The 115,343-nt window shown below is 35.9% G+C and carries 107 protein-coding genes and 1 tRNA gene (2 of these 108 running past the window's edge); 70 read left to right on the top strand and 38 right to left on the bottom strand.

Annotated elements, in window-relative coordinates; genetic code table 11:
* The 5 genes from mrdA to QP953_RS03130 form a co-directional block, all read right to left on the bottom strand.
* A protein-coding gene (mrdA, locus tag QP953_RS03150; RefSeq protein WP_052597971.1) for a penicillin-binding protein 2 crosses the window boundary here: on the bottom strand, positions 1-1,812 show its 5' portion. It extends 57 nt beyond the left edge of the window; only the first 1,812 of its 1,869 coding nucleotides appear in the window; the start codon lies at positions 1,810-1,812; the stop codon falls past the left edge of the window.
* Positions 1,813-1,975: 163 nt separating this feature from the next.
* A complete protein-coding gene (locus QP953_RS03145; protein WP_052597970.1) occupies positions 1,976-2,470 on the bottom strand; it encodes a hypothetical protein in 495 nt (164 codons plus the stop codon).
* Complete coding sequence (gene mreC / locus QP953_RS03140; RefSeq protein ID WP_309553941.1) at positions 2,463-3,263, bottom strand: rod shape-determining protein MreC; 801 nt, start codon at positions 3,261-3,263, stop codon at positions 2,463-2,465. The genes QP953_RS03145 and mreC overlap by 8 nt, the downstream gene beginning before the upstream one ends.
* 228 nt (positions 3,264-3,491) lie before the next feature.
* Positions 3,492-4,526, bottom strand: a complete 1,035-nt coding sequence (locus QP953_RS03135; RefSeq protein WP_052597968.1) for a rod shape-determining protein — start codon at positions 4,524-4,526, stop codon at positions 3,492-3,494.
* Between the two features lie 357 nt (positions 4,527-4,883).
* A complete protein-coding gene (locus QP953_RS03130) occupies positions 4,884-5,762 on the bottom strand; it encodes an alpha/beta hydrolase (RefSeq protein ID WP_309553939.1) in 879 nt (292 codons plus the stop codon).
* Positions 5,763-6,429: 667 nt separating this feature from the next.
* On the opposite strand from QP953_RS03130, the gene QP953_RS03125 reads away from it, so the two are divergent.
* Positions 6,430-7,404 carry a polyprenyl synthetase family protein gene (locus QP953_RS03125; RefSeq protein WP_052597966.1) on the top strand — a complete coding sequence of 325 codons (975 nt, stop codon included), beginning with the start codon at positions 6,430-6,432 and terminating at the stop codon, positions 7,402-7,404.
* 273 nt (positions 7,405-7,677) lie between these two features.
* A complete protein-coding gene (locus QP953_RS03120) occupies positions 7,678-8,199 on the top strand; it encodes a hypothetical protein (protein ID WP_309553937.1) in 522 nt (173 codons plus the stop codon).
* Between the two features lie 13 nt (positions 8,200-8,212).
* Here the strand turns inward: QP953_RS03120 and QP953_RS03115 are convergent, their stop codons facing one another.
* On the bottom strand, positions 8,213-8,824 hold the full coding sequence (locus QP953_RS03115) for an START domain-containing protein (protein WP_052597964.1): 612 nt from the start codon (positions 8,822-8,824) through the stop codon (positions 8,213-8,215).
* Positions 8,825-9,067: 243 nt separating this feature from the next.
* On the opposite strand from QP953_RS03115, the gene QP953_RS03110 reads away from it, so the two are divergent.
* From QP953_RS03110 to QP953_RS03080, 7 genes are all read left to right on the top strand, one after another.
* On the top strand, positions 9,068-9,844 hold the full coding sequence (locus tag QP953_RS03110; protein ID WP_063833133.1) for a S24 family peptidase: 777 nt from the start codon (positions 9,068-9,070) through the stop codon (positions 9,842-9,844).
* Between the two features lie 61 nt (positions 9,845-9,905).
* Positions 9,906-10,214: a S24 family peptidase gene (locus QP953_RS03105; RefSeq protein ID WP_052597962.1), complete on the top strand. Its 309-nt coding sequence runs from the start codon at positions 9,906-9,908 to the stop codon at positions 10,212-10,214.
* A 351-nt stretch (positions 10,215-10,565) separates the two neighbouring features.
* Positions 10,566-11,054, top strand: a complete 489-nt coding sequence (locus QP953_RS03100; RefSeq protein WP_309553936.1) for an energy transducer TonB — start codon at positions 10,566-10,568, stop codon at positions 11,052-11,054.
* A gap of 12 nt (positions 11,055-11,066) precedes the next feature.
* Positions 11,067-11,537 carry an energy transducer TonB gene (locus tag QP953_RS03095; RefSeq protein ID WP_052597960.1) on the top strand — a complete coding sequence of 157 codons (471 nt, stop codon included), beginning with the start codon at positions 11,067-11,069 and terminating at the stop codon, positions 11,535-11,537.
* Positions 11,538-11,721: 184 nt separating this feature from the next.
* Positions 11,722-12,657: a hypothetical protein gene (locus QP953_RS03090; RefSeq protein ID WP_309553935.1), complete on the top strand. Its 936-nt coding sequence runs from the start codon at positions 11,722-11,724 to the stop codon at positions 12,655-12,657.
* 11 nt (positions 12,658-12,668) lie between these two features.
* Entirely contained in the window at positions 12,669-14,366 is a 1,698-nt protein-coding gene (locus tag QP953_RS03085; protein WP_309553934.1) for a T9SS type A sorting domain-containing protein, read from the top strand.
* Positions 14,367-14,547: 181 nt separating this feature from the next.
* Positions 14,548-15,105, top strand: a complete 558-nt coding sequence (locus QP953_RS03080) for a GNAT family protein (RefSeq protein WP_309553933.1) — start codon at positions 14,548-14,550, stop codon at positions 15,103-15,105.
* Between the two features lie 41 nt (positions 15,106-15,146).
* Here the strand turns inward: QP953_RS03080 and QP953_RS03075 are convergent, their stop codons facing one another.
* The 4 genes from QP953_RS03075 to QP953_RS03060 all read right to left on the bottom strand — a co-directional run bounded on the left by QP953_RS03075 (position 15,147) and on the right by QP953_RS03060 (position 22,133).
* Positions 15,147-18,596, bottom strand: a complete 3,450-nt coding sequence (locus tag QP953_RS03075) for an efflux RND transporter permease subunit (protein ID WP_309553931.1) — start codon at positions 18,594-18,596, stop codon at positions 15,147-15,149.
* Positions 18,597-18,655: 59 nt separating this feature from the next.
* Entirely contained in the window at positions 18,656-19,813 is a 1,158-nt protein-coding gene (locus QP953_RS03070; RefSeq protein ID WP_309553928.1) for an efflux RND transporter periplasmic adaptor subunit, read from the bottom strand.
* A 162-nt stretch (positions 19,814-19,975) separates the two neighbouring features.
* On the bottom strand, positions 19,976-21,331 hold the full coding sequence (locus tag QP953_RS03065) for a TolC family protein (protein WP_052597954.1): 1,356 nt from the start codon (positions 21,329-21,331) through the stop codon (positions 19,976-19,978).
* Positions 21,332-21,506: 175 nt separating this feature from the next.
* Positions 21,507-22,133 (bottom strand): TetR/AcrR family transcriptional regulator, encoded by a 627-nt coding sequence (locus QP953_RS03060; RefSeq protein ID WP_052597953.1) that lies wholly within the window; start codon positions 22,131-22,133, stop codon positions 21,507-21,509.
* Between the two features lie 630 nt (positions 22,134-22,763).
* Between QP953_RS03060 and QP953_RS03055 the strand changes: the two genes are divergently transcribed.
* The 6 genes from QP953_RS03055 to QP953_RS03030 all read left to right on the top strand — a co-directional run bounded on the left by QP953_RS03055 (position 22,764) and on the right by QP953_RS03030 (position 28,959).
* The gene (locus QP953_RS03055) at positions 22,764-23,489 is read left to right on the top strand and encodes a hypothetical protein (RefSeq protein ID WP_309553926.1); all 726 of its coding nucleotides are present in this window, start codon (positions 22,764-22,766) and stop codon (positions 23,487-23,489) included.
* Positions 23,490-23,551: 62 nt separating this feature from the next.
* Positions 23,552-24,079, top strand: coding sequence for a hypothetical protein (locus tag QP953_RS03050; RefSeq protein ID WP_309553924.1), 528 nt, complete (start codon positions 23,552-23,554; stop codon positions 24,077-24,079).
* A 520-nt stretch (positions 24,080-24,599) separates the two neighbouring features.
* Positions 24,600-25,034 (top strand): dUTP diphosphatase, encoded by a 435-nt coding sequence (gene dut, locus QP953_RS03045; protein ID WP_052597950.1) that lies wholly within the window; start codon positions 24,600-24,602, stop codon positions 25,032-25,034.
* Between the two features lie 119 nt (positions 25,035-25,153).
* Entirely contained in the window at positions 25,154-26,158 is a 1,005-nt protein-coding gene (locus tag QP953_RS03040; protein ID WP_052598022.1) for a sugar nucleotidyltransferase, read from the top strand.
* 319 nt (positions 26,159-26,477) lie between these two features.
* On the top strand, positions 26,478-28,208 hold the full coding sequence (locus tag QP953_RS03035; RefSeq protein WP_309553923.1) for a tetratricopeptide repeat protein: 1,731 nt from the start codon (positions 26,478-26,480) through the stop codon (positions 28,206-28,208).
* 43 nt (positions 28,209-28,251) lie between these two features.
* Positions 28,252-28,959, top strand: coding sequence for a DUF4292 domain-containing protein (locus QP953_RS03030; RefSeq protein ID WP_309553922.1), 708 nt, complete (start codon positions 28,252-28,254; stop codon positions 28,957-28,959).
* A 22-nt stretch (positions 28,960-28,981) separates the two neighbouring features.
* Here QP953_RS03030 and QP953_RS03025 read toward each other — a convergent pair whose 3' ends face one another.
* Positions 28,982-29,803, bottom strand: a complete 822-nt coding sequence (locus QP953_RS03025; RefSeq protein WP_309553921.1) for a hypothetical protein — start codon at positions 29,801-29,803, stop codon at positions 28,982-28,984.
* 299 nt (positions 29,804-30,102) lie between these two features.
* Positions 30,103-30,828 carry a hypothetical protein gene (locus tag QP953_RS03020; protein WP_052597946.1) on the bottom strand — a complete coding sequence of 242 codons (726 nt, stop codon included), beginning with the start codon at positions 30,826-30,828 and terminating at the stop codon, positions 30,103-30,105.
* A gap of 377 nt (positions 30,829-31,205) precedes the next feature.
* Between QP953_RS03020 and QP953_RS03015 the strand changes: the two genes are divergently transcribed.
* The 17 genes from QP953_RS03015 to QP953_RS02935 all read left to right on the top strand — a co-directional run bounded on the left by QP953_RS03015 (position 31,206) and on the right by QP953_RS02935 (position 45,228).
* Positions 31,206-32,201, top strand: coding sequence for a MoxR family ATPase (locus tag QP953_RS03015; protein WP_052597945.1), 996 nt, complete (start codon positions 31,206-31,208; stop codon positions 32,199-32,201).
* Between the two features lie 9 nt (positions 32,202-32,210).
* Positions 32,211-32,759, top strand: a complete 549-nt coding sequence (locus QP953_RS03010; protein ID WP_052597944.1) for a GNAT family N-acetyltransferase — start codon at positions 32,211-32,213, stop codon at positions 32,757-32,759.
* Entirely contained in the window at positions 32,760-33,434 is a 675-nt protein-coding gene (locus QP953_RS03005; protein ID WP_309553920.1) for a hypothetical protein, read from the top strand.
* A gap of 190 nt (positions 33,435-33,624) precedes the next feature.
* Entirely contained in the window at positions 33,625-34,299 is a 675-nt protein-coding gene (locus QP953_RS03000) for a hypothetical protein (RefSeq protein WP_309553919.1), read from the top strand.
* A gap of 55 nt (positions 34,300-34,354) precedes the next feature.
* Positions 34,355-35,224 (top strand): DUF58 domain-containing protein, encoded by an 870-nt coding sequence (locus tag QP953_RS02995; RefSeq protein WP_309553918.1) that lies wholly within the window; start codon positions 34,355-34,357, stop codon positions 35,222-35,224.
* 2 nt (positions 35,225-35,226) lie between these two features.
* Positions 35,227-36,198 (top strand): hypothetical protein, encoded by a 972-nt coding sequence (locus tag QP953_RS02990; protein WP_309553917.1) that lies wholly within the window; start codon positions 35,227-35,229, stop codon positions 36,196-36,198.
* Between the two features lie 4 nt (positions 36,199-36,202).
* Positions 36,203-37,207, top strand: a complete 1,005-nt coding sequence (locus QP953_RS02985) for a VWA domain-containing protein (RefSeq protein WP_309553916.1) — start codon at positions 36,203-36,205, stop codon at positions 37,205-37,207.
* 10 nt (positions 37,208-37,217) lie between these two features.
* Positions 37,218-38,231, top strand: coding sequence for a VWA domain-containing protein (locus QP953_RS02980; RefSeq protein ID WP_052597938.1), 1,014 nt, complete (start codon positions 37,218-37,220; stop codon positions 38,229-38,231).
* A 65-nt stretch (positions 38,232-38,296) separates the two neighbouring features.
* Entirely contained in the window at positions 38,297-38,971 is a 675-nt protein-coding gene (locus QP953_RS02975; protein WP_309553915.1) for a tetratricopeptide repeat protein, read from the top strand.
* 202 nt (positions 38,972-39,173) lie between these two features.
* A complete protein-coding gene (locus tag QP953_RS02970; RefSeq protein ID WP_309553913.1) occupies positions 39,174-39,728 on the top strand; it encodes a TetR/AcrR family transcriptional regulator in 555 nt (184 codons plus the stop codon).
* A 59-nt stretch (positions 39,729-39,787) separates the two neighbouring features.
* Positions 39,788-40,648 (top strand): SDR family oxidoreductase, encoded by an 861-nt coding sequence (locus QP953_RS02965; RefSeq protein ID WP_309553911.1) that lies wholly within the window; start codon positions 39,788-39,790, stop codon positions 40,646-40,648.
* 219 nt (positions 40,649-40,867) lie between these two features.
* Positions 40,868-41,743, top strand: coding sequence for a DMT family transporter (locus QP953_RS02960; protein ID WP_052597935.1), 876 nt, complete (start codon positions 40,868-40,870; stop codon positions 41,741-41,743).
* Positions 41,744-41,769: 26 nt separating this feature from the next.
* Positions 41,770-42,768 carry an ADP-ribosylglycohydrolase family protein gene (locus QP953_RS02955; protein WP_052597934.1) on the top strand — a complete coding sequence of 333 codons (999 nt, stop codon included), beginning with the start codon at positions 41,770-41,772 and terminating at the stop codon, positions 42,766-42,768.
* Between the two features lie 217 nt (positions 42,769-42,985).
* Complete coding sequence (locus tag QP953_RS02950; protein ID WP_309553910.1) at positions 42,986-43,216, top strand: thioredoxin family protein; 231 nt, start codon at positions 42,986-42,988, stop codon at positions 43,214-43,216.
* A 64-nt stretch (positions 43,217-43,280) separates the two neighbouring features.
* A complete protein-coding gene (locus tag QP953_RS02945; protein ID WP_309553909.1) occupies positions 43,281-44,282 on the top strand; it encodes a T9SS type A sorting domain-containing protein in 1,002 nt (333 codons plus the stop codon).
* Positions 44,283-44,288: 6 nt separating this feature from the next.
* Positions 44,289-44,552 carry a DUF2024 family protein gene (locus QP953_RS02940; protein ID WP_052597932.1) on the top strand — a complete coding sequence of 88 codons (264 nt, stop codon included), beginning with the start codon at positions 44,289-44,291 and terminating at the stop codon, positions 44,550-44,552.
* A gap of 70 nt (positions 44,553-44,622) precedes the next feature.
* A complete protein-coding gene (locus tag QP953_RS02935) occupies positions 44,623-45,228 on the top strand; it encodes a MarR family winged helix-turn-helix transcriptional regulator (RefSeq protein WP_052597931.1) in 606 nt (201 codons plus the stop codon).
* Here QP953_RS02935 and QP953_RS02930 read toward each other — a convergent pair.
* From QP953_RS02930 to QP953_RS02875, 12 genes are all read right to left on the bottom strand, one after another.
* Positions 45,225-45,602 (bottom strand): hypothetical protein, encoded by a 378-nt coding sequence (locus tag QP953_RS02930; RefSeq protein ID WP_052597930.1) that lies wholly within the window; start codon positions 45,600-45,602, stop codon positions 45,225-45,227. The two genes, QP953_RS02935 and QP953_RS02930, sit on opposite strands and share 4 nt — an antisense overlap.
* The gene (locus QP953_RS02925; protein ID WP_052597929.1) at positions 45,599-46,036 is read right to left on the bottom strand and encodes an OsmC family protein; all 438 of its coding nucleotides are present in this window, start codon (positions 46,034-46,036) and stop codon (positions 45,599-45,601) included. Before QP953_RS02925 ends, QP953_RS02930 begins: the two co-directional genes overlap by 4 nt.
* Before the next feature lie 67 nt (positions 46,037-46,103).
* Positions 46,104-46,793, bottom strand: a complete 690-nt coding sequence (locus tag QP953_RS02920) for a pseudouridine synthase (protein ID WP_052597928.1) — start codon at positions 46,791-46,793, stop codon at positions 46,104-46,106.
* Positions 46,793-47,560, bottom strand: coding sequence for a DJ-1/PfpI family protein (locus QP953_RS02915; protein ID WP_309553907.1), 768 nt, complete (start codon positions 47,558-47,560; stop codon positions 46,793-46,795). Before QP953_RS02915 ends, QP953_RS02920 begins: the two co-directional genes overlap by 1 nt.
* A 51-nt stretch (positions 47,561-47,611) precedes the next feature.
* Complete coding sequence (locus tag QP953_RS02910) at positions 47,612-50,866, bottom strand: VPS10 domain-containing protein (RefSeq protein ID WP_309553905.1); 3,255 nt, start codon at positions 50,864-50,866, stop codon at positions 47,612-47,614.
* A 581-nt stretch (positions 50,867-51,447) separates the two neighbouring features.
* Positions 51,448-52,809 (bottom strand): transposase, encoded by a 1,362-nt coding sequence (locus QP953_RS02905; protein WP_052597925.1) that lies wholly within the window; start codon positions 52,807-52,809, stop codon positions 51,448-51,450.
* 153 nt (positions 52,810-52,962) lie between these two features.
* A complete protein-coding gene (locus tag QP953_RS02900) occupies positions 52,963-56,220 on the bottom strand; it encodes a GEVED domain-containing protein (RefSeq protein ID WP_081909577.1) in 3,258 nt (1,085 codons plus the stop codon).
* 704 nt (positions 56,221-56,924) lie between these two features.
* The gene (locus tag QP953_RS02895) at positions 56,925-58,814 is read right to left on the bottom strand and encodes a CocE/NonD family hydrolase (RefSeq protein WP_309553903.1); all 1,890 of its coding nucleotides are present in this window, start codon (positions 58,812-58,814) and stop codon (positions 56,925-56,927) included.
* A 717-nt stretch (positions 58,815-59,531) separates the two neighbouring features.
* The gene (locus tag QP953_RS02890) at positions 59,532-60,977 is read right to left on the bottom strand and encodes a T9SS type A sorting domain-containing protein (protein ID WP_309553902.1); all 1,446 of its coding nucleotides are present in this window, start codon (positions 60,975-60,977) and stop codon (positions 59,532-59,534) included.
* Between the two features lie 309 nt (positions 60,978-61,286).
* Positions 61,287-62,312: a lipopolysaccharide assembly protein LapB gene (locus tag QP953_RS02885; RefSeq protein WP_052597921.1), complete on the bottom strand. Its 1,026-nt coding sequence runs from the start codon at positions 62,310-62,312 to the stop codon at positions 61,287-61,289.
* A gap of 244 nt (positions 62,313-62,556) precedes the next feature.
* The gene (locus QP953_RS02880) at positions 62,557-64,194 is read right to left on the bottom strand and encodes an NAD+ synthase (RefSeq protein ID WP_309553901.1); all 1,638 of its coding nucleotides are present in this window, start codon (positions 64,192-64,194) and stop codon (positions 62,557-62,559) included.
* A 397-nt stretch (positions 64,195-64,591) separates the two neighbouring features.
* Positions 64,592-65,110 (bottom strand): gamma carbonic anhydrase family protein, encoded by a 519-nt coding sequence (locus QP953_RS02875; RefSeq protein WP_052597919.1) that lies wholly within the window; start codon positions 65,108-65,110, stop codon positions 64,592-64,594.
* Between the two features lie 328 nt (positions 65,111-65,438).
* On the opposite strand from QP953_RS02875, the gene QP953_RS02870 reads away from it, so the two are divergent.
* Positions 65,439-66,920 carry a hypothetical protein gene (locus QP953_RS02870; RefSeq protein ID WP_052597918.1) on the top strand — a complete coding sequence of 494 codons (1,482 nt, stop codon included), beginning with the start codon at positions 65,439-65,441 and terminating at the stop codon, positions 66,918-66,920.
* Positions 66,921-66,984: 64 nt separating this feature from the next.
* Here the strand turns inward: QP953_RS02870 and QP953_RS02865 are convergent, their stop codons facing one another.
* The 3 genes from QP953_RS02865 to QP953_RS02855 form a co-directional block, all read right to left on the bottom strand.
* On the bottom strand, positions 66,985-67,851 hold the full coding sequence (locus QP953_RS02865; protein WP_309553900.1) for a M15 family metallopeptidase: 867 nt from the start codon (positions 67,849-67,851) through the stop codon (positions 66,985-66,987).
* 68 nt (positions 67,852-67,919) lie between these two features.
* Positions 67,920-69,671 carry a fibronectin type III domain-containing protein gene (locus QP953_RS02860; protein WP_309553899.1) on the bottom strand — a complete coding sequence of 584 codons (1,752 nt, stop codon included), beginning with the start codon at positions 69,669-69,671 and terminating at the stop codon, positions 67,920-67,922.
* 676 nt (positions 69,672-70,347) lie between these two features.
* Positions 70,348-70,761: a BrxA/BrxB family bacilliredoxin gene (locus tag QP953_RS02855; RefSeq protein ID WP_052597915.1), complete on the bottom strand. Its 414-nt coding sequence runs from the start codon at positions 70,759-70,761 to the stop codon at positions 70,348-70,350.
* Between the two features lie 291 nt (positions 70,762-71,052).
* Between QP953_RS02855 and QP953_RS02850 the strand changes: the two genes are divergently transcribed.
* The 6 genes from QP953_RS02850 (at position 71,053) to QP953_RS02825 (ending at position 81,771) form a co-directional block, all read left to right on the top strand.
* Positions 71,053-71,403, top strand: coding sequence for a hypothetical protein (locus QP953_RS02850; protein WP_052597914.1), 351 nt, complete (start codon positions 71,053-71,055; stop codon positions 71,401-71,403).
* A gap of 173 nt (positions 71,404-71,576) precedes the next feature.
* Positions 71,577-72,497 carry a DUF5777 family beta-barrel protein gene (locus QP953_RS02845; RefSeq protein WP_052597913.1) on the top strand — a complete coding sequence of 307 codons (921 nt, stop codon included), beginning with the start codon at positions 71,577-71,579 and terminating at the stop codon, positions 72,495-72,497.
* 133 nt (positions 72,498-72,630) lie between these two features.
* Entirely contained in the window at positions 72,631-73,710 is a 1,080-nt protein-coding gene (locus tag QP953_RS02840; protein WP_309553898.1) for a c-type cytochrome, read from the top strand.
* Between the two features lie 460 nt (positions 73,711-74,170).
* On the top strand, positions 74,171-75,253 hold the full coding sequence (locus tag QP953_RS02835; protein ID WP_052597911.1) for a hypothetical protein: 1,083 nt from the start codon (positions 74,171-74,173) through the stop codon (positions 75,251-75,253).
* 222 nt (positions 75,254-75,475) lie between these two features.
* Positions 75,476-75,982 (top strand): DUF1761 domain-containing protein, encoded by a 507-nt coding sequence (locus QP953_RS02830; RefSeq protein WP_052597910.1) that lies wholly within the window; start codon positions 75,476-75,478, stop codon positions 75,980-75,982.
* A 302-nt stretch (positions 75,983-76,284) separates the two neighbouring features.
* Complete coding sequence (locus QP953_RS02825) at positions 76,285-81,771, top strand: PKD domain-containing protein (protein ID WP_309553897.1); 5,487 nt, start codon at positions 76,285-76,287, stop codon at positions 81,769-81,771.
* A 246-nt stretch (positions 81,772-82,017) separates the two neighbouring features.
* Here QP953_RS02825 and QP953_RS02820 read toward each other — a convergent pair whose 3' ends face one another.
* Complete coding sequence (locus tag QP953_RS02820; RefSeq protein WP_309553896.1) at positions 82,018-85,284, bottom strand: UvrD-helicase domain-containing protein; 3,267 nt, start codon at positions 85,282-85,284, stop codon at positions 82,018-82,020.
* 460 nt (positions 85,285-85,744) lie between these two features.
* Positions 85,745-86,134: a helix-turn-helix domain-containing protein gene (locus QP953_RS02815; RefSeq protein WP_309553895.1), complete on the bottom strand. Its 390-nt coding sequence runs from the start codon at positions 86,132-86,134 to the stop codon at positions 85,745-85,747.
* 496 nt (positions 86,135-86,630) lie between these two features.
* Between QP953_RS02815 and QP953_RS02810 the strand changes: the two genes are divergently transcribed.
* From QP953_RS02810 to QP953_RS02750, 13 genes are all read left to right on the top strand, one after another.
* Positions 86,631-86,897 (top strand): hypothetical protein, encoded by a 267-nt coding sequence (locus QP953_RS02810; RefSeq protein WP_052596230.1) that lies wholly within the window; start codon positions 86,631-86,633, stop codon positions 86,895-86,897.
* 27 nt (positions 86,898-86,924) lie between these two features.
* The gene (locus QP953_RS02805; protein WP_309553894.1) at positions 86,925-89,165 is read left to right on the top strand and encodes a VapE domain-containing protein; all 2,241 of its coding nucleotides are present in this window, start codon (positions 86,925-86,927) and stop codon (positions 89,163-89,165) included.
* A gap of 44 nt (positions 89,166-89,209) precedes the next feature.
* Positions 89,210-89,728 carry a hypothetical protein gene (locus QP953_RS02800; RefSeq protein ID WP_052596234.1) on the top strand — a complete coding sequence of 173 codons (519 nt, stop codon included), beginning with the start codon at positions 89,210-89,212 and terminating at the stop codon, positions 89,726-89,728.
* A 206-nt stretch (positions 89,729-89,934) separates the two neighbouring features.
* On the top strand, positions 89,935-91,110 hold the full coding sequence (locus QP953_RS02795) for a hypothetical protein (protein ID WP_309553893.1): 1,176 nt from the start codon (positions 89,935-89,937) through the stop codon (positions 91,108-91,110).
* Between the two features lie 106 nt (positions 91,111-91,216).
* Positions 91,217-92,230: a hypothetical protein gene (locus QP953_RS02790; RefSeq protein ID WP_309553892.1), complete on the top strand. Its 1,014-nt coding sequence runs from the start codon at positions 91,217-91,219 to the stop codon at positions 92,228-92,230.
* 212 nt (positions 92,231-92,442) lie between these two features.
* Positions 92,443-92,811, top strand: a complete 369-nt coding sequence (locus tag QP953_RS02785) for a hypothetical protein (RefSeq protein ID WP_309553891.1) — start codon at positions 92,443-92,445, stop codon at positions 92,809-92,811.
* Positions 92,812-92,843: 32 nt separating this feature from the next.
* A complete protein-coding gene (locus tag QP953_RS02780) occupies positions 92,844-93,218 on the top strand; it encodes a hypothetical protein (protein ID WP_309553890.1) in 375 nt (124 codons plus the stop codon).
* Positions 93,219-93,280: 62 nt separating this feature from the next.
* On the top strand, positions 93,281-94,189 hold the full coding sequence (locus tag QP953_RS02775) for a hypothetical protein (protein ID WP_309553889.1): 909 nt from the start codon (positions 93,281-93,283) through the stop codon (positions 94,187-94,189).
* Positions 94,182-94,973: a hypothetical protein gene (locus tag QP953_RS02770; protein ID WP_309553888.1), complete on the top strand. Its 792-nt coding sequence runs from the start codon at positions 94,182-94,184 to the stop codon at positions 94,971-94,973. Before QP953_RS02775 ends, QP953_RS02770 begins: the two co-directional genes overlap by 8 nt.
* A complete protein-coding gene (locus tag QP953_RS02765; protein WP_309553887.1) occupies positions 94,897-95,367 on the top strand; it encodes a hypothetical protein in 471 nt (156 codons plus the stop codon). The genes QP953_RS02770 and QP953_RS02765 overlap by 77 nt, the downstream gene beginning before the upstream one ends.
* A gap of 24 nt (positions 95,368-95,391) precedes the next feature.
* Positions 95,392-95,811, top strand: a complete 420-nt coding sequence (locus tag QP953_RS02760) for a hypothetical protein (RefSeq protein WP_309553886.1) — start codon at positions 95,392-95,394, stop codon at positions 95,809-95,811.
* 12 nt (positions 95,812-95,823) lie between these two features.
* Positions 95,824-96,417: an N-acetylmuramoyl-L-alanine amidase gene (locus QP953_RS02755; protein ID WP_309553885.1), complete on the top strand. Its 594-nt coding sequence runs from the start codon at positions 95,824-95,826 to the stop codon at positions 96,415-96,417.
* 2 nt (positions 96,418-96,419) lie between these two features.
* Positions 96,420-97,040 carry a hypothetical protein gene (locus QP953_RS02750; protein WP_309553884.1) on the top strand — a complete coding sequence of 207 codons (621 nt, stop codon included), beginning with the start codon at positions 96,420-96,422 and terminating at the stop codon, positions 97,038-97,040.
* Positions 97,041-97,170: 130 nt separating this feature from the next.
* On the opposite strand, the gene QP953_RS02745 is transcribed toward QP953_RS02750, so the two are convergent.
* Positions 97,171-97,311 carry a hypothetical protein gene (locus QP953_RS02745; RefSeq protein ID WP_309553883.1) on the bottom strand — a complete coding sequence of 47 codons (141 nt, stop codon included), beginning with the start codon at positions 97,309-97,311 and terminating at the stop codon, positions 97,171-97,173.
* 560 nt (positions 97,312-97,871) lie between these two features.
* On the opposite strand from QP953_RS02745, the gene QP953_RS02740 reads away from it, so the two are divergent.
* The 17 genes from QP953_RS02740 to QP953_RS02660 all read left to right on the top strand — a co-directional run bounded on the left by QP953_RS02740 (position 97,872) and on the right by QP953_RS02660 (position 105,897).
* Positions 97,872-98,222 (top strand): hypothetical protein, encoded by a 351-nt coding sequence (locus tag QP953_RS02740; RefSeq protein WP_309553882.1) that lies wholly within the window; start codon positions 97,872-97,874, stop codon positions 98,220-98,222.
* On the top strand, positions 98,219-98,896 hold the full coding sequence (locus QP953_RS02735; RefSeq protein ID WP_309553881.1) for a hypothetical protein: 678 nt from the start codon (positions 98,219-98,221) through the stop codon (positions 98,894-98,896). The genes QP953_RS02740 and QP953_RS02735 overlap by 4 nt, the downstream gene beginning before the upstream one ends.
* 89 nt (positions 98,897-98,985) lie before the next feature.
* Complete coding sequence (locus QP953_RS02730) at positions 98,986-99,252, top strand: hypothetical protein (protein WP_309553880.1); 267 nt, start codon at positions 98,986-98,988, stop codon at positions 99,250-99,252.
* Positions 99,253-99,255: 3 nt separating this feature from the next.
* Positions 99,256-99,549, top strand: coding sequence for a hypothetical protein (locus QP953_RS02725; RefSeq protein ID WP_309553879.1), 294 nt, complete (start codon positions 99,256-99,258; stop codon positions 99,547-99,549).
* Positions 99,549-99,884 carry a hypothetical protein gene (locus tag QP953_RS02720; protein ID WP_309553878.1) on the top strand — a complete coding sequence of 112 codons (336 nt, stop codon included), beginning with the start codon at positions 99,549-99,551 and terminating at the stop codon, positions 99,882-99,884. Before QP953_RS02725 ends, QP953_RS02720 begins: the two co-directional genes overlap by 1 nt.
* Entirely contained in the window at positions 99,865-100,758 is an 894-nt protein-coding gene (locus QP953_RS02715; protein WP_309553877.1) for a hypothetical protein, read from the top strand. Before QP953_RS02720 ends, QP953_RS02715 begins: the two co-directional genes overlap by 20 nt.
* An 11-nt stretch (positions 100,759-100,769) precedes the next feature.
* Positions 100,770-101,216: a hypothetical protein gene (locus tag QP953_RS02710; protein ID WP_309553876.1), complete on the top strand. Its 447-nt coding sequence runs from the start codon at positions 100,770-100,772 to the stop codon at positions 101,214-101,216.
* Positions 101,216-101,791: a hypothetical protein gene (locus QP953_RS02705; RefSeq protein ID WP_309553875.1), complete on the top strand. Its 576-nt coding sequence runs from the start codon at positions 101,216-101,218 to the stop codon at positions 101,789-101,791. The genes QP953_RS02710 and QP953_RS02705 overlap by 1 nt, the downstream gene beginning before the upstream one ends.
* A 12-nt stretch (positions 101,792-101,803) precedes the next feature.
* Positions 101,804-102,052 (top strand): hypothetical protein, encoded by a 249-nt coding sequence (locus QP953_RS02700; RefSeq protein WP_309553874.1) that lies wholly within the window; start codon positions 101,804-101,806, stop codon positions 102,050-102,052.
* Positions 102,053-102,059: 7 nt separating this feature from the next.
* Entirely contained in the window at positions 102,060-102,455 is a 396-nt protein-coding gene (locus tag QP953_RS02695; protein WP_309553873.1) for a hypothetical protein, read from the top strand.
* Position 102,456: 1 nt separating this feature from the next.
* On the top strand, positions 102,457-102,648 hold the full coding sequence (locus tag QP953_RS02690) for a hypothetical protein (RefSeq protein ID WP_309553872.1): 192 nt from the start codon (positions 102,457-102,459) through the stop codon (positions 102,646-102,648).
* Position 102,649: 1 nt separating this feature from the next.
* The gene (locus QP953_RS02685) at positions 102,650-102,856 is read left to right on the top strand and encodes a hypothetical protein (RefSeq protein WP_309553871.1); all 207 of its coding nucleotides are present in this window, start codon (positions 102,650-102,652) and stop codon (positions 102,854-102,856) included.
* A gap of 3 nt (positions 102,857-102,859) precedes the next feature.
* The gene (locus tag QP953_RS02680; protein WP_309553870.1) at positions 102,860-103,417 is read left to right on the top strand and encodes a peptidoglycan recognition family protein; all 558 of its coding nucleotides are present in this window, start codon (positions 102,860-102,862) and stop codon (positions 103,415-103,417) included.
* 10 nt (positions 103,418-103,427) lie between these two features.
* Complete coding sequence (locus tag QP953_RS02675) at positions 103,428-104,039, top strand: hypothetical protein (RefSeq protein ID WP_309553869.1); 612 nt, start codon at positions 103,428-103,430, stop codon at positions 104,037-104,039.
* A 41-nt stretch (positions 104,040-104,080) separates the two neighbouring features.
* Positions 104,081-104,746 (top strand): site-specific DNA-methyltransferase, encoded by a 666-nt coding sequence (locus QP953_RS02670; protein WP_309553868.1) that lies wholly within the window; start codon positions 104,081-104,083, stop codon positions 104,744-104,746.
* Positions 104,747-104,864: 118 nt separating this feature from the next.
* Complete coding sequence (locus tag QP953_RS02665; RefSeq protein WP_309553867.1) at positions 104,865-104,987, top strand: hypothetical protein; 123 nt, start codon at positions 104,865-104,867, stop codon at positions 104,985-104,987.
* 1 nt (position 104,988) lies between these two features.
* Entirely contained in the window at positions 104,989-105,897 is a 909-nt protein-coding gene (locus QP953_RS02660; RefSeq protein WP_052596295.1) for an LPD1 domain-containing protein, read from the top strand.
* A 199-nt stretch (positions 105,898-106,096) separates the two neighbouring features.
* Here QP953_RS02660 and QP953_RS02655 read toward each other — a convergent pair whose 3' ends face one another.
* The 6 genes from QP953_RS02655 to QP953_RS02630 form a co-directional block, all read right to left on the bottom strand.
* Positions 106,097-106,513, bottom strand: coding sequence for a hypothetical protein (locus QP953_RS02655; RefSeq protein ID WP_309553866.1), 417 nt, complete (start codon positions 106,511-106,513; stop codon positions 106,097-106,099).
* A 180-nt stretch (positions 106,514-106,693) separates the two neighbouring features.
* Positions 106,694-106,891, bottom strand: a complete 198-nt coding sequence (locus QP953_RS02650) for a hypothetical protein (RefSeq protein WP_309553865.1) — start codon at positions 106,889-106,891, stop codon at positions 106,694-106,696.
* 153 nt (positions 106,892-107,044) lie between these two features.
* Positions 107,045-107,710, bottom strand: coding sequence for a hypothetical protein (locus QP953_RS02645; RefSeq protein WP_309553864.1), 666 nt, complete (start codon positions 107,708-107,710; stop codon positions 107,045-107,047).
* Between the two features lie 8 nt (positions 107,711-107,718).
* The gene (locus QP953_RS02640; protein ID WP_309553863.1) at positions 107,719-110,724 is read right to left on the bottom strand and encodes an N-6 DNA methylase; all 3,006 of its coding nucleotides are present in this window, start codon (positions 110,722-110,724) and stop codon (positions 107,719-107,721) included.
* Positions 110,725-110,876: 152 nt separating this feature from the next.
* Complete coding sequence (locus tag QP953_RS02635; protein ID WP_309553862.1) at positions 110,877-111,782, bottom strand: site-specific integrase; 906 nt, start codon at positions 111,780-111,782, stop codon at positions 110,877-110,879.
* Between the two features lie 375 nt (positions 111,783-112,157).
* A tRNA-Val gene (locus QP953_RS02630) sits at positions 112,158-112,232 on the bottom strand.
* Between the two features lie 218 nt (positions 112,233-112,450).
* Here QP953_RS02630 and QP953_RS02625 point away from each other — a divergent pair.
* Positions 112,451-113,725: a PKD domain-containing protein gene (locus QP953_RS02625; RefSeq protein ID WP_309553861.1), complete on the top strand. Its 1,275-nt coding sequence runs from the start codon at positions 112,451-112,453 to the stop codon at positions 113,723-113,725.
* A gap of 180 nt (positions 113,726-113,905) precedes the next feature.
* On the opposite strand, the gene QP953_RS02620 is transcribed toward QP953_RS02625, so the two are convergent.
* Positions 113,906-115,141, bottom strand: a complete 1,236-nt coding sequence (locus QP953_RS02620) for a murein hydrolase activator EnvC (RefSeq protein ID WP_052597906.1) — start codon at positions 115,139-115,141, stop codon at positions 113,906-113,908.
* A gap of 36 nt (positions 115,142-115,177) precedes the next feature.
* Positions 115,178-115,343 carry the final stretch of an Nramp family divalent metal transporter gene (locus QP953_RS02615; protein ID WP_052597905.1) on the bottom strand. Its footprint extends 1,172 nt past the window's final position, so only the last 166 of its 1,338 coding nucleotides appear in the window; its start codon lies off the right edge, out of view; the stop codon is at positions 115,178-115,180.

The raw sequence follows: 115,343 nt of genomic DNA, 5'->3' as shown, positions 1-115,343 counted from the left end.
CCTTTTTTCCAACGATTTTCGTTGAGGGCTTTCGATGCTTCCTTTTATGTATTTCTCAATCATCAAACTAGAGATTGGTGCCGCATAGGTAGATCCAAATCCTCCATTTTCTACATAAACAGCAATGGCAATTTTAGGATTTTCTCTAGGAGCAAAAGCAATAAACGTAGAGTGGTCTTTTCCCTTGTTATTCTCCACTGTTCCCGTTTTGCCACACATCGTAATATCGGGGATTCGAGAACGAGCTCCAGTTCCAGCAGTTACCACTCTTGCCATCCCGTCAACAACAGGCTCAAAATGCATGGGATGTACCTTCGTGTAATGTCTTTCTTTAAAATGATCCAATATTCCAGAAGTATCTCCTTCAAATTCTTTGGCAAAATGAGGGGTATAATAATAGCCTCTATTAGCAATAATCGCAGCCATATTTGCCATTTGCAAAGGAGTTATCAATAATTCTCCCTGTCCAATACCAACCGATACAGCTGTTGAGAACTTCCAAGTTCCTTTCCCGTGTTTTTTGTTATAATAAGCAGCCGTTGGAACGTGTCCAGATGCTTCGTGCGGCAAGTCAACCCCTAACGGTGCTCCTAATCCCCAACTGTGCAAATGTTCTGCCAGGCGATCCATGCCTTTTTCTGGATAGTAAAATCCATAAACATTGACCAACTCTCTAAAAGTTTGGCAATAATACTTGTTACAAGAATACTGAATGGCATTTCCCACATCATTAATAGCACCATGCCCATGGCATCCAATTCGCAATGATCCATAAATAAAGCCTCCACTACAAGACATTCCTCTATTGGGAGTAAGAATTCGTTCTTGCAAACCAATTGCCGATAACGTAGTTTTAAAAATAGATCCTGGTGGGTATTGTGCCATTAAAGCACGGTTGAACAAAGGAAACAAGGAGTCGCCTTGCAGTGCCTTAAAAGCCTCTTTTCGGTTTCTATTGACAGCTAAAATAGCAGGGTCATAAGATGGAGAGCTAACCATTGCTAATATCTCTCCTGTAGAGGGCTCAATTGCAACAATTACCCCTGTTTTATTTTGCATCAATTGCTCTCCATATGCTTGTAACTCCAAATCTATCGAAGTGATTAAATCATAACCTGATACGGCAGCTTCATCCAATGCACCTTCTTTATACTTCCCTTTTCGTTTCCCCCATTTATCTTTTAAAACATGCTCTACTCCTCGAATACCTCTCAACTGTTCCTCATAAAACAACTCTAAACCACTCGTTCCTACATATTCCCCTCGTTGATACAGACCATTGGATTCTTTGATTTTCTTGGGGCTAACCTCACTGATATACCCCAACATATGCGCCCCCACATGTGCAGGATACCCCCTAACGCTCTTTAGTTGGCTTTCAAAACCAGGGAATTCGTACAAGCGTTCTTCAATAGAGGCAAATTTGTCTCCTGGAATCTGAGTCAAAAAATCAAAAGGTTTGCGCTGTGAAAAACGGCGATCGCTAAAATCCTTGTTTAGATTGGCATAAAACGTACTATCTGTAATTCCCAATAGTTTACAAAAGGCAGCTGTATCGATGTTCGCTTTGCGAACTTGGTTGTAGGTTGCTTTCAAATCATACATCGCCAAATTATAAACCAATAACTCCCCATTTCTATCTTTGAGAGCGCCTCTAGATGGGTATAAGGTTACTGCCTCTCGGTAACTATGCTGTTGCTGATAAGACTTGTCCCAAATTTGTATTTGAAAACATTTAAACACAAGCATAGCAGCACAAATTACAAATGCAACTTGCAATACCTTCTGTCTATCTTGATACAAATCTTGCATATAACTTATATTCGTTTAATTTAATGTAGTGCGTCTACTTACTTTTGCTCAAGTAATACACCTTTATCCATTGAATTAGTAGTTAGCTTTGTACTCTCTACCGCCATGAGCTCACATAGCTCGGTTCGCTGCTACTGCTTGGTTTCAACGACCTATTGTTGAGTTATTCTTTGGGATTGAATAAGAATTGATATAAAATAATGATTAGCATTGATAAAGCGTAAATTAAAATCCAGATTAACAACCGCAACCAAGAAAAAAGACTCAACTGCTCTAATGTTACGACCCAGATCGTATGCCATAACATCAAAATACTACTATACTGTATAAACCATCTTGTTCCTAGGTTGTATTTTGTAGGAGCTTTTCCTTTTTCATAACCTCCTCTTGGTTCTAAAATTGCTAAGACCAATGGTCGAGCAGCAGCAACAGCTACTGCTGCCGAAGCAAATAAACCTGGTGTGTTGTAAAAAGCATCAATACACAAACCATAGATAAACGCCAACAACAAGACCAAGCCATCTATCATTCCCACAGGTAATAATAAGATAAAGACAGGATAAATATAGATATCGACACTATCTACTCCTTTCAGAATAAACTGTATGATAATCAACAAAACAAATCGAATAAAATTGGCTCTAATTAAACTAGTCATTGATTACCTCCTCTTCTAATTTTAATCGTTCTTCTTTTAATAAATCGGATACTACATATACATATTGTGTACTATTTAAGTCATTAAACAAGGCTACTTTAATGCTGTAAAAGTTCACTCCAGGAGGGTGGTAAAAACTATCAATTGTTCCTATCAATATTCCTTCTGGAAAAATAGTCGAATAGCCACTTGTAACAATTGTATCACCTTTATGAATCGTAGCATGCTTGGGGACAGATTCTAAGTTCATATAACGAGAATCTAAACCATCCCAAACCATAACACCAAAATTATTATTTCCCAAAATTTTGGCACTAATTCGTGTATCTAGATTTAAGATAGACATCGCCACTGCATAATTTCGGCTCACTTTCTGTACGACCCCAACAATGCCCATCCCATTGCCATTCAAAACCCCCGAATTAGCTTTTAAGCCTTGTGCAGCCCCTTTGTTGATCGTAATAAAATTTCTAGGTCGATGGATTGTATTGTTGACAACTTTGGCGTCATGGTATCGATAATATTGCTGCAAAGTAGTATCTTTTATGGTGTTGGTCTGAATCAAGGAACTAAACTTTGAATTTGGCAGCCGCATTTTTAATTCAGCATTTTCTCTTGCCAAACTATCATTAACCGCAGAGAGATTCCAATATCGTGCTACTCGACTAGTCGATTCATAAACACCACCAATCAAACCATTGGCTGAGCTTAAAAAAGCTTGTGTATTTGCATTACTATTTCTTGTAAAATAAATCGACAATGCAATCACCTCTAATAGAAAAAAGGCAAACACACCATTATATTTTATAAAAAATAAGAATATCCGCTGCATAATGTACTAAATCAGATAGGTAGGAAACGAAAACCATCCACCCTTACAATAGGATCGTTTTATCAAAGCTTAAGATGGAGGTAGAGTTTTTTTAAAAAAATTGCCGAATTTACAACACTAAAAAAAGGGTGGCAAATTCGGCAATTGTGGCTATTGGTAACCAAAGCTTTTTTTGATCATCAGCTTTAATTACATATTCTTGTGTGTAATCAAGAAAGAGTATTTAACTCTATTTTTAAGTGCAATACCTGTACCACGAACAACAGCACGAAGAGGATCTTCAGCAACATGTACAGGTAATTTAGTTTTTTGAGCAATACGCTTGTCCAATCCCCTCAACAAAGCTCCACCACCAGTTAAGTACAACCCTGTTTGATAAATATCCGCAGCAAGCTCTGGAGGCGTATTTTCCAATGCTTTTAGAATAGCATCTTCAATTTTTGAGATAGATTTATCCAAACAATGGCTGATTTCATTATAAGAAACCATGATTTGTTTTGGAATACCAGTCATCAAGTCTCGACCATTAACCGCATAATCTTCTGGTGGTACTTCTAACTCATGCAAAGCAGCACCAACATTAATTTTGATTTGCTCAGACGTGCGTTCACCAATCAGTAAGTTGTGTTGACGACGCATATAATTCATAATATCAACCGTAAACTCGTCTCCTGCTGTGCGGATAGATTGATCACAAACGATTCCTGCTAGTGCAATAACAGCAATTTCTGTCGTTCCACCTCCAATATCTATAATCATGTTTCCAATCGGCTCTGTTACATCCAATCCAATTCCCAAAGCAGCAGCCATTGGTTCGTGAATAAGATACGTTTCTCTAGATCCCACATGCTCTGCCGAATCAAATACAGCACGTTTTTCTACTTCTGTAATACCAGAAGGTATACAAATAACCATGCACATATTTCGAAACAGCCTGCGTCGATTGGGAATCATATCAATCATACCTTGAATCATACGTTCTGCTGCCTCAAAATCAGCAATAACTCCATCTTTCAGAGGGCGAACAGTACGAATCATTTGGTGGGTCTTCTCATGCATCATCATTGCCTTTCGACCAACAGCAATTACTTCGTTGGTATTTCTGTTAACGGCAACAATAGACGGCTCATCAACAATTACTTCATCATCAGCAGTAATTAGTGTATTAGCGGTCCCTAAATCTATGGCTATTTCTTGCGTAAAAAAACTGAAGAAATTTTTCATTCTTATCTATAAAAGGATTGAGTGTTTGCGAAACTAGTTTAAATTGATCGTGTATTCATCTAGGGGTCTAAACTTAAGTCAGTTTCTATTAAATTAGTATTTCTTTTTCAAGTTGTTACGATAGTCGTCTTATTTAGCACAAATTTACCAATTATAAGTAGTTCAACAAAAAATTAACCTACATTTTTGGTATAGTTTAGGATAATAATACTTTGTTAATTTATAGAGTCATTAATCCTCTATTTGACACAAAATAAAACGATCAAACTATTACTTGTTATAAATAAGTTACTAAAAGTAACTTATGGTGGTTCATCTTTTTACATAATAAGACTTTTTGTTGATAAATTAGTCTTACTAGTACTTTTTCTCATTTTTATTACCTTTTTTTTTCAAAAAGGATAAACTTTCTACAATCAGTTCTTGGGTATGCTTAGGCAAATGGTTTTTATCAAAAGGATGCTGTCCTCCAAAAACATGATTGGCACCATCAATAAGACATAATTCTGCATTGGCAGCATGTTCTAACAAGTAGTTAGCAGCGTCTACAGGTACGGCAGGATCAGCACTTCCATGTACAATCAAATACGGTTTGTTCAAATCTTGCAAAGTATTTTTGATAGACAATCGTTTGGCATTTTTTTGATAATCTTCAAATAACTGATAATAAAGTGGCATATTTTGTTTGGTTCTACCATTCAATACATAATAAACACCATCTTTTTCCCATTGTTTTATTTTTTCTTCTTCCTGCTGCCAAGCATAATTCAACTCATGTACCCCTGCCCACGTAATGACTCGTTGCACATAATCATTTTCTTTGGTAGCAATTAGCGCAATTGGTCCTCCTCTACTATGTCCAATTAGATTAATATCCTTGGTGTTCCAATTAATTTTTGAACGCAATTCTTGTGCTTGAACAATCCAATCCAACACAGTTTGCAAGTCATCTAATTCCTTACTATAATTATTTTGCCCAAAAGCCTCCAAGTCTACAAAATCAAGAGGATTGTCTGGTGTTGTTCCATTGTGTGAAAAGTTGAACTTTACAAAACAATATCCTGCTTCTACAAACTTTTTAGCAATTGCTTCCCAATGCCCCCAATCTTTGAAACCTTTGAATCCATGAGCAAAAACAAGAATGGGTAAAGGAGCAATTGAAGTTTTCCAGTAGATATCTACAGGAATTGACTTTCCGTATTTACCTTTTAATAAATGGTTGTTGATTTGATCCATTTGATTCTATTCTTAATGCTTTACAAATTTCTTACTTAAAGGTAATTTTTTTCTTATTTTTCACGACCTTTTTTGGGTTTGTATTATTAAACGGTTCATAACTTTAGTAACTGGTCGCTCTAGAGTTTAACGGAATTAAACGCAGCACTTAATTTAGATTTCAAGCACTGACATCCCGCACAACAAAGCACTGATATTCAACAACAATTGTTTATTTCCTCTTACTTTTTAGAATAATTTGCTAAAACCATATTAAGGAAGCAAAAAATCAATCGTATAAAACCACCTCAAACTTCCTCCTTTCATACTCCTTAATAGACTCTGTAACAAACTATTAAAAGCCTACTACACTAAGTAAATTCATAACATTTTATATTTTCAATAAAAATTGAAAATAAAGTTTTTTTTTACTATTTTTGTATAACGAATGTTGCTATTTTTTTATAAAAATTTGATTCTTTGTTTATTTAAAAGCAAAAAACAAAATTCTATAAAACTGATAACCAACAAAATACCATTACTTTTGCTAACATTATGAATATTTAAAGCAAGTAATGGATAAAACAAAAGGATAGAAAAGGTGTTCTAAGAAATACTACTACTATGAACATGTTCATTTTCGTTTCCAATCATAAACAGAGGCTTAGCTCTATTTGACTTTTAGTGCATGATAAAATCATTGTCCAATATACAAGCACCTATTGATACCGAAATTAAGGAATTTCATCGGCGTTTTAAAAACGCAATGAAAAGTGATGTTCCTTTACTAGATACGGTGACCAACTTCATTGTCCGTCGCAAGGGCAAACAAATGCGTCCAATGTTTATTTTCTTAAGTGCCAAGGTATGTGGTGACGTCAACGACTTGACTTATCATGCTGCTAGTTTGGTTGAATTATTACATACGGCCACGCTTATTCATGATGATGTAGTTGACGACTCGATGCAACGCAGAGGTTTTTTCTCATTAAATGCATTGTGGGGCAATAAAATATCTGTTTTGGTAGGAGATTATCTACTTTCTAAAGGTCTCTTACTTTCTATTGAGAATAATGCGATCAATTTATTAAAAATAACTTCCAATGCCGTTCAAGAAATGAGCGAAGGAGAGCTATTGCAAATTGAAAAAGCACGTCGATTAGACATTAAGGAGGAAGTATATTTCCAAATCATACGTAAAAAAACGGCTTCACTCATAGCTTCTGCTTGTGCTAGCGGGGCTGCCTCTACCACTTCCGATGAAGCTGTTATCCAAAAAATGCATGATTTTGGTGAAAAAATTGGCATTGCTTTCCAAATTCGAGATGATTTATTTGATTTTGGTGATGGAGACGCAGGCAAGCCTCAAGGCAATGATATTCAAGAAAAGAAAATGACTTTACCCTTGATTCATGCACTTAACATGACAACAAAGGAACAGCGAAATTATATTATTAATATTATAAAAAATGAGAACACGAATCCTAAAAAAATTCGGGAAGTAACCGACTTTGTTTTAGCGAGTCCAGGTATTGAGTATGCTCGACAAATGATGTATCAATACCGTACAGAAGCTTTCGAAATCTTGAGAACCTTACCTTTTTCTGATGCTAGAACTTCTTTGGAAGATTTGGTCAATTATGTAACAGAACGAAAAAAGTAACCTTTTCACTCTAATAAGCATACAAAAGGCATATTATATGCTAAACATTTGTCATACAGGTGCTTCTAACAACGACAAATGCTTGTTGGCATTCCCTAAACACACCACTACTCAAAATAATCCTTAAACTACTATTGTTTATTATAAATTATTTTGTATCATAGTTTTGAGACTGCGCATATGCTAAACTATTACAACAATATATAGTTTTATATAGAGTGGTCAATTTACAATTGTTTTTTATTTCTTATTACCTGCATCTATCTCAACTCTGTGCAACATACACTTCAATTTCAAAGTACTGTTTCTGTTTTTCTTACTTATCTTATTTTAAAAGCCGCTCCTGCTGTTGCCGTTGTCTATTACTTTTTCACTTGGCAACTAACTATCTTAAGCGCTGTTTTACTATTAGCTATTATTTTAGCACACTCTGCGTATACCAATCACAACTTTCAGATTAGCAAACACGACATTCAGATATCTCCTAGTATTTCTATTACCCAACAAGTACAGACGTTTGACTACAAATCGATAGAATACATAGAAATAAAATATTCTCAAGAAAAAGACAACAAACAATGGTTGGCGATTCAACTCAAAAACAACTCTAAAATACATCGTTTCCGTTGTGATTGGTTGCATATGCAAGACCCACCTGACGAAGATGAAGACGATCACGGACATCCTGAACATGAGTTATTTGAGCTCTTGGAGGATGAAGATTTCTATGAAGGCTCTTTACAACAGTTAAGTACAGAATTAAGAAATAGAGGTGTTGAGGTTAGAGAAGTTTGATACACTTCATTTTTTAACTTTTTTCTACATATTTCTTTAGGTTATACATAGAATTGTAGGGATTATCCACTACCGCAGAATTAGCCAACCAATCAGGAATACTACCACCAGGTTCAGCTACACATTGCTGAATCACTTCCGTCCACCCATTGCCTTTATCTCGAATCAACCAATGCCCTTTTAAACGCTCGACCCGCACAATACCATCGTATACAGGAGCTTTTGCATGTGATTTGATAATAGTCATATCAACTCTCGCCGTATTAGCACTAGGATAAGAAAACGAAAACCGTGTAATATTATCCCGATCGGCTACGGGCCAAGGGGCATCTACCTTATTATAAATAGCCACTTCTTCGCTGTGAGGGCGTTCGATTTCTCTAATTTCAATAGAATTGTATGCCCACTCATATCTACTTGGGACATCTTTAAGCGCTGCGACTACTTTAGACAAGCTTGTTTGGACATTCATCACCACTTTATACTCTTTAATTCCCCACCCTTCTATCTTTCGAGTGTATACTTTAACACCATTTTTATCTTTGGCCAATGTCCATTCTTGTCCTTGAACGGAGTAAACATTACTTAACAGTAATAAAATTAGTACAAAATGTTGCAATTTCATGTTTCTATTTTGGTTTAAGTGGAATAAAAGCGACAAACAAACTGTTTTTCATCTATTTAAAAATAATACTTTAAAGTCAATTATGTTCTATTTTTTTGAATTTTAACCCTTTTTTTTCAAAAAAAATGAATAAAAATTATTTTGTTTGAAACTTTTTGTTTTACTTTGACGTATAAACAATACAAGAACAAACAACAAAACCAAAATGTTTGTTTTTCTTTATTGAACAATAAAAAAGGAACTATGACAGAAAAAGAATTGCTAAATCAACGTTTTAAAATTGTCTTCCAGCATTTGGTAGAGAAAGGAGAAGTTGTCAAAAGCTCTAGAGAAAAAGGTATGTCTAGTTTTGCAGAAAAAATTATGGGCAATAAGAGTTATGGACATATCATCAGAGCTTATCTAAAAGATAGTGATTCCAGAACAATTACTTACCCACAAGCCAAACGCTTGGTTAAATACTATGGTGTCAACTGGTCTTATATGTTTGAAGGAAAAGGCGAAATCTTTGTTTCAAACAAAGAGGAAGGTAACTTCTCTTCTCAAGAACTCTCTGCTGGCTCGCCAAAATCAGACGATGTTTTTACAAAAACAAACGTTCCCAAACACAAAACTAATATTGTATTTTCTTCCATTTCTGCTTTTGCTAGTAGTACCGTAGATGTTGGGGTACATGAAGATTCCGAACGATTCTATATTCCAGGAATGCAAGGAGAACATATTGCCTTTTATATCAAAGGAGAATCCATGACTCCTACAATTGCTGATGGGGATATGGTTATCTGTCGTTCTTTAGATTCAAACGAGCGAATTATTGAAAATGAAATTTATGCTATTGTTACTTCTAGTGGTAATGTAATGGTCAAACGAGTTCAAAAAATTCTAAACAAACACCGCCAATTACAAGGAATTAAGTGTATTTCTGATAATTATTTAGAACACGATCCATTTACCCTTTCTATTAATGAAGTTCAAAAACTGCTTAAGGTAGAACGTAAGCTAACCGAAATAGGGCTTTAAAGCTACTGTTAACATTCCCTCTCATTTATTTTATTCTTCTTATATCATAAAACCTTCTGTTATGAATAATTTAGCTTTCTATATTCAAGGAAATTCGATGGCACCAACAATCTCTAATGGTGATATGGTTATCTGTAGAGAACTAGAACCTTTCGAGAACATAGAAGAAAATGAGCTTTATGCTATCATCACCACAACAGGTGCCGTTATGGTCAAACGAGTTCAAAAAGTAAAATGGAATGGAAACAGCCAAATCAGACAACTAAATTTAGCCTCAGACAATGCCTTAGAAGGAGCTGCCCTCCAAATTTCAGGGTATAATATTCGAACACTCCTAAAAGTAGAACAGCGCTTACCTGTTACAGCTTAATCTAATATAATAATCCATCTAATTGCCAATAGAACATCTCGTTGCCAATTAGTTTGTACAATACAATAAGAGCTTTTAGCTAATGGGCTCTTATCGACGCACTTATTCAATTTTTATACTTTAAAAACATCCAAACTTAAACTACTTTTATTGCTCCCTAAAACTTTAAAATAACCCATTCTTATAACACATTAAAACCTACTGCCTATAAGTTAAACTGATTTTTAATTTGCTAAGTTCGAGAACATAAAACTGCCTTCCATGCCGCAATGGGAAGGCAGTTTTTTTTTGTATTAAGGCACCATTCCCATCAATGATGTCATCTAAAGAAGTACAATCATACTCATTCTTATGAAAGCACTCTACTTATTCTTTACGCTCTTATATGCTTCTTCTCTTTTTTCTCAAGAATTGTCAAAGACCACGACAATACAAGCCCCTTCTATAATTCTAGAAGATAGCATCCCTACCATTTTTAGAATTACTGAGCAAATGCCTATGTTTCGAGATACTAGCTGTCATGCTACTTCTTATCAGAAACAAAAAACATGTTCAGACCAAAAATTACTACAGTTTATTTATAATCATATTAATTATCCTTCTACACTTTTAGAAATGGGCTTAGAAGCTACAGTTGTTATTTCTTTTGTTGTGCAAGCCAATGGATATCTAGATGATTTTAAAATCATAAGAGGAAATAGTAATCCAGTATTCGCACTAGAATTTATCCGAGTGTTACAATTAACTACAGATCAAAATGGTCCATGGATTCCTGCTCGACACCAAGGTAGAAATGTGCCTGTTCAGATTTATTTTCCTTGCCGATTAAATTTTAACTAAAAACAGATCCTAATGAAAATACTACCTTTTATCTTGTTGATCCACTTAATCAGTACTCCACCAATTCAAGCTCAATATGATAGTTTTCCTGAACCTAATCTAAACGAAGCAGTAGGACTGCCTCCCTACGTAAATGATCTTCTGCCTTATCTTGGCAGTTGTGAAAATAATACGGATACGTATCAAGATAAAAAAGATGCCTCAGATAAAAAGTTGCTTGATTACATATATAAAACGCTTCGTTATCCTGATTCTGCTATGACCAATCAAATAGAGGGATTGGTTGTGGTTTCTTTTTTGGTAAAAAAAGATGGGTGGATAGAGCCCCAAAGCATTCAAATTCTTAGAGATATTGGCTATGGTTGTGGAGAAGAGGCGCTTAGAATTATTCAATCACTTAATCGTGAATTAGGTAGATGGGCTTTTCATGCTACTCCTTTGGATGTTCGTTTTAGTATTCCTATTCGATTTAGAATGTACTAACGCGCTATAAGAATACTCCCATTTAAGGTATTTATCACTTATTTTGCCAATTAAAACTATTTAGAAGTTAAATAGCACCATTCAGAAAGTAAAACCATACATCCAGAAGACAGCGAAGCATTTAGCGTATTGTTTGTATACATTTGTAGTTAATATTATTACTCAAATTTTTAACTTGTTTATTATGAAAATGTATTCGTTAATTGCATCATTCTTATTGCTCTCTGTTTCTGGTTGGGCACAAATATATACTCCTAACAATACCATACAAGGTTCGTCCAATAACAACTATTTGGGAATTGGCACCAATACTCCCGACCGCCCTCTAACTATAAAAGGTATAAACTCTGGCAATGAACTCATCAGTTTTAAAAATAGCTCCAATCAGTACAAATGGCATATTAATCTTCGAGGCGGATTTAATCTAACAGAGACAGGTGTTTCTGATTATAGACTATTCATAAAAGATGGTGGAAATGTAGGAATTGGTACCAACACGCCTATTGCCAAATTGGATGTCAATGGCTCTTTGGTTATCCGAGGTACGGACCTTGTCTTGGGAAGAGATAATTCACGTCCTATTGGAACTAGACAAGCACAACGTGCCTTGGTTCATGACTTAGATGACAAATTAATCATCAATTATGATGGTGACTTCGAGGGAGGTGCTTTCTTTCATGGTCCTAAAGTTATCTTTCAAACAAACAAAGTTGGCATTGGTACTTCTAATATTCCCAACGAGCATACAGCCAACAATCAGCTCTATCGTCTATATGTACGAGGAGGGATCAAAACAGAAGAAGTTAAGGTAGAAATGTGTACGGGTAGTTGGTGTGATTATGTTTTTAAAGAAGATTATCAGTTAATGCCTCTAGCAGAGGTAGCCCAACACATCCAAGAAACAGGACACTTACACAAAATTGCCTCTGCTAGCACCATTGAAAAAGAAGGTTTGGAACTAAAAAGTATGACAATCAATCAGCAAGAAAAAATTGAAGAAATTTTCTTGCACTTGATTACTATGGAACAGCAAATCAAACATTTAAATGTAAAAATAGAACAACTAGAAGAAGAAAATAAAAAGTTAAAAAAAGTATTTCAAAATAATCAGATAAAATAAAAATAGTAATTATGAAATACGAAACAATTTGGAGTACAATTCTATTCTGCTGTTGTTACTTTGTTATCATGGGACAATCCTTACAAAAGAAGGTTGCATCCGATAGGAATATTGCAGATAACTTAGGATATTCTGTCTCAATAGATGGTAATTTCGCCGTTGCAAGTGCATATATCAAGGATCAACCACAAGGTAATTTCGGATATGATATAGGTCATGTATACATTTATCAAAAAAATAGTGGCAACCAATGGAACGAGATACACAATATATCTCCTACAAATTATACAAATGGAGATCAGTTTGGGCATTCCGTTGATATATATGGCGACTATATAATTGTCGGAGCACCAACAACTCAAGAAGTTACAATCTACAATAAGAGTAATAATTGGTCTAATCAAACTTTTTTTCCTTCCTCATCAGCTCCTAATTATTCGTCTTATGGTTACTCTGTTGCTATAGGCAGTAATTACGCAGTGGTAGGCGCCCCCTCCCAAAATAGTGGAGTTGTTTATGTCTATGAAAAATCAGGAAGTTCTTGGACTTTTCATACGAGTTTTGCCCCTAGTAATAGCTCTACTTTAGCGTTTGGGTATGATGTTGATGTTAGTGGCAATCGAATAGTCGTGGGGTGTAATGGAGGAGAGTATGTGTATGTGTATGAAAAATCGGGCAGTTCTTGGATTTCAACCACTCAGTCAAACCCTAACCCAAATCCTAACACATATACTCACTTTGGGAATACAGTATCTATACATAACAATACCATAGTTGTAGGTTCCTATGATGATGATGATTTGAATAATAGTTTAACAAATTCGGGGGCTGCTTTTGTGTATGAATACAAAAGCAATCAATGGAACCTATCCTCAACTATTAGACCTCAAAACAATGCTTCTAATAATCTTTTTGGTTATGATGTTAATATTAATGCTAGCCAAATAATAATTGGATCTATAGGAAATGAAACGGTCTATACTTACCAAAGAAATGGTACAAACTGGGGCAATGAACGATCATTTCCCAATCCTAGTAATACAACAGGGGATAAATTTGGAATTTCTGTAGCTACGAACGGCACTAATTTTATTGTTGGAGCAGCACATGAAAGTTTAGATGAAAATGATGCAAACTTCAAAGATAAGGCTGGGGCAATTTATTTCTCTACTAATACAACATGTGGAACTATTGTTTTAACAACCCCAATAACAACCCCTACTGGCTACGAAGAGGATGTTATCATAGCTAGTAATAGTGTACAAAATTCCGCACTTTATAAAGCAGCTAGTAATGTTATACTATTACCAGGTTTTTCTGTCAATCAAGGTATCTATTTCAACTCTTATATTGGTCCTTGTAATACTGGTTTACCCAAACCTAAAGAGCCAAATGACCATTCAACCATTCAAAATATATCAATATTTGAATACTTGTCTATGAAAGATGTAGATAATCCAATAATTACAACTATATTCCCAAATCCTGTAAATACGTATATTAATATCAAAGTTTCTAATTCTAATCTAGGCAAGTATACTTTGAATGTAACTGATGTTTTAGGGAAGGTTCATTTAACAACTACAAATGAATTTAATGAACTACACAAAGTAGATGTAGCTCAAATTCCTAACGGTTATTATTTTTTAGTATTAAAAAATACATCTGGAAGTGTATTAAAAGTCGAACCTATCCAGATTATTAGATAACTGAAATGTTTTATCTAAAAAACAAAGCATTCCCTCTATTCATTGAGTCATCATAAAATAGAAAGAGGGAATGCAACTTTCAAATGAAAGCCCTCAAACAAGCTCCTAATTTCCATTTAAGCGGTTCTTTTATTATATTAGAAATCTTCAACAAAATTAATAATAAAATAAGCGCTCCTCTATGCACCAAATTAAAACGGAACGGCTACTGCTTAGAGCCTATCAACCAACCGATGCTTCAAGAGTTTATAATTTTATTCTCAACAATCAAGAACAGTTTCAACAATACTTTTCTTTGCTATTGGAATTAGATAACCTAGAGAAATGTACCGAATTCATACAAAACCAAATCCATGCGATTGAAGATAAGACAAAATTGGTCTATGGAATATTTGATTCCGTTCAAGATATATACTTGGGACAGATTTTTCTTCGAGATATTGAGTGGATAGTTCCTAAAGGACAAATTGGTTATTTTATCGACAAGAATTGGCAAGGGAAAGGAATTGCAACAGAAGCTTTAAAGGTGTTTTCTCAGCATTGTTTTGATGTTTGGGGATTGGAAAAACTGTATTTGCGAACGGGCTTAGAGAATATCGCTAGTCAAAAAGTTGCTTTAAAAGCAGGTTTTGAGTTAGAAGGTACGTTAAAATCTGATTTTCGCACCGCAGACAACCAATTGATTGATGTCTATTATTATGGAAAAACAAAAACCACAGCCCCAATAATGGAACTGTGATTTTTTATCTATCAACATATATATGATTGTTGAAACTTATTTTAGTGCTTAAAGCCAAATAAGCTTTTTACAAATTTAGTTACTCTATAAAACAACCAGTACATTACAGGTACAACTACTAATGTTAAAAAGGTTGCGAAGATCAAACCATATACAATCGTCCACGACATTGCCCCCCACATAACCGCATTGTCACCACCAATAAAAATATGTGGATCTAGTTCTGTTACAAAAGTGGCAAAATTAAAGTTAAATCCAATTGCTAAAGGAATCAAACCTAGTACTGTTGTAATTGCTGTTAGCAATACTGGACGCAATCTTGTTTTTCCTCCTGTAATAATAGACTGTTTGACCATTTCGTCTGAAAGGTACTCTTGATTTAAGTTTGTTTTCTCCCTAGACTGTAAAAAATTGATATAGTCGATCAATACAATGGCATTGTTAACCACAATCCCCGCCAAAGAAATAATACCAATTCCCGTCATAATAACTACCAAATCCATTTCTGTCCACCAGTATCCTAAAAATACTCCAATCGTACTAAATAAGATCGATAGGATGATAATGAATGGTGAAATAAAGGAGTTAAATTGAGATACCAAGATTAAGAAAATTGCAAATACGGCAATCAGCAATGCTTGACTCAAAAAAGCCATATTTTCTGCCATTTCCTCTTGCTCCCCCGTAAACACATAACTATATGCTTCGTCAAGGTTTTCTTCTGCATAAGATGCCATTCCTCGCTTCAACTCTTCTACCACTTCATTGGCATTGTATCCTTCTAATACATTGGAGTAAATTGTAATGGTTCGTTTTTCATTCTTACGTTTGACAGCACTATAAGTAGAACTTGGGCGTTTGCGTGCTACGGCAGAAATTGGAATTTGAACAATTTGTCCGCCCGCATCCATGTTTCTAAATGTTACCATTTGATTCATCAATGCTTCGTTATTATCTCTATACTCATCATTGAAACGCAACATAATTGGGTACTCATCTTCTCCATCCTTAAACTTACTAACCTCTCTACCATACAAAGCTGTATTCAAGGCTTTCGCAATATCCAAAGTAGACAAACCATAACGTCTTGATGCTTCTCGGTCAATTTCGATAACATCTTGTTGTACTTTAGAAGAAATATTCATATTCAGTTCCTCTACTCCTGGCACATTGAGCGATTTCAAGTGTCTCAGAATATCATCAGAAACAATGGTAAGTTCTCGCATGGTTTTATCATCACCAGAAATTTCCAAATTAATTGGTTTTCCAGTTGGTGGACCATCTTGGTTTCGGTCAACGACTAAAGACACCCCTGCGTATCCTGTCAACGCATTTCGAATCGAATCCATAGCATCATAAGTAGACAAACCTTTTCGTTTATCAGACGAGACAAAAGCGACTGTAATACGAGCCTTATTAGGTGTTGCTCCTGGTTCTGGTGGTGCCGCAGGATCTGATGTATTTTCACCTATTTGAGACAAAACGGCATCAACAATTCCTGCATCTTTAAATGTTTTTATAGAGCGGTCTACCTTTGCTTCTAATTCCTTCATCAATACATTGGTACTTTGTATATCACTTCCTATAGGTAGTTCAACAAATGCATTGATGTACAAAGGATCTGTTTCTGGGAAAAATACTGTCTTAGGAGGGTTGCTGCTAAACAACGATATAGAGCCAAATAACAAGAAAATCACTCCCACAAAAGTAACAATAGGCATAACTCCTTTCAATACAAATCGAATAAAGCTATCGTATCCATTTTCTAACCAAGGCAATACTTTGTTTTGGAACAAGATGGCTCCTGGTCTAAACAAAAAGTAATTGACCAAGCTAATAATCATAGCCATTCCCAAGGCATTTCGTAACCACATGACATTGGAAAAATGCGCAAATACAGCTCCTGCTAACATCAAGCCTGCTGCCAATAAATTGTTGAACAACTTCCGTTTTTCATTATCACGTACCAATTGCTCTTCTTCTACTTTCATCAGTACAGAAGCAAATACAGGTGTCAAGATTAGAGCCACGAACAAAGAAGAAGTCAAAACAATAATCAATGTCAATGGCAAATAGCCCATAAACTCTCCCATCATTCCTGGCCAAAACATCAACGGAACAAAGGCAGCCAAAGTTGTTGCAGTGGAAGCGATAATTGGCATGGCGACTTCTCCCGCTGCTTTTTTCGAGGCATCTACCCCCGAATAGCCTTCTTGCATGTACCGGTATATATTTTCCACTACTACAATAGAATTATCTACCAACATTCCTAAAGCCAAAATCAAAGAAAACAACACAATAACGTTCAATGTAATCCCCATGATGTTTAGGATTAAAATTCCCATCAACATCGACAATGGAATTGCCAAACCAACAAACATGGCATTTCTAATCCCCAAAAAGAACAACAATACGAGTACTACTAAAATTACCCCCGAGATAATACTATTTTGTAAGTTAGCAACTTGATCTCTAGTGTTGATCGATTGATCATTAAAAATAGTCACCTTTAGGTCTTCTGGAAATTTATTTGCTTTAGCTTTATCGACAATTTTTTTGATTTCATCTGAAGCTGACAACAAGTTTTCTCCTGCACGTTTGATAACATCTAAAGAAACAACGGGTAATTGATCTGAACGAGCAATACTAGTTGGGTCGGCAACTCCCTCTATGACGGTTGCAACATCCTTGATAAATACAGGGTTTTGAAATTCACTTTTGATAATAATGTTTTCAATCTCCTGTATGTTCTTAAATTCTCCCACAACCCGTACAGAACGGTTAAAGCCATTAAAATTGCGTTCACCAGCAGACATGGTTATGTTTTCCATCGCAATGGCATTGGCAATATCATCAAAACTGATTTTTTTGGCTTGCATTTGCTTCCAATCGACATCGATTTGTATTTCTTTTTCAGAAGTTCCCTTTAATTTTACTTCTGAAATTTCCGAAAGTTTTTCAATTTCGTTTTGTAAATACTCTCCAAACGAGCGCAACTCATCATTAGAATAATTTCCAGACAAATTCACCGTCATAATAGGAAACTCTGAAAAGTTGATTTCAAAAACATTTGGTCCAGCCGTCAAATCCTTGGGAAAATCACGATCTCCTTTGGCTTTGTCGACGGCATCTTTTACATCTTGTAAGGCTTTGTCTACTTCAACATTGGTATTAAATTCGACAATAATGTTCGAGAAATCATTAATAGAGTTTCCATCAATTTTTTTAACGCCATTAATAGAAGCTAACTCTTTTTCGATAGGGATTGTCACCAATGTTTCCATATCCTCGGCAGAGTTACCAGAGTAAGTTGTTGCTACATAAATAGTAGGAATAACAATTTCTGGGAACTGTTCTTTGGGCATTGTGTTATAGGACTGTACTCCAAATACCAACAACATTACTGTCAACAAAAACATACTAGTTGCATTGTCTACAGCAAAGGAAGTCGCCCTAAAATTTCTATATAATTTATTTTTATTATTACTCATTCTGCTTTTAATTTTAATGCCCTAAAGCATTGAAAATAGTTTATAATAAAGAGAAACGCCTATTCTGGTAAAACTTCTACCAAATCGCCATCCGAAACTTGACGAGCTCCTTTTATCAACAGTGTTTCATCACCATTTAATCCTGAAGTGATAATAGTTTCATTACGATACCCTCTTCCCATAGTCACTAATTTTTTTACCGCTTTATTTCCTTCTAGAACCATTACATAGTCTGCCCCACTTACATCTTGCAAAATTAACTGATCGGGCACAACAATAGCATCCTTTTTAGAAAAGTCATTGACCAACATTGTTGCCAATAAATTAGGTTTCAACAAACCATTCTGACTATTGATAGATGCTTCTACTTCAAAGGTTCTATTGGCAGGGTTGATGGTACGTCCAATCGAAGTCACTCGACCTTTTTGCTCTTCATTTAATGCAGGGAATTTCAAAAGTACGCCTTCTCCTTTTTTCACATTTCCTAGATATATTTCAGGAATGGCAGCCACTACTTTCAGGTTCTTGGTATTCAAGATTTGAACAATTGGAGTTCCAGGACCAGCCATTTCTCCTTCTTTTGCCATTACCATATCCACATAACCACTAATTGGCGCATAAACATTCGATTTGGTCAACTCGTATTCTAAACTTTCTTTGTTCTTCAACAAAGATTCCACTTGACTTTTAGCTTGCAAGTATTGTACTTCAGAACCAATTTTTTGGTTCCAAAGGTTTTCTTGGCGCTTAAACATATCCTGTGCGAGGCTCAAGGATTCATCCAACTGAGCAATGCTTTTCTTGATACTTTCTAAATTAATTTTAGCAATCAAGTCTCCTTTTTTGACATAATCACCTTCCTTTACGGTCAAATCCATAATTCTTCCACCCGTCTCGCTACTAGCCATACCAGGATCTTGTGCTGGCACTACATTTCCTTGCACTTCTACATAGTGGTTAAAATCTTTGACTTGTACTTTGGCAGTTGTAACAGGCGTTACAGATTTCTTTTTTGATCTAGGATCTAACTTATTCACCACCGCTTCTGCTTCCGCAACCTCTTTCTTTAGCTCTTGAAGCTTCTTGCGTTTTTCTTGCAAAACTTTACGAGCAGCATCCAAAGTTTGGGGACTTTCTTCTGATGTTGTTTCTCCACCACCACAAGAAGTAGCTAAGATAAAACCAGCAAGAGCAAAAAGATAAAATATATTTTTCATTTCTTAATTTTTGTTATGTTCTAACGTGATTCTTTAATTTTATAGCAAACCGATCGTCAAAAGCTGTTTTTCTCAAAATACAGCTCTCAACGACCTTTATCTCATTCTCAAAATGTGTAAAAAATAGTTGTCATGGCAATTATAAATACCTAATAACAGATATTATTTCCCCAAAGCTTTGTCCAAATCTGCTTTGGCAACGACCAATTCATACAAGGCATTCAAACGATTAGCTTGTGTGCGATATAGTTCTTGTTCTGCTTGAGTCATTTCCAAACTAGACCCAACCCCTTCTCTATATTTGATTCTAGTTGTTTTGAGTATTCGCTCAGCCAAGGCTAAATTTTTCTCTTGGCTAGCCAATCGCTCTCTAGCATTGTTGTAAATTGCTCTAGCATTCGTCACTTGAAGGGTAATACTACGTTCCAAATCGTTCAATTGTAGTTTGAACTTTGCCACATCAATTCTTGCTTTTTTAATTTTAGCAGCTTTGTCCAAACCATCAAAAATAGGAACGTTTAACTTTAAACCTACAATAGTAGTTGGAAAGAACCCTGGTTGACTGCCATCGAACAAGTCATCGCGTTGTAATACCTGTTGATGCACTGCAAAAGCTGACAAACTTGGCAAATATCCCATGTGAAAACGCTTTACATTCAGCTCATTCAAGTGAATTGTTTGCTTTAATATATCTGTTTCTATACGACGATCAAAAGCAATTTCTCCATCCAAATCTTCGGCATCAGGCAAAGCCAATACATCATCCAATTTATTGGTCAATTCAATTTTGCCCTCCAACGGATAATTCATTTGAAACTTAAGAACATTATAAGCCAACTCGGTTTGACGTGCTAACAACTCTAACTCTACTTGAAGATTGGACAAGGACAACTCCAGACGGTCAACATCCAATTGTTCTACCATTCCATTGTCTAAAAATGCCTGTGTTTCTTCTTTCATTTTTTCTACATTCTCAATGTTGCGAAGCAAAACCCCTTTGTTTTCTTCTGCTATCAAGACCTGTAGATAAGCTTTTACGATTGTATGTTTAATATCATATTTGGTTAGAGCTGCTTGGCGTCTTGTCATTTCCATTAAACCTCTAGAAGCTTTGAGCCCAACAAAATAAGATCCATCTACAACCAATGTATTTAGATTGAGTGCAAATGTTAAGTTATTACGTGTTCCAAACTGTGTTTCAGAATAGCCAGGCTCTGGTTCTGGAAGTGGAAATCCAGGAATCTCAAAAGAAAAAGCATCATTTGGAATCAACTGTGTAGGAAGATGTATATAATAATTATAATCTAAGCCTGCATTCAATTTGGGGATTCCTATAGCTGTGTATTCTTGAACCTCTGCTTTTGCTTTTGCAATCTCTAATTCAGCGGTTCGTATACTATTGCTATGGGTCTGAGCATAAGCAACTGCTTCTGACAAAGAAAACTGCTCTACGTCTTGAGCTTGTAAGCTTGTCATCGCTACTACCAAAACAATTAATAAACTGTTTAGTCTTTTCATGATATCGTGTTAAAATTACAATTTTATAGTTCTAAGTAAATGAGTCTGAAATTATTGGGAAACCATCTTATTTGAGTATCGCTCCTTACAATAAGGGTAAAGTTTTTGCCATGCGGAGGAACCTGCACAATACATGGTTTTTATAATTTTCTTTAGCAATTACTTATTCTTACATTTAATATATTTCACCTGTAGGATCTAAATTATCCAATATTGGTTTTAATAATTTGCGTCCTTTTTCTGAGACAATTCCATGGATGTGGTAACGCATAAATTCTCGATGCAGTTGATCCGTTGGAAATACCTTAGCAGGAAACAGTTTGTCATTTGCTAGTATTGGCATCAAACTAATGTGCAATCTCGAAATCAGAGAAACGTTTAAATTTTCTCTATACAAACCTTCTTCTACCCCTCTTTTTAAGTTATTAACAACGATTTCTAACATATACTTTCGATTAAAATCGTCTAACATTTCCCAGACTGGTCGATGGTATTTTTGCAAATCGTAAATAATAGAAGGATTCATTCCATCTATCTGCTGTTGCATATAGAGAATAAACATCAACAACTCATCTAAAGCATTCCCAGCCTTGTTCTCTATCGAAAAACACGCTTCTTTATCTTTGACAATATGTCGTTTCATGACTTTTGCCACCAAATCGTGCTTATTTTCAATATGTACATACAATGTTTTTTTAGACATGCCCAACTCTTTGGCAATATCCATCATTGTTACACTCCGAATTCCATACTTCTTAAATAAACTTTCTGAAGCATCCAATATTTTTGTTAATTCATCCAAGTCGCTTGCTATTTTTCGTTCTTTGAACCATCACACAAAGTCTCTTTTTTGCTTAATCTCATCCAAGAGCTTCATGTAAATTTGATACAACTTTATTTTTCAATTTAATGAACACATTTTTTCATCTTTTTAAGAAAACCTTAGAAACTCTATTCGTTTCTGTAGTTTCCATTTGGACAAAAAAATTCGTTCTTAGCCGCAAAGATAGAATAAAAACGCAGGAAACCAAAGTCATTTTCAAAGTTTCCTTAGTTTTTTAACATTTATTAACAAAAAAAGTGGAACGTCTTTTGAGACTCCTGAAAGCTGATTCAAATACATTCCCAAAAACAACCGTACGAACTATTTTAAAAACAATAAGGGCTTCTAAAAATTAATCCGACTATTAACTAAACTTTACCATCTTTGTACTTAACTTACAAACGAATGAGATAGTTTCTTGAAATTTATTTCTTAACCTATTTGAGCGAATTTTTCGCTTAAAGACAATAATTCTTCGACCAATTCCATCCCCTAGTACGTTTACCAATACAAACAATACCAATAATCCCTTGATTATAACCAAGTACCAAACGATGGAATCAAATCTTAGCAATCAATCCAATTTTATCATTTTTTACGTGTCTTAATATGAAGTTACAACTCTTAGTATTTACCATAACAGCCATATGCATGATTTCTTCTTGTTCTTCTTGTGGAGAAGGCAATGGTGGCAATAGCCATAGTGATAGCAATTCTCTTTACGGTGACAGTCTAGGCACCAATGAATACACTACTGGAAATCAAGAAAATGCTGATGGCACCTACAATACTGCTAATCTCCAGGAGGATATGGATGCTATGATACAAGAACAAGTAGACTTAGCCAATCGCTCCAAATCTAACCGTGTCGAAACGATTATTGCTAGTTTTGAACTAGGTATGACCAAGCGTGAAGTCACCAAGCATATGCTTAGAATGAAACAAAAAAAGCATTTAGTTCGCGTCAAAAAATCTTCAAATCGCTATGAATATGTTTACCAATTAAAATTAGAAAGTGGTCGTTCCAATACTTATATGGATTTTGAATATAGTCGCAATGGTGGCGTTTATCAAACCATTTGCAAGCCTAGCAAATTTCGAAAACTAAGCAAGAGTGACTTTTTAGCTGAAGTCCATGCACTTTTGACAAATTGGTATGGTCCACATAATTTTCAACTACCTACTCAAAAGGGTTGCGCTCGTTACGTATGGATTACAGGCAATCGACATATTGATCTTTATTGTACCAACAAAAGCGTCGAATTTGTGTACACCGACCTAAATGTTAAAAAACCAGCCAAAATTGAACCTGCAACACCAAATGTTGTCATGTAAGCAAGCCTGTGCTAAAACCTAATTTTACCAATTCATCCACCATATTCCTAGATTATTCTTCAATGAAAAGTTATCCAGCATTTAGTAACAATCGTGTTTTTTACGAAAGTACATTTAACCTTCTTTATATTACGATGCGGCACACTCCTTCTCCTCAGAAAACAAGTTTAATCAAGCGAGACTCGAAGGAAGAAAAGCCTTTTTCTAATTTATTCATTTGGGATATCAATACGCAAACTAAAAATGCTTTATTTTCAAATGAGATTGCCCGCACTGAATCTATTCAAAAAATCTTGTTTGAAAAGGAATATCATGAAGAAAACCAACGTTTATTGTTCAATGAAGAGACAAATTTGCTGAATAATAAAGCAATTCCTTATAGAAATCTAAAGAACAAATTACTTGTAGAGACGTATCACATTGAGTCCAAAACACGCCATCTTTGGCTTTCCAATAAACAAGGAAACAACCTTTCTATGGTTGCAACACTCCATACTGAAAATCAATGGCATCTGGATATTGGGAATGGTATTCTTAGAATTATAAAATATCTAAAAACAGATATTGAAGTTCAAGAAATTGCTTGGTAAAACTAGGTCATATTTTTTTTTTACTACTACAAATTAAACTACTTCTTTTTTTAGACCCAAAACATCTATTCCCCACACCCCTTTATTCTAAAAAAACTTACTATATTTGGGGGCTATATTTTGATAAGTAGGTCATAATTTGATATTTGGTGCGTTTCTAATAGAATAACCATAGGTGTAAATTATAGTTGTTCACTAAGTAATTTCTTGCAATACTAGACACGCTTGTATTGGTCGTCAATATGCCTTGTCATCCTATACTTTCCCCAACCAAACAACGTAAACTTACATATTATAAATTTAGCTAAGAAAAACTAAAAAACCACCTTATACTAACGTTTGAGAATCTTGTTACTATTAACAATTAGTTTGATCCTTTTTTTGTGAACTATTGATAATCGGTAGCAAACGGCTTAAAAAATCATTAACTCGAAAAAAAAACAATAAGCAAACGATTTAAATCTATTTTTTGAATTAGAATTAATTGTGTTGTAGAGAAAAGCCTAGAAGGCAGAGAAACATGAATGTTAAGATTATAAATAAATCTAAAAATGCTCTTCCGCATTATGCTACAAATGGTAGTGCGGGTATGGACTTGAGAGCCAATATTGATACAACAATTGTATTACAACCATTAGAAAGAAAAGTGATTCCAACAGGACTTTTTATGGAACTCCCTGTAGGATATGAAGCTCAAATTCGCCCCCGAAGTGGTTTAGCCCTCAAGAAAGGTTTGTCAATTCCTAATGCCCCAGGAACTATTGATTCGGATTATAGAGGCGAAATAGGCGTTATTCTTATTAATTTGTCCTCTACTCCTATAGAAATTGAACCTTCTGAACGCATTGCACAAATGGTTATTGCCAAGTACGAATCGATCCAATGGGAAGAAGTGAACAGCCTTGCCGAAAGTGATCGAGGAACTGGTGGCTATGGTAGTACAGGAAAATCCTAGTTTCGACCACCATTAATTTGTGTTTTGAAATACGGATTACAACTCCTATAGTAATTCTGTATCCAAAAATTTAAATTACCAAACAGATGCCTTTTGGGGCTAAAACAAGAAAGAAATTTATGAAGATAATAATACCAATGGCTGGTCGTGGAACACGTCTTCGCCCTCATACTTTAACAGTACCTAAACCTTTAGTAGAAATTGCTGGTAAATCTATTGTAAGAAGATTGGTAGAAGATTTAGCCGAAGCTTATGGCGACACAATCGAAGAAGTTGCCTTTATTATTGGAGATTTTGGAGAAGACGTGGAAAATGAATTGGTGGCACTCGCTGAAAGCCTTGGAGCTAAAGGTTCGGTCTATCATCAAACTGAAAAATTAGGCACGGCTCATGCTATTCTTTGCGCTCAAGAAAGTTTAAGTGGTAATGTTATTGTTGCCTTTGCAGATACATTATTCAAATCTGATTTTGCTTTGGATACAGAACAAGAAAGTGTTCTTTGGGTACAACAAATTGAGGATCCATCTGCTTATGGTGTTGTTACACTCGATGAAGAAGGCTATATTAGTGAGTTTGTCGAAAAGCCAACTACTTTTGTTTCTGATTTGGCAATCATTGGTATCTATTATTTTAAAGATGCTAATATGCTCAAAAATGAGTTGCAATATTTGATTGATAATAATATTATGGATAAAGGGGAATATCAAATCACCAATGCCCTAGAAAATATGCGCCAAAAAGGTGTCAAATTCCGTACACATCAAATCCAAGAGTGGCTTGACTGTGGCAACAAAAATGCTGTTTTGTACGCCAATGAACGTGTTTTGGAAACCAAGAACAACGCTGCAACAGTCGCTTCAAATATTACAGTAGAAAATTCTACCATTGTTCCTCCTTGTTTTATTGACCAAGATGTAGTGATCAAAAATTCTGTGATTGGACCGCATGTTTCTATTAGTAGAAATGCTGTGATTGAGAATTCTATTATCAGCAAAAGCATCATCCAAGATCACTCTACTGTTAATAATGTGGTTACCGAAAACTCTATGTTGGGCTCTCACACAGAATATATTGCTAAAAAATCCGAGCTTAGCTTAAGCGATTTCTCTAAATTCCATCAATAGAAAGGAGTTGCATTTAAATTTCCCCCTTTTTAAATATAGCTCAACCTGCATGGATTCATTCTAGCTGTTTTGTTTAAAACAATAACAATTGATTAACAAAATTATCTATCATTTGGATAAAATTTTGTATATTATTAGTGCGCTCTTCTGAGTTTACACTTAATAAATTCAATAGTTCGTACAAATAGTTATGGGATTGGTTATTATGCCCCTACATCCAAACAAACTAAATACAGTTTACTCATAATCAATACTATAAACAAATTTTCTTTCAAAGGAGAATCAAAAAATTGTATGGTCTACTAAAAATAATACTATCATGCATAATTTTACCCCTAAACAATGGTCACTTCTTATACTTTTACTAAGTATAACCGTGGGGGTGTTCGCACAACCCCCTCAAAAGTCACGCCCTAAAGAAAGTGATGTATTGCTGGAAAAACTCTTTATTGAAGCGAATAGAGAGAAAATTTTGGGGAATATTGATGAAGCAATTATGCGTTATTTGGAAGTCTTACAAAAAGACAATGACAATGCAGCTGCTCATTATGAGTTAGCTCGCTTGTACAAACAACAAGAAGTTTACGACAAAGCAATCAATAGAGCAGAAAAAGCAGTTGCACTAGAAGAATACAACCTCCTTTATAATAATCTTTATGCTAGTCTATTGGAAAAAGAAGGTAACTTCAAGAAGGCAGCTGAACTATATGCAAATTTGACGGATAAATATTCTGAGAAGGAACAGCTGTATTTTGATTGGGCCTATTTTTTAAGCAAAAGTGGCAAATCTGACCAAGCTATTAAGGTATACAACAATCTGGAAAAACGAGTTGGTATAAAAGAAACCATCTCTATGCGTAAGTACAAGTTGTATATGAAATCTGGTAAACAAAAAAAAGCGAGTCAAGAAATTGAGCTTTTAATTCAAGCCTATCCCAAAGAAGCTGAATACATCATTCGATTGGCTAACTTTTATGCTTCAACAAAAGACTTAGAAAAAGCAAAAAGTTTGTACAAAAAAGCACTAAATATTGACCCTAATAATCCGACAGCCAATATGGCAATGGTTGAATTCTTTTTGCAAAATGGAGATACCAGTCGTTACTTAAATGCCTTGGTCAATACATTTGAAAATCCACATCAAAATCTGACCACGAAATTAGAAACCTTAAAATCCTTGTCCAAACAATTGGAAACAGGTACTATGTCTTCTTCTTATTTGGATCAGGTAGTTTTGGTCGGTAAGAAATTATTAGAAACAGATCCAGGTTCTCCTGATGCTAATTTAATCCTAGGAGATTTATTGTATCAACAGCAAAAATACAATCAAGCTGTTTCTAATTACAAAATAGCCATTCGGTTTATCAGAAACGATCTTAACCTTTGGAAAAATTTACTAGAGTGTTTATTAATTACAAACCAACAAAAAGAGTTGCAAAAACGTAGTGCTCAATTTATAGAACTCTATCCTAGTCAAGCGGCTAGTTATTACTATTCTGGCATCGCTTATTACCAAACTGGAGCGTATCAAAAAGCAATTAAGGAATTAGGACAAGTCCCCGAAATTGCGGTAACAGACATGCACCTTCAAGGGAAAGCATTGTGCTATGTAGCCAAAAGTTATGAAGGTTTGGAAAATTTGGAAAAAGCAGATCAAGCTTATAATGAAGCCATTCTCATGTTTCCCAATGATCCTGAAATTATTCATAATTATGCTTATAGCTTGGCAAAAAGAGGAACAATGCTTAACAAAGCCCAAGAGTTGGTAGAGGGTATTTTGGAAAAAGCTCCTAAAAATGCAAAATATACAACGACAAGCGGCTTTATTGCTTACAAGCAAAACCAGTATTCCATTGCTGAACAAACCCTTAGTAAAGCACTAAGTTTTGGGGGCAATGAACAACCTGAAACACTAGAGCGTTATGGTGATGTTCTATTTAAATTAGGCAAAGAAAATGAAGCGGTTAATTATTGGCAAAAAGCCTTAGACAAAGGGTCTACTTCTTCTCTCTTACAACGCAAAATATCAACCAAGCAACTCTATGAGTAAAACTGGCTATTTTTTATGTTTTCTATTGTTTAGCACTCTATTGATGAGTTGCCGTAATACACAGTTTACCTCCAAAACTGCCAAAAATCACTCGGCTAAGTTCTTATTGCGTCAGCTAGAGAAAAATCATATTGACTATACATGGTTTGGCACGAATGCCAAAATAAAAGTCGATAGCGATCAAGAAAAAGCAACTTTTGCCGCAAGCATCCGAATGCAAAAAGATAGTCTAATTTGGATAAAAATTAGGAAAATGAATATTGAAGGTGCCAGAGTCAAAATCACTCCTGAAGTAATTGAGATTTTGGATCGCCAAAATGGGCAATACATTCGACGCCCATTCTCGTTTTTAAAAGATGAGTACGGCTTAGAGGTTAGCTTTTCGCAATTACAAGACCTGCTTATTGGCAACCCTATTCTTTGGGAGCCCCAGTCCTTAATTTCTGTTATTCGAGACCAACAAAACGTTTTACAAACACCTTCTTCTCAAAAAAAGGTGCTAAAAATTTTTATGACCCCAGGTTCTTTTCTAATCCAATCCGTTCGAGGCTCTTTGGATAAAAATACTCTTAGTATCGACTACAGCGATTATGAAATACTGGAACAGGAACAAATTCCTAGTAAAAAGAATGTTGAAATTGATAGCGATGAAACAGGCATCATCAAATTAGATATGAGTTTTTCTAAAATGACAATCAATGAAGTTCAGAAAGTTGGTTTTCGAGTTCCTGATAATTACGAACGAAAATAATCCTCATTGCTACTTATTAAACTTAAATCCATGCTCCATCTTTTAATAAAAGCATTACATCAGGATATTCAAGGGTTATGTTCAAACGTTCTTTGAGCTTTTGATTGTCAATAATTTTAAAATCTCCTTTTTCTGCCTCTACTGTTGGAGGGGATAAACCGATAGACTTTGCAGCCAATGGATAAAAGTCTTTCTTTAAAGGGTGCTCGTCTGAACAAGCATTAAACACATCTCCCCATACATCTTGCTCAATCAATTCAGTTATTATCTTAATACAATCTATTCGATGAATTAAGTTGATTGGAGTACTTGCATTTTTAATATGCCCTTTTTTGGCAAAAAAACGACCAGGATGCCGCTCACCTCCTATCAATCCTGCCATTCGAACAACGGTCGTTTCAAAATATTGGCTCTCCTTCAAGAACTGTTCACTACGATATAAATAATGTGTTTTATTTTCACTTTTTTCATCTTCTGACACCCTTCTATTAATATTTGGATAAACGGAAGTAGAACTAATCAGCAAAACTTTTTGAATGTCAGATTGCTCTATCAAAGGGCGTAAACTTGCAAATTGCTCTTGATCTAATTCATCTCGATTTGGAGTAATATTAACAATCAAAATATCTGCCTCTAAAAACTTTTCGACCATCCCCTCTACTTTTCCACTTCGAACCTTAATCTGAAAAATGTTTTTGCCTAACTTTTTCAAACGTTGATAATTTTCATCCGAGGCAGTAGAACAATTGACAACGTAGCCTAATTGCTCCAATTCATCTGACAAGGGTTTTCCTAGCCATCCGCTCCCTAAAATACTTATCTTTTTGTATTGATTTGGTATCATTTTACTTGTCTATACTATGATTCAAAGATTAATGCTGAAGGTATTTCAGTAATGATATTAATTTTTTGGATTAATCCCACAAACAACTATTAGAACTTCCTCATACAAGCAGCTATTTTTTATTAAGCATACAGGCTAAAAAGTCTATAAAGGAATGCTAAAAAATAGCCATAAAGTTATTCATTAACATCGAAACCTATGGGATTCCTAAACAAGGGCAATAAATCTAAAAACCAAAAAGTCATCCCCCAAATTTTAGGATGACTTTTTTATACCTTTTACACTATTCGAAATCGTGTTTACCCTTCTGATTTAGCAGCAGACTCAGCAGCTTTATTGGCTGCATTTCTAGCGGCGCGTTCTGCCATTTTTTTCTCATACTCCAAGGCGCGACTATAAAAACTATAAAACTTACGATTCAGCTGTTCTACTGCTCTAGCTGCTCTAGGGCTATTAACCTGATTAATCCAAGATTCACGCAAAGCTACATAGTAAGGAAAAGGTTCTTCTAGTTTTTCTTCTAATCTTCGTACTCGAAGTACATCAAAAGGAAAATCAGCGCCACTCTTCTTATAATTTACAATAAATACATGTGGTGCCTGAATTTTTATTGATGGATCTATCTTTCCATCCTCCCCCAAAAACAGGCCTTCTCGAACTCCTTGGTTTAAAGCTTTGCTACAAGTATCGTACATAAGATAAACAGGACAAAACGAAAAGGAGTCTCTAAACATGTTCCCAATTGCCTTGTTAAAATCATCTCGCACTTTCAAAGTACCTTCTAGTATAGCCTCCTGTCGTCTACGTTGTGCTTTTGTCAAGTTAGGATTCCGAAGATTCCGCTCCAAGATTTCAATTTTTCGTTGATTGGTTTTTAAACGAACAACCAGAGCTCCTTCCTTCAGGTCTTGAATAGATTTAAAGGCAAATTCTTTTTTTTCTTTTGTTAGTACAATATCGTCTCGTTGAGCATTAACACTACTCCCCAACATTAGTACGATTAATAACAAGATGCAATTTCTCATAACTCTAGTTTTCTGATAAAAATAATGTGCTCTTTGACCATTCAAAGAACAAAATGATAAATTAAAAGTAGTCTTAATTTGGTAGAATAGAAAGTTGGATGGACAGATTTGCTTTTTTAACGGAAAGTGGGGTCTGTAATAATCAGCAAAAATTAAACCAACTTAAAGCTAGCACTTACAATCTTTTTAGGAAAAATACGTCTTTATTTTTTCATAAAATCCGTACATTCGCAGTTAATGAATGTTAAATGCTAAGACCTTTCGTAACAATAGCTTACATTCACATCAAAATTATAATCCATTTGACTTAAGTCTTGTCATAGACTTGATTTTGTCAAACCAAACAACTGTTTAAAACGTAAATAGAACTAAAGAACATGCAAACTTCAGCAGATATACAATTACTTCAAGAACAAATCGCTCTAGAAAGTCAAGTCATAGAACGCTTACTTGTTGAAACCAATAAAGTCATCATTGGTCAACAATATATGTTGGAACGTCTAATGATTGGATTGTTAGCTCAAGGACATATTCTTTTAGAAGGTTTGCCTGGATTAGCAAAAACCTTAGCTATTAATACTTTGTCGAAAGCTATTAGTGCCGATTTTCAACGCATACAATTTACACCTGACTTATTGCCTGCCGATATCATCGGTACGATGATTTACAATCAAGCTGAAAATGATTTTACAGTACGCAAAGGACCTATTTTTGCCAACTTTATTTTGGCAGACGAGATCAACCGAGCTCCTGCCAAAGTCCAATCAGCTCTATTGGAAGCCATGCAGGAACGCCAAGTAACCATCGGAGAAATTTCCTACAAACTACAAGAACCTTTTTTGGTCTTGGCAACTCAAAATCCAATTGAACAAGAAGGAACCTATCCTTTGCCAGAGGCACAAACAGACCGTTTTATGCTAAAAGCATCAATTACTTATCCTAATAAGGAGGACGAACGTGCAATCATGCGAATGAATATGGCAGGTAGTTTTGAGAAAATTAATCCTGTGGCAACTATTCAAGATATCTTATTGGCAAGGGAAACCGTCCGCAAAGTCCATATGGCTGAAAGTATTGAGCAATATATTCTAGATATCGTTTTTGCTACTCGCGAACCTAGCGAACATGGTTTGAGTGAAATTGCTCCTCTAATTTCTTTTGGGGGCTCTCCTCGTGCTAGTATTAACATGGCTTTAGCAGCCAAAGCACATGCTTATATGCGCAAAAGAGCTTTTGTCATTCCAGAGGATATTCGTGCGATTGCTCAAGATGTATTGCGTCATAGAATTGGCTTAACTTATGAAGCACAGGCTGAAAGTATAACCACAGAACAAATTATAGAAAAAATATTAAATACGGTTCAAATTCCTTAATCTGTAATTATGCGTGAGCTTTTTATCCTAAAAAATGGTACCTCTCTTTTGGTTCGAGAAGCGACATTACAAGATGCGCTCCCGCTAAATGATTTGGTAGCTCGAATTTTTGGTAGCTCAGATCAAGTATTGACTTCGCTAGAAGAGTTTGAAGCATCGGGGACTTTGCAAGCGCAATTAAAACGCATTCAGCACTTTTCGGAAGCAATTGGTAAGTGTATTTTTGTTGCCGAAATAGATCGTCAATTAGTAGGAACCATTGATTTTTGGAATGGATACAGAAAACGCATCGAGCATACAGGAGAGTTTGGAATGGGGGTTTTAGCTGAATACCGAGACCAAGGTATTGGAGCCTGTTTGATTCAAGTTCTTTTAAAATGGGCAAGTGCCAATCCTGTTATCGAAAAGGTAAAATTAGGAGTCTTTGCAACCAATTTGAGAGCCATTCATTTATATGAAAAAATGGGCTTTGAAGAAGAAGGAAGACGAGTCGCAGAAATCAAAATGGCTGATGGTCAATATCACGATGTCATTGAAATGTATAAAAATGTAAAATAAATGTCCGATTCAAACCAAGAGATATCAATTGAAGAAATTGAACAATTAGATAAGTTTAGTAGCCCTATACAATTAATCAAAAAAGCACTTTCTTCTTTTTTTGTTGTGCTTATGATTGGTGCAGGTTTTCTAATCAACTGGATTTCTGCACTTATATTCTTATTTGGCTACTTCAGCAGCACCTCTTGGCTTTGGTATATTTTAGGTCTGATTTTAATGATTGCTATTTTTCCTATCATTTATGTCTATTTTGCTTACTCTTATGGTCGTAGTGTTCTTTTTTGGGAAGCTTATAAAGAAGGGATTCGTCCAGTTGCTGCCAAGGTTTTTGGCAAAACCTTGGATAAGTTCCTAGTAGATAACCCTGAGGAGGCTGGCAGTATCAATGAAAATAACATTATTCAAGAAGTAGAAGAACGCAAAAAACATTTTTTGGAAAAACTACCCGACTTTATTCGTGCTTATTTTCAGATTTTCTTCACGAGTGGAGATATTATAAAAATTGTCAAAGCACAACGCCAAACAGGAGCAGATAAAGCTGTTATTAAACAAAAAGCGATGACTAGCTTTTTTGAATCGTTAGATTTGCAAGTGTCTGAATTGATGGAACCTTCGTTAATTCCATTTTTTATCGTAGGGGCAGCCAATTTAGTTTGTTTTTACTTTTTATTTTAATCAATAGTAATTAGTTAGCTACACTGCTACTAAGTAGTATCCTCAGCTAAGTTCATGGCTCTGGCTTTTGTGCTACTAACACAAACAAACTCGGCAAGCTTAGTTTTTCACCTAAGACAAAACTATAACTCATTAATTATAAATTCGATAAAGTTTCTAAATAGCTATTGAATCAAAAAACTAAAATATTATGACCGACGAAATAGAACAGGTTAATATTGCAGTGGAGAAACTAGAAGCCGCAGAAAAAAATCCATTCCTTATTCTAAAAGCTGCACTATCCCATTTACCAGTCCTTTTACTAATTGGTTCTGGAGTGCTTCTAAATTGGGTTTTAGCCGTAGTATTTTTGGTTGGAAACATTTCAGTGGCACCTTTTACTACTATTTTAATTAGCCTACTATTTTTAGCTGTATTATTTCCCTTAGGTTATTGTTATGCAGCTTATTCTTATGGTCAACAAGTAGTTGTTTTTCAGGTTTATCAAGAACTGATTCGCCCTGTTTTGGGGAATTTAATTGGAAGGGTTCTTAACAAAATTCTTAAAGACGATACGGTACCTACAACCAACAACAATATACAAGAAGAAGTGCAGAAAGAAGCAGGTTCTTTTTTAGATAAAATCCCAGCGTTTATTAAAAATCGTTTGGCTATTTTTACAGTTATTAGCGATGTGATTCAGCTAGCAACAGAACGTTATAAAAATGACGATGGTAATAGTTCCAAAGAAACAGCAAAAAGCAATATCATTAATTATGTCTTTGAATTGTTAGATGCTCGTATGCAGAGTATTGCCAATCCTTCTTTGCAAACTTTTTTGATTATTGGTGGTATTAATATAGTAGCTCTATTCTTTATATTTTAAATATGTATTGTGAATTAAAATAGTCCGTTTTAGGCAGACTAATGGTAAATAGATTATGACGATAACAGAATTATTAAAAAAAGTTCGCAAAATAGAACTCAAAACAAGGGGCTTGTCAAACCAAGTATTTTCGGGTACTTACAAAACAAGATTCAAGGGACGAGGTATGTCTTTTAGCGAAGTTCGTCAATATCAATACGGGGATGATGTTCGCAATATTGACTGGAATGTTACTGCTCGAACCAACGAACCCTATGTTAAAGTGTTTGAAGAAGAACGAGAACTGACTTTTATGCTCTTAATTGATATTAGTGGGTCTTCATTTTTTGGAACTACACAACAGAGTAAAATGGAAATTGCCACAGAAATTGCAGCTACTCTAGCATTCTCGGCAAGTGCCAACAACGACAAGGTGGGGGCTATTTTCTTTTCTGATAAAGTAGAGAAGTTTATTCCTCCCAAAAAGGGAAAACCGCATATCATGCGTATTCTCAGAGATATGATTTATGCCAAGCCTAGTCAAGCCAAGACGAACCTTAACGAACCTTTAAAATATTTAACCAATATTATCACCAAACGCTGCACGGCTTTTGTCCTATCTGATTTTATGTGTCAAGAATATGATAATGCCATCAAATTGGCTGCTAATCGGCACGATACCATTGGCATTCATCTGTACGATCCTTTGGAGGTTCGTATGCCCAATGTAGGTTTATTACCAACAGTAGATGCTGAGACAGGACAAACCAACTGGATTGATACTTCCTCCAAAAAGGTTAGGGAACAATACAATCAGTGGTATGATAACAACTTAACTTATTTCAAAAAAACTTTTTTGCGCAACAATGCTGATGTTATGAGTGTTGCTACCAATGCGCCTTATTTGAGTATTTTAATCAAATTCTTTAAAGAACGACGCAATTAAAGATGTTAAAACATTATTTCTTTTTACTGTTATTCTTATTTAGCTGTTCTTTGGGACTTGTTGCCCAAGATAAGGGACAGGCAAATATATTTATGGATAGTACATCTTTTTTGATTGGAGATCAAATTTCGATGGAATTGATTGTTAATATTCCTGCGGGTTATAATCCTACATTTCCACTAGTCGATGAAATCCTAGAAAAAGAAAAGTTAGAAATTATTAGCCAACAAGAGCAAGAACTTATCAAAGGAAATCCGAACTATACCTACAAACAAAAATTCACCCTAACAGCATGGGAACCAGGCTCGTACCAAATTCCCGCTCTTAAGTTTGCTTACAAAAAAAATGGTGCCTTAGTAGAGTTCGAATCTTCTAGCTTAATGCTGAAGGTTATTGCACCACAAGTAACGGGCGATAGCACTTACGTCGCAGATATAAAAACAATACTGGCAGAATCTCCCAATTTTTTGGATCAGCTATATGCCTTTTTTAAGCACCCTGTTGTTATTGCCTTGTGCATTTTACTGCTAGCATTTTTAGCTTTTTATGCCTTTGTTCAATACAAAAATAGGGCAAGAGCCATTGTTCCAAAAACGCCAGAAGAAATTGCTTTACAACAATTAGAATCCTTGCAACAAAGCGACTTGATAGCCCAAAAACGGTACCAAGAATTTCATACTCGCATTTCTTTTATATTGAGAAATTATTGCAATAATCGCTTTGACATTAAGGCATTAGAGCGCCCTGTGAGTGAGTTTTTGCCTAAAATAAAGCAACACCGCTTACTCAAGGCTTCTCTTTACGAGGAATTTGAAACCGTTTTAAGACACGCAAATTTAATTAAATTTGCCAAAGCCTCACCCTTAGATATTGCCAACCAAAAAGCCTTGAGCTTTGGTTTTGAACTAATTGAATCTGTACAAATAAAATTAGCAGAAGAAGCAGAACAACCTGTAGAAACACAAACGAATTAATTATATGTCATTTGGAGGAATAGAATTTGCCAATCCCTATTTGTTAGGTCTATTGATCTTAGTCCCATTGATGGCTTGGTGGTATTATAAAAAGCAAGATGAGTATGTTGCCGATGTACGGCTGTCATCAACCCAAGGTATTGCTGCTGCACAAAACTGGAAAGTAAAGGCTCGCCCAGTTCTTCAAGGACTGCAATTATTGGCTATTACAGCCTTGATCATTGCCTTAGCTCGTCCGCAAGTCGTGTTAAAAAAAGAGAATGTCAATGCAGAAGGTATTGATATTATGTTGGCTTTGGATGTTTCCGTTTCGATGCTAGCAAAGGACTTTGAACCTGACCGTTTAGAGGCTTCTAAAAAAGTAGCCGCAGATTTTGTGGAACAGCGCAAGCACGATCGTATTGGTTTGGTTGTTTTTGCAGGAGAGAGTTTTACTCAATGTCCCTTAACAACAGATCATAATATTTTACAATCGTTCTTATCGACATTAGAGTGTGGTTTGATTGAAAATGGGACGGCTATCGGAATGGGATTGGCTAACGCTAGCAAACGATTAAAGGATAGTGACGCTAAATCAAAGATAATTATTCTCTTGACAGATGGAGAAAATAATGCGGGATATGCTTCTCCTATGCAGGCTGCTGATGCTGCCAAAAAATTAGGCATAAAAGTATATACCATTGGAGTCGGCACCAAGGGACAAGCTCAAGTTCCTGTTGGACAACATCCTAATGGGCGTTTTATTTATGGTTGGCAGCAAGTACAAATTGATGAAAAGCTCTTGCAACGAATTGCCAAAGAAACAGGAGGAGAATACTTTAGAGCACAAGATATGGAACAATTGAAAGCTATTTATAGTAAAATTGATTTGTTAGAGCGCACTAAAATAGAAACGACAACAATAAGAAATTATCAAGAAAAATATCATTTATTTGTATTGCTAGCCATTTGCTGCCTGTTAATTCAAGTTCTACTAGCTAATACTTTGTTTAAAACTATCGTTCGCTAAAACAGTACCTATGTTACATTTTGAGCAACCCAATTATTTTTATTTACTACTCTGTATTCCTGTACTCATTGCATTGTTTGTAGGCATTACGCTACACAACAATCAACTTAGAGAACACTTCGGGGCACTGATAGGATTGGAACGACTTGCTCCTAATATTTCTCGTATCAAGGGACCTCTAAAATTTGGTATCCTTATGCTTGCTATGGCATTTTTGGTGGTAGCAATGGCCAATCCAAGAATGGGTAATAAAACCCAATCCGTCAAAAGAGAAGGGGTCGATATATTTATTGCAATGGATATTTCTAGAAGTATGTGGGCAGAAGATGTCAAACCAAATCGGATGGAACGTGCTCGTCAATTTGCCCAAAAATTGGTCAAAGCAGTACGAGGAGATCGAGTTGGATTGATTCTATTTGCAGGACACCCTTACTTGCAAATGCCTCTAACAACGGATTACGCCGCCGCACAACTTTTTGTACAAACCGCTAGTCCTAAGTTAGATATCACACAAGGTACGGCTATTGAGTCTGCTATTGATATGGTGGTAGAATTGGGACGTAAAGAAGAACAAAAAAAACAACGTGCCTTGATTGTCATTACAGATGGTGAAAACCATGAGTTAAATGCCGTAGAAACTGCCAAAGAAGCCAAAACGAATGGGGTCACTACTTTTGTTGTTGGTGTTGGCACTGAATCTGGTGCACCAATTCCGATTAAAGATGCAGGCTATGCACAGTTTCAATTGGACAAAGACGGGCAAATTGTTCAAAGTAAAATGAACACAGATTTGATCAAAAAAATTGCCCTAAGTGGTGGTGGAAATTTTTACAAAGCCAATTCTAACCCAGATTTAATTATTGCCAAATTAGTCAACAAAATGGCAAAACTAGAAAAAACAGAATTTGAGCAACAAGAATTTGATGTTTATGAATCTTATTTTCAGATTTTCGTAGCGATTGCTTTAGGGCTTTTGATACTTGAATTTTTTATTACATACCGTAAAAGTAAATGGTTTCAATAATGGTTGTTAAAACTATTTTCAAACAAACTATCTTGCTTATTATTTTAATCTAAAACGACATCACAATGAATCCCCCCGATAACACATTTACCCTTGGAGATATTTTTTACACGCAACAGGAAGATAAATTCAATTTATTTAAATTGATAAAATTTGATGCTGAATTTAATACCTACCATGTCAAAATTTATGCTCCAGTCGCTAGTTTACCAGCAGTAGAAGAACTAGATAATTTGAGCGTCATTGCCTACCACGCTCCTATTGACAAAAACGGTTTTGAAAATCCGACGTTACTCTATTCTACGTCTATAGAAGATGAAGACTTGATTGGTTATTTAGAATATATTAAGCAAACTGGTAATGTCGATGAGGTTGTTCAATACGCTAGTAAGTATTATAAAGAAGCCTATCAATTGAGTAATCAAAAAAAACATGAAGAAGCGATTGGCAAATATTCTAAAGCCATCGAATTAATTCCGCATTTTTTTGAAGCAATTGACAATAGAGCCTTTTGCAAAATGGATTTAGGTCGTTGGAAGGAAGCCATTGAAGACTTTAAGCATTCTTTGGTTGTCAATCCCAATAGTTTTTTGGCTATTTTTTCTATTGGAGAATGCTATTTCAAATCCTCAGATTATGCACAAGCAAAAGATTATTTTGAACAAGCTATCCTCATCAATCCTGAGCATGAGTTACCTAGAAAATTTTTGGCTCAAACCTTAGAACAGCTAGAAGCGTAATCCTCCTAGAGCCTATGCCTAAAAATTGGGCATACGCTCTATTTTTAGTTCAAATTTTGGCTGGAAAATTCATGACAAATTAAAAGTTCTTTTTCTAGTTATGATGCACTAGTACTTCAAGTTGCCTTCAACAGACCAATCCATTATTTGAAAACCGCTCTTTATGCTTGGAATATTCATTCCAATAATATACCTTTGCAACATGACAAAAAAGGACAACATATTAAATGCGGGTGTACAGCTCTTAGCTAACAATGGGATACATGCTACTCCTATGTCTGCTATCGCCAAGTCAGCAAAGACAGGTATGGGCACTATTTATAACTACTTTGACAACAAAGAAATTTTGATCAATGCAATTTATGTAGATATAAAAGAAAAAGAAGCCGCTATCCTTGCTCCTGTAGATGTCAATGCCCCCATCAAAACCCAGTTTGAAGCCTATTACATAGCTGTTGTGCAATTCTATATTAAAAACCCTGCCTATTACAAATTCATGGAACAGCTACAAGGTTCTCCTATTATCACTTCAGAAAGTAAAAATATTGGTTACCAAACCATAGAACCAGTTGTAAAAACCTTGCAAACAGGACAACAAGAGCGAATTATTAAATCCATAGAACTAGAAGAGCTTTTACAATTTTTAGGTGGTTCCATTTTTTCTTTTGTTAAGTGGTACCATACGACTACTTCTTCTCAAAAAAATACTTCTCTCAAGAACCAACTTCAGATGGTTTGGGATGCTATAAAAGAATAATTTTTTTATCCTATTTTTGGAATGAACATTCATTCCAGATTTAAATAAATACTATAACAATGAAAAAAAATGTCTTAATTACAGGAACATCTACTGGTGTTGGGCTAGAAAGTGCTGTTTTATTTGCAAAGAACGGTTACAAAGTTTATGCAAGTATGCGCAATACTCAAAAAAGCACCACATTGCAAGAAAAAATTAAAGCAGAAAACTTAGACATCCACATTTTGACGTTAGATGTAACCGATATCCAAACGATTCAAAAAGCCATTGATACCATTATTGCAGAAGATGGCAAAATTGATTTGTTAGTTAACAATGCTGGTGCTGGTTTTGGAAAGACAACAGAACAAACTAGTGAAGAAGAAATGCAATGGGTAACGGATGTCAACTACTTGGGTGTCGTTCGTTGTACCAAAGCTGTCTTGCCCATTATGCGCCAACAACGCTTTGGACATATTATCAACATTACATCGGTTGGAGGCTTGGTAGGACAACCTTTTAATGAATTTTACTGTGCAGCAAAGTTTGCCGTAGAAGGCTATACCGAAAGTCTAGCTAGTTATGTTAGTGATGCTTTTAATATTAAATTTTCTATGGTAGAACCTGGTGGAATTAGTACTGAATTTATGAGTTCTGCCATTCATAAAACGAGTGTAGATGGTCAGCTATCTAGTGGAGAGTACCTGCCTATTTTTGAACGTTATATGAAAGGAAATTTGGAAAGAGCCTCTAAAAGTTCGCTTCAAGTGTATCAAACAGGGCTTGAGGTAGCACAAGTTATTTTAGAAGTAGCCAATAGTGCCACACCACCACTCAGAATAAGAACTTCAGAATGGGCAGAAAAATTCTGCCAATTGAAGACAATGGGTGATCCAGATGGAACTAAATTAGTTAATGAAGTAAAATCTGCATTTCTGTAACAAGCACTATTAATCTCTAGAACCCATTTTTTAGCTTTAAATAGGGAACATTGACTCCTTTCTAAAAATTTTCTACTATATCTATGGCTCAATATAAGTCATCTAATTAGTAGAATTTTAATACCTTGTTGACAATAGACAATAGTTCGTTGAAACCACGCAGTAGCAGCAAAGCTAACCAACGAGCTACTAAATAGAGTAGACTACTAAAATATTGTTATGAACAAAGGCAACCTCCTTAGAAACTTATTAGAGCTTAACTTAGCCATGCTTTTTATCAGTACATCAGGGGTATTAGGAAGGTATATCAATATGCCTAGTCCGATTGTCATAGAGCTTAGAGCACTCCTCGCCTGCATTGTGCTGTTTATTTTCTGCCAATGGAAAAAAGCTTCCCTGACCATTCAGCCCAAGGATAGAAAAACAGTTTTTATCAGTGGCATTCTGTTAGGTTTGCATTGGACGACCTATTTCTATGCCTTGCAGTTGTCAAACGTAGCAATAGGAATGCTTTCGCTATTTACTTTTCCAGCAATTACGGCCATTTTAGAGCCCATATTCTTAAAAACAAAAATTCTTGCCTTCCACCTTGTACTCTGTTTATTAGTATTGATTGGCATTTATTTTTTGGTGCCTGATTTCAGTTTGGAGAACAGTCAATTTAAAGCCGTTGGATTTGGAGTCTTATCAGCTGTCTGTTATGCCTTTCGCAATCTTATGATGAAATCTAAGGTTGATACCTACAATGGTTCTGTATTAATGGTTTACCAATTATTAACGATTGCTATATTGTGGGCTCCGTTTGTGGGAATATTAGACAATTCTAATTTGGTGAAGTATTTACCAGCCACTATTTTATTGGCTTTATTAACAACTTCTATTGGGCATACGTTATTTTTGTATAGTTTAAAAAATTTCTCTACGACTACCGCTAGTATCATTAGCTGCACTCAACCTATTTATGGTATATTAATAGGGCTCCTTATTTTGGGAGAAGTTCCCGAATTGAGAACCATTATCGGTGGAGTGATTATTATTTCAACTGTTTTGGCTGAAAGTTTTCGATTAAGTCAAATAGAACAACCAACCACTTAATTGCTTATTGATGAACCATACATATCATGAATCTTCAACATTTACTTATAGGAACGGCTATTGGAGATGCTTTTGGTGCTGGAGTAGAATTTCAAGATAGAGACTGGATTAGAGCTACCGTAGATTTTTCTTCTTTTGTCAATGCAAGGGCATCTATACCTGTCCCCCCAGAGCAAATAACAGCATTTACGAAAAACTATACTGCTTGGGATTATACCGATGACACGGAAATGACAATTGGCGTATTTAAGGCACTGGTTTCATCAGAAAATTTTTCAGAACAATTATTACTTCAAAAATGGGAAGAAGAATATAAAAAAGGGATCACCGAAAAAGGTTTTGGGAGAAATGGTCATGGTTCTATGAGTTGGTACTACTCAGGAGAAAAAACAATAGAAGAAATTCGCGCCTTTCAAAAAAATCGCCCCAATCCTGGCAATGCCCCTGCGATGAGAGCAGTTCCTCTAGGTTTAGTTTCCTCTACTTTGATCAATGCTTATGCCGCCATTAACGCCAAGGCAACTCATCCTAATATTCAAGCAATTTTAGCTAGCCAAGCTATTGCTAGAGCAGCAGAATACCTATTAAGAAAAAAAGGAAATGCTTTCAATATCATTCCTTATTGCTTGCAAACGATTGCTTTTAATCAAGGCTATTCTCGCTATTTGAGACAGGTAAATCAGCTGCCTGATTATGACTTGCTCACTTCCGAACACTTTGAAATATTATGTGGTTCGCAACCCATTCAAGCGCCCTATTTTTTAGCAGGTATCAAGGGCGTTCCTTCGGATTCAATGTATACAACTGGTTGTGTTTTGTATTTGCTTAAATATGCACAAAGCCCTTTTGATGCTCTTCAAAAATCAGTTTGCCTAGGTGGAGATGTAGACTCTGTTGCTTCTATTACAACAGGAATTTTAGCAGGCTGTCTAGGATTAGATAGTTTGCCTTCTTTCATGTTAGAATCGGTGGAAGGGCTCCCTTATTTAAAACAATTGGGACAACAATTTGCAACATTCTTTTAAATTCAACCAACAGTTAAACGGTTGGTCTAAGCTATCTATAACTACCTATTTTTAAACGTTTAAGCCTTCTTTCAGCTGCCTTAAACCACCCAATCTCAATCTTATTTAAAAAAATAATTGGCTTGGTTAATAATAAAAATTTCAAAATAATTTTTTTAATTAGGAATCCTAACTATATTTGTGCCAAGCAATATTGCTTCACTTAAACTAAACAATTATGAACAAGTCTATTTTTTATCACGCAGGATGCCCTGTATGTGTTTCAGCAGAGCAAGAAATTTTAAACTTAATTGCCCCTTCCAATGTAGAAGTTATCCACTTAGGCGAAAGCCCTTCTCAAATAACGGAAGCCGAGAAATATGGCGTACAATCTGTCCCTGCACTTGTTACCCCTAATGGCAATGTTCTGCACATTAATTTTGGAGCTTCACTAAAATATCTAAAATAATTTCTTCATCCATATAGTTAGGACTGCTAATTACATCTTAGCTATGCTTTTATTTTTAGAAACAATGAAACAACTACAAACTATTTTTGGATTATTATTACTATTCTTAACAACACTTTCAGCACAAGATTTTGAAATTAGCAATGTGTCTGTCACAAAAAATGCGGCATTACAACAACTCGTTTTTTCAATAGAAGTGCATGGAATTGCTGGCGATTCTGTTCCCACAGCCATAGGAGCTTTGGATGGTGCGCCAGTACTTGGTTACGTTTTCCCTACCACGTTGAATGCTTATGATATAGGATTTGATACAACTACCGGAATTGTTGCTCTAGCATTAACCTCTCATCCTGATTTTGACGATACGCCACTTTGGGATGAAAACAATGATGCCAATTATTCGAATGACGGAATAGTTTGGCACCCTCATTGGGTATTATTAGTCAATGACACAAGCGTTGCAGGTGGTTTGGCGGTCAAAGCAACTTCTCTATCGAGTACTCTGCCTCCAACCAATCCAGGAATGCCGATGTATATGGATAGTCCAGGCTTCCCTGTTGTTCAATCAGGGCGTACGATTACTTGTACAGTTCCTTTGTACAGAGTAAACTACCAAGATCAATTTAATTACGATGGAGTCTCCGCATATATGCAAGTTAATACATCAGACAGCACTCGCCCGATGCTTGGTGTATACGAAATTTTGGATATTGCATCGGGCAATTTAGGACTACCTTACTCGGTTGGGACACATAGCTGTGATACCCTTACTATGAATATTTCTCAACAAACGGGCTTGGGTTTAATCAATCCTTCTACGATCAAGGTTTACCCTAACCCAGCATCAACGGTTGTAAATTTAGAATTAGACCATACAATTAATTTAGGTGCATACTCCGTTCAAATATTTACCATATCAGGCATGCTAGCCTATCAAACAACCATCCAACAAACGAATACTACAATACCAGTATCGTCTATAGGAGCTAGTGGTACCTATACACTCCAAATTATAGACAACGCAACTGGAGATCTAAAAGATTCAAAATTAATCATTTTAAACTAACAATTTATGAAAGTTGCCGTATGGGATACCTATGTCAAGCGTTTAGATGGAAAAGTAATGCATTTTGATATTTTGGTTCCGAACGATTTGACAGACCAAGAACAAATCCTAACATTTGGGAAAGATTATTTAAAACAAAAAACGTTTGAGACAGTAGATTTAAGCAGTAAAAGGTGTAACTTTTGTCATATAGAAGAAGCTACTCAAGAAATTGTACAAGGCATACAAACCAAAGGATATACAATTATTGAGTTAGAAAATTGTACCTAATTTTGACTTATATAATTAGGATTACTAACTTAGCCTGTAAGATATTTTCTTACAGGCAATCTTTAATTTTATGAAAAATAGTGCATTTGATTTATCGACTCAAAACAATGACTTTACAAGTAAAATTGTAGCTGGGCTAGAACGTGTTTCTGAAGTATTCAGGCTATTGCTATGGCAACATTCTAAGGTCATTGGTCTTAGCCCCATTCAAATTCAAATTTTAATGTTTGTAGAGTATCATGCCGAAGATTTGTGTAATGTCAGTTACCTTGCCAAAGAATTTAATGTTTCCAAACCTACCATTAGCGATGCCGTAAAAGTATTAAAGAAAAAAGAGCTCATTGACAAACATCCTTCTGCGATAGATAAGAGAGCCTATTCTATAGTTATTACTCCAGCAGGTCAAGCAATTATTGCTGAAGCAAAGCATTTTACGACGCCTATTTATAAACTAATAGGAGCCTTACCAGAACAAGAGCAAGAGCACTTATTCAATACCCTTAGTACCTTGATTCTCCGTTTGAATAAAACAGGTATTTTGGAAGTGCAACGAATGTGTTACAATTGCCAATTCTATACAAAAAATGAAGGAGATCATTTTTGCAATTTATTAAATGAAAAATTACTAAACACTGACATTCGCTTGGATTGTCCCGATTTTACAGTCAAACCTTAATCCATTCGATACAAACTCATTGATAGTGGCTTAGAACCATCCATTAACATTTTTAAATGCAAAGTATCTTGTTCTAATGTCATTTCTGCTTCTGTATTTCCTGGAGTTAACTCACTTTTAAAGATAACCACATTATCTTTTAATTCGTATGTACCAGCGCCTTGATGTCCAGGATTTCCAAAGCCAACATATTGACCATCTGCTTTAAATTCAATTCCATTCTCATTAGAAGGGTCTGAACTTTTGCTAATGTCCTTGTTATCTAGTACTGTTTTATATATTTTCCATTTGCCAATCAATGACTTCGCCTCTTGGCTGTTGTTGTTACAAGCTCCTAAAAAAAATAGGACTAGTATCCAGATCAATTGTTTCATTTTGCTAATGTTGTTTTAATGATAGTATCACTTGTTAATGTTTTATGCACAGGGCATTTGTCTGCTATTTTCATCAAGCGTTCGATTTGTTTTTCATCCAAATCGCCTGTTATATGAATGCGTCGATCTATGATATCTACTTTTGCAGAAGATTTCTCACAATCTATGCAATCTTGGTGATAATCCTTAGAATGACTCAACTCAACCACTACTTCCTTTAATTCCCATTCTTTTCTAGAAGCATACATTTTTAGCGTCATAGCCGTACAAGCGCCAAGGCTAGACAACAACAACTCATAAGGAGTAGGTCCCTCGTTATTTCCGCCAACTGATTGTGGTTCATCTGCTTTAAGATGATGCTGGTTAATGTCGATATCTGATGTAAGACCATTTTGCCCGATTGTTACTTTTACAGCGTATTGATTAGAAGCCATAGTTATTTTTATTAGATAAATTTAAATTAGCAATAGTACAACTAACTAGTATTGGGTGTACAATCAATTATTCCAACAACAACACCTCTTGCATCCGTAAAAACTCTTTGGGAAACGTGGCTTGGATTGTCAATTTTTGTCTAGTTACAGGGTGCTGAAGTTCTATTTTTTTGGCATGAAGCAACATAGTTATCATGTCCCATTTTTCTTTAAACAAACGATTCTGCTTGTTGCAACCATGCGGTCTATCTCCAACAATTGGATGTCTCAAATGGTTGCAATGTTTTCTAATTTGATGCATTCGTCCTGTCTTTGGATAAGCGGCAATGAGTGAATAACGAGAAGTTGAATGTTTGCCAAAAGGAATATTTAGTTCTGTCCTTTTTAAGCATTTAAACTCTGTCACTGCCTCCTGTATTTTTCCCCTATCGTTTTTCAAAGCATAATCGACCACCATTTCTTCAGGGAAATAGCCTCGAACAATAGCATAATACTCTTTTTTAGTTTGCTGGTGTTCTATTTCTTGTTGCAATAGCCGAGTACTTTCCTTATCCAAACCAAAAATTAATACGCCTGAAGTTTTTCGATCCAAACGATGTACTGGGTAGACAAATTGCCCAATTTGATCTCGTAATAATTGCAAGGCAAACTCTTCTGCGTCATTAGCTATTGCACTGCGATGCACCAACAAACCATTTGGCTTATTGATAACAACCATACAATTATCTTGGTATAATATTTCTAATTTTTTGGTCATTACTCTTCGGCTACATTCAAATATTTCAAACCATTCAAATTCCAATCAATAACCAATCCTTTTGCCAGTTGATCGGCTACTTTTTTTCCATACAACAATTCACAAAGATAGAGAGAAGCTTCAAAAGATTTTGCTCCACCAGCTGAGGTAATAAATTTACCATCATGCACAAATAAAACATCTTCGTGGATGGTTAAATTAGGAAACATTTGGCGATAAGCAGCTATATCTGCTGGAAATGTTGTGGATGCTCGCCCCTTCAATATACCACTCTTGGCTAGAACAAATGCTCCATCACAATGAGACATAACATACATAGCCTTCTTGGACGTTTCACGCACAAAAGCCAACATTTTTTGATCGTTTAAATCACTATCCAAATGATGTTCAGCACTAGGCACTACCAAAATATCTATTGTTGGCAAACTATCCTCTAAATAATTAAAATCTGGAACAATGTGGATTCCCTCAAATGTTCTAACATAATCCGCCTTATTGGCAACGGTAAATACATTCATTGCTTGGATACTATCTCTAAAAATAGTGTGTTGAAAGATGTCAAAAGGTGCTGTCAACTCTGTATTGTAAACCCCATCCATAATTAAAAAAGCAACATTGTATCGCCCTTGCTTTAGATTGGGGTGTATCAATCGTTGTTGCTTTAATGTACTTTCCCCTTCTACAGGCATTTCTGTACTTTCTTTTGGAGCGCTTTGACAACTCCCTAGTATAATCGTTGTTGTCAAAATGAATAGGCTAATTCTCATACTATGCTTTTAATCCTTTTCTTTAACTCAAATTTGATCCTTCGGTAAGCATTATTTTTTAATAATCTTATAGGTTCCCACCGTGTTATCCGCATATATTTTGATGACATAAACTCCTGCTGCTGTTCCCAACTTCAAATCCATTACTTGAGTTTGCTCAAATAGTTCTTGTGTTACTATTTTTCCTGCCACATCCATTATTTCTATTTTAACAGCATCATAAGTCCCCCCTAGATCTACCCTAAATATTCCTGTTGTTGGATTTGGATAAATTTGAACAGGTGTCGCAATCGTCGTTTTTACATCCAGACCAATCGGTTCTACAATAATCGTATAATCTTCAACCTCTCCATCTCCACCTGTCATACAAGCTGTTGGAGCAGCATTATACAAACAACCTACCCGCATTCTAGTTTTCCCAATAGCGGCATTAGCAGGAACTGCAATGGTTAAAGGCGATAAGATGGTCGCACCATTACCTGTATTTTGAGCAAATCCCAAATCATACTCTTCTCCAGCATCATCAAAATCAAAATCCTGATTCCAATCAATCCAAACTTTAGAATAAATGGCATAATTACCATCTGTATTCAAATTATTTCTCAGGTTATAACTATTGGACACCATAACACGTGCTGAGTCTGTTAAGGTATAATCTGTATAAGGTTGTGTTTTTCCAGAAGTACGCGCAATGCCTGCAAACTCTACCAATGTAATGCCTGTTCCGTAGGCCATATTTCCTTCGGAATAGCAATATTCCAAAGGTCGAACCGTATACATAAACTTATACGTTTCCGTTGTATCTCCATTTGATCCTACCGCATACACTTTAAAATAAAGCTTTGTTCCAGTAGGATAAATGGGCAATGGAGTAACCGTTTTCCAAGTACTATCGACAATATTTGTCATCAATATGGTACTGTCGAAAGTAGGGTTGTTCGCCGACCATTTGACGTATACACTTGTCAGATTATTATTATAAGAAATTACGGAAGTAACATCTTGCAAAGATCCCATTTTTGGGGCTTCTAAAGTCGGAGGATCCGTAATGGTTGTGGTTAAAATCGCTGGAAAATCGTGACGCCCCACCAAGTGATATTCCCACAAACCTCTGCCCCATGTCGCGGCTCTCAAAGTATTGGCTCCATACTGGATTTCTAAATCTCGAACAGTTGTATTAGGCAAATTAGGATTATACAATACCCACGTATTTGAATTCATCGGTTTGTAATAGACACCGATCTCTGCCCCAACATAAATATTAGAAGCATCCGTATGATCAATAACAACAGTACGCAATGGCATATTACCTAAGTTGTAGGTAATGTTGGTCCACGTTTGTCCCATATCATGCGACAGGTATATTTTCTGATTATCCGCTTGATAACGATTATAGGTAACAACAATGGTATTGTCATCTTTAGGGTCAAAAGCCACATCAGTAATAGAATGCCCTGGCAAGCCTGCTGCAATGCTAGAAAAAGTCTGCCCTCCATCTTGTGATAGCTCTATAGCATCATTTCGAACCAAGATAATATTGTTTGAATTGTTCTCTGCAACAACACCTATTTTGATATTTCCATTAAAACTAGGTGTACCGACACTATACCATCCATCGCCAAATTCATCGGAAACATACAAACTATCCATACAATGATAGACTTTCATTTGTAAATTAGGGTCAAACATCAAAGGAGCTTGCCAGTCTCCATTTCCTCCTTCTGGTGAACCTATACCATTTCTAGATTGTCCTCCGTCTTGTGTCCGTTGGCGAGTTCCAAACTGCCAACTACCAATCATCCATTGATCATTTAAAGGTTGAACTATTGCTTCCATGCCATCACCTCCATTCCACTCAATCCAACCTGTATCAGCCAAGATACTCGTACCATTATCTTGAGAACCTGCCATCTGAACTTTCCAATTGGACTGACTAATCCCTACGGCATAAAATTCCCGAATACCTGTCCCATCATTCATTCGATACCAAGATGCCCCATTATCAGGGCTTTTACAAAAATAGCCATCTGTACCTGCATAAAAAATACCATTGATACATTCTGCTGTCCTCAAATCTGCATGTACATAGGTTGTGTCGGGCGCACTATTGGCCCAATCTGTTACTTGGGTAAAATTATAACCTCCATCTGAACTAGCATAAGTATCCAAATAGCCATAGTACAAGTGCAAAGAATCCACATCTGAAACCGCAAAGCCATCACAGCTAGAAGGGGGATTGGTTAAAAAAGTAAAATTTTGTCCTGCATCATCCGAACGCCAAACACCATTATCAGAAGCAAAATAAACACAATTGGGACAGACTGGTGTCACAGCAATAATTCCTTGGGCATCATTATTTCCTGCAATTGTAGCAGAAGGTGTAAACGTTAATCCCAAATCTGTTGATCGTAGGATTACAGATTGATTGGTTCCCCAGTAATACGTATCGTATAAGTAAATAATATTAGCACTATTGGGATGAAATTCAATATCCGTAATGTCGGTATTGGGTAACAATTGCGTCCATGTTTGTAGATTATCTGTTGAACGATACAAGCCTTTAGAAGTTCCCACAAACACTAAATCGGGAACAGTTGGATGATAAGCAATTTTATAAATTTGGTCATTATCCCCTAAGCCTCCCCAACTCAAATTTGTGGGATTAAAAGCCGTCAATGCCCACGTTGCTCCACCATCTCCTGATTGAAAAATTCCATGCGAAGAACCATTGGAAGCATTTCTAATATTAATTAAAATAGAATCGGCATTTGTAGGTGAAGCATCCATTGTATTTACCCCAGAAGCTACTAAAAAATCAGTTGTATTTTGCCAAGTAGCACCGCCATCTCCTGTTCTCCAAAATCCTCCACTTCTAGATCCCATGTACATTTGTTGTGTCTGATTAGGATTAACATAAAAGCACTCTACACGACCAATTCCTGGTGAATAATGCGTCGTAATGTTATTGGCATCATAGGGACCTAAATCATTCCATCCCATTGGATATAAATTTTCGGGCTGAGGATTGTTACTTAAAAAATCTTGATAAGCATGTTTCAGAAAGAAAGGATCTATATTTTTTCGATCGCCTGAAGGATAATAACGATCTTCGTTCCATGCTCTCCAGCGCTGATAGGCTTTCCATCCAGACCCTTTTCCCTTACTATGCGTTTCATAATACTTGTCTGCCGCTTTACAAACATCATAAAAATTGACATCCATATTGTTCATCAATTGTTTGTAATTTTGAGCCTGTAGGCTACATGCGTAACCAATTATAATTCCTAATAATAACTTATAATTCATAAGATTGCTGTTTATGTGGTGTATACAATCTTTAAGATATTAGTTTTTGGAGGTTTTCACAATATTTAAAACATTCATTTTGTACTGTTCATAAGGAATTTAAACATTTTTAGTTCGGAATAAAATCGATAATAAACATTCCTTAAAAAAGAAGAAATATGGGGTTTGAATCTTTACTTCATGAGTACTATACAGTTGATTATAAAAATTACACCACTTAACACCATAAAAAATTAATAATCAACAGATAAAACCTAACAAAGCAAACCAATACAAAGCTAGCATTTAGTTTTCTGTAAAAACCAAACAGCCAAACGATGAAGTAGCGCAACTAAACTTACGCCCTCTTGAGCGTAGTAAATAATACTCCACAAAGGATTCTTGATTCAACCCCCATAGCTAGGCATTCCCTGCACTAAAGGTCGAAGAAGCTCTTTCCAAATAATATTTGGAGGGAGCTTTTTAGATTTTGTAATCTCTTTCGCCTTTTATGACATACTTCCAATATTTTTAGCTAAAAAAGAGCAATTCATTCAAGTCAAGGCATAGTAATCCCACAGTGCAATGGGTATGCGACTTGATTAAGCTGCTTTTGGAGTGCTATTTTGAGGCGGCGCAGCTTTATTCTCCCTTATACGAGCGATTTTCATAGCTGCGGCAGTCCAAACGCCAAAAGCAATCCACAGTATTTCCGTTTTTGCTGTTTTGGCTCGAACTCTACCCAAACTGTAATGCATCTTTTGATTCCCAAAAGCGCCTTCCAAAACCGTAGACCTTTCTTTATCTAATGCTTTTCGAGCGACAGATTGGACAGCGTTTTTTTCTTGCTTCTTGGGGCGTCCCAATGGAACAAAGTTAGTAATAATGCCATTGGCTTTGCACCAGCGCCGATTTTCTCTTGTGGCATATATTTTATCTGCACCTAACATTTTTACCTTCTTGCGAATATATTGTTGGTGGAGACGAACGGTGGACTTCAATCTTGTTGATTCATTAAACGCATTGAATGATAAATGCTCAATCAGACAAAGCCCGCCTATTTCAAACATATGGGCTTTTACTCCAAACTCTACTCGTTTGGTTTCTTTTCCTCGAACGATAGGGCGAAGGTAGGGTTTGGCTAAAGAGATAATTCTATCTGCTCCAGCTGTTTCCCCCTTTTCATAAATCTCCTGTTGTTGCTCTAGTACCTTATAAATCACACCTAATCGCATTTGGAATTTTTCCTTCTGGGCGATTTCAGGGCTACATTGAACTATAATTTCAGTCAGTTGCCACAAGCCTTTCTCTAATAGATACAACAATTGTTTCTTGATCTTTTGGGTCTTTTTATAGCCTTTTTTCCGCCTTCTGGAATAGGCGCTATATCCTTGTTTTTTATCCTTATATTTTGAACGAGGCTTTCTGATACGATGATCTTTACATATGCTAAACATTGTCTCAAACACCCATTCACAGCATTCCCATAGCAATTTAGCATCGGTTGGAAAACGAACATGGCTCTCATAACAAGTCGCATCCATTAGACAAGATTGCTGGTCTGATAAATCTTCTTTCCAATGTTTTAGCAATATTTCTTGTAAGCCTTGAACATCCATGTATGAAGATAACCAACGACGCCATCGACCAACATAATCCTGGTCTTTTATCCGAGTATGTAAACCGAAATTGACTCCGCAAAATAACTGTAAGCTCCAATCTGTATTCACCCGAGCTATCAATTTGGCATCGCTTAAGTTTAGATATGATTTTAATATTTGAAGAGCTATCCCTCCTTGATCATTCATTATTCTATCTTTTCCTTTTTTCGGCAAAGCTGGAAAATACTGTGCTAAATCCTCAAGGGGAATACATTGATAAAGACGCCCTATGTCTGTCGATTTAAATATCTGCCACTTTAGGCTATTTTCAATTTCTGAGGCAAATAATGTTAACTGCGACATTTTATTTCGATATTGTAAGTGCAAAAATTTTGGTATTACCCCAATATACAGCTTTTTTCGAGCTTTTTGGGGTAATTCTTTTTATAAAAAAGCAGCTAAGAGATTGACTCTTAGCTACTTTTTTAATTTACGAACGCCCTAGATAAAAGTTCACTATTTTTTAACTATTTTATAAGTGCCTACCATCTCATCAGCATGTATTTTTAGCACATACACACCAGCTACTTCCCCCAAATTTAAATTCATTGTCTGCTTATTTTTGAAGGTTTTCGTATCAACTAGTTTGCCTGCGACATCCATAATTTGAATTTCAATGGACTCATAATATGCCCCCATATCTACACTAAAAGTTCCTTTAGTTGGGTTTGGAAAAATCTGGACAGGAGTTGTAATCGTTGATGAGACTCCTAAACCAACTGACTTTACAATAATAGTATAATCTTCTACTTCACCTCCTTCTTCAGACATACAAGCCGTTGGATTAAAATCTAAACAAGCCACTCTCATTCTAGTTTTTCCAATAGCAGCATTAGCAGGAACGGTAATCGGTAAAGGTGATACATCTGTTGGACCATTAAAAGTATCAACAGCTACCCCCATGTAGTATTCTTCTCCCACATCTTCAAAATCAAAATCTTGATTCCAATCAATCCAGACCTTAGCTTCAAAGATATTATCCCCATCTGTATTCAAATGGTTGGTCAATGTGTAAGTGTTAGATAACACAACTGTAGCAGAATCTGTCATTGTATAGTTTGTATAGGATTGTGTTTTTCCTGAAGATCGCGATATTCCCGCAAAATCTACGAAGGTAATTGCTGCTGCATCATACAACATACTACCACTTGCTGCACAATATTCCAAAGGTCGAACCGTATACATAAACTTATACGTTTCCGTTGTATCTCCATTTGATCCCACCGCATACACTTTAAAATAAAGCTTTGTTCCAGTAGGATAAATAGGCAATGGAGTAGCCGTTTTCCAAGTACTATCAACAATATTTGTCATCAATATGGTACTGTCGAAAGTAGGGTTGTTCGCCGACCATTTGACGTATACACTTGTCAGATTATTATTATAAGAAATTACGGAAGTAACATCTTGCAAAGATCCCATTTTGGGAGCTTCTAAAGTCGGAGGATCCGTAATTGTTGTTTTTAAAATGGCAGGAAAACTGTTCCGCCCCACCAAACTGTATTCCCACAAACCTCTCCCCCACGTTGCAGCTCGTATTGTATTCGTACCATACTGAATTTCTAAGTCTTCAATTGTCGTATTTGGCAAACTTGGGTTGTACAATACCCATGTATTTGAATTCATAGGCTTATAATATACTCCTATTTCTGCTCCAACATAAATATTAGAAGCATTGGTATGGTCAATAACAACAGAATGAAGAGGCATATTTCCTAAATTATAAGTAATATCAGACCATGTCTGCCCCATGTCATGTGATAAGTAGATTTTTTCGTTGTTTGATTGATAATGGTTATACGTCACTACAATTGTACTATCATTCTTAGGGTCAAATGCTACGTCTGTAATAAAATACAAAGGTAGTCCAGCGCCAATATTGGTAAATGTTTGCCCTCCATCTTGTGATAACTCTATTTCAGAGTACTGAACCACAACAATATTATCAGAGTTATTCTCGGCTATCGCAGCGACCTGAATGTTTCCCAAAAAACTAGGATTTCCAACAGAACGCCAACTTTCTCCGAATTCGTCTGAAACATACAAACTATCCATGAAGTGGTATACCTTCATTTGTGAATTAGGGTCAATAATTAAAGGTGCCTCCCATGCACCAGTACCTGCTTCTGGCGCACTAAGATTATCACCACTTGCTCCTCCATCATTCGTTCTCCGACGTCCTCCAAATTGCCAGCTACCAATCATCCACTGATCATTTAAGGGCTGCACAATAGCTTCCATACCATCAGCTCCATACCATTCGATCCAACCAGAATCAGAGAGTATACTGGTACCATTATCTTGTGAACCAGCAATTTGTACTTTTGAATTGGACTGACTAAGTCCGACCGAGTAAAACTCACGAATTCCAGTACCGTCGTTCATTCGATACCAAGACTGTCCATTATTCGGACTTTTGCAAAAATAGCCATCCGTTCCTACATAAAATACACCATTAATACATTCTGCTGTTCTCAAATCTGCATGTATATAGGTTGTATCTGGATTATTCCCTGTCGTCCATTCAGTTACTTTTGTAAAGTTATATCCTCCATCTGAACTCGCATACGTATCAACATCGCCATAACACAAATGTAAAGAGTCTACATCAGATACCGCAAAACCATCGCAATCTGAAGGTGGGTTAGTCAAAAAAGTAAAGTTTTGCCCTGCATCATCCGAACGCCACACACCATTATTAGAGGCAAAATAAACACAATTGGGACAGACTGGTGTAACCGCAAGAATTCCTTTAGCATCATTGTTTCCACCAATAGGAGCCGAGGGAGAAAATGTTAAACCAAAATCTGTTGAACGCAGTATTACAGACAGGTTACTTCCAAAATCATTTCCATCGTATAGATAAATAATATTTGCACTATTGGGGTGAAATTCAATATCTGTAATTCGTGTACCAGGTACCAAATTCGTCCATGTTTGCAAATTATCAGTTGAACGATACAAACCCGCATTTGTTCCTACAAACACCAAATTAGGAATAGTTGGATGATAGACAATTTTATATATTTGCCAATTATCTCCTACCCCACCCCAATTTAAGTTCGTTGAATTAAAAGCTGTCAATGTCCATGTTGCTCCTGCATCACTAGAACGATAAATCCCATGTGAAGCTCCATTGGAGGCATTTCGAATGTTGATGATCACAGAATCCGAATTAGTTGGAGAAGCATCCATTGTATTCACACCAGAAGCTAGCAAAAAATCAGTTGTATTCTGCCAAGTAGAACCACCATCCCCTGTTCTCCAAAAACCACCACTTCTAGATCCCAAATACATCTGCTGTGTATTATTAGGATTAACATAAAAACACTCTACTCGTCCAATTCCTGGGGAGTAATGGGTGGTAATATTATTGGCATCATAAGGGCCTAAATCATTCCACCCTGTTGGATATAAATTTTCAGGTTGAGGGTTGTCCCTCAAAAAAGCTTCATAAGCATGTTTTAGAAAATAGGGGTCTATATTCTTCCGATCTCCTGAAGGATAATAACGAGATTCATTCCATGCTCTCCATCGTTGATAACCTTTCCATCCAGAACCTTTTCCTTTACTGTGGGTTTCAAAATAACGATCAGCGGCTTTACAAACATCATAAAAATTGACGTCCATATCATTCATCATCCGTTTGTAGTTCTGAGCTTGAATACAAGAACTGCTAATCAAAATGCCCAGTAATAAGTGATAATAATACATAAGATTAATTAATTATGAGATTAATCAGTAATCGAACAAGCAAATATATAGGTGGAAAATTTAATCACATTTAATGTTCGTCAAACTATAGAATAGGAATATTAGCAAACAATTCACTTGGAACACTAAAGCAATTTTTTGATGAAGAGTGGTGCAAAAAAATGGAATTAACCTATAAATTATAGTGAACGGTTACTTAATACTAAATATATATATGTGTGTGTGCAGTTCACCATTCTCTAACTAAATAATTATCAAAAAGTCTGTTTATAACATTTATCCCAATACAGAAACTTGTATTCAACTACTTAGTGTATGGCGCTTATCAATTGTTAGAGTCGTAAAGTGATTTTAACTATTTTATGAAGAATATGATTTTATGTTGAACTGCTAACTTTAAAGTTCTTAATAATAATCAATAATGTCTTCTTCTAAGGAAAAGAATTAAATAGAAGATTAAACCAAAACAATCATTTTAAACAGTCAAAAAAAAACACATTACCCATTGTTTATTAACTAATTAAATTAAATTAAAATTTAATTTTAAAAGATCCATTTCAAATCTACTTTCTAATTGACCTTCCTGAATTATTTCTTAAATCTTTTCAATAAACTTCCGTACTAGTTATTTCATAAAAAAACCTACATAACATCTAATAGCTAAGTAGGCTTTTTTTAATAATTGTGTTAAACAAATATTAATCTCATTTGGGCGTAAAATTATTCTTTCCACCAATAACAATCTCGCTAGTTCCCAATAAAGTAATCTGGCTTTTAACAAAATCCTCTTCTTTTGCTTTATAAATATTTTCTACATAGTTTTGAGGATTTCTATCAATGTAAGGAAACCAAGTGCTGTGGATTTGAATCATTACTTTATGCCCTTTCTTGAACGTATGCAAAATGTCCTGTAATGGAAATTCTACATAATCCAATTGATTGGGTTTAAAAGGCTCTGGCTTAGAAAAACTATTTCTAAAGCGACCTCTAAACACCTCACTGCGAACCAATTGCTGATAGCCTCCCATGGCGACATTAGGTGGGGTTGCTTCTGTAGCAGGCTCATCATCAGGATACACATCTATAATTTTAACAACAAAATCTGCGTCTGTTGTAGAAATAGCCACATTCAGTTTCGCCATAATCTCTCCCGCCAAGGTAAAATCATCTACCAATACTTCTGTTTCAAAGGTCAATACATCCGCTCGTTTAGAAGCATGACGTTGGTCGTCTGTCATAAATTGACGAGGCGTAAAGCGTACAGGCGTTACTTCCGAACGATATGGAACAGGATTATCAGGATCTGAAATATAACTAAAAGTTGCCTTTAAATCAACCTCTTTGTCAATGATTAATTTTTGATTGGGCGCAAAACGCAATCGAGTTGGTTGTTCAACCATTGGAGGCCAAACAGCAAACGTTTTCCATTCTTTTTTTCCTGTATCAAATAAATACGCTTCTGGCAATGTTAGATCTCCCTTGTCTTTCAAATAATATTCAAAGAAAGGAAATTCGATATTTTTTTGATAAAAAGTAGATATTTCTTTGCCAAAATAAATGTGATTAACAGATTGAGTTCCTTTTTCTCGTGACCAATCGCCATGGGACCATGGTCCCATAACCAATGTGTTTTTATTTTGAGCATTATTTTTTTCTATGGTTTTATAGATATTTAATGGTCCATATAAATCTTCGGCATCAAACCATCCACCTACTGTCATAACGGCATGGTTCACTTTTTTTAGATGTGGCAAGATGCTCCGTTTTTGCCAAAAGTCGTCATAATTAGGGTGTTCTACCATTTGCTCCCAAAAGAAATTTCCTTCATAAACTTCACTTACCTTGCTCAAAGGTCCCAATGCTTTATGATATTTGTAAGCATCGTTCTCATCCAATTCCAACGCACTTAACTTTTCCCATCCTGTATCATACCAACTTTTAGTCGTTTGCTCTTCTTTTTGAATTCCAAAAACAGGATAAGCCTTTAGGTAACTTTGTAAACAAGCTCCCATATGATGAAAATCATCAAAAAAGAAATCACTAATTGGAGCCTGAGGAGAGGAAGCTACGAGTGCTGGATGAGCTTCAGGAATCGCCGCTGCCGTATAAAACCCAGGGTAAGAAATTCCCCACTGTCCCACTCTACCATTGTGATTTTTTATGTTTTTTAACAACCAATCAATCGTATCATAAGTATCCGAACTTTCATCAATTGCCTCTTTATTGTTAACATCATTTCCTGTTATGTGAGGACGCATGTTATCAAAGGTACCTTCCGACATATATCGCCCTCTCACATCTTGATAAACGAAGATATACCCTTCTTGCATTAAATAGGGAGATGGTCCTAGACTCCGACGATAGACACCTTTTTCATAAGGACGAATGCTATAGCAAGTTCTTTGCATTAAAAAGGGATACTTTTTAGATTTATCCTTTGGGCTATAAACAATCGTATACAATTTAACGCCATCTCGCATTGGGATTTGATAAACTGCTTTTTTGTAATTTTCCTTCACATAATCCTTGCTCAGAGGCACTTGTCCTATTAGTAAGGTACCAAACAACAGTTGAATCAATAGTAATATTCTCATTCTTATCGATTAATTTAGTCGCTCGCTTTATTTTTTATTAGGTAGTTGTAAACCAAATTAAATAAAAAACGTCTGGCGAACTCTTGTTAATATAATTCATAAAATAGGTAGGTGCTTAAGAATAGTTCACGATACGACGTTGGATTCTTCTTGAATCACTTTTTACCATGATGGCACACCTACAGCATATCAACATACAAAGATATATCCAATTTCATGCTATATTTTCGATAGAGTAGAGATTAAATTAGGTATAAACAACAAAAAACCATCTCGAATATATTCAAGACGGTTTCTTAACTAAAAACTGTTGGTAAGGTGTATTACATAAGAATTAAACGAGATTTGGGTATATGCGTCCTAAAAATTCCTAACAACTCATCCAACTCTATTGAGGTTTTATTCTTTAATACCCCGTTGATTATTATTCGCTTTGTTACTCCCTACGGTCGTGAGCTCGCTATGCTCGGTTCGCTCATGAGAGCACAAGGCTAGTTCCCTTTGGTCATGAACTTGGGCTTTTGTGCTACTAGCACAAGCCTACTCGGCAAGCTTAGTTTTTTAGTGCAAAGACTAATAGAAATACATCTTACTAATAATCAACTGCGAAGCCCTCACACGGTACCACGAAGTAGCAGCGAAGCTAACTAAAAGCAAAGCGCTCACGAAGTAAACTAATACAATTCTTCGACGGAGTAATGATTCTTAAAAAGCTATTTATTTTAATTGTAACAATCCAGTATTAACCATCTTGCCATCTCCTTTTAGTTGAAAGCTATATACACCAGCAGGAAGATCGCCACGGTTAAACTCCAACACATTTGTTCCTGCCTTCACTTGAGTTTGCACCACTTGTCCTGTCATATCAAACACATTCAATTCTAATTTTTTGTAAATCATATCAGGCACTTCAAATGTTGTGGTTTTGTCAACAGGATTAGGATAAATACGTACATTAGTAAAGGGATTTTCTAGATTGTCAACATGAGTAGCATTGGCATCTCTTAACTCATAAGAGAAACTTTGTTGCAAGTAATTGTTTTCCTCAATTACAATAGAGAACAGTGTTGGCTTTGGATTTGGAATGCTAATGCTTAACTCCAACTCATTTAAGTTGCCATTGGGATTGCTAGACGTCACTTGTGCATTAGGAAAAATCGTTTCCAAGGTAGAATAAGCAGCATTGTAAGTAATAACATCATTGGCATCTTGATCGTTAAATAACATACTAAAACCAAATGCTTGCCCTGGCGTGTTATACTCTAAAGTGTACGCATCTACAACCGTACCATTGGTTGGGTTGCCAACGGTTGGTGGCGCTAACATTTGACTGTTGTTCCCCAAATTGATTGGCAAAATCTGTAGCGAACGTCTGTGTTCTGCAATTTTTTGTCCATTTCTCCATTCTTCTACAATGACATCAAAGACAACAATTTGACTTCCCGAAGCCAATACACAGTTAAATTGTCCAGTAGTTGAAGAGAAAGAAACGGTTGACCCAGCTAAAATATCCAAAGGTTGTGCCGCACTTAGCCCAGAAGCAAAAGCAACAGAAGAGTTCGCACCATCTGCTGGAGCTGCCAAACTAAACAACAATTGATCCCCATCTACATCAAACCCTCCTAAAGCAACTGAAAAATTAGCCCCCATGCTTCCATAAAAAATAGGGTCAATAAAATACGTTGGAGAATTATTAACAATGGTATTATCAAACGTAGATTCAATGTACATTGACGCTGATCCTGGATTTACTAGATTGGTAATTGCCGAATTTCGACAACAAGAGTTCCAATTAAAATACCAATCTGTACATTGAGCAGGAAAAGTAATCGTATCACTATAAACATACTCTTCATAGCCTTGCACCATTCCCCCCATACAAGTAGTTTGAGAGCCTGGTATAGTTGTCACTACTGTTGGACCTGATGTTTGAAGTAAAGTAATATTATTGTTTATGCCACAATTTATACTCTCCATATTGACAGTCACAATACTTGGCACATTAATTCCGTTACAATCTCTATAAATGTACAAGCTTACAATATAGTCGTTGCCATTAACGTGTTCAAAACGAAATTCTGCACCAGAAAGATGTGAGGCATTCACATTAGAAGATGCTAGTAAAAAGAAAGCAACTAGCAAGGTAAAGAAAGGGGTTTTCATAACTGAAGATTTTAATTAAAAAAGTATTTATTCTGTTAGTAGTTCGTTGATTTTTTACTTTTTTACCAAAAAGATAAAAAAACACATTCATATTAGCTTGATAATTAAATTTTTAACACAAAAACAACAAATAAACAACTTGTTGATTATCAAACTAATAAAGTTTTTCAACGAACTATTATTCTGTATAACAACAAATATAATGCGTCGTCAAAATTCAGACAAAAACACCCTAGGTCAATCATAGAACAAACCCCAATACCAATACCATAATAATCAGCAACTTAAAACAAAAAACATAGACAAAAATTAGCAATATGCTGCTTTTAATTCTGCTAATTCTGCTTTTATTCTAAGTCCGTATTCCACCTTCTCTGCTGCTTCTAATGCCTCACAGCTAGCTGTTCTATCTCCCATATTAGCATAACAAATTGCCATATTTCGATAAGCATAAGCATTATTATTATCCAATGCTAAGGATTTTTGAATGGCTTCTAACGCAGCTGCATAATTGCCTTCTTGAATCAACACATAGCCTTTATTATTATACGCATACGCATAAGAAGAATCTTGGGCAATCACTTGATCAAAATAGTTCAAGGCATTGGGATAGTCATTTAATTCCAAATAAATAAAGCCCATATTATTGAGCATGTCAATATTATTGGGAAATACACTTAATGCTTTTTGACCATAATAAACAGATTGCTCTGCATTTCCGATAGAGCTATATAAATTAGAAATCATAGGATATGCTTCAGCGTAATTGGAATCTATTTCTAAAATTTGATGGTAATAACCAATAGCCCGATCAATTAATCCCTCACTTTCGGAAATCGTTGCCAAATTGTCCAAAGCTTCTATATTTCTGTTGTCCAATTCCAACACTCGATTAGCATGTGCCATTGCCAATTGTTTTTCTCCAATTTCTTGGTAACACCTACTTAAAGCCATTTGAGTAGCAATGTTGTCATCTTCCAATACAACAGCCTTCTTCAAGTAGGGAATAGCATCGTTTGCCTGATCCATTTTATCATATAATAACCCAAGCTCTATATTAGCAATCAATTCATCAGGGTTGATTGCCAACACCTGCTGCAATTCTTTCATTGCTAGTGTATTTTGGTTTTGCAACTTGTAAATAACAAACAGATTATACCGAGTCTGTATATTATTAGAATCTAAAGTCAACACCTCCTTGTTTAGCTCAATGGCTTTGGCATATTCTTCTGCTTCATAAGCCGCAACAGCCTCAGCACTTTTTTCTTCAACAGGATCTTGACAGCTACTAAAAAGGAATAGCAATGGGAGTAAAAATTGGAACGTGATTTTCATGTTGTATAATTTCTAAATTGATAATAACACAAAGGAACTGTTTATCTATAGTTAGCTGCGCCGCTGCTAATTTCTAAAACAATCCACGAAATATTCTAATAATACAAAGGTAGGAGATAAATCAGAGATTTGCCTCTTTGACTCTGTAAAATAAATGTTCGCAACTAATTTTGTTGAGAGGTAATAAAAAGTCGCCAACTCTACCTAAGTAAAATTGGCGACCTGATAATTACATTCGCTATTTTTAGCTCAAATATTTACCAACAATTGGAATTCGGCGCCCCATTCCAAATGCTTTGGCAGAAACTCTCAGTATAGGTGCTACTTGTGCCCGCTTAAATTCATTTTGATTGACCATTCTCAAAATTCGGCGGACTAATTTTTCATCGTATCCCATTGCTATCAATTCTCTCGGACCTTGCCGCTTCTCAATATATTGATACAAGACCCCATCTAAGGTATCATAATCTGGTAAGCTGTCAGAATCAAATTGATCAGGGCGCAATTCAGCAGAAGGCGGTTTGGTAATAATATTTTCAGGAATTACCTCTCCGTCTTTATTCATATATCTAGACAATGCAAAGACCTCTGTTTTGTACAAATCAGCAATGACAGAAAGACCTCCTGCCATATCGCCATACAATGTTCCGTACCCAACAGCAGCTTCACTCTTGTTAGAAGTATTGAGTAGTATATTGCCAAATTTATTGGACATAGCCATCAGCAGCATCCCTCGAATTCGTGCTTGGATATTTTCTTCTGTTACATTGAATGTTGTTCCCGCAAAGTGGGGTTTTAACAATTTTTCATAAGATGCATACGCCTCCTCTATTGAAATTAAGTCGTACTGAACGTTAAGATTTTGTGCCAATTCTCTTGCATCATTGATCGAGTGATCGGAAGAAAACTGAGAAGGCATTAATAACACACGAACATTTTCAGCACCTAACGCTCGTTGTGCTAAGACCGCAACAACCGCAGAATCAATTCCCCCCGAAAGTCCTAAAATTGCTTTTTTTAGCCCTAATTTGCCAAAATAATCTCGTATTCCTGTCACCAAAGCATCGTGAATCAAGGTCATTTTCTCTTTTGGTTGTACTTGATGCACGCCTCCTTTTTGAACCGTTTCTAAATCGTATGTACGAATACATTCTTCAAAATAAGGCAACTCATCGTGCACATTACCATCTGGCGACATAACCAGTGAACCCCCATCAAAAATAATCTCCGTTTGTGCCCCTACATGATTGACATAAAACATGGGTTTTCCATAACGCTCTACATTTGCTTTTAGGACATGAATTCGATTGCTAGCATGTGTAAAACTAAAGGGTGAAGCTGATAAATTCAACACAAAATCAGGACTTTGTGGCATCAACTCATCTAAAGGACAAATCTTATACAACGGGTTTTCATTACCAACATTCCAAATATCTTCACAGACAGTCAAAGCAATCTTGCACCCCTTGTAATCCACAACCTTAAATTCACTAGCAGGTTCAAAGTAACGATACTCATCAAAGATGTCATAAGTAGGTAACAACGCTTTGTGCGCTACTTGCTGAATTTTTCCTTCTGCCAAAAAATAAGCGGAGTTGTACAAATCTTTTCCTTCAATGACTGGATTTCGGCAAGGCGCTCCAACAACAATTGCTATCCCTGCCGCTGCTTTTGCCAAGGTATTGACGACTTCTTCGCTGCGTCGAATAAAGTCGTCAAATTCCAAAAAGTCTCGTGGTGGGTATCCTGTGACAGCTAATTCTCCAAAGACAACAATGTCAGCACCTTGTTCTTTGGCAGTAGCGGTAGCTTTCAACATTTTTTGTAGGTTGCCTTCAAAATTTCCAATGTGGTAATTTAATTGCGCTATGGCTATTTTCATAGTCGTTGTTTTTGTGTTGCAATCAGGCAAAAATAACCAACCTGTTGCAGGTTATATATTGAGTTTTTTTAGTCGCTTTTTCTAGGTTTATAATAATAACCAATCGCAACTTTGTTTGTTTTATAAACTAAGTTTATTTTATAAAGCTGTTTCTATACTTTTTAGTTCCCTTCACAAGGGAATAAATTAAAAGGTAGGTATTTTTTTGTATTTTTGAAAAGCTTGGCTACTGAATGCATAAAATAACCTCCTATACAGCAATAAAGATTTGTAAGATTATTATCAAAGATTAACAACAATTTAAAGATTTTAAATTGGATTTGACTTCCCCTAAAGGACACGAGAAGGTTTGTTTTATTGGTAGTAATAGGACGGGGAAGGATTTGTTTGCTTTACTTTAAGCCTCCTCATACCAACTCGCATACTTCACATAATTATCAGCAATACGAGCCACGGTATCCTGAAACTGTTCGGGACTCAACTCTTTTACTTTTTTGGCAGGAATTCCCGCATAAATACAATTGCTTTCCAAGTGCGAGTTTTCTAAGACTACTGCTCCTGCAGCAATCAAACAATTAGATTCTACCACAGCATGATCCATGATCATTGCCCCCATGCCAATCAAAACATTATCGTGGATCGTACAACCGTGTACAATTGCTCGATGCCCAATAGATACGTTGTTTCCGATTGTCGTAGCTGCTCTTTCGTAAGTACAATGTATGATAGCAGCATCTTGTACATTCACTTTATTGCCCAAGCGAATACTATTGACATCACCACGGATAACAGCCTGAAACCAGACACTACAATCTTTGCCCATTGTTACATCTCCTAAGACCGTTGCATTTTCTGCTAAAAAACAATTTTCTCCAAATTCAGGTGTTTTTCCTCGTACGGATTTAACTAAAGCCATCTTAACTTGTTATTTTTATGTAAAAAATAATGCGAGGTACAATGTTAAAAAAACAACATCCAACTTATCACTCAAAAGTTGCATCTTTAACTAGAGACCCCTTAAATTAAATTTTTAGATCCAATAAGATACTAATTTAAGGCTTATTTTGGTAGTCCCAAATGGTTTCGTATTCTATTTCCAAACCATTAACTAGGTACTAATTTTTACTATTTTTAAACTATTGATATACGATTAAATTACTTTGAGGCATGTTAATTGTTTTAAAGTAACCACTTTTAGGTCTTACTTTATGCATTTTTCGTAACACCAAAACACATTTAAGATAGTGCGATATTTACTTTTTATACTCTTGCTTAGTTGTTTTTCTCCCAATTTGTTGGCACAGGATTTTATTATCAAAAGCCCTTTGAAAGACAAGGAACGAACCAATCGAACACATACTTTATTCAATTACGACTCAACTGGCTTTTACCCCTTGCGGTTCAACAAATACCTTAGTTATGCTGAGATTGAACACTATGACCCTTCAATGAATTTTAAAAAATCCTATGTCGTAACTAAAAAAGCGAGGAAATATATTGGTGTTGTCAATCTTCATAGTAAGTTGTATTTACTTTATTTTCGATATATTGAAAACAAACGAGAAAACACACACGATCGAGTTAGTTTGTATGCCAAGCAACTGCAACCTGATTCATTTTCATTGGTTCCCGACTCTATTGAGCTGATTCAGCCTTTTAAAATGACCTCTAACTATTATAGAGGAAATTTTGCCGTTTCTCCTGATCGCAGCAAAGTTTTGGTTTATGACTATGAAGAAGAAGGAGACATTGATGACGTTAGTGGTTTGACCAATGAAATTACCGTTCGGGTATTTGACAGTTCTTTTAAATTGCTTTGGAAACGAAGTGTCAATCTATCGCCTAATGGGGGTGCCAAGCGTACCGTTGCCATCAAAAAACTACGAGTCAACAACAAGGGCGAAGTGGCTATTTTGACAGATATATTTCGAGATCAACGAAGCTACAACCTAAAAAAAATCACCGCAGATCCTACCTTGTTTTTTGTAGGTAAAGAAACCAATAACTTCTCTTTATTCAAACCAAACTTAGGAGAGTACTTTTTTAATCAAATCAACTTCACCTTCGACACAGAAGGAAATATTCTGTGGTTTGGCTTTTATTCCAAATCACGATATTATCAACAACGTGGAGTCTTTTTTATCAAAATCAATAAGGATAGAACGAAGGTTTTGGTAAAAAAACGGCATGAATTCACCAAAGAGCAAATTGCTCAGTTACTCAATAGAAAGAAAGTGAACGACAAAGCAGAGGGGCGCTCGTATCGATTGATTCACTGGCGCTTGACCAAAGAGGGAGGCATTGTATTATCTGCGGAACAACAGCCTAGCAGCAGTTATAATTTTAGAAGTAACGATATTTTAGCGCTCCGCTTTGATCAAGAGGGAGAAATTCAGTGGTTTCAACATATTTATAAGCATGGTGAACAGCCATTAAGACAAAAAGTATTTTTATCACATTATATGTTTGCCAAGGGAGAAAATACCTATTTGCTCTTTAACCAAGGTTTGTATGCTGACGGTTATGCTGTTGCTGTTAAAATTAATTCAACAGGCAAAAGTACGGCTAAGAAATTTTACACCTATGAAAAACAACAAGAGCTTTTCTGTCCATTGCTGTCCTTTCGTTTAAAAGGTTCTCAAACATTTATATGCCTACAAGATCGTTTTTTTAGTAATTATAGATTTGCCTTATTGGATTTTGAAAAACTATTTGATAAGCAATAAAACAAAGGAGATTGAGCAAGTTCGTCTTGCTCAATCTCCTCTTCATACTATTTTCAAAATGCTGTTACAAACAAGCAGGATTGATACCTAAGACATATTTTTTCACGACCTCTATCATTGGAGCAGACTCTGCGCCCAAAAAGCCATCAATATCTTGATCCGTTATTTTTTGAGCATAAGCATCTGTCAAATCCTTAGAAATTGGCAAATAAGACCAATGCCATTTCTCTTCTTGATAACCATAAGGTCTATTTTCCCCCATTTCCGAATATACTTGACAAAAGCCATATTCTGATGCATGGGCAACAAGCCACTCGTACTCTTTCAAACCTTGCCCGCTGCTAAAATAATCAGGCTCTAAATTATTAATATCAATATCTGTCCCCCAATGATGACGAGACGTGCTAGGCATTGAACTCCAACGCAGTATTTTAATGGCTCGTCCTTTAGGATCGTTTACTTCTTTAGGCAACATTTTACCATCCACTTTGCGTCTACCTGTCCATTTGGCTTCCCATATTGACTTCTGCACATCAAAAGGTCTAGTTGCTGATATAATCAACAAACTAATTCCATCTTCTTTAGCCGCAGCATGCATTTTTTTAAAGCTTTCTAGAGCTTCTGTACGCATATACATTTCTTTTTTTGCATAAGGTGTCGGAATTTTGCTAAAACGCTTATCCTTGGCAGGATCAAATTTACCCATCAAGTATTTTTTGCTAATTTTCTCCATAATCTCTTGGCGTTTCTCTGGTGAAACATCCGCATCAAATTGGATGACACTATCTGGAATTTCAGGAATCAGAGAATCTGTTGCAGGAATTTCTCTAGCTGTTTTTGTTATAGCATTGGGTTTTGATTCCGTAGAATTACAAGCTGTCCCCAAAAGTCCAGCAAAGCCCAATACAGCAATTATTATTCTTCGTTTCATAAATTGAGAATTGCGTATGTGATGATCAAAAATTGGTAATATTGTTACTCTATTTATTGCTAAAGCTATTAGCTTGTTATTTTGACACTTTTTTTAATCAACCTTCCATTACAACTAATTTCCAATAGATAAAACCCCTTTTCTAGATGTCGAATATTTAATGGAAAACTTTGCTCTCCCGAAGTAGCATTAAATTCTCGAACAAAAACTTGACGTCGTTTGGTATCAAATAACTCAATCACCACCTTGGTGGGTTCTGTCAATGTTAACGGGACTTGGAGTTGTCCAGCATGGACACTACCTTCAATCACATCCAAACTTTGACTCCCCAATGTCCGCACTTCAATATACTCTTGTACAAACTCTTTTCCCGATTGATCTATTGCTGCAATTCGATAATAGTATTTACCACCACGTTTTTCTGTTCTATCCACATACTCATAGTGCCGCTGTTTATTTGCCGAAGGTCCTGCTCCAGGTACAATGCCTACTGTTTTCCAAAATACTTTATTGGTAGAAACTTGGATTTTGAATTTCACCTCATCAACTTCGTATATAGATTTCCATTTTAAAGCAACCTCATTATTAGAAAAATGCGCCGAACTAGAAGCTATTTCCATTAGAATTTGAGCTTTCTTAGGAACAAACTTTGCCTTATTCTGATTATATATCGTAATAAAATCAGCCCCATCAATTTTCCAAAGATCAATGTTTTGAGGCATATAAAAACGATTGTCATCTAATAGATAGGTAACCGCATTGGCATTTTCTGTTTTGATAGTTCGAATTTCAATCTTATTCAAATCTACAAAAAACCATTTCACTTGATTAAAAGAACCAACAGCGCGAGTCCAACGCTTGCTGTCGTCAGCATCTCTCAAGGGAGCCCCCCATCCTCCTTCTCCTACAAAGACAGTTCCAGTAGGATCCTGTACAAACCCCTCATCGTAACCAGGTTCTGCTTTGTTTGTCGTTGCACGAATAGGCCATGTAACTTTTGACAAATGGGAGTCACACTCTAGCGCCAACTGTATGGCATATCTATGAAATAATTTTCCCCAATGAATGCGCATATACTCCTGTTCATGTTTGCGGCGATTATGAGGGCGCATGGGGTGATGATATTGCGCCATTCTCCACGCAATTGTTTGACTTTCTTTTAAATCCTTTTCCAACCATGCCAACTGACTACTACTAGATGACTGCATACTATTAAGCGTATAAACACGCATTAGTCCTCTAGCGAAGGTCAATCCATAATAAACCATCTCATGCGGCACATCAAACATATCCACAATTGACGCATCCGAACGTTCGTGGTTTCCTCTTGCAGCTACAACAGCAGTCATACGACCATCTTTTGCAATAGTCAACTGCCAATCGTCCAACCACTCCTGCCATTCTCTGCTGCTATCCCCTCCTGTCATATCTCCTGCAAAAAGAACAAAGTGAGGACGGCAACGCGCCACCATTTTATTCGCATTTTGACGAGCAATTTTATGGTTTCTTGAATCTCCTCCTCCAATGATAGACAAACGGCTTTCGTGTTCGTCTGGCAGTGTTTTAAAAGAAAAACGTTGGCTAATCCCATCGCTATCTTTTATCACAAAATAATATACCGTATTGGGACGCAACTTGCTAAGGCGAGCAAAATGATTGTGCATACCTTTTGCATGAACCGTTCTTTGTGGATAAGCTTGGTAAGCATATTTACTATAATCTTGTCCATAATCAGAAGTACTATAATAAACCATTGGATTCTCTCCTGTTATTTGCTCCCAACCAATTGTTATCGTGGTAGAGGGCTCATCTCGAATCATACATCGATATCTTCCTGTTCTAGCAAAAATATCTATAGTCAACAATGTTATTATAAATAATATTAAAAAGAGCTTTTGCACAAAAAAAAACATTTATATAAGTATTTAATTTTAATAGTCTACTAGTCATTCTCTTGATTCATAATGGTTGGCTTTTGCACTACTAGCACAAGCTAACTCGGCAAGTTCAGTTTTTTAGCAGACTAATGTAGTTTGGTATTGATATAGATACAAATCATTGTATAGAATCCCTTGATACACCATCAAGCTTACAAATTTAACTTAATTGCGTTGAGTATTCACAATAATTAATCTAATTATATCTATTTAATCCTTTGTGGCTTTTGAGATTCTCTATAAAAAAGCAAAAAAGCCCAACTTCACTTAGAAGTTAGGCTCTATTTATTCTTCTGTATTAAGGCTTTAGTACTTCGTGGATTATTTTATGAGATCGCTTCGCTTAGTTACCTGCGGTGCTACTTCGTGGTAGCTTCCTGCGGTTGTAAGATTACTATCGCTTAGTTTTTTTTTTTGTAAAAACCCCCAAGAACATCTTTGATCGGTTTAATTATCAGTTCCTTGAAAAAACAAGCAATACAAACATACTCTATTACTAATCAACGGAGAAGCCCTCACACGCTAAACTGATACGATTTCCCCACGAAGTAATGAAGGCTTAACAAAATTTGTCGAATGCCATTTTTAGATTCGCAGCAATTGCATCAGCAGTATTTCCTTCGATATGGTGGCGTTCCAAAAAATGTACTAATTTACCATCTTTGAACAAAGCAATAGACGGAGAAGACGCTGGATAAGGCAACATAAACTCTCTTGCCTTGTCTACTGCAGCTTTGTCAACACCGGCAAATACAGTCACCATGTTGTCTGGCAATTTTTCATTTTGAGCAGCCATTTTAACCCCTGGGCGACAATTTCCTGCCGCACAACCACAAACAGAATTCACAACAACTAATGTGCTGCCTTCTTTTTTGCTCAATAAGTCAGAAACTGCTTCAGCAGATTTAAGTCCTTGGAAACCATGATCTGTCAAATCTTTTTCCATGGGTATGGTCAAATGTTCTGGATACATTACGTTCTTTTTTTTTGTGATAATACGATTTTATTTTTTTACCTTGTATAAAGGCAGATTTTGCACCTACTATTATAACAAAGAATATCTTATAATAGTAGACCTTACTTTTAGGGTGTTTTGTATTAAAAAAAAATAATTTCAAACACAAAATAACCTAAAAGAGACTTCTAAACACAAATTTAATCATTTTAGTTTAGAACTCATCTAAAGTTTTGCTTCTCTATTTAATTTTTTGTGTCTATTAACAGTTTCTATTATAAATTTTAATGTCCTAACAACTATTGTATTATGAAAAATAAAATTCTTTTTGCAACTTTCTTAACTGTCGGCTCCTTTTGTTTTTTTTCTTCTTGTGCAGATAAACTTGTTGAGCCAGACAACACTATAGATTGTGCTACCTCTAGAATCACGTACAACGATCACGTGAAGGGAATTTTAGATGCCAAATGTAACCTTTCTGGTTGCCATGACGACAATTTTCAAATTTCATTTGGTGCTTTTTCTACCTTGAGTGATGCTCGCAAACAAGATATTTATACTCGTGTTTGCGTCACCAAAAACATGCCTCCTGCTGGTATGACATCTGAGCGTGTTGATACCATTCGCTGTTGGTCAGAAAACGGTTATTTGGAAAACTAATGCGTTTTACACTCTCCCTTTACCCAATTTAGTTAATTTTATTATTCAAACAAGTACTTCATCGTCACCCTTTTAACGTCAATCGAAGTACTATTCAATAAATACTTCGTGAGTTTTTGTGCTTCACAAAACAACTTCAATTCTATTCACGAAATACTATTAAACCAAAGTTTATGAAACATCTATCCACTATTGTTTTGGCTGCTCTAACCCTTATTCTTATTGCTGCTTCATCGTTGCAAGCCCAAGACAAACCTCAAAAGGAGTATGTTTATCAAACCTTTAAGGACACAAGAGTCATTAATACATACTCTATCGAAACGCTTCAAAAAGGCATCTTAGACTTTAGAGTAGCCCATCGTTTTGGGGATATTTTTGGTAGAAATGCAAATGGAAACTGGAACTTTGAAAATCTTTGGGCTAATTTTTTAGGTTTTGAAAGTGCTGCCGATGTAGGTTTTGGGGTAGAATATGGTATCACCAATAATTTTATGATTGGCTTTCACAGAACCAAAGGTTCTTCAGAATTGCGCTCTTTATTACATTTAAATGCCAAGTACAAATTTTTGGCGCAAACAAAAGATAACAGCATGCCTTTGTCGATGGCAGCAGCAGGTGTTTTAACAGTTTCTACAATGCCTCCATCTGCTGACCAAACATCATTGGCTAGTTTTCCTGGTGGTTTTGGGCATCGCATGATTTATTCTCTACAATTATTGATGGGGCGCAAATTCGGAGATATATTTTCGTTGCAATTGTCTCCAACTTTGGTCTGGAGAAACTTGGTTCGAGCAGAAGACAATAACGCTTTAGTCAGCATGGGAGTTTCTGCGAAAGTTCAAGTTAGCAAAGTTATTGGTATCATTTTAGATGCTAATGTACCATTCGATAAACTGCGTTGGACAGCAGGAAGTGGCTACCATATGCCTATTGGAATAGGTTTTGAATTTGATACCGGAGGACACGTTTTCCAAATTAATATTACCAATTCAGCTGGAATTGAGCCAACTGATTATATCCCTAATACCAACTTGAACTGGGCAGACGGTGAATTTAGAATTGGTTTTACAATTTCGAGAGGGTTTAGAATGTAATGCCCTCTCATTTTGTTACACTTCAATCTATCTAATAGGTAATAATTAATAATGCTTTGTGGATTAGCTTTAAATACATCGTCATAATCATCCATACAACCATCCCACAAAGTAATGAATTAAACAATAAACTATGTTTGGAAAAGTAAAAATAGGCACCATATTAACTAGCTTGGCAGTTCTTGTTTTAGTCGCTAGTTTTACCGTCATACAACCTCAACAAGAACAGTTTTTTTTGTCTGATAACGATGATCTTTGGACAGTTTATGAAAAACTAGGCAAAATCCGATTTAATACGGTAGATCCTTCCGTCAAAGGTGTTTCAGCAGAAAAAGGTCGAGATATTATTTTTAAAGGATATTCGACCAAACAAGATGGAAAGGGACGCACAGCACAACAAAGTCCTTATTTTAAATGTACAGCTTGCCATAATACAGAAAAAGAGTTTGATGATTTGTCTGATATTTCAGCTCAAAATCGCCTAGACTATGCCGAGAAACACGATTTGCCATTTTTGCAAGGAAGTTCTTTTTATGGTTTGGTGAATAGAAAGACATTTTACAATGATGATTATCAAAAGAAATATGGACATGTTCCAATTATCAAGGCTTCTAATACTGACATCCGAAAAGCCATCCAACTGTGCGCTACACAATGTGCCCAAGGACGTGCTTTAGAAGATTGGGAAATTGAATCAGTGCTCGCTTATTACAATACCATTGGACTTAAAATCAAAGATTTGAATTTAAAACCCGCTGAAAAGAAAGAAGTAGAGACAGCTGTTGACAATGATAAAGATTTGCACCAAGCCGTTCATCTTTTAGAAGCTAAATACCTAGCGACGAGTCCTGCTCATTTTGCTGAGCATAAAACATATAGTCCTATTACTGAAGCTGAAAAAAAAGATACTGAAAGCTTTAAAAATGGCCAATTAATTTACGAGCGCAGTTGTTTGCATTGCCATGAAGCAGAACGTTACTCTTTCTTTGCATTAGACAAAAGTAAGTTTTCTTTTGTCAATTTATTAAATAGAACAAAAGCCAATAAAGATGGTTCTATTTACAAAATTGTCCGTCATGGAACTTGGCCTCTAGCTGGGAAAAAAGCTTATATGCCTTTGTATCCAATTGAAAAAATGTCGGAAGATCAATTGGATGATTTAAAAATTTACATAGAAAACATGGCGATTGGTAACAATCTAGCTGTTCAATAGAGTTATTCTATTTAAGTACTGTCTTTTTAAAAGACAAGCATTTTAGACTCAATGAAGTTACTTAAAGTTGTCCCACCTAGGGTCATATAATGAAGGACTTAATACTTATAATTCCCTCCTTATTACACAAAAACTTTAAGTAACTTCATTTTTTTTATTTTAGCGCCTTCATATTCAAAGCAAAATGCTTAACTTCATTAAGCAAATTTTTATCTCAGATCAGATAAAAGCACTCTGATTTTAGAGGTTATAACTATTTTTTTTGTAGCTGTAATTATTAACCACCTAATTACAGGCATGCAATAGTTCGTAAAAAAAACTCTATTAATTTAACAATCAATACAATGCATTTTTCTCACGAAGTAGCAGCACGGCGAACGATTGAGATTAGTCTGTATTTTTTAATTATTTTGTACTAGTAGTGCTATCTATTTAGTAACAACCACTAACTTTTATACGAATGTCAAAAACGACACGCACATTTTTCTTGTTCCTCTTATCTATTCTTGCCTTGGCTCAATTAGCCGTCCATTCTGTGCCTGCTCCAAGTTTAGAAATTACCAACCAGACAATGGTCTGGAAAGTCATGACTAGTTTAGGAAAAGTCAATGTAAATGTTTTAGACAAAAATCAGCGGTCTAGCAAGACAAAAGGGCAGCAACTAGTTACTAGAGGATACACAAGCAGCTTTAAAGGAAACAAAACAGCGAAAACTAGTAAAAAATTAGTTTGTGTTGCCTGTCATACCATCGAAAAAGAACACCCAAGCGTGGGGACAATGAATCCTCAAAGTCGACTAGAACATGGCGATTCTATGAGCATTCCATTTTTACCAGGTGCACCATTCTATGGCTTAGTCAATCGAGTAGCCTTTTTTACCAATGATTATCAACAAGTTTTTGCCCACAAAGATCGATTAGCCCTTCAAAATGGTCACCGAGATATTCGCAAAGCCATTCAAGCCTGTAATACTGTTTATGCGAAAGGTCGAACTTTAGATCCTTGGGAGATAGAATCCATCTTAGCTTATCTATGGACATTGGAATTAAAAATAGGAGACCTAAATATTCCTGATTCCATTTTAAATATAGCGGAACAAGCTATTAAAACGAACAAGGACAATGCAAGAGCTGTTAACTTAATGCGTCGCTATTATCAGGAAGTATATCCAGCCTCTTTAATACCTCCTATTCCTGTTGGAGAACGCAATTTAATTTCTCCTGTCCTTAATAGTTTTACGAATGGAAAAAGAGTCTACAAACAAAGTTGCCTCCATTGTCATGCTGGCAAGCGCTATTCTAACTTCCGTTTGGACCGAAGTCAAAAAACATTCAAATTTCTAAAAAAACATTTTGACACGCCCACTCGCTACTCAATCTATGATGTACTCCGATACAGCCCAGGAACCAAAGGAGAAAAAACAAACTCTCCTCATTATACCGCTCAAAGAATGAGCAATCAACAATTGCAAGACTTGCGCTTCTATATTACTCAAAAAGCAAAACTAGGAACAGAGGCAGATGCTTATTACAAAAACTTTTAAATACCTTAATAATCGAATCATCTAAAAAACAAGTCTATTCATCTGAATAAGAAGAATAAATACTACTTATTCTCTTCAAAAAATAATATATTAAGTTTGTAATATAGGAATCCTGTCGATTGTAGAAAGAAAAATATAACTATCAAGACGTATCCATTTTTCACTCGTCACATTAATACTTTATGAGCATTTTGTAAAGTAATGTGTCAAAAACACTATATTATGACAAATTTAATCATTGCCTGTGTCCTTGCAGGTGCAATTGGTCTTATTCTTGGATTTCTTTGGTACCACCCCAAAACATTTGGAACAATTTGGATGAAAGAAGCAGGGCTAACAGAAGAAAAATTGCAAAGTGGCAATATGGCTATTACCTTTGGTCTTACCTTTTTGATTACCATATATATGGCTTATGAAATGAAATGGGTTAACCATCCAGATAAACTCCCTTCGTTTGTTCATGGGATGTATCACGGGGTACGCCATATTGGGGTATTTGCTTTAGGAGCTATTTTAATCAATAGTTTAATGGAGAGAAAAAGCATGCAGTACATCCTAATCAATATAGGATATTGGTTGCTTCTTTTTGCTTTGATAGGGGGTATGTTGGCATCTTTTCCTTCTTTTAAGCCTCCCAAAGAAGAAACGACTAGTTTAAAAATGAATGGGGAAGCTCCTAAGTTTATTATTAATAACACCATCAATAAAACTAAAAATCCAATAGGATAAAGCTTTTTTCCAAGAACTTTTAAACACTAAAACCCATCTTATACTTTCTTTTTTGGCAATAAAAAGAGTTGATACCTAACTTTCCTACAAAATTCTCCAAAGAAGCTCTATTTCTATCAAAAAACAAGAATAAATACCTTACTTTAGAGATCAATCCCCCATTTAATAATTAACTATATCGGATGATATAGACTTACCTATATTCTCATTAATTGGCATGACACAAAGGTGCTTCCAACAATCAATAGAGCAGCAATACAACCTCATTATTCGTTCTATAAGGTAAGACAAAAAACAAGCACATGACCCCAAGAATACTCTTTCTAATTATCTTTTTTTGCTATAACACCATTACTTTTGCACAAATTACAACAGATTTTAATGCAAACTTTATAGAAATTTGTGCACCAGACGTGGTGCAGTTCACCGATAATTCAACGAGCACTAATACAATTATTCAATGGGAGTGGAAAAGCAATGGAATTACCTTTTCTAACCTACAAAACCCATCGCTGTTTTTTAATACCCCAGGAAGCTATGACATTTGCTTGATTACTACTGATAACCTAGGTAATATAGATTCTCTATGCCAAAACAACTACATTACAGCTTACAATTCTCCTACAGCTAATTTTAGTACAGATGTTACAACAGGCTGCGATCCTTTAATTGTTAATTTTACAGATTTAAGTAGTTTGGGAGATGCCCCAATACAAAGTTGGCGCTGGGATTTTGGAGATGGTAATATCGATACTGTCCATCAGCACCCTACACACACCTATACCACTATAGGAAATTTTGATGTTACCTTGATTGTCGTAGATACCAATGGGTGTTCTAGTTCTATTCTAAATAGCAATTTAATTACGGTATCTACAGCCGTTACCGCCAATATTACACACAATGCCTACCAGCCCCAATGTGGACTACCAGCTTCTGTTAACCTTTATGGTAGTAGTGCCGGTACTAACCTGACCTATACATGGTATCTAGGTGATAACAATACAGCAACAGGACAGAATATTAGCCACAGTTATTTATCGGCAGGTTGTTTTAGTCCTACCTTAGTCGTAAACAATGGATTTTGTACTGCTACGGCTACGGTCACTTCTTGTATCACAGTTACAGACAATCCCACTGCTGCCTTTACAATAGCTGACACAGCAGGTTGTCATATTCCTTTTAACATTAATATCAGCAACCAAAGTACTGGCTTGACATCTTACTCATGGAATTTTGGAGATGGCGGCACCTCTAGTAGTTTTAACCCTAGCCACACTTATACAAGTTATGCACCTCAAGACACCATGAATTATCCTCTTGGTGTTTTTCCTGTTGTTTTAGAAGTTTCCAACGCCGCAGGTTGTATGGATAGCGATACTCAATTTGTATACATTTCTAATTTAAATACCATTATAAATCCTAACAACCTCCCCTGTGCTCCAGATACAGCTTATTATAGTGTCAATTCTTTGAATATTTCTCCTGCATTTAGCTCTGTTAATTGGATTTGGACTTTAGACAATATGGTTTCGACAATTGGTTCCTCCGCAGCTGCCTACTATCCGGATTCTGGCATCTATCATGCACAAGTTATTGTCACTGACAACATTGGTTGTATAGATACCGCTAACAGAACTGTTGAAATAGGAATGATTCCAACCATTGATTCCATAACGACCGATACCAATCAAGTTTGTCGAATTACAAGTATCAATTTTGATGGTTATGGCAGTTCTTTTATAGATTTTTGGAATTGGACGTTCACAGACAATAGCATCGGTATAGGTTCTTCTTTTAGTCACATTTTTCAAGATACAGGAGCTATAACAGGCAGTTTAACAGCTAGTTTTAGAGGTTGTTTAGCTACTGTCCCACTAGACACTTACTATATATTTCCTCCTATTTCTAAATTTTCTTATAATCTTATATGCGATTCTTTGGATGTTGACTTTATAGATGAATCCGTTGGAGCACATCGTTGGTATTGGGATTTTGGCGATACAACTACCTTAGCAGATACTTCCACCATTCCTAGCCCAAGCTATACTTACCCAGATACAGGTGTTTTTATTGTCTTATTAATTGTTTATAATGATAGTACTGGTTGCGTTGATTCATTTAGGAATGTAATTCAAATTGCACGCCCCGTTGCTAATTTTGACTTTCCTGATTCCATTTGCACCATTGGCAATTTACAACCCACCAACTTATCTCAGTCTGCGGACGCTTATCTTTGGACAGCATTTGGCTCCGTTCCTTTTTCTGTCAATGCAACAGAACCATTGCTCGAGTATCGACAACCAGGAGTTTTTCCTATTATGTTAACTGCTTTTGCGGCCAATGGGTGTTTTGATACCCTACGGCAATACATCCATGTGGCAGGCATAGATACTAATATTGTACACACCTTGCCTGCCTGTCGTCCTGCTGTTGTCACATTTTCAGACTCTTCAATAGGTATTTTATCTCCTATTGTTGGCTGGCAGTGGAGCAACGGCAGTACCCAACAAAGTGCTATAGCACAATATTCCTTTCCTGGCACAGAAGCTATGAACGTGCAAGTCACAAACGACTGGGGTTGTACCTTTGATTTGGTAGATAGCATTGATGTAGGAGGTGCATTTATTAATTTTAGTACTGCAAGAGATATTTGTTTGGGCAATCAAATGACAGCCGTAGCTTTAACGGGCTCTCCTGCTAATGCCAATGCATTTAGACCTTTTACTTATATTTGGGATTTTGGAGATGGAACCATAGATACAACCTTTAGCACCGTTAATTATCATACCTACACTAGTGCGGGGCTCTATGATGTTTGTTTAAATGTTGTGGACATGTTGGGCTGCGTCACAACACTTTGTCGGACAGACTGGGTAGAAGTGCATGATCCTGCTCCTCAATTTACAGCAGATACCTTTTTCTCTTCTTGTCCACCCCTAGAAGTCAATTTTTCCAATCTATCTTCAAGTGGCGGTCAATGGTCTTGGGATTTTGGCGATGGGTCAGTATCCAACTTAGAAAACCCGACTCATGTCTATTCTATATCAGGGTTTTACGACGTCATTTTAGAAGTAACGGCATTTCCTGGTTGTTCTCAAATAGACACCATTCGACAAATGATACAAATAACTGGTCCTACAGGCAATTTTATCATGCCCCCACAAAATAGCTGTAGCCCTTATACCGCAGAATTTATAGGTTCAGGCACCAATGTTGCTACTTATACTTGGCTCTTTGGCAATGGTGATATTCAGAGTAATAACACTAACTCGAATACAGATACAACCTATTATACGTATACACAAGCAGGTACTTATGTTCCAATTTTGGTAGTAGATGATGGAGCAGGATGCCAAATTCCCATCGAACAAGACACTATTTTTATTACCGCTCCTCCCGCCCCAAACTTCAGCGCAGATACATTGATCTGTCAGTTTGATTCTATCCAATACCATGTAACAACTGCCATCACAAACAATACTAGTATAGAATGGCTTTTTGAAGGTGGCTTGCCCAATGCCTCTTCCCTAACCAACCCTGTTATTTATTATCCAGATACAGGAAGTTTTGAGGTTCGGTTAATTTTGACCAAAGATGGCTGCGCCGATACATTGGTTCGCGCCAATTATATAGAAATAAAGGCAGCCCCCATTGCTAACTTTGGCGTTACAATGGCGGACAGTTGCGTCCCCGTATTAACTCAATTTACTGATTCATCAACCAGTTCACAAGGTTATATTTTAGATTGGTCTTGGGACTTTGGGAACAACCAAACCGCCAATAGCCAAGACACTGCTTTAGTCTATAATCAAGCCAATACCTTTCCTGTTCAATTAGTCGTCGAAAACAATTTTGGCTGTAAAGATTCATTACTACAAACATTAACTACCTATCCTAGCCCCAACGTTGATGCAGGTTCGTATCCCACCATCTGTGGAGGTGATAGCATCCAACTTCAAGGAACAGCCTCTGGTAATTTTTTATGGTCTAGCAGTGCGTGGATCAGCGATAGCAGTATTGCCAATCCAATAACAACAATAGACAGTACACAAAACTATATCTTAATCAGTACGAATTCATTTGGTTGTAGCCATACAGACACCACAACCATCGTCGTTACTCCCAATACCACAGTAGATGCAGGCATCAATACAAGTATCTGCTTGGGCGATAGTGTTCTATTGCAAGCATCGGGAAATACCAATATGTATGATTGGGGAAATTCCCCTTCTTTAAGTTGCCAATATTGCGCCACCCCCTTAGCTTTTCCCGATACAACAACAACTTACTACTTACAACCCAACGGAAACCCTGCTTGTGCTAACATAGACTCAATTATTGTACAAGTTAATCCCTTGCCAATAGGGCAAATTATAGGAGATACCTTACTATGTACAGGAGATACCCTACAACTAACTGCCCTTGGAGGGCAAACATATACTTGGTTAACTGGACTTGCTTTATCTGACAGTAGTATTGCCAATCCATTTGCCTTACCAACGATGCCCTCTACCTATACCGTTGTTGTTCGAGATAGTAATAATTGCCAAGATAGCCTTGATCTTTTTGTTAACATTAGTAATATTATAACTCCTCCATTACCAGATCAAACGATTTGTTTGGGAGATTCGGTCACTCTGAATTTGACCAATGCTCATAATCCTACTTGGTTTGGAGATTCTTTATCTTGCTATAATTGCTTGCAAACAAGCGCTTATCCCATTGATTCTAATAGATATGTTGTGCATTATTATAATCATGATAATTGTCTTGTTAAAGATAGTTTATATGTATATGTTTTAGATCTGCGTCAATTAGAGGCACTTGGCTCAGACAGTATTTGTTTGGGAGATACCGTTCTATTAACTGTTTTAGGAAATCAAAATGCCCCTGTTGAATGGATTCCTAATTACGCACTTTCAGATCCCAACAGTACAACACCATTAACATACCCTAGTGTCGATACACAATATATTGTTCAAGTCCAGCAAGGGCATTGTTATGCTAGCGACACGCTCCAAATTCATTTGCACCCTCGAATAGAAATTCAAACTAACGACCTTTCCTATTGTACAGGAGACAGCGCTCAATTAATTACTACTGGAAATAGCAATAGTTTTAAATGGACGCCCAGTCTTTTTTTGAGCAATGACTCAATTGCCAATCCAGTTGTTACCGTTCCTTATAATCAAACATATCAAGTAGTTGGCATGGGAAGATGCAATACGGATACCGCTTATGCTGATATTCAAGTTTATGATTATCCAGCTTTACAACTAGACAGCTCAACGACTGCTATTTTGGGCAGCACACTTGTTCTAGATCTTACCACCAACTCAGGTTCCGTTATTAATTGGTCTCCCTCTATTGATTTGTCATGTAACAACTGTCCTAACCCTTCGTGGGTTGTTCGTCAAAAACAAACATTTTATGTAACGGTTAGCAACCAATTAGGATGTATTGTCCTTGACTCTATCACAGTTTATCCTATTTCAGATTGTACATCTGATTTGGTCTTTGTCCCCAATGCCTTTACACCAGATGCAGATGGTCATAATGATATTTTATACGCCCAGAGTGGCATTGTTCAAGAAATAGAAAGTTTTCAAATCTATAGTCGTTGGGGCGAATTATTATTTGAAACGAATGACCTAGCACAAGGATGGGATGGAACGGTCAAAGGACAAGTTGTCGCACCAGATGTTTTTGGCTATTTTTTAATCTTTAGATGTCCCAATACGGGTGAAAAAATGCTCAAAAAAGGAAATGTCACTATTTTGCGTTAACGACATCTTGACAAGACCTGAAATTTTGTCAACAAAAAGAGCAAAAAGTGGATTTCCTCTATCAAATGTATTACTTTATACACAAAATGTGCATAAAAAAGGAGTTATCCACATAGTTTTTGTGAGTTATTCCACATAAAGTGCATAACTTTCGTTTTTTACACTATTTTTTTCACTGTTTTTTGATGATGCATTTTATACGCAAAAACTTACACTTTTCCTAAAAGTTACTCTATTTTTATTCAATTATGAGAATAAGGTTGATTGTTTAGGCACTTCTTTAAGTTCTACTGATGTCCAAACACCTTCTATAGAATGCACTACACATAAGATAACTTCTGATGCATCATAAGACTCTTTTAATGCTTCTGCTCCTGCTTTCAACAAACTAATTTCTTCCTTTAGTTTAGCCTTATTTTGGTTCAATTTTGTTATATCTTGTGTCAACTGTTGCATCAAGACCAGTTTATTATTTTCAGTTAACAACACCCAATCTATCACTCCTTCAAAGTAAGAATTTCGCTCCAACGAGCTCCAACGAAAATGACGATATTTCTCTATTTTTTGCACCTTAAAATCCTGCGCGACCTTATTGTAAAAAGCCGCTGATAATTTCATAAGGCTTTTAGGCGATAGGTCATTTTCTAGATCATGTTGCTCCAATAAGTTATTGGCAATTTGTTCTCTTGTAGATGCGTCTGAATAGTTGGGTTGATCTCCCAAAATATATGTTCCAACAACGGGTTGCAACATTGAGAAGTCAATCAAATCTTTATTCGTCCAAATCAGCGGTTTGGCAAATCGCTGCACTTTACCAAATTTATATTCTATAAAAGGAAAAATATTTTGAGCTGCATCCATTGCTAATGGCTGATACTCTCGCTCCCCCAAATGAGGACTCAAGTAGTCAATTGACGTTACAGGCAACTCTGTTGTAGGCATATTTTTCTCATAGTTAAATACCTGCGTTCGGATAGAAATCTCTTCATCTTTCCACAACCACAACAAACTCTCACTATTAATATCCAAACTTGGAATAGCCTCATTTCCATCATGAAACACTCGATTAAGCCACTTTGTTGGTTTTTTAGGCATTGTAGGAAAAACCAAGTAGTCTCGCGCCCTTGTTAGACCGACATACAACAAACGTGCTTCTTCTGCCAATGCCTCTTTTTGAGCAATTATTTTTGCTTCGTGTGATTCGATGACTTCCATCAATCGAGTTCCTTTGATTTGATCAGAATAAGGGTTAATCCAATAACACAACAAGCGATTTGCTAAAGGATTTTTAATATCAATTTCGGGAGTTTGTCGAACGATTCTAATTCCCCAAAGACTATCTTTTAAATCATTAGGCAAGCCATGACAAACAACAAAAGGCCACTCCAAACCTTTACTTTTATGGTAAGTCAACACATTTACGGCATTAGTTCCCGCTCCTTTTCCCTGCTCGTCAAGTCCTTCACTAGCCAATTCATCCAACCACAACAAAAAACCTCCAAGTGTTGCAGCAGAGTTGAGTCGATTGCAGGTTTCTTCATAATCTAAAGCTAATTTTCGAAGCGCATCGATATTATCCAGTCGTTGTTGTTCATTGCTCCAAGCCGCCACAGTTCGGCGTATATCCAACTTTTCTAACACCCCATTTAAAATTTCCGTTGCCGACAATTCTTTACTTTTATGCCGTAAGGTACGCAATTGCTGAATGTAAGCATCGTCGTTTCCCCAACGTTCCGTATAATCTGGATCAACCTTAATTTTTTCCAAGTATTCCAAACGATTCGCTATAATATCCTCAATGTTCTGCTTTTGTGCCAATAGTAAAATTTCTGCTACAGCCAATGCATCATGTTTGTTTAATATATAACGCAAACAAGCCAAAATGAGACTAGCTTCTGCTGTCTGCAACAAACCATTTCTAGAAATAGATGCTTTTAATCCTTCCCTATGCAATGCCTCTGCCATTGTTTGACAAGCGGCATTTGATCGACACAATACAGCTACATCGCCTGGTTGGATAGAACGGACTTCATTTGTTCCTTTGATTCGCACCTTCCAATTTTCAGAAAGCATTACAGCAATATTGCGAGCAATACACTGCTCAAACCACGGCTTAGCAGGTGCTCGATTCCCTTCAAACTTAAAATGCCAATGATGTGTCGCTAATTCCAAATCTTCCGACTCATTTTCCTTAACAAAGGGTGGTGCTGTATCTAGAGCAATACGCTCTACAGGCATCTCAGGAGAAAAAGCCTTAACAAATAACCCATTGCACAAGTGTACCAAATCTTGTCGAGAACGCCACGAATTAGGCAAATTAGCAATATTCTCTGTACTATCCATTACCGCCTTCATCAAATCGGGTGCCGCCCCTCGAAAACCATAGATTGACTGCTTAGGGTCTCCTACCCAAATCGATTGATTGGCTATGTTGGTCAATTTTAAAAATATTTTTAACTGTATGGGGTTTGTATCTTGAAACTCATCCACCAACAACAAATCAATCTCATCCTTTAACACCTCTTGTACCATCTCATTCTCTAACAACTTCAGAATCAACACCTCCATATCTATATAATCAATCAATCCGCGCGCTTTCTTGTAGGTTTCGTATTCCTCTAAAGCAGCAATAGCAGTATCAAAAATATGCCCAATATACCGTTCAATCTGTTCGTGAAAGTCGGGATGCTGGTCATGACATTTGGCAAACTCCATCAAATCAAACATATCATCTCGGCTCTTTTTAGGCACCTTCAACTTTGTTAGTCTAGCCCAATCGTACCAATTAATAAATCCTCTATTTTTGAGTGTCGTTTTCATGGAACGAAGGCTCCCCATCAATGTCTCTTTCCCCTTTGTACCATCTTCATTTCCTTCTAGTGCTGTTAACGTTCGCTCTAAATGCCCCATTAATTCGGCATTCAACGATGCCCCACTCTTCTTAGAAGGTGGGGGCAACAGCTCAAAATAAGTTTTTAGAGAATAAGCTTTGCTTTCTAATAAAACATCTGCTTCAAAGTTATTGGAACGTGCAATATCTGTCAATTGCTTTAAATCTCCCCTCCAGTCTTTTTTAGAAAATAGGCTTTTATAAAACCCCAACTGCTCACTTAGCTGCTCCATTTCGAGAACCAAATCCAAAGGAATAACAGTCGATAAGGCTCGGTTAAAAATCGTTTGTTGGTCGCTATCAGCGACAATATCTACTTCTGGGGAAACTCCTGCTTCAAAAGAAAACCGTTTCAACAGTTGCACACCAATTGAGTGAACTGTCCCAATCATTGCATTTCCCAATTCATCCGCTTCTTGCGTCAAGCCTTTTTCCAAAAGCTTGATTCGCACCCGCTCCTTCAATTCTGCGGCTGCTTTATTTGTAAAGGTCGTTGCAATAATTCCTGACGCTCGCACAGCCGCAGGCTTGCCATCTTTAGGAGCAAGCAAACTAGCTATTTCTTCTGTCAAACTGTATGTTTTACCACTCCCTGCTCCCGCAGATATTATTTTCAAATTCATATAGTATGCTTAGCTATTAGTCGTTGTTTGAATCTTAAATTTAACTACGCTCTTGCAGAAAAGAAAGTATTTTTGAAAATATTACGATCAAGGCGAACTTTCTACTATCCACTTTTTATGATTTATGTAATATTTTATTGGAAAGCGTTCACAGAGCTGTGAAGCAAAATAAACAATTAAGATTGGATAGTGTTGTAAAAAATAACGGATGCAATCTATTGGTAATCAATAATTTACATCCGTTAAGAAAGCTGTCCAAACGACTGGATTCTAGCAGATAAATATCTTTGTAATCTACTGAAAATCAATACATTCTTTATACTCTCCCCCCTCTTATATTATTATTATTATTAAAAATATAAGGATATAGGGTTCAGACGTGTTAAATAGTTTAAGTCCTTGTTTTTTAGGTTTTTAATTGGCACTTTTTTCTTATATTTTCGTTGTGATTTCTTTTAAGCTACTTTTTTTCTAAAAGGTTAATTATTTTATCCTTTGCCTCTAAAAGCTTTGTCTTTTCTGCTATTAGAAGATCTTTTTCTCTTAGTTCTTTCTTGAGCTGCTCTAGCTCTTTTTTACAATTCTTACTATCTGTCCCTTTCTTTTTTTCTCCTTTCTCTTCGATAACTTTTGAAGAATCCATAAACATCTCTCCTACCCCAAATAACACCCAATCTATACTAATACCAAGTTTTTCTCCTAGTGGAATTAATATTTTTGAACTCGGTAATGTCTCCCCCCTTAACGCTCTACTTATTGCTGTATGAGATACATTTATCTCACTTGCTAAGCTATTAGCATTTTTTTTACTTTTTCTTATAACCTTCTCAAGTCGTTCATGTACAGTCATTTAAAACAATAATTTTGCTTTTTAGTGGAAAAATTTAAATTAAATTCAATCTAAAAGTTGAATTTGTGCTTTTTAGTTGATATATTTGAATTATTGAATTTTTAAATTGACATCAATAAAACAAAAATTAGCTACTAAGATATAAAAAAGCTGTGTATTACTATCTATTGGGGAATAGAAGTTTGTACGGTCTAGGTGACTTATTAGGAAGTTGGATATTTGGGGAAATATTCAGGAGTGTTCGACTCTCTCCCACCTAACAAATTATATTATTCATAAAAGTTGTGAAAAACTGCCCTAAAGGCGGTTAGGCGTAGCTATACCTAAAAAGAAGGATATGTCATTGAAAAGGATTTTAATACAGGTGAAAAATGGGTTTTATCAACAGGCTATCAAAGCCACTAGAGCCAAACAGAAGGAAAAAACAAGGGAATAACTTCGGTTCTCTCTTTTCAACATTTTAACAATAATTCATATAAATAAAAACCATCATCAAATGCCACAAGAAGAAACACAAACATTTCGCCAATTTTGCGAAAACGAGCTAAGTAAGACACAATTTAACACTTTGTACCAACTTCCTAATGTCACTAAGTACAGCATTACCAATGCGCTCAAAAGACCTCAAAAAATGTCTTTTGACTTGTTATTAATCATTGCAAAAGAACTCGAAATGTCTCCCCTATTTTTAGCTCAAGCGTATGAGTGTAGTTTAGACAAAATGACCGCTAGACAATACTTATATCTTCAAACGATCAATTAACATATACCCAACCATTAAATACACAGAATGAAAGTAACCGTATTGCATGGGGTTTATAAAATACAGAGTCCGCCCCAAGAATTGCACGAACTTGCAGAGGAAATCAAAAACGGCGTTCATGTCGCTGCTACTTTTGAATGCAGAAAGGGCAAACACACCTTATCAAAAGCTAGGTATCAGCAACTTAAAGCCAATACTTTAAAATGCTTTACACCTTCTGGACGTTTTGGGCAACAATGGACGAAACGCAAAAGCGATGGAATGAAAATTCCTATCCCTCCTAAAAAAGAGGCATTAATAGAGTATAATGGCAATGTCGTACTAGATTATGATGGGATAACCGATTATTTCGAGTTAGAAGAATTGATACAAAAAGTTCAAGATTGCCCCCATACCCTACTTTCTTTTTTATCTCCTTCGGGAGAAGGTATCAAAGTCATTGTAAAAACGTCTAATTCTGACCCTTTACAGCATCCAAACGCTTATAAGGTAGTAAGTACCTATTATCAAGATTTAACGGGCATAGAAAGCGATAAAAGCAGTAAAAATATAAATCGTCTTTGCTTTGTTTCTTCTGATCCTCACTTGTATTATAATGAGGAAAGTACCGCCTTTGTTTATCAAACCCAATTATTTGAGACAGTACAAGTTGAAAAACAGCAAAAAACGCAAGCAAAAACAGTTCAATCTATTGACTATGATAGTTTTGACGACATCACCAAAGCAATTAACAAGATTGAATCCAAAGGCTTTAGTTATGTAGAAGGTCAAAGACATGAATACGTAAAGCAATTTAGCATTGAATGTGTCAAATATGGGATTGAGCAAAAAGAATGTCAAGACTTTGTAGAGGGAAATTTATTACAAGCTGATCAAGACGAACGCAAAGCGTTTAAGCTTATCCAATGGGCTTATGACAATATTAAAGAAGTGGGTATCTATGACACGTGGAGAAAGGAAAACGGCAAAGAAGGCAAGAGTACCCAAAGCTCTACGAATGAATACGAACCGAATTTATACAAAGAGAAGGCTACAGAAGAACAAAGCATCAATTTACCCGAGCTAGACGAGGAAGAAATAAACGAACTAGATAAGAAAATTAGAGCCTCAATGTTTATGCGTCAGAAGGTTGAAGAGACGCTAAAACAGTTCTTTGATTTTAGGATAAATACCTTAAAAAGCCGTGAAGAGTACCGCCCCAAAGGAAAGGGTAAGTTCGTTGCTATGGAAAAGAAAGAATACAATTCTATTGCGGGGGAATTGCTTAAAAAACGGGGCTTGCGTTGCAGTCCTGCTGTGCTAGAAGGAATCATTTTAAGCCAGTTTTCAAAAGACGTTCACCCACTAAAAGAAAGCTTAAAAGGTTGGGGTGATAGCTTGGAAAATGATACAACCGATTACATTGAAAAAGTAGCGGCTTTGGTCAAAACAGATGCCCCAAAAGACCTTTTTAAAAGCGTGTTCAAAAAATGGTTAGTGGCTTCTGTTGCCAATGTATTTATTGAAGGACATTGTACCAATCATCATTGTTTAATTCTTTGTGGAGAGCAAGGAACAAACAAAACAACCTTTTTTACTTCCCTATTTAGCGCAGAGTACACGTTCACGGGCCATCTTGATTTAAAGAATAAAGATTCTATGATCTTGCTATCCGACACTTTTATAGTCGTACTAGATGAACAGTTCAGCGTACTAAGCAAGGATAGCGAATGGGAAGCTCTAAAAAGTGCCGTTACAATGCCTAGAATCAAAGCTCGTAAGCATTACGCTAAAAACAGCACGTTAGCCCCTAGGATTGCTAATTTTTGCGGTACAGCAAATAGAATTGAGATACTACAAGACGACACAGGAAACCGCCGTTTTCTGCCCTTTAAACTAATTGCACCAATAGATATAAATGAGCTTCAAAATATAGATATGCGCAAGCTTTGGGGGCAAGCTTACAAACTATACAAGCAAGGGTGGCGATACCTCCCCGATCTGAAAGAAAAAAGCCAAATAGACAAGTATCAAAATGGGTTCAAAAAGCTGAGTAATGAACACTATTTCATTATGGAACTTTACGAGCCATGCAGCAAGAAAGACAAGGATTTAGAGCTTTTGAATGCTACTGATATTTGGAAGCATTTAGATAAGAGCTTTACACTTAGTAAAGATGTTAGTGTTTCCAAAGTGGCAAGGGCTATGGGCTTCTTAGGTTTTCAACAAAAGACAGTTGCTCCCGAAGGACGAAAACGAGGGCGCTATTGGTGTGTAAAAAGGCTATAAAAAAAGGACTTAAACTATTTAAATAATTGATTAAACAGATAATTATGATAGATAACAAAACAGGTGTAGTCATAATAATAAAAGGATATACCAAAAGAAGATATTTTAATTCTTTTGGTAAGAAAAACCGCTTGTGTACTGCTTGGAGTTTAGCAGGTGCAAAGATGTTTTTATCAGAAGAGAGAGAAGAATTCAAAGCCGTTGTAAAGAAGCTACAAGCAAAGAACTTAAAATATGAAACGATTGAAGTTTCAACAACAAATGACTCATTAAAAATTGAATACAAAGGACATTCATTTACTCCAATCATACACCATTTTTATTTACTCTCTTGGGGTAAATATGATATTGATATACGAGACTTAAGATGGTATAGAAATGAGCCTAAATATAATAAAACCGATAAGTTAAATATCAGTCTTGAAACCCGTTTTTATATGGTTGTTGGAGAGGTTTTAAAATTAATAGGGGATCACGATTTGGAAGAAGTTTTAAAATCTTGCAACGAGGAACTTAACAAGGTTTTAGAACCCATTTACTTCAGTGATGATCTACCATTTTAATAACAATAATATGAACCTAAAAGGAAATAAAACTCCAGTAACAACAGCACGAAGCGGTTACCACAATATAGACTAGTTTGGATTTCATCAAAGAATCACTTTAGGAATAAACTATCCTAAAAACTAGAAGCATTAAAACAAAAAGGGGCTGACTAGTATATGACCTCTAGTCCTCCCCTATTATTAAACTTGAGAAACACCAATATATGACAACTTTCAGTAAAAATCCACACGCAGAAGCTAGAAAAAAGCTAAACTTTAAAATCTTTCATCTTCGATTAAATGAAACCTTAGAGGAAAAATTTAAGCACAAACGATTCTCCGAGCGTTTCGCAATGGCAAATGCGGCATTTATAGGCATGAGTATCATTGCTCAATTTGCCAGCCTTACCACAGCATTTACGATGCTATCTTATTTATTTGTTGGTATCAATTTAATTGCTCGTGTTGCTTGTGCCGCTGCCTTGGTATTGATGATAGAAGCCATCAAACGAGAATCAACCAACGATGTAATGAAAGGCGCATTCCAGTACAAAGAAATAGAAAAATTTCCTGCCCTACTCGCTGTGATCACAGTATGTGCGAGTATTTACATTTCAGTTGAAGGTGCAAAAATTTTGCCTTCCTTTTTTATTGCGGATGCTGTAGAAACTAGCGCCATTTTAAAAAGTTCGGATGCTATTAATTCAGATTTTGCAGCACGGATCGCTGACAAGGAAGCCGAGCGCAACCAGTACCGAAAAAATAGACTTTGGCAAGGTCGTCTATCCAGTAAAGATTCCAAAGTAATCAAAGAATACAATGAGGATATTAAAGCTCTGCAAGGGCAAAAAGATGAAGCGTTAAGGGCATTAAATGAAGCCAACCAAAGGACAAAAGCAGCGGTTAGTGCCACTTATCAAACAGAAGTTGAACGGGTAACAAAAGAACGTCAAGAACTAGGCAAACAATTGGTCATTACTGCCGTAACTTTTGAAGTTCTCTTTTTACTCTCCCTGTGTTTTTCGTGGTGGTACCATACCGAATGCCGCAAGGAAAAAGAAAAAGGAGGAACTACAGAAGTTTCAACGCAATCAGTTGAAAAAGAGCAAAAAGGAACTACAGAAGTTCACAGGGGTACTACAGAAGTACACCCCGAAACTACAGAAGTTACAGGCAGTCCAAGACAGCAAAAGAAGCCTAGTTTTATTGACTATGAGGAAGTGAACGAAACTACAGAAGTTACAGAGAAAACTATTGAAGTAGAGAAGGTAAAAAAGGAGTTTACAAGGATTTGTCCTGCTTGTGCAACGCCTTTTGTTCATAATTCAGCGAATCATAAATATTGTTCTAGGTCGTGTATGGTAAAAGCACGTAAGAAGCGATTAAAAGAAGATAAGTAATCCACCGCACAAGCCACTTTAATTGGTGGCTTGTGTTTCATAGTTATAAAATGTAAAAAAAAATACATATATTTATTAGACTCAATAACTATAAAAAAAAATCCCTATGAAAAATGACATAATCTCTTCTTCGAATAGTAAGGCAGTTTCAACTACAGAGCAAATTAAGCAGTTTCAATCACTCTACTATTTAATCAAGGGAAAAAGAGATACTGATATAAAATTATTTACAAAATATAAAGAATTTAATTATTCTGATATAATTGAACTCAATACTAAAATTTATAAAAAATTAGAGCTACATAAATTGGTTACTGATATTGTGAATGTGACAATAGGGTTTGATAATAAAGAGATAAAATCACTTGGAAATTGGAATGAATTCACCAATACAGATTTTGGGATCTCTGCATGTACAAAATATATCACTTTAGAATGGGATTTTAATTTAATACTACCTAATCAAACACATGAAGTACCTCAAACACATACTATAAGAGTTAGAATTGGTAATAGTTTGAAAACAAGTGAAATAATTCAAGTAGTTTTTCAAGGTGGGGAAGCTCACGACTTAGAGGAAGCACAAGCCCAAATGAGTTGTAAAATAGACTTTGTTAATTCCCAAATTTGCAATGAACTAAAAACAATAGTATCTGAATGGTATGATACTTTAAAGAACAATAGTCATGATCATAAATTGATAAAATTTATTGTAAAACACAAGAACAAGTTTCACAACTTTATAATTATCTCATTTTTAACAGCAGGAACAATCCTCATAAATTATCTTTATTCAATACTTTCTAGTAGTTCTTTATCCTTCTTACCTAAAGATGATAATCACAAATTATTTTTTTTCCTTACGTCCTCTGTCTTAGTTTTATTTTTATTTTACAGAATGGGCTCCTTGTATGCTAATCAAATGCTGAGACAAAGGTTTGGAAAACTCAGAAGAAATCCAATGTTTACTTTCACTAAAGGTGATAAAAATAAATTTAATGACGTTAAAAAAAATAACAAAAAGCAACTAGAAGGTGTCTTTAAAACAATTATTCTTAGCATATCTGCTAATGGGTTAACCACGCTAATTGGCTACATACTTAGTAAAATAATAACTTAACTACTTTTTTACAAGTAAAACTAATCATACAAATGATAAACATTTCTGTCATGATATAAAAAAACACTCCAAAAAACGGGGTGTTTTTTTAGTTTCTGCTAGTTAGTTCTGAATTACGCCATATAATAAAGGGGGTGATCCTAAAACCCTTTTATTTTAGCCGCTTAGCATCTAGTTTTGTATGAATTATTCATCAAAACAATACATATACTATGAATTTAGCCGCTTTAAAAATCGCCGTTGGCGTACCTTATTTTTCTATTTGGATGCTGCTTTTGATTCCTACTTTGTATGGGATTTACAGTATTTGGAAATATGTAAAATGGAGGTCTAAATTGAACCTACTAAAAGAGGAAGCAAGAAAGGAGACCCAATCCAAACTAAAAAACTTTGCTACTACCGCTCAACCGCTTGATATTAACGATTACGGGCATTTTATGGACGCAGCCCTAGAAGATGCCACAGAGCAGCCCAAAGAGCCTAAAAAGAGCATTTACAAGCGCAGGAAGAAAAAGAAGCTCAACAAGCGTAATAATCGCAGACGCAGCACTAAAAAAAGCAGAAAAAACAACCGCAAATAATCTAATTCAAAACCTATTAATCTAAAACTAAAATGAGACAACCAAAAGTAAGAATACAAAAAGGAGCAAAAGTGAGCTACAAAGGCGCAGAATACAAAGTTTCTAAGCCCATTATCTTAGTTCCTATAGATGGAGCAGACAGCAAAGAAACGCCAGTACAAGCTGAACAAAAGACCGACCATCCACAACCCATTGACAAAAATACAGTGCTTAATTTAATTGAGCGCAAAATAAAAGCCTTGGAAGAGGAAGAGTACAACGCTTTATTTGACATCGAAGAGGATGATCCCTTGTTTTTATTTGATCGCTCAGAAAACTTCGAGAAAACAAGCTTTTCCGAACAAATGGGAAGGGTACAAGCCATCCAACATTTAAAAGCCTTTTTAGCCAAAATTAAGCGCCTTTAAAAACGATAAAAAAAACGTTTTCGCAAGACAAAAAAACGATTCAAAAAACCTAAAAAAAACGCATGGAAAAAGAACAAAAAAAGGAAGAAAAAACGCTTGAAAGCATAAAAAACGCAGAAAATACGAATTTTTCAGTTTCAGAAAATGAGCAGGGGAGCATCGCAGAAAAAACAGCGTTTGACAAGCACTTAGAAACGCAGGGCTTTGATAGCAGTTTAATAGAGCAACCCGAAGAGGATAATTTTAATTTGGATGATTTTGATGATCTTGATTTCGATGATGATTTGGACGATTTGGATTTAGATGATTTGGACATTGACGAAGGGGAAGATCCTCTAAATGATTTTAAGGATGAAGAACCCGACGAGCCAAGCACCACCACAATTGGCGACATCAAAGAACCCATAACAGGCAATAGCCCCAAGAACCTTGAAAATATTGAAAAACTAGCCAATATTTTACTAAATGGGGCAGATGTTCTAAAAGCGCAACTTTGCAGTAAAATAAGCGGTGAGCATATTGCCGAGTATTTGGCGGATGACGATATTAAATCGACGCTGATCGAAGCAATAAAAGAATATTTAGCCACACAGGAAATAAAAGCCCCCACGCCATTTGGTACACTCTTGATGGCATTAGCCATGTGGACATTGCCACCTTTGGGCGTAGCGGTTTGGGATAAATACCAGGTTAATAAAAAAACAGCTGTCAACAAAAAGACTTCAACCAACTTGAACGAAGAACAGCAGGCAGCAGGCGAGCATAAAACCGACTATTCGCATTTAAAAGAGTATCAAGATCGCAGAAAAATATTCTCTCTAGCCAAAACCAAAGGCACTTACAATCGAACGCCCAAAGGTACCTTTATCAAAGTGGAACACGCCAACGAAGAACCTAGTCCGATTGTTCGGCAATGGATTGAAGAGGGATTAACCAACAAACAAATTAAAGAACGTTTAGGCTATGAATAAACCAACAATAGCACCTCCTCCCAAAAAGATAGAACCCTTTTTTTTGGTCTACTTTGGGCGGCAACATAGCGGCAAAACCTACAACTTACAACAGTTTGTCAAAAACTGTGGACGAAGTACCATTTTTGTCTACAATTCGGGGCGAGATGAGGACTGGCAAGGCTATGAAGAAATAGAACTTTGGAGCGACAAAAAGACCGAAACCTTATATTTTACCTACAAAGGACAGGATTACGAATTTGCCACCCATTATATGAAAAAATTTAGGGGTAAGAAGGTCAAAGCAATGGAAGCGGACGAAACCCTCACGGAAACGCTTTTGTACAAGCAAATCAAAATTAAAGGGCGTTATAGTGGTCTATTTTTTATCATTGATGATGCCACCAATATTTTAACCTCAAGATTGACCAAAGCCCAAAAATCTTGTTTCTATCGAGCCAAGCATGTTAATGTGTGGTTTTGCTTAATTTTTCATGATCCGAATATGTTTCCCAATGGAGCATGGAACGCCTTAACACAAGCTAAGTTTTTTACCAACAATGTCGCACCACCTCGACAAAAAAGCGAGAAGATACCACATTTTGAAAAAATCCAATGGGCGTATAAAAAGCTAAAAACAGCCCCTAATTATAGCTTTTGCACCTTGGAAATGAATACAGGGAAATTAACGTATACACCGTATAAAAAACCATCTAAAAAGACTAAAAATGTTAAAAGACCTATTAAGTCCAGAAGTACAACTAAAAAAGTATTGGAAAAGACAACGTCCAAAACTAAAAGATGATTTATCCGCTATGATGGATGATTTATTTTTGCAAGCAGCTGACCAATGCGAAGAGAATCCCTTTGAATTAATTTTGATTCTTTCTAAACAAAAAGGACAGGCAATCGCCACGGTTTACAACCGACAAAAAAGCGCCTTGATTAGTATGGATGCAGGGCAGCTCTTACAAAGCAAATTCTTAGAGCATCTAGACATGGTTCCAACTGCTTTAAAAAACATCATTTTGGAGAAGCTAGAAGGGCAGGACATCGCCTCTAATATTGTCGAAGCATTAAAGGGCAAACGCATTTTGATTCATTACGATAAAAACGAAGCATTTGTTTTTGTTGAAGTGACCAAACAAGGCAAAAAAATCATTGATATTAATACCTTTTTAGATAACTTTGAATTTTAATAACCATATAAAAACACAGGTTTAATGATGACTGTCAAAGCTCTAACTTTGACCGTTCAACCTCCCATTCCTCAAAAAAAATTAGGTAGATACAGAAACCAAAAAGGCGTATTCCTCATACGTCAAAAAGAAGCCGTTTTATACCTCGGGGCTTCTGAAAATATTTACAAAACGGTTATGCGCCTATTCCAAAAAGGCGGCATTTTATCGCATTTAGACCGTGATAGATTACAATTTGAAGTCGTCACGACCTCGATGCGATCTCGGACGATAGAGAACGTTTTAAAGCGTTATTTCGAGCCGATGTACAACAAGCGTATCAATCGAAATCAAGACTTAAACAAACACGAAAGAAGGCAACACAGACGAGTTTTAGATGCTTTCTTGCATCAAACTAGATTTGAAGTAGTAGGAGAACAAAAAACCGATTCTAACCATTTTTAACGACCCAAACCAATGACAAACTTAATTCCAGTTCTTGGTAATGGACACGGCGGCATGATTGGCGGCGTGTACCAAACCAAGGGCAAACGCTACACTTTTAAAGATGGTACCACCATCTACGAGGGGGAATACAACCGAGCGATCAAAGCTCGTGTAATGGAGCAGCTCACCGCCAAGGGCATTCCTTTTTATGATCTCGTACCCGAACAGCAAGATATTAGAATGAGTACCCGAATTTCAAGAGCAGATTACTTATACAAAAAGAGCCAAAAGAGGACTTTTTTAATTGATCTACATTCTAATGCAGGAGGTGGTCATGGGTGCGAGACGTGGATCGCTAGACAATCCAGTTCAAAAAGCCAAGCTTTGGCAAGATGGACAGAAGCTTTGTTTAAAAAGCATTTTCCCGAAAGTAAATTTCGAGGGATCAAGCGCAAGAATTGGGATATACTCGCCAAGACAGATAACCCTGCTATTATCTTGGAGCTGTTCTTTATGGACAATTACGAAGAATGTAAAAAATACTTGCTATCCAATGAGGGAAGAGACAGAGCTGCCGCCTATGTGGTGGATATTATTGAAAACTTTATTAAATACCATTCTTAACCATGAAACATCAAACTAGAAATAGGCTATTGTATATTTGTCTCATTACTTATATGCTAATTGGAATCCTTTCTTTTGCGCTACAAGTACGGGAATTTTGGGGCGGTTCATTGGAACACCCCTGGCCACAACAAGATACGATTGTAACGATTGACACGACACCACCACCGCCCATTATTATACAAATGCCAAGGCAGCCCACCCCAAAGCCTATTATTGTTTATGTAGACAGCACAGGGAGCAGCGTTCCAAGGGCTAAAATTGATACTTCCAAGCATGAAAAAGCAAACTTATACAGGGATAGTATAGAAGATGAAAATTTGACGCTTTATTATGAATCGACGGTCAAAGGTTCGCTTTTAAAGAATGCCTTGGATTACAAATTAAAAATACCCAAATTGATTACTAAGAAAATTGAGGTTTTAAAGCCTGTTCCGATGCCCGTTAGTACGTTGTTACTAACGGGGGGCGTTGGTGGCAATGTAAATCAATTTTCAAACATTCGATTGGGTTTGCAGTTTGTGAGTGCGAAGGGTTGGTCGGTTGGTTATGATTATGATTTGTTGCAGAATGTGCATTCTGTCAATGTTGGGGTGCGGTTGTTTCAATTTTCTAAAAAGTAAATTTCAGATAAAAAAAAGTTGTATAGTATTATACTTTAGGCTAAGATTACTATACAACTCTTTCTCTTAGTGTTTTTACAATCCAAATTCAAGCTAAGGCTTTTGCTAATTGAATTTTAAGCATCTGTTTTTAATCTCCAGTTTTATGCTTATGAGGTTTTAATTTGGGATGTTTGGGTTTTAGCTTAGGAGTAACACGTCTTCTTCTGTCAGGTGTTCCATCTTGTTTTTTAGGCTTTGGCCCAGGTTTTATTGCTTGGAGTCCTTTCATAATATTAGAATTAGATTTTTAGTAAAAAAATGAGTTAATTGATTCAATATAAATAAATTGCCTTTTTTTAACGTACTCTTATCTATCAAGGTTTCAATTATTTAAAATATATTAAAAAAAATTAAGTAAAATATCTAAAACGTGTAAAATCACCCTTTGAACATTAGTTCAAAATTTTATCCTATTTCTTTTCAAAGAGAAAAACCACAAACACCCCCCGTAATTCAAAAAAACTCCCCCTTTGTACCCCCTCTAAATAAACCAACAGAGCCATATTTTAAGGGTTACAAAGTAATGGCGTAATTGCTCGAAATACGCCATAAAACGCCCCAAAACAGGCTTAAAAACTCGCTTTTGTGGTATTTTTTACCGCATCTTTGTAGCATCAACCAAACAAATAAAAGCGAACCCTAAAACCATTTTAACCATGTAAACAAACCCTTCTTTTATGCTCATACCTGACAACATTGTGGTAGAAATTAAATTTGATTACTTAACCATTGGTTTGGTTTGTCTCGGAATTTTATTCTTGATGACGGTCAACAAAAAAGTACTTTAGAATGAAAGCCCTTTCAAAGCCAATTACATGGCTGCTCACCTTTTTTAATGTTGGATTGTATCAATTGAGCGATGGAATTGACAGTTTAATTTTACAACTTCAATTCAACGGCTTAATCCACCACGCAGATACAATTATTTCGCTCTCTCAAAGCATCGAATACCAACAAGGGATTATCATCCTATTAGACACTTTAAAGTGTCTGTTTATGCTTATTTCTTTAGTCTTCTTTTTTATCACCAACCAAAACACAATTGTTTCGTTTTTCAAATGGCTTTACACCCAATTTAAAACCTGTTATTCTTCTATTAAATCCTTTTTTAAACTCAACACTAAATCTAAAATTAGATGAGATCAACGAACAAAGTTATTCGTATTTACACCCCCTTCACAGCTGATCTGTGCATTGCTACCCCACACGCCAAAGTAAACGGCAAACTCTCTTATTTGCCCTTAGCCGAGGGCAGTTCAGAAATTGAACTGATTACCGATGTCGAAGCCGCAGGCGGTATTGTAGACCCTAATTATTCCCTAATCTCTAGCCAAAAAGGACACAGCGAAGAGGGGCAAATTGAGTTAACCTTGCTTATTCCTGATGTGGCAGAAAACCCCAACAAAGCATTGGTACGCCTTGGAGTAGACAGCGAAAGTTTGCCCATTTTCAAAGTAGATACCGCACAGCATGATAAACTGGTTGTTAGTGGTACTTTTGATGAAGACACTTTGCGTGTTTTTGCGAAGTTAGCCCGCAGCGGTTCTTCTTTGCGCATCAATGGCATTCACTTTGACGCAGACGATGACAAGCATTTCACAGGACGCATGACAGAGCGCCAATTTTCCCACGATGGCACTAGCGCAGGAGATCATAATATTTGGTATCCAACCTCTGATTCTAAAGATGAACAAACCACTATTAGAAAAGTGCAGGACTTGGATATTTATTTAGATGGCTTTGGTTTCCTTGAAATTCCTTTGTACAAAGGTGTTGAGGTGCGTATGCTCATTAAGACCACTTACATTAAGTAAGCCCCTTAGAACAACGAAAATTAACCCCAATTATACCTAAAGCCAATTGCCAAAGTGTTGGTGATTGGCTTTTTTAAAACCTAAATTCTATGGCATTAGCACAAACGGGAGTTGTAGGCGATATACAAACGGGTGATATTGGCATTGATTTACTAAGCGGAGGAATTGGCAACCAAGGATTAAGCGGCAAAGATTTAGCCGCTATTTTTGGCGCACAAGCCAATGCTGAAATTATCCAAGATGCCCGAGATCGACAAGAGCGCAAGCAACGGCAAAAATTAATAGTTATTAGTGGCTCTGTGGTCGTTTCCCTAGTTCTTATCGTCGCCCTCTATTTTTACACCTCTAAACCCTAAATTATGTCTACTACTGGCACCTTATCCGAACAACGACAATTAACCCTCCAAGAACCCACCGCATCAACGCCTGATCCTATTGTAAAAATGGTGGAACCTTCTAAACCTATTGAAAAACCAACCTTAACCACCACCTCTACCAAACCCGAAGTAATCCAAGAAACGCCTCCGCAACATCTAACCGATACCAAATGCACTTATTGCAAAGCAGAAGCGGTGGCGACCTTATCCTTTCGGTTTGGGTTGGTTTTGGTCTTGTTGGCATTTACCTACAAACTCATTAAAACCGCTAAATAATGGACGAACTTAATTTAAGTTTTGACTTTGACAAGCCCGATTTTCAAGGGCAGTTTGGAAGTGGCACAATTCGAGAAAGCGCAGCACAAAGCAAGCCCACCAACAAAGAGGAGGTATCGGGCATTATTGATGCTAGCGCCAACGGTTTGGACAGCATCACCAACTTTGTCTCCTTGTTTACAGGTAAAACGCCTGCTACTCAAAATACCACTACCACACCACCGCCACCACCACCCAATAAAACAAAACCTTTGCTTATTGGAGCGGTGGGTCTTGGGGTGGTTTTATTACTCGCCTTTTTAATCTTCTCTAAAAATGGAAAAACAACCAAATAACCGACTAAAAGTACCTTTGTTAATCTTGGGTTTGTTGCTGATTCTTGGGGCAGGTGGTTTTGCGATTTGGTCGGTTATGAAAAAAGAGGAGGAACCGATCCCCACCCAACGAACAGGAACAGCTCCACCACCTGTGGGTGGTCGAACCAACGCCACCAACCTCTACACCGCCGAAGAATTAGAGCATTCGGCTTTGGGTACCAAACCCACGCCCGAAAATATGCCCCAATACACGGCAGTTTTAATGACCTCTAAAGAAGGTTTGCGATTGATTGACGATAGAATGCGCAAGATTCAATTGAACAAATCCGATGCAGACAAAGTCAGAGCCAAGCACAAAGTCGGGCGCACTTTGGTCAATAACAATGCCTTTAGTCGAAAAGCCAATCAAGCCATTGCCAAAATGTTTGGCTTGATTGACGGAACTACCGCAGGCGACTATTTAACGTATCCTGTTTATGGCAAGTACGAGACCGAAGCTGCACCGCTGAGAAGTGACATTGAAAACTTTTTATCTAAAGATGGTCAAGGCTACAACCTTTCAGAATTGAGACACGGCGGTAATCCGTGGTGGTTTGGTTCGGTTGGTTTGAACTTGATGTATGGCAACCAAAACGCCCATCTTCACACCGCCGATCAAATATGGTGGTACAAAGCTGATAGAAACGGCTTAGACTTTTTTAAAGCGGTCAACGGTCACGACAAAGAAGATCATGAGCTATTAAAAAAAGTCAATGGAAAGGGCGTCTATGCAGCTTGGGGAATGTATGATTTAGTCAAGTTTTGGCGATCTGAAATGAATTTCTTTGATCAAGTGACCAGAGAGGAAGCCATCACCGCCTTAGAACAGGAAGGATTAATTAAACGAATTTAAACCCTATACCCATGCCATTAAATCACATCAATAAAAATTATGCTGTTTTTGGTGGGCTTGTGTTGGTGCTTGTTGTCGTTTTTATCCTTGGGAAGATGCGAGGAAAAGCCGAAAAAGAACACAAAGAAGTGGACGTAACGGTCAATATCAAAGACGAAAACGGGCAGCAAGTGACTTATAATCCCGATGAATTGTTGACTCGTTTACACAAAGGATTAACCACCCGTTACTATTTTGATTTTTCAGAGCGTTGCAACCCTATTAAAGAACTCTATGCTTTAGATTCTGTCCGTTTTATGGCAGCTGTAAGAGCGTATAAAGTCAAGTATGGGGTAGACATTCAAGTTCACATGAACGAGTGTAATGTAGGCTGTGACGCTCCAGTACAAATGGGGTCACTTGGTTACTTTAGTCTGATTGAAAACCGCATTGATAACCTTAAAGACATTATTACCTAATGGGAAACACTTCTAAAATACTTTTGGTTGCCTTGGTGTTGGTGCTGTCGGGGGTTGGATTCGCTTTTTTTGTCAAGACAAAACGACGCCAAGCCAAAGAAGCAAAACTAAACCCACCACCAACAACAACGCCCCATACAGAAACGCCGAAATTAACAACACCAGTTCCAACCACTTTAAAGGAATCAAATGTTGAATCAAGCATTCAATTGGATATTCATGTTCCTTCTATTGATACCGAAAACAGGCGTTTTGAGTACACCATGCATTATCAAGGAATACAATACAAAGGCACTTTTGTAGATGGGGTAACAACACCGATGATTCAAGTTAAAAAAGGCTTTGGTTCTTTTTTGATTCAACAATTGCAGCAAACCGTTGACCCACAAAAAGTAAGAAGCGGCAAAGCCAATAAAATGAGTGGTACCACTTCAACTCCTGTACAAAATGACCTTGTTAGTTTATCTATTTTAGACCTAAAAGGACAGACGTTAAAAGCGGTCAATGTGAATCTAGCAACAGGCGTACAAAAGAGCTTAAACACCAATCATACGTCCAATCTTAAAACCTTATAATCTTAACAAATCATGTTCAAAAAACACAAATTTAAAATCTTAGTCGTTCTTATTCTTTTAGTTGTTGTAGGTGGTGGTGTGGCATATTATTTCAAAAAGAAAGCCACCACTAAAAAGGCAACCACAGAAACAGAAACCACGCCCTCCAAACAACCAACCGCTAACACGAAACCTGTTGATACGGCAACCGTGCCAACAGCCACCACAAAAGAGTTGATGGTGGTAAAGGAGGATCAAAGCATTGCTAAACTGACCAAATAGAAAACCCGTGAAAAAGAACCCAAAATCATACAAGAAGCCCTTACTAATGGGGCTTCTTGTCCTAGCACTTTTATTAACCTATTTCTATCGAAATAATTTGATTAACTTCTTTGAAAAGGCAAAACAACGCCCTTCTAAGAGTGCAACAAGTACGGCAGTCCTTACGAGCTTAACCTCTTCTAATACGGTCAATAAGGATGCTATTTTGAGCAAGGGGAGCAAAGGCGAAGCGGTTAGAATGTTACAAAAACTTCTCAACGACAAACACCGCCAAAATACCCCTACTTTTACGCCGCTTTTGGTAGAAGATGGCAAGTTTGGAGCGCTCACGGAAACCATGTTGAAGAAATACACAAACAAAACAAGTATTTCCATTAATCAACTGCTTAAAGCCCTTCAATAATATGTTTTTATTAATCCCTTTTTTAGCAGGAGCTGGCGCAACGGGCTACTTGTGGTACAACAGCAAGGAAGAGAAAGAACCGACCTTTAAAGATGAATTATTCAATATCTTAAAACCTGTTTTTTTGATTCTTGTTCTTGTCCTTTTCTTGCGTTGGCTCTACCTAAAAGGCTCTGAACAAAACCCTCAATAAAATGAAAAAAACAGATAGTGCCATGCTAGGCGGTGCGATTGTCACCTTGTTAATTTTTGCTTATGGATTAAAAGCCCAAAGAGGTTGGAAATATTGGGTGTTTTCTATGTTGTTTATTCCTTATGCAGGCGGTGCCATTGGTTATGCGCTAGGAAAAGACGAAACAACCACAGCAACCAAAGAGATAATCCCACCAATAAGCATTTAAGCCATGAGCAGTCCTTTAAAATTAGTCCACAAAAACAAAAAAGTCCTATTCTTGGGGCTGTTGTTGGTCGTGGTTTTGGTCGTAACCGCTGCCACTCGAAAAGTGCGCATTATAGACAAAAGCCGTCAATTAATGCGCTCTAACAATCAACAATACCGAACACGGTCGCTCGATAGCATCAACCAAATATTTGTCCATCATTCGGCAAGTATTGGACAAACCGCCGAAGATTACGCCCGTTATCATGTACAGTCGAGAGGATGGCCAGCAATTGGTTACCATTTTGTGATCGAGGTCAACGGCGATATTATACAAGGCAATCCACTAACCAATGTTTCTTACAATGTAGCAGGACACAACACTCGAGGGATTGGTATTTGTTTGAGTGGAGATTTTACCAAGCAAGAACCCAGTGCCGCACAGCTCAAAAGTTTGGGGCGTTTGATCGCTCACCTCCGCAGACAATTACCACAACCCTTGGCGGTCAATGGTCACAAAGAGTTTGGGCAAACGTCCTGCCCTGGCCATCATTTAGAAAAGCATTTATACAAATTTCAATAAACCCAATCCTATGAGAATTGAAACCACAGGCGATTTTTTAGCCATTAAAGACAATCAATTGGAAGTAAAACATTTGATCCCTAAGAAGGGGATTTTTGTACACAAACATCCTATTGACAATGATTTTATTTTGTTGTCGGATCGCTCGAAAAAGAGTATTAAAGATGCTATTCGAGTGCGAGTATCACAATTAGACAAAGTAGGCAATTATTTGGTATACAATGCTAGTCGGGCAATCGCTTTGATTTACCTTTCTATTTTATTAGACCCAACCAAAAGCATTTTAAACAGCCCTAATAAGGTCGATGGTCATTGGTTAATGAATGCCAATTCTGATGAGTTTCCATTGGCTTATGGTGATATTTCCAACCAACCAACACACATTTTTAATTCTTATGATGCAAGTGGAGCGGTGTTATTATTGGAAGATGCCCCCGATGATAGCTTTTCATTTCGCATTACCAACGGCAGTTTGTGGCACGCATGGCTAAAAAATGTTGATGATGAAAATATTTTTGTCTACAAAGGTAGAACCGATACCCAACAACAAATTTCAGTAGGTAGAACGGTGCAGGTAGATTACGACATCAACACCAATTTATACACCATTACTGATCTTTAAAATACGTCTCAAAGCACAAAATTACAAGCTTACCCAACCCTATGAACATAGACTTAAAATTAAACGATTGCCTAGACGGCTTAAAACAAATCAACCACCAATCCATTGACGCCATTATTACCGATCCGCCCTACTTTTGTGGCATGACCCACAACGGCACCAAAGGCACCTACAGTGATTTAAACATGGTAAAACCGTTCTTTAAAGAAGTCTTTAAACAATGGAAACGAGTATTAAAGGCCAACGGTGAAATATATGTTTTTTGCGACTGGAGAACCTATCCTTTATTTTATGAGCTGTTACAGGAGGTTTTAACCATCCGTAACCGCATTACATGGGATAAAATCAGCGGTGCAGGCTGTTATTATAGCTATTCGCATGAAGATATTATCTTTTGTACCAATCCTTCACCACAGTACAAACGCTATAAAAAAGGGCAAAATGTTTGGCGAATGCCTGCCTTTAGCTCGGGAGCAAAGAAGACCAATGGAGAGAAGGTCCACCCCACACAAAAACCAATTGAATTAATAGAAAAGTTGGTCTTATCGGCGACTGAAAACGAAGGCGACACCGTCCTAGATTGTTTTGCAGGAAGTGGCACCACCGCCGTAGCTTGTAAGCGTCTTAATCGTAATTTTGTAGGTTTTGAGATTCAAGAAAAGTATTACAACATTGCTTTGGAGCGTATCAAAGCGGTTCCCTCTTAAAGAAAGATAGAATAAGGCTTTTAAACTACGTTTAAAGGGTGTTTTTACGCCTTTTAGGCGTCTTGTTTAAGTTTTTTTGAAGTCTTTTTGTTTTATTCCTAAACTAATTTAAAACCACATGAAAAAACTAAAAAAAACCAAGGCAAAGCTGCCTAAAAATGAATTAAAAATCGGCTCGGGATGCTCTGCTAAAGAACTGAATCAAGAACGCATTAAGAAACTGGGAAAACTAAAAAGATAAGATGGCTATTAAGATAACCGATACCTTAGGAGGGGCAGATACAGGCGTTTCCAAAATGGAGGCTTGGTGGCGTGGAAAAGGGTTTCAAGCCATTTATAAAGAATTTAGAAAAGGTTCTTTGCCTGCTGTTTTTCTCCATAAAATTAAAGATGTTCGCAATGTCCAAAAGGTATTTAATTTGAGAGGGTTTCAGTTTGGCAACTGGGTATCCAATGAAGACCGTTTTAATTATTTAGCAGGATTGGGAATTTGTTTGTATGATCTCAATAAAGTTCTAAAGTTTAAAGCTAATAATTTGGGCTTAGATGGTACGTTGGGCGTTGCCTTTGGAGCTAGAGGACAACGAGGAGCGGTGGCACACTACGAACCTAGTACGCATATTATCAACATGACCCGTTACTATGAAGCCACTCGATATAAAAACCCAAAAAGTAAAGCCGTTCGTTTTGTTAATTCGGGGGGTGTGGGGTCTTTTGCGCATGAGTACGGACACTTTCTAGATTATTTCTTTGGTTCTTTAGTAGAGCCGCATAATCGTTATTATTCGCTATCGAATGGAAGTAGTACCAACTCAACAAGGATTCCTTACAATAAAAAAACGTATCCGATTCGTTCTGCTATGGAAGATATACTGGAGGTGGCGTACTGGAATGCGAATAAAACCGAATCATCAACCTTTATCAAGCGAATTAAAGCCTTTTCTAATAGGTCTTATTATGTGGAACGTACTGAAATTTTAGCCCGTTTGTTTGAGCAGTACATCGCCTATAAATTAAAGCGCTTAGGGGTGGCTAATTCGTACTTAACTAAGACCAAATACACTCGAGAGGTTTATATGACGCCTACTGAATTAAAGAAAGTGGTGCCGCTTTTTGATCAGTTGTTTATTTTGATGCGCACGAAATTTTAATATACTTGAATAGTACGCTTTTTAGAGGACTTTTTTCTATTAATTGCAAAAGTCGTTTTTAAAAATTCAGTATTTATCGTGGTTGTGGCGTTTTGTTTTTTCCTGGTAAATTGGAGCTGTTGTTCTTTCTTGAAACGAACGTAAAAAGCCCTTGACAATTATTGTTTGTCAAGGGCTTTTTTGTGTTTCAAATCGGAGTTTATTGTTTGTATCCTTCGTATTCTTTTTGCTCGTTATTCTGATAAAGGCTAATTTTTACTTTTTTTGTACTTACATTAAAAGAAAAGAAATTTAAGGCAGGGTCTTCCAAACTTCCTGTATACGTAACACCATCAGAGGTACTTAAAGTTGTTGTTACTAGTGTAATATTATTGTCATTTGCCCCCGCTATTGATATTGAATTTCCCCCTCCATGGTCTACTATTTTTACTTGATAATTGTTATCAGTAGTAGTGGTAAGGTTGCCTACAGTTCCTGATGTGTTAGTATAAGTTCCTTCATACGTGCCATATACCAACAAAGGATTAACCTTAATAACTACATCTTCTGACTTTTCAGAACAAGAACTAAAACCAATTAAACAAGCAATTAAAGCTAAAAAAACAATATTTTTCATATTATATTTTATTAAGTTAATTAAAGATTCAAATATAGATAAAAATTAAAATATCTTACTCTTCAACTCCCTTATTCTATCATTCTTAACTTGCACACAAGTTGATCATGACATCTACTATTCTTTTTTGAAACAAACGCAAAAAAGCCCTTGACAATTATTGTTTATCAAGGGCTTTTTTTAATCTTCTGTAATCATTCTTTGTAATTCTTCTAACCGAAGCTCTAACCTATTCAAATGGTCGTCTGAATACCTATGATTCTTTGCAATATCCAACAAGTAGACCCGTTGCATATCGGCATATAATTTCAAAAAATGATACTTGCTTTTTAGTTTTAATTTTCTGACCTTACTCTTTTTCTCTTTATTGTCTCTCATTTAATAACATGGTCTTAGAATAATAAATGTATACCGCTAAGTACATATCAAATAAAACCGAACGTATTCTATGAAATCACAAAATAAACAAATTGTTTTAAATTGAATAATTTTCGACAATTAAAAACATTTTGTTTCAGACTTAGAAGAACATTAACTCATATTATCACTAAAGTCAAACATTAGATGATAAATCTTTAATCTATCATTGTCTATATCTAAATGATTAGATTCATACAAGTGCTCAAACCCTTTCACAATATCACTTTGAACTAAGTTTGTTTCTGTTTTGATTTGAGAAAAAGAACCTTTTAACAATTTATTTATTTCAAGTATATTAGTGTTTATATTTATTTTTTTCACAACAAAACCAATCATCGCATTAACTCTGTAATGTGATAAATAATACTTATCCGTAAATCTCTTAATCCCGTCCTTTATATATTTACCATTTAAACCATACGTCTTAGATAAGTTTTTATCATCAAGACGTTTGCATTCAAAAGTGTAATATGCTTCTTGATTCAATAGATTATTTACGCTTGTTACTTTTATATCCGTTCGACCAACAGAATGTTTTTCCTGCACTTCTCGTTCGAACTGCCAGTGCATAATACTTAATTTTCGTCTTATCATGTTATCTTTTAAATAACTTAACAATAAAACATCTCTAATACTATTTTCATCATTTCTTAAGCTTACATCGTCTTCAATCATCATTTGATAACAATTGATAATTTTAGACAATAAAGTCTCAAAATTAACACTATAAAATGGGAGAGCAAACTTAAAAAATGTTGCATTTAAATCGTCAAACATTGAATGTACTATTTTTTTCCTGCCATTAAAATAGCGTTTTTAAATTCATTTAAATCAAGATGTGCAATTCCTTTATGCCAAAGTTTATATTCATTAGGTTTTATTATATAAAATCCATCTTCTTCAAAACCTCTAATATCTTTTTGAATGAAAAGCCTATCCGTTACCTTATGAATACCTAGTGACAACAACATACTCAAAATAGCATTATCAGACATACCACTTGTTTCAATTGAATTTATATTTTGTTTTTGAGAAACAACTTTAAAAAATAAACCAATTATCTGACTTGAATGCTTTACATCTACTATTAGTTTTAGATTTTGTTTTTTATATACTGAATTAAAGGAATCTAAAAACATACTAATGTAATCCATTAATATATGACTATCCAAATTTAATGAAGCAAATTTTCTCTCATGTCCTTTATGCTTCATAATAATTGGTATCATAACATCTGTAGAATATTTAAGAAGATCTTGATCTTGATCAGAAAACGAAAACGCAGAAAGTACAGCAGCATCTAATTCCTTAATTTTTAAATCAATTATACTATTATTACTACCTGAAATTATACCTGTAAATGACTTTAATTCTTTTTTTAGATTAACTATTTCATTATAAATACTGAGAATTGACTTGTCAAATACAAATGGAATACTAAATTTCTCTGTATTATGAGCTTGCTCCCTTTCGATCCCTGATGAACTAAAAGTTTGCAAATTTATGTAAGAAAATAAAGATGAATTTAAAATTCCTGAAATAAGTTTTAATATATCTGAATCTGCTACATCAAATGCATTAATAGAAGTTAAAGCATCTCTAAAAACGACATCATCATCAATGTATCCAGAAACACAACGAAATGTTTTTTTAAATCCTTTGGTGATTAAAATCATTGGACCTCTAAATAACTTTTCAACCTTAGGTCTATGAACAATTGGTTCATCCCATTTTTCATTTGTACTAGAGTTAATCCAAAAAGGTTCTATGTCTTTCCTTGAGTTTATATATTTTTTCCCTACATGCACTGATGCATCTCTTTTATCTCCTCCTCCAACCTGAATTCCTTGACCAAAATAAAACTTTTCTACATCATTAATTATGTCTAATATAGACTCATACTTTTCCTTTAATCTTCTAATTAGATTAAAATCTAGATAATTTCCATACACCAATACTTTCCATAAATAGTCATAATCCTTCAATCGTTTTTGGACTACTCTCTTATAGTCTGCTCTTTGGATTGTAAAAATTTTAAATAAAGAAAAGAAACGACTAGGTTTTAAAGTTATATGCTCTATTACATTTTCATCTGTTAATTCATCAGGAGAATATTTATAAAATAGTATAGACGCTGGAGCTACAGCTTTATCATTCGAATTATTAAAAATTTCCTTCCTAACTGGGGATAATTCAAAAACTTTATAGATTAGAAATTTGTCTAGAAAATACTCTCTAAATCCTTTAGCATTTAGATTATAGAGTATTTTACTTGTAACTATAAAACCAACTTTTGTATTTTTTGAAGAAAAATCACTAGTTCTTAGAACGAAAGCTTGGGCAATCTCCTTATTACTAATTTTTATTTCTATAGATGAATCAGCTGTTTCCTCTTCTTTTTTCCTCCTATCAATGTATTGATCAAACAAAGGATATTTTTTCTCTCCTTTTCCTCTTTTCCATGGAGGATTTCCTAAAATAAAATCAAAAGAGTGAACATTAATTATATTATTAAAAATTGCTTTAGTATCAAAAAAATCGTTTACAAAAAAATTAACTCCTTTTAAAACTGGAAACCTAAAACTCTCTATATCAGATGGATTTTGATAATCTAACAGTGTTAAATAAATTGAAAATATAGCAACATTTATTGCACTTTTATCTTTATCTATTCCAAATATATTATCAAAAACAAGTTGATTTAATTCTCTTTTATAATTTTCAGGATCATCTAAATATTTTGGATTATTCTTTTGATATTTTTCAATAATTTTTCGTAAAGTTTCTACTAAAAAGATACCTGAACCACAAGAAGGATCAAGTACTTTACAATCACTACTTTTTTTGTATCTTAATTTTTGTTCAACTGTCTCAGCTAACACATAATCTACTAAAAATAGAGGTGTGTAATAAGCTCCTTCTTTTTCCTGTTCATTTTGTCCTATGAATAGTTCATATATATTACTAATAAATTCTACAGGAATTATAGAAAAGTCATATAAATCAAAGAGCGAAATCTGTCCTGATGAAACCTCATTACCTAGCAATAACTGAACCAACGTGTTAAAACAAGAAATAGGAATTGAGTTAATATCATTATCTGTAAGGGGAAATAGGTCGCCATTAAACTTCACTTTTAAGTACTCAAAAAAACTAATTACTCTGTTTTTATCTAACAATAGTTCACAAAATTCATCATTAGTCCAAAATCGGGATTCACCCTGTTGTTCAAAGTCTAACTTTACTTTTCTATCAATCAGATAACGAACAAAAATTATTTTACCTAAAATAGAATTTGCTAACTCAGAAGAAAGAGATTGTAAAATAAGTTTTTCTCTTGTAGCTTTAATATTACTTAATAAATGATAATCTACCCTATTTGTTGTATTGAAATTTTTTTCATACTTTTCCCATGTGTCACCTGTAACTAATTCAAAATAATTAAAATCATCAAGTTTATCTCCACCACCTAAAAATTTTAAAGATTCATTTTGAACAATAAACTCAAATCCATTATAAATTTCTACAGAATCATTTTCTGATATTATAATTATTGGAGATTCATTATAATTCCAAATCTGTTTAAGTTTTTCTTTTTTGTTTTTGAGATTCTCAAAAAAAAGAATAAAAGGTTTATTATCAACACAAAAAAAAGCATCAGGCTTGATAACATTCACTAAAAGCCTCTCTATCCTATTTGAAAATAAACTCTCTCTCTGAGTATTACTCAAAAAAAGACCATTTCCTTCAGAAAGATTAAGTTTGGTAAATATTTTATGTAAGTGTACCACTATTTATAATTAAATGCCTTCTAAATATTAAAATACATACGACAAATAAAACAAAAAGCTTCACTATAAAAACTTTTTGTTTTATTCTTTCAGTAAACTTAATAATTATTGATTGAGATTTAAAAATAATAGTCTTCTAAATTCATTATAGATCAAAAAATCTTACTCCTCAATTCTCTAATCCTATCATTTTTAACTCCAAAACTTTCCAAATACTTTTGTGTAGTCTCCAAACTAGCATGCCTAAAATGTTTCATCAGAGCCGCTGCATTTACCCCCTCTTCTATCATATCACGGGCGGCGGTGTCCTTCCAACTATAAAAGGATTTATTCTCTATATCGGTCAATAGTCTGTACTCCTCCAACTCTCTTAACACCTTCAAATGAGTTCTTCTTATAGTATTGAATCCACAAGGCTCTAAAGCAGGGCGCAATTGATAGCCCATAATATGAAAGTTAGCAGGATATTTTTTAATACCTATTTCTTTACAAAATTCAACCAAGTGGTTGGGCATCGTAATACGAGCTAGATTTTTATTTTTCGTTTCGGTACCATCAAGCGTAATAAAACCGTTTGTCAGGTCAATATCTTGCACTTTTAGCCTTCTAATTTCAGACGGTCGCAAAGCGCAGTAGTAGCACAAAGAAATTGCTAATAACAAACCATTATCCCTCCCCTTTAAGTAATTGCAAATAATACCACATTCTGAACGACTGAATACGGTTCGCCTTTTTCGCTCTATCTTTAATTTTTTGATTCCCGAAAAAGGATTTGTTTTTATATAATCACGATCTATCAAAACATAAAAAAGCACCTTCATAGCTTTTAAATAATTGTTTCTTGTTAGGGCTGAAACATTACGTTTGACAAGTACATAATCTAAATACTGGATGGCTTCCTTCTTCGTAAAATCTTCCAACTTATAGTTGGCTTTTTTTGTCTCTTTCAGATAATTTGTAAAAATACTTACAAAACTACTGTAAGTTACAATAGAGTTTCTTCGAGATTCTCTTGCCTTTAATTCAAAGGCAAACTCAATGGCTTGGATTAACTTCATATTCTCATCTTTGTTTTATAAAATCATTTTATAACGTCACAAAAAAACCACAAAACCCAACCTTTAATTATTAAAAAGGGGGGCAACGGGGGGAAATGTCACGGCAAAGTATAAGAAGTGTGTCAATTTTAAGCGATTGATGTGACCGTTTAAAAACTTGACTGCCAACAAAGTACAGCTAAACAGTCACGGCATCACACCTTTTTTTGTTTTTTAATGAAAACTTCTAAAAAAATAATTTTTATCGTTTTTTTATTGTCACTATTGCAACAAATACTCATAAAAACAAAAAAAATACAAAAAATATATTCTTAGCTAAAAAAGCAATAGGCGCAACTAATTGAAAAACAATTAATTACGCCTAATAGAAAGCTGTCCAAACGACTGGATTCGAACCAGTGACCCCTACCCTGTCAAGGTAGTGCTCTAAACCAACTGAGCTACGCTCGGTATTTTGAGTTCCTAAAGATAAGAACATTTTTTTCATCCTCAAAATTCCAAGAACAAGCTTTTTATTTTTTTTGAAAAAAAAAGAATTAATCTACCCTTACCCCAAATTACAATCATCCAAAAGCATTAAAATTTGTATTGAAAGTCGGTTTATAATAGCGTATTATAGTGAAATAGTTTACCATCAAGTATTGACTTTAAAACAAAAAAGCACATTTATGAATCGATTTTTTACCCTTTTATTATTTTTATCAGGTTGGAGTATTGGAATTTACGGACAAGTCACCAAACGAGCATTCTTTATAGGCAATAGTTATACTTACTTTAATACAATGCCTGAAATTATTAATCGCCTAGCCAATGCAAATGGAGATACATTGATACACGCCTCTAACACTCCTGGAGGAGCACAACTAGTACAACATGTTACCAATAACAACACAATGAATGGCATTCGACAGGGGAATTGGGACTATGTGATTATTCAAGAACAAAGCCAAAAACCTTCCTTCTCACCAGCTCAAGTAGCAACAGATGTATTACCTTATGCTGCGCAATTAAACGATAGTATTGTTGCTCATAACCCTTGTGCAGAAACCGTCTTTTATATGACTTGGGGGCGTAAGAATGGAGATCAGAACAATTGCCAATTTTATCCGCCTGTATGTACCTATGATGGCATGCAAAGTAGATTAAGGAGTAGTTATTTATTAATGACGAACCAAAATCAAGGAATTTGCTCTCCTGTTGGAGCAGCATGGAAAGTAGTTCGAGATAGTTTTCCTACAATGGAACTCTACAATCCAGACCAAAGCCATCCCTCTTATGCTGGTTCTTACTTAGCAGCCTGTACTTTTTACACTACATTATTTAGAAAAAGTCCTATCGGATTAAATTTCTATGGCAATTTATCGGCCTCTGACGCACAAGCTTTGCAGCGAATTGCAGCGATGGTTGTCCTTGACAGTTTGGCTAATTGGTCCATAGGAACTTATGATGTTCAGGCAAACTTCAACACTAATGTAAACTTAGATTCTGCAAGTTTTACTAATAACAGTAGTTATTCAAACAACTTCTTTTGGGATTTTGGTGATGGAACTCCTATCTCAACCTTGACCAATCCCCTACATATTTTCGATACAACAGGCACCTATTCTGTTACCTTAATTGCTAGCGATAGTTGTGGTAATTCTGATACTACGACACAAAACATTGTCATTAGCATCCCTACGAATTTAAAGCAATTTAAAAAAATTGAAAAAAATGTGCACATATACCCCAACCCCTCAAGTGGCTATATAACAATAAGTTGCAAGGAATCTATTAAAGAAATTAATATAATAAATTCACTTGGATTAGAAGTTTTTTCTCGAAAAAATTTGAATAATCAAAAAAATGTTATAAATTTGGATACATACACTAGAGGGGTTTATTACATACAACTCAAATTAAACTCTAGTCAATGGATATCGAAAAAACTTGTATTACAATAGGGGTTCATTTAGGGTAGAATGTGGGCAATGGGGAGCCTACCGCTTCTACCCATTTTTTTTGTCCAAAATCAACGAAATATTAAATTGATAGTACTCGTACATAACCTAAGATAGGATTACCTTATTCATTTCTACTATTCTTCTTACCAATACTTATCGTCCCAAAAACAACACTTACACCTATTTCTTAAGCCACTTCATTGGATTTTCTTTGTATTTATTGTGCCAAATTTCAAAGTGTAGTAAATGCCCTTTGCCATTACTATTCCGACCAATTGTCCCAATTTGCCCTCCTTTTTTTAAGTACTGCCCTTGTTTGACGTATACTTTTGCAACATTGGAATATGCAGTATAATAATCCCCATGTTTGACCATGACAGCATTTTGGTATCCAGGAATAGTAAAGATGCTAACCACTTGTCCCTCGTGCACATTTCGAACCACAGAATTGTATTGCCCTTCTATGTCTACCCCATTATTATTGATCAAAACATCTTGAAAAACAGGATGTTGATGTTGTCCATAATAACCAATAATTTTGCCTTGATAAATAGGCCACATTAGTTTGCCTTTTTGTTGAGCAAAAACTTTGCTGGCTGCACTTTCTATATGATTTGGTTTTAGAATAGGAGTTTTAGAAGTTTTGGCATTTGCCAAGGTCTTGTTTTGTTTGTACTTCCTAGCTGCTTCTTTAGCCGCAGCAATTTGTTGAAGAATTGCCTTTTCGATTTTCTTACTCAACTGTGTTTTATAACGTTTCTTTCGTTTTAGATCGGCACGGAGCTTTCCTTCTTGTTTTTTTAGTTTGGTAATTAGATAAGCCTTATTTCTTTTTTCTTGATGAAGCAGTTCCTTTTGTTCTAATTCTTTTTGCAACAACTCATTTTTCTCTGCTTTTTGAGTCTCTAATTGATTGATTCGTTGTCCTAAATCAGCTTGTACTTTTTTTATAAAGGTTGCTTGAACACTTCGGTATCGCTCCAGTCGCTGCACATAAATCCAACGTTGATAAGCTTGATTAAAACTTTTCGCAGACAAAAAAAATGCGATTATATTCTTACTAATTTTATAACGATATAACTGGCGAATAAGTTTTTTATAGTTTTCTTTTAGCACCTCCAAATCATGATCTAGTTCCTCTACAACAGTCATTTTGCGATCAATCATGGTATCCAAGAATGCCACTCGATAAGAAACTTCTTGAATAAAGGCTTCTCGTGTTCCTATTTGCTCTTCTAAAGCGTTTAGTTTCTTAAAGGTTGCTTTTTTGTTGTTAGCAGTTTGATTTAACAGGCGATTTGTTTTATCAATTTGTTGATTAACAGATTGGCGTTTCTTTTCGAGGTCTGTTCGAGACTGACCATACAAATCAATTATTCCCAACAAAAATATCAATATATAAACAAATCGTTTCATGGACAACACAGCTTCAATGAAGTTATTTCTGAAGTTTTACAACAAACTCCAAATATAGATAGCACAAAATACGAATAAATACGCAATTCCTAACCAACTCAATACTTTTATGCCTATAGAAGGTTGCTCTGTTTTAGGTAGATAACGAAATACTAGTAGGTAGTTGACAATAGCAAAAAAGGGGGCTGTCAAAAAAGATAAG

Origin of the sequence: Aureispira sp. CCB-E (assembly GCF_031326345.1) — a bacterium.
Lineage (GTDB): Bacteria > Bacteroidota > Bacteroidia > Chitinophagales > Saprospiraceae > Aureispira.
This window is presented reverse-complemented; position numbering and strand designations above follow the sequence as displayed.

Bases quoted from the DNA above. Each gene is read 5' to 3' on its own strand.
- QP953_RS03145 (WP_052597970.1), bottom strand. From the start codon at position 2,470: ATGACTAGTTTAATTAGAGCCAATTTTATTCGATTTGTTTTGTTGATT.
- QP953_RS03135 (WP_052597968.1), bottom strand. From the start codon at position 4,526: ATGAAAAATTTCTTCAGTTTTTTTACGCAAGAAATAGCCATAGATTTA.
- QP953_RS03130 (WP_309553939.1), bottom strand. From the start codon at position 5,762: ATGGATCAAATCAACAACCATTTATTAAAAGGTAAATACGGAAAGTCA.
- QP953_RS03125 (WP_052597966.1), top strand. From the start codon at position 6,430: ATGATAAAATCATTGTCCAATATACAAGCACCTATTGATACCGAAATT.
- QP953_RS03115 (WP_052597964.1), bottom strand. From the start codon at position 8,824: ATGAAATTGCAACATTTTGTACTAATTTTATTACTGTTAAGTAATGTT.
- QP953_RS03110 (WP_063833133.1), top strand. From the start codon at position 9,068: ATGACAGAAAAAGAATTGCTAAATCAACGTTTTAAAATTGTCTTCCAG.
- QP953_RS03105 (WP_052597962.1), top strand. From the start codon at position 9,906: ATGAATAATTTAGCTTTCTATATTCAAGGAAATTCGATGGCACCAACA.
- QP953_RS03100 (WP_309553936.1), top strand. From the start codon at position 10,566: ATGAAAGCACTCTACTTATTCTTTACGCTCTTATATGCTTCTTCTCTT.
- QP953_RS03095 (WP_052597960.1), top strand. From the start codon at position 11,067: ATGAAAATACTACCTTTTATCTTGTTGATCCACTTAATCAGTACTCCA.
- QP953_RS03090 (WP_309553935.1), top strand. From the start codon at position 11,722: ATGAAAATGTATTCGTTAATTGCATCATTCTTATTGCTCTCTGTTTCT.
- QP953_RS03085 (WP_309553934.1), top strand. From the start codon at position 12,669: ATGAAATACGAAACAATTTGGAGTACAATTCTATTCTGCTGTTGTTAC.
- QP953_RS03080 (WP_309553933.1), top strand. From the start codon at position 14,548: ATGCACCAAATTAAAACGGAACGGCTACTGCTTAGAGCCTATCAACCA.
- QP953_RS03075 (WP_309553931.1), bottom strand. From the start codon at position 18,596: ATGAGTAATAATAAAAATAAATTATATAGAAATTTTAGGGCGACTTCC.
- QP953_RS03070 (WP_309553928.1), bottom strand. From the start codon at position 19,813: ATGAAAAATATATTTTATCTTTTTGCTCTTGCTGGTTTTATCTTAGCT.
- QP953_RS03065 (WP_052597954.1), bottom strand. From the start codon at position 21,331: ATGAAAAGACTAAACAGTTTATTAATTGTTTTGGTAGTAGCGATGACA.
- QP953_RS03055 (WP_309553926.1), top strand. From the start codon at position 22,764: ATGAAGTTACAACTCTTAGTATTTACCATAACAGCCATATGCATGATT.
- QP953_RS03050 (WP_309553924.1), top strand. From the start codon at position 23,552: ATGAAAAGTTATCCAGCATTTAGTAACAATCGTGTTTTTTACGAAAGT.
- dut (WP_052597950.1), top strand. From the start codon at position 24,600: ATGAATGTTAAGATTATAAATAAATCTAAAAATGCTCTTCCGCATTAT.
- QP953_RS03040 (WP_052598022.1), top strand. From the start codon at position 25,154: ATGAAGATAATAATACCAATGGCTGGTCGTGGAACACGTCTTCGCCCT.
- QP953_RS03035 (WP_309553923.1), top strand. From the start codon at position 26,478: ATGCATAATTTTACCCCTAAACAATGGTCACTTCTTATACTTTTACTA.
- QP953_RS03030 (WP_309553922.1), top strand. From the start codon at position 28,252: ATGAGTTGCCGTAATACACAGTTTACCTCCAAAACTGCCAAAAATCAC.
- QP953_RS03025 (WP_309553921.1), bottom strand. From the start codon at position 29,803: ATGATACCAAATCAATACAAAAAGATAAGTATTTTAGGGAGCGGATGG.
- QP953_RS03020 (WP_052597946.1), bottom strand. From the start codon at position 30,828: ATGAGAAATTGCATCTTGTTATTAATCGTACTAATGTTGGGGAGTAGT.
- QP953_RS03015 (WP_052597945.1), top strand. From the start codon at position 31,206: ATGCAAACTTCAGCAGATATACAATTACTTCAAGAACAAATCGCTCTA.
- QP953_RS03010 (WP_052597944.1), top strand. From the start codon at position 32,211: ATGCGTGAGCTTTTTATCCTAAAAAATGGTACCTCTCTTTTGGTTCGA.
- QP953_RS03005 (WP_309553920.1), top strand. From the start codon at position 32,760: ATGTCCGATTCAAACCAAGAGATATCAATTGAAGAAATTGAACAATTA.
- QP953_RS03000 (WP_309553919.1), top strand. From the start codon at position 33,625: ATGACCGACGAAATAGAACAGGTTAATATTGCAGTGGAGAAACTAGAA.
- QP953_RS02995 (WP_309553918.1), top strand. From the start codon at position 34,355: ATGACGATAACAGAATTATTAAAAAAAGTTCGCAAAATAGAACTCAAA.
- QP953_RS02990 (WP_309553917.1), top strand. From the start codon at position 35,227: ATGTTAAAACATTATTTCTTTTTACTGTTATTCTTATTTAGCTGTTCT.
- QP953_RS02985 (WP_309553916.1), top strand. From the start codon at position 36,203: ATGTCATTTGGAGGAATAGAATTTGCCAATCCCTATTTGTTAGGTCTA.
- QP953_RS02980 (WP_052597938.1), top strand. From the start codon at position 37,218: ATGTTACATTTTGAGCAACCCAATTATTTTTATTTACTACTCTGTATT.
- QP953_RS02975 (WP_309553915.1), top strand. From the start codon at position 38,297: ATGAATCCCCCCGATAACACATTTACCCTTGGAGATATTTTTTACACG.
- QP953_RS02970 (WP_309553913.1), top strand. From the start codon at position 39,174: ATGACAAAAAAGGACAACATATTAAATGCGGGTGTACAGCTCTTAGCT.
- QP953_RS02965 (WP_309553911.1), top strand. From the start codon at position 39,788: ATGAAAAAAAATGTCTTAATTACAGGAACATCTACTGGTGTTGGGCTA.
- QP953_RS02960 (WP_052597935.1), top strand. From the start codon at position 40,868: ATGAACAAAGGCAACCTCCTTAGAAACTTATTAGAGCTTAACTTAGCC.
- QP953_RS02955 (WP_052597934.1), top strand. From the start codon at position 41,770: ATGAATCTTCAACATTTACTTATAGGAACGGCTATTGGAGATGCTTTT.
- QP953_RS02950 (WP_309553910.1), top strand. From the start codon at position 42,986: ATGAACAAGTCTATTTTTTATCACGCAGGATGCCCTGTATGTGTTTCA.
- QP953_RS02945 (WP_309553909.1), top strand. From the start codon at position 43,281: ATGAAACAACTACAAACTATTTTTGGATTATTATTACTATTCTTAACA.
- QP953_RS02940 (WP_052597932.1), top strand. From the start codon at position 44,289: ATGAAAGTTGCCGTATGGGATACCTATGTCAAGCGTTTAGATGGAAAA.
- QP953_RS02935 (WP_052597931.1), top strand. From the start codon at position 44,623: ATGAAAAATAGTGCATTTGATTTATCGACTCAAAACAATGACTTTACA.
- QP953_RS02930 (WP_052597930.1), bottom strand. From the start codon at position 45,602: ATGAAACAATTGATCTGGATACTAGTCCTATTTTTTTTAGGAGCTTGT.
- QP953_RS02925 (WP_052597929.1), bottom strand. From the start codon at position 46,036: ATGGCTTCTAATCAATACGCTGTAAAAGTAACAATCGGGCAAAATGGT.
- QP953_RS02920 (WP_052597928.1), bottom strand. From the start codon at position 46,793: ATGACCAAAAAATTAGAAATATTATACCAAGATAATTGTATGGTTGTT.
- QP953_RS02915 (WP_309553907.1), bottom strand. From the start codon at position 47,560: ATGAGAATTAGCCTATTCATTTTGACAACAACGATTATACTAGGGAGT.
- QP953_RS02910 (WP_309553905.1), bottom strand. From the start codon at position 50,866: ATGAATTATAAGTTATTATTAGGAATTATAATTGGTTACGCATGTAGC.
- QP953_RS02905 (WP_052597925.1), bottom strand. From the start codon at position 52,809: ATGTCGCAGTTAACATTATTTGCCTCAGAAATTGAAAATAGCCTAAAG.
- QP953_RS02900 (WP_081909577.1), bottom strand. From the start codon at position 56,220: ATGTATTATTATCACTTATTACTGGGCATTTTGATTAGCAGTTCTTGT.
- QP953_RS02895 (WP_309553903.1), bottom strand. From the start codon at position 58,814: ATGAGAATATTACTATTGATTCAACTGTTGTTTGGTACCTTACTAATA.
- QP953_RS02890 (WP_309553902.1), bottom strand. From the start codon at position 60,977: ATGAAAACCCCTTTCTTTACCTTGCTAGTTGCTTTCTTTTTACTAGCA.
- QP953_RS02885 (WP_052597921.1), bottom strand. From the start codon at position 62,312: ATGAAAATCACGTTCCAATTTTTACTCCCATTGCTATTCCTTTTTAGT.
- QP953_RS02880 (WP_309553901.1), bottom strand. From the start codon at position 64,194: ATGAAAATAGCCATAGCGCAATTAAATTACCACATTGGAAATTTTGAA.
- QP953_RS02875 (WP_052597919.1), bottom strand. From the start codon at position 65,110: ATGGCTTTAGTTAAATCCGTACGAGGAAAAACACCTGAATTTGGAGAA.
- QP953_RS02865 (WP_309553900.1), bottom strand. From the start codon at position 67,851: ATGAAACGAAGAATAATAATTGCTGTATTGGGCTTTGCTGGACTTTTG.
- QP953_RS02860 (WP_309553899.1), bottom strand. From the start codon at position 69,671: ATGATTCGAGATGAGCCCTCTACCACGATAACAATTGGTTGGGAGCAA.
- QP953_RS02855 (WP_052597915.1), bottom strand. From the start codon at position 70,761: ATGTATCCAGAACATTTGACCATACCCATGGAAAAAGATTTGACAGAT.
- QP953_RS02850 (WP_052597914.1), top strand. From the start codon at position 71,053: ATGAAAAATAAAATTCTTTTTGCAACTTTCTTAACTGTCGGCTCCTTT.
- QP953_RS02845 (WP_052597913.1), top strand. From the start codon at position 71,577: ATGAAACATCTATCCACTATTGTTTTGGCTGCTCTAACCCTTATTCTT.
- QP953_RS02840 (WP_309553898.1), top strand. From the start codon at position 72,631: ATGTTTGGAAAAGTAAAAATAGGCACCATATTAACTAGCTTGGCAGTT.
- QP953_RS02835 (WP_052597911.1), top strand. From the start codon at position 74,171: ATGTCAAAAACGACACGCACATTTTTCTTGTTCCTCTTATCTATTCTT.
- QP953_RS02830 (WP_052597910.1), top strand. From the start codon at position 75,476: ATGACAAATTTAATCATTGCCTGTGTCCTTGCAGGTGCAATTGGTCTT.
- QP953_RS02825 (WP_309553897.1), top strand. From the start codon at position 76,285: ATGACCCCAAGAATACTCTTTCTAATTATCTTTTTTTGCTATAACACC.
- QP953_RS02820 (WP_309553896.1), bottom strand. From the start codon at position 85,284: ATGAATTTGAAAATAATATCTGCGGGAGCAGGGAGTGGTAAAACATAC.
- QP953_RS02815 (WP_309553895.1), bottom strand. From the start codon at position 86,134: ATGACTGTACATGAACGACTTGAGAAGGTTATAAGAAAAAGTAAAAAA.
- QP953_RS02810 (WP_052596230.1), top strand. From the start codon at position 86,631: ATGCCACAAGAAGAAACACAAACATTTCGCCAATTTTGCGAAAACGAG.
- QP953_RS02805 (WP_309553894.1), top strand. From the start codon at position 86,925: ATGAAAGTAACCGTATTGCATGGGGTTTATAAAATACAGAGTCCGCCC.
- QP953_RS02800 (WP_052596234.1), top strand. From the start codon at position 89,210: ATGATAGATAACAAAACAGGTGTAGTCATAATAATAAAAGGATATACC.
- QP953_RS02795 (WP_309553893.1), top strand. From the start codon at position 89,935: ATGACAACTTTCAGTAAAAATCCACACGCAGAAGCTAGAAAAAAGCTA.
- QP953_RS02790 (WP_309553892.1), top strand. From the start codon at position 91,217: ATGAAAAATGACATAATCTCTTCTTCGAATAGTAAGGCAGTTTCAACT.
- QP953_RS02785 (WP_309553891.1), top strand. From the start codon at position 92,443: ATGAATTTAGCCGCTTTAAAAATCGCCGTTGGCGTACCTTATTTTTCT.
- QP953_RS02780 (WP_309553890.1), top strand. From the start codon at position 92,844: ATGAGACAACCAAAAGTAAGAATACAAAAAGGAGCAAAAGTGAGCTAC.
- QP953_RS02775 (WP_309553889.1), top strand. From the start codon at position 93,281: ATGGAAAAAGAACAAAAAAAGGAAGAAAAAACGCTTGAAAGCATAAAA.
- QP953_RS02770 (WP_309553888.1), top strand. From the start codon at position 94,182: ATGAATAAACCAACAATAGCACCTCCTCCCAAAAAGATAGAACCCTTT.
- QP953_RS02765 (WP_309553887.1), top strand. From the start codon at position 94,897: ATGTTAAAAGACCTATTAAGTCCAGAAGTACAACTAAAAAAGTATTGG.
- QP953_RS02760 (WP_309553886.1), top strand. From the start codon at position 95,392: ATGATGACTGTCAAAGCTCTAACTTTGACCGTTCAACCTCCCATTCCT.
- QP953_RS02755 (WP_309553885.1), top strand. From the start codon at position 95,824: ATGACAAACTTAATTCCAGTTCTTGGTAATGGACACGGCGGCATGATT.
- QP953_RS02750 (WP_309553884.1), top strand. From the start codon at position 96,420: ATGAAACATCAAACTAGAAATAGGCTATTGTATATTTGTCTCATTACT.
- QP953_RS02745 (WP_309553883.1), bottom strand. From the start codon at position 97,311: ATGAAAGGACTCCAAGCAATAAAACCTGGGCCAAAGCCTAAAAAACAA.
- QP953_RS02740 (WP_309553882.1), top strand. From the start codon at position 97,872: ATGAAAGCCCTTTCAAAGCCAATTACATGGCTGCTCACCTTTTTTAAT.
- QP953_RS02735 (WP_309553881.1), top strand. From the start codon at position 98,219: ATGAGATCAACGAACAAAGTTATTCGTATTTACACCCCCTTCACAGCT.
- QP953_RS02730 (WP_309553880.1), top strand. From the start codon at position 98,986: ATGGCATTAGCACAAACGGGAGTTGTAGGCGATATACAAACGGGTGAT.
- QP953_RS02725 (WP_309553879.1), top strand. From the start codon at position 99,256: ATGTCTACTACTGGCACCTTATCCGAACAACGACAATTAACCCTCCAA.
- QP953_RS02720 (WP_309553878.1), top strand. From the start codon at position 99,549: ATGGACGAACTTAATTTAAGTTTTGACTTTGACAAGCCCGATTTTCAA.
- QP953_RS02715 (WP_309553877.1), top strand. From the start codon at position 99,865: ATGGAAAAACAACCAAATAACCGACTAAAAGTACCTTTGTTAATCTTG.
- QP953_RS02710 (WP_309553876.1), top strand. From the start codon at position 100,770: ATGCCATTAAATCACATCAATAAAAATTATGCTGTTTTTGGTGGGCTT.
- QP953_RS02705 (WP_309553875.1), top strand. From the start codon at position 101,216: ATGGGAAACACTTCTAAAATACTTTTGGTTGCCTTGGTGTTGGTGCTG.
- QP953_RS02700 (WP_309553874.1), top strand. From the start codon at position 101,804: ATGTTCAAAAAACACAAATTTAAAATCTTAGTCGTTCTTATTCTTTTA.
- QP953_RS02690 (WP_309553872.1), top strand. From the start codon at position 102,457: ATGTTTTTATTAATCCCTTTTTTAGCAGGAGCTGGCGCAACGGGCTAC.
- QP953_RS02685 (WP_309553871.1), top strand. From the start codon at position 102,650: ATGAAAAAAACAGATAGTGCCATGCTAGGCGGTGCGATTGTCACCTTG.
- QP953_RS02680 (WP_309553870.1), top strand. From the start codon at position 102,860: ATGAGCAGTCCTTTAAAATTAGTCCACAAAAACAAAAAAGTCCTATTC.
- QP953_RS02675 (WP_309553869.1), top strand. From the start codon at position 103,428: ATGAGAATTGAAACCACAGGCGATTTTTTAGCCATTAAAGACAATCAA.
- QP953_RS02670 (WP_309553868.1), top strand. From the start codon at position 104,081: ATGAACATAGACTTAAAATTAAACGATTGCCTAGACGGCTTAAAACAA.
- QP953_RS02665 (WP_309553867.1), top strand. From the start codon at position 104,865: ATGAAAAAACTAAAAAAAACCAAGGCAAAGCTGCCTAAAAATGAATTA.
- QP953_RS02660 (WP_052596295.1), top strand. From the start codon at position 104,989: ATGGCTATTAAGATAACCGATACCTTAGGAGGGGCAGATACAGGCGTT.
- QP953_RS02655 (WP_309553866.1), bottom strand. From the start codon at position 106,513: ATGAAAAATATTGTTTTTTTAGCTTTAATTGCTTGTTTAATTGGTTTT.
- QP953_RS02650 (WP_309553865.1), bottom strand. From the start codon at position 106,891: ATGAGAGACAATAAAGAGAAAAAGAGTAAGGTCAGAAAATTAAAACTA.
- QP953_RS02645 (WP_309553864.1), bottom strand. From the start codon at position 107,710: ATGTTTGACGATTTAAATGCAACATTTTTTAAGTTTGCTCTCCCATTT.
- QP953_RS02635 (WP_309553862.1), bottom strand. From the start codon at position 111,782: ATGAAGTTAATCCAAGCCATTGAGTTTGCCTTTGAATTAAAGGCAAGA.
- QP953_RS02625 (WP_309553861.1), top strand. From the start codon at position 112,451: ATGAATCGATTTTTTACCCTTTTATTATTTTTATCAGGTTGGAGTATT.
- QP953_RS02620 (WP_052597906.1), bottom strand. From the start codon at position 115,141: ATGAAACGATTTGTTTATATATTGATATTTTTGTTGGGAATAATTGAT.